The sequence below is a fragment of the Microvirga sp. VF16 genome (assembly GCF_016864375.1).
Lineage (GTDB): Bacteria > Pseudomonadota > Alphaproteobacteria > Rhizobiales > Beijerinckiaceae > Microvirga.
This window is the reverse complement of record NZ_CP069354.1, coordinates 4,674,413-4,787,414: the sequence shown is the minus strand read 5'-3', so window position 1 is coordinate 4,787,414 and position 113,002 is coordinate 4,674,413. Positions and strand designations below refer to the sequence as shown.

Annotated in this window: 108 protein-coding genes, 2 tRNA genes and 1 other RNA gene (2 of these 111 cut by a window edge); 69 read left to right on the top strand and 42 right to left on the bottom strand. The window is 63.6% G+C overall.

Annotated features, from left to right (window positions below; translation table 11 throughout):
* The 5 genes from cpdR to JO965_RS22460 all read left to right on the top strand — a co-directional run.
* Positions 1-344, top strand: partial view of a cell cycle two-component system response regulator CpdR gene (cpdR, locus tag JO965_RS22480; protein WP_036361886.1) — the 3' portion only. The gene continues 13 nt to the left of window position 1, outside the view; only the last 344 of its 357 coding nucleotides appear in the window; the start codon falls outside the window, past its left edge; its stop codon occupies positions 342-344.
* A gap of 89 nt (positions 345-433) precedes the next feature.
* Positions 434-508, top strand: a tRNA-Val gene (locus JO965_RS22475).
* Positions 509-551: 43 nt separating this feature from the next.
* On the top strand, positions 552-677 hold the full coding sequence (gene ykgO / locus JO965_RS22470) for a type B 50S ribosomal protein L36 (RefSeq protein WP_009763379.1): 126 nt from the start codon (positions 552-554) through the stop codon (positions 675-677).
* Between the two features lie 69 nt (positions 678-746).
* Positions 747-1,352, top strand: a complete 606-nt coding sequence (locus tag JO965_RS22465) for a M48 family metallopeptidase (protein ID WP_203441187.1) — start codon at positions 747-749, stop codon at positions 1,350-1,352.
* Positions 1,353-1,367: 15 nt separating this feature from the next.
* Entirely contained in the window at positions 1,368-2,351 is a 984-nt protein-coding gene (locus JO965_RS22460; RefSeq protein WP_203441186.1) for an alpha/beta fold hydrolase, read from the top strand.
* Here JO965_RS22460 and pyk read toward each other — a convergent pair.
* From pyk to JO965_RS22445, 3 genes are all read right to left on the bottom strand, one after another.
* Complete coding sequence (gene pyk, locus JO965_RS22455) at positions 2,342-3,778, bottom strand: pyruvate kinase (protein WP_203444313.1); 1,437 nt, start codon at positions 3,776-3,778, stop codon at positions 2,342-2,344. The genes JO965_RS22460 and pyk overlap by 10 nt on opposite strands.
* A gap of 2 nt (positions 3,779-3,780) precedes the next feature.
* The gene (locus JO965_RS22450; protein ID WP_203441185.1) at positions 3,781-4,242 is read right to left on the bottom strand and encodes a DUF1036 domain-containing protein; all 462 of its coding nucleotides are present in this window, start codon (positions 4,240-4,242) and stop codon (positions 3,781-3,783) included.
* A gap of 192 nt (positions 4,243-4,434) precedes the next feature.
* Positions 4,435-5,373 (bottom strand): DMT family transporter, encoded by a 939-nt coding sequence (locus JO965_RS22445; RefSeq protein WP_203441184.1) that lies wholly within the window; start codon positions 5,371-5,373, stop codon positions 4,435-4,437.
* A 110-nt stretch (positions 5,374-5,483) separates the two neighbouring features.
* Between JO965_RS22445 and JO965_RS22440 the strand changes: the two genes are divergently transcribed.
* From JO965_RS22440 to JO965_RS22430, 3 genes are all read left to right on the top strand, one after another.
* Positions 5,484-6,323, top strand: coding sequence for an N-formylglutamate amidohydrolase (locus JO965_RS22440; protein ID WP_203441183.1), 840 nt, complete (start codon positions 5,484-5,486; stop codon positions 6,321-6,323).
* Positions 6,324-6,327: 4 nt separating this feature from the next.
* Positions 6,328-6,633, top strand: coding sequence for a DUF1244 domain-containing protein (locus tag JO965_RS22435; protein ID WP_203441182.1), 306 nt, complete (start codon positions 6,328-6,330; stop codon positions 6,631-6,633).
* 61 nt (positions 6,634-6,694) lie between these two features.
* On the top strand, positions 6,695-6,952 hold the full coding sequence (locus JO965_RS22430) for a DUF2312 domain-containing protein (protein ID WP_036355032.1): 258 nt from the start codon (positions 6,695-6,697) through the stop codon (positions 6,950-6,952).
* A gap of 62 nt (positions 6,953-7,014) precedes the next feature.
* On the opposite strand, the gene JO965_RS22425 is transcribed toward JO965_RS22430, so the two are convergent.
* On the bottom strand, positions 7,015-7,461 hold the full coding sequence (locus JO965_RS22425) for a thioesterase family protein (RefSeq protein ID WP_203441181.1): 447 nt from the start codon (positions 7,459-7,461) through the stop codon (positions 7,015-7,017).
* A gap of 149 nt (positions 7,462-7,610) precedes the next feature.
* On the opposite strand from JO965_RS22425, the gene JO965_RS22420 reads away from it, so the two are divergent.
* Complete coding sequence (locus JO965_RS22420) at positions 7,611-8,471, top strand: DUF1989 domain-containing protein (RefSeq protein ID WP_203441180.1); 861 nt, start codon at positions 7,611-7,613, stop codon at positions 8,469-8,471.
* A gap of 145 nt (positions 8,472-8,616) precedes the next feature.
* On the opposite strand, the gene JO965_RS22415 is transcribed toward JO965_RS22420, so the two are convergent.
* A complete protein-coding gene (locus JO965_RS22415) occupies positions 8,617-10,269 on the bottom strand; it encodes a DUF882 domain-containing protein (RefSeq protein WP_371826815.1) in 1,653 nt (550 codons plus the stop codon).
* Between the two features lie 246 nt (positions 10,270-10,515).
* The gene (locus tag JO965_RS22410) at positions 10,516-12,267 is read right to left on the bottom strand and encodes a murein L,D-transpeptidase (protein WP_203441179.1); all 1,752 of its coding nucleotides are present in this window, start codon (positions 12,265-12,267) and stop codon (positions 10,516-10,518) included.
* Between the two features lie 406 nt (positions 12,268-12,673).
* Between JO965_RS22410 and JO965_RS22405 the strand changes: the two genes are divergently transcribed.
* The 10 genes from JO965_RS22405 to JO965_RS22360 all read left to right on the top strand — a co-directional run bounded on the left by JO965_RS22405 (position 12,674) and on the right by JO965_RS22360 (position 24,097).
* Positions 12,674-14,521, top strand: coding sequence for a M3 family oligoendopeptidase (locus JO965_RS22405; RefSeq protein WP_203441178.1), 1,848 nt, complete (start codon positions 12,674-12,676; stop codon positions 14,519-14,521).
* Positions 14,522-14,626: 105 nt separating this feature from the next.
* Positions 14,627-16,576 carry a PQQ-dependent sugar dehydrogenase gene (locus JO965_RS22400; protein ID WP_203441177.1) on the top strand — a complete coding sequence of 650 codons (1,950 nt, stop codon included), beginning with the start codon at positions 14,627-14,629 and terminating at the stop codon, positions 16,574-16,576.
* Positions 16,577-16,628: 52 nt separating this feature from the next.
* The gene (locus JO965_RS22395; protein WP_203441176.1) at positions 16,629-17,078 is read left to right on the top strand and encodes a DUF4440 domain-containing protein; all 450 of its coding nucleotides are present in this window, start codon (positions 16,629-16,631) and stop codon (positions 17,076-17,078) included.
* Between the two features lie 114 nt (positions 17,079-17,192).
* A complete protein-coding gene (locus JO965_RS22390) occupies positions 17,193-18,560 on the top strand; it encodes an AarF/ABC1/UbiB kinase family protein (protein WP_203441175.1) in 1,368 nt (455 codons plus the stop codon).
* Between the two features lie 58 nt (positions 18,561-18,618).
* The gene (locus tag JO965_RS22385) at positions 18,619-19,836 is read left to right on the top strand and encodes a glycosyltransferase (RefSeq protein ID WP_203441174.1); all 1,218 of its coding nucleotides are present in this window, start codon (positions 18,619-18,621) and stop codon (positions 19,834-19,836) included.
* Between the two features lie 112 nt (positions 19,837-19,948).
* Positions 19,949-20,242 carry an aa3-type cytochrome c oxidase subunit IV gene (locus tag JO965_RS22380; RefSeq protein WP_203441173.1) on the top strand — a complete coding sequence of 98 codons (294 nt, stop codon included), beginning with the start codon at positions 19,949-19,951 and terminating at the stop codon, positions 20,240-20,242.
* A 73-nt stretch (positions 20,243-20,315) separates the two neighbouring features.
* The gene (locus JO965_RS22375; RefSeq protein WP_203441172.1) at positions 20,316-21,452 is read left to right on the top strand and encodes a Re/Si-specific NAD(P)(+) transhydrogenase subunit alpha; all 1,137 of its coding nucleotides are present in this window, start codon (positions 20,316-20,318) and stop codon (positions 21,450-21,452) included.
* Positions 21,453-21,471: 19 nt separating this feature from the next.
* Positions 21,472-21,921, top strand: a complete 450-nt coding sequence (locus tag JO965_RS22370) for a proton-translocating transhydrogenase family protein (protein ID WP_203441171.1) — start codon at positions 21,472-21,474, stop codon at positions 21,919-21,921.
* 4 nt (positions 21,922-21,925) lie between these two features.
* The gene (locus tag JO965_RS22365; protein ID WP_203441170.1) at positions 21,926-23,323 is read left to right on the top strand and encodes an NAD(P)(+) transhydrogenase (Re/Si-specific) subunit beta; all 1,398 of its coding nucleotides are present in this window, start codon (positions 21,926-21,928) and stop codon (positions 23,321-23,323) included.
* A gap of 294 nt (positions 23,324-23,617) precedes the next feature.
* Positions 23,618-24,097, top strand: coding sequence for a GNAT family N-acetyltransferase (locus JO965_RS22360; RefSeq protein WP_203441169.1), 480 nt, complete (start codon positions 23,618-23,620; stop codon positions 24,095-24,097).
* Here JO965_RS22360 and JO965_RS22355 read toward each other — a convergent pair.
* The 6 genes from JO965_RS22355 to JO965_RS22330 all read right to left on the bottom strand — a co-directional run bounded on the left by JO965_RS22355 (position 24,067) and on the right by JO965_RS22330 (position 28,057).
* Positions 24,067-24,549 carry a nucleotidyltransferase family protein gene (locus tag JO965_RS22355; protein WP_246776918.1) on the bottom strand — a complete coding sequence of 161 codons (483 nt, stop codon included), beginning with the start codon at positions 24,547-24,549 and terminating at the stop codon, positions 24,067-24,069. The genes JO965_RS22360 and JO965_RS22355 overlap by 31 nt on opposite strands.
* Positions 24,550-24,711: 162 nt before the next feature.
* A complete protein-coding gene (locus tag JO965_RS22350; RefSeq protein WP_203441167.1) occupies positions 24,712-25,575 on the bottom strand; it encodes a tetratricopeptide repeat protein in 864 nt (287 codons plus the stop codon).
* Between the two features lie 233 nt (positions 25,576-25,808).
* Entirely contained in the window at positions 25,809-26,039 is a 231-nt protein-coding gene (gene rpsU / locus JO965_RS22345; protein ID WP_009763401.1) for a 30S ribosomal protein S21, read from the bottom strand.
* A 168-nt stretch (positions 26,040-26,207) separates the two neighbouring features.
* Positions 26,208-27,287 carry a 5-(carboxyamino)imidazole ribonucleotide synthase gene (locus tag JO965_RS22340; RefSeq protein ID WP_203441166.1) on the bottom strand — a complete coding sequence of 360 codons (1,080 nt, stop codon included), beginning with the start codon at positions 27,285-27,287 and terminating at the stop codon, positions 26,208-26,210.
* A gap of 3 nt (positions 27,288-27,290) precedes the next feature.
* On the bottom strand, positions 27,291-27,782 hold the full coding sequence (purE, locus tag JO965_RS22335; RefSeq protein ID WP_203441165.1) for a 5-(carboxyamino)imidazole ribonucleotide mutase: 492 nt from the start codon (positions 27,780-27,782) through the stop codon (positions 27,291-27,293).
* Positions 27,783-27,856: 74 nt separating this feature from the next.
* The gene (locus JO965_RS22330; RefSeq protein ID WP_203441164.1) at positions 27,857-28,057 is read right to left on the bottom strand and encodes a YdcH family protein; all 201 of its coding nucleotides are present in this window, start codon (positions 28,055-28,057) and stop codon (positions 27,857-27,859) included.
* Positions 28,058-28,359: 302 nt separating this feature from the next.
* Here JO965_RS22330 and JO965_RS22325 point away from each other — a divergent pair, with 302 nt between their 5' ends.
* The gene (locus JO965_RS22325) at positions 28,360-28,542 is read left to right on the top strand and encodes a YdcH family protein (protein ID WP_203441163.1); all 183 of its coding nucleotides are present in this window, start codon (positions 28,360-28,362) and stop codon (positions 28,540-28,542) included.
* Positions 28,543-28,620: 78 nt separating this feature from the next.
* On the opposite strand, the gene JO965_RS22320 is transcribed toward JO965_RS22325, so the two are convergent.
* Positions 28,621-29,406, bottom strand: a complete 786-nt coding sequence (locus tag JO965_RS22320; RefSeq protein ID WP_246776650.1) for a sulfite exporter TauE/SafE family protein — start codon at positions 29,404-29,406, stop codon at positions 28,621-28,623.
* Positions 29,407-29,492: 86 nt separating this feature from the next.
* Here JO965_RS22320 and JO965_RS22315 point away from each other — a divergent pair, with 86 nt between their 5' ends.
* Together JO965_RS22315 and JO965_RS22310 are read left to right on the top strand one after the other, a co-directional pair.
* Positions 29,493-31,406 carry a propionyl-CoA synthetase gene (locus JO965_RS22315; protein ID WP_203441162.1) on the top strand — a complete coding sequence of 638 codons (1,914 nt, stop codon included), beginning with the start codon at positions 29,493-29,495 and terminating at the stop codon, positions 31,404-31,406.
* Positions 31,407-31,418: 12 nt separating this feature from the next.
* Positions 31,419-31,628, top strand: coding sequence for a hypothetical protein (locus JO965_RS22310; protein WP_203441161.1), 210 nt, complete (start codon positions 31,419-31,421; stop codon positions 31,626-31,628).
* Between the two features lie 163 nt (positions 31,629-31,791).
* On the opposite strand, the gene JO965_RS22305 is transcribed toward JO965_RS22310, so the two are convergent.
* Both JO965_RS22305 and JO965_RS22300 read right to left on the bottom strand, forming a co-directional pair.
* A complete protein-coding gene (locus tag JO965_RS22305; protein ID WP_203441160.1) occupies positions 31,792-32,508 on the bottom strand; it encodes a DUF1013 domain-containing protein in 717 nt (238 codons plus the stop codon).
* Positions 32,509-32,711: 203 nt separating this feature from the next.
* Positions 32,712-33,710 carry an NAD(P)H-quinone oxidoreductase gene (locus JO965_RS22300; protein ID WP_203441159.1) on the bottom strand — a complete coding sequence of 333 codons (999 nt, stop codon included), beginning with the start codon at positions 33,708-33,710 and terminating at the stop codon, positions 32,712-32,714.
* Between the two features lie 101 nt (positions 33,711-33,811).
* Here JO965_RS22300 and JO965_RS22295 point away from each other — a divergent pair, with 101 nt between their 5' ends.
* From JO965_RS22295 to JO965_RS22285, 3 genes are all read left to right on the top strand, one after another.
* Positions 33,812-34,018 carry a DUF1192 domain-containing protein gene (locus JO965_RS22295; RefSeq protein WP_203441158.1) on the top strand — a complete coding sequence of 69 codons (207 nt, stop codon included), beginning with the start codon at positions 33,812-33,814 and terminating at the stop codon, positions 34,016-34,018.
* A gap of 281 nt (positions 34,019-34,299) precedes the next feature.
* Positions 34,300-34,836: a DUF1465 family protein gene (locus JO965_RS22290; protein WP_371826814.1), complete on the top strand. Its 537-nt coding sequence runs from the start codon at positions 34,300-34,302 to the stop codon at positions 34,834-34,836.
* 151 nt (positions 34,837-34,987) lie between these two features.
* Complete coding sequence (locus JO965_RS22285; RefSeq protein ID WP_203441156.1) at positions 34,988-35,401, top strand: hypothetical protein; 414 nt, start codon at positions 34,988-34,990, stop codon at positions 35,399-35,401.
* A gap of 385 nt (positions 35,402-35,786) precedes the next feature.
* Here JO965_RS22285 and rpmE read toward each other — a convergent pair whose 3' ends face one another.
* A complete protein-coding gene (rpmE, locus tag JO965_RS22280) occupies positions 35,787-36,026 on the bottom strand; it encodes a 50S ribosomal protein L31 (protein WP_203441155.1) in 240 nt (79 codons plus the stop codon).
* 163 nt (positions 36,027-36,189) lie between these two features.
* Between rpmE and JO965_RS22275 the strand changes: the two genes are divergently transcribed.
* The 3 genes from JO965_RS22275 (at position 36,190) to pip (ending at position 39,280) form a co-directional block, all read left to right on the top strand.
* Positions 36,190-37,989 (top strand): ABC transporter transmembrane domain-containing protein, encoded by a 1,800-nt coding sequence (locus JO965_RS22275; protein ID WP_203441154.1) that lies wholly within the window; start codon positions 36,190-36,192, stop codon positions 37,987-37,989.
* 82 nt (positions 37,990-38,071) lie between these two features.
* Positions 38,072-38,245: a DUF3606 domain-containing protein gene (locus tag JO965_RS22270; protein ID WP_203441153.1), complete on the top strand. Its 174-nt coding sequence runs from the start codon at positions 38,072-38,074 to the stop codon at positions 38,243-38,245.
* Between the two features lie 66 nt (positions 38,246-38,311).
* Entirely contained in the window at positions 38,312-39,280 is a 969-nt protein-coding gene (pip, locus tag JO965_RS22265; RefSeq protein WP_203441152.1) for a prolyl aminopeptidase, read from the top strand.
* On the opposite strand, the gene JO965_RS22260 is transcribed toward pip, so the two are convergent.
* The 10 genes from JO965_RS22260 to tkt form a co-directional block, all read right to left on the bottom strand.
* Positions 39,267-40,295 carry a peptidoglycan -binding protein gene (locus tag JO965_RS22260; protein WP_203441151.1) on the bottom strand — a complete coding sequence of 343 codons (1,029 nt, stop codon included), beginning with the start codon at positions 40,293-40,295 and terminating at the stop codon, positions 39,267-39,269. The genes pip and JO965_RS22260 overlap by 14 nt on opposite strands.
* Positions 40,295-41,260: a flagellar motor protein MotA gene (locus tag JO965_RS22255; protein ID WP_203441150.1), complete on the bottom strand. Its 966-nt coding sequence runs from the start codon at positions 41,258-41,260 to the stop codon at positions 40,295-40,297. Before JO965_RS22255 ends, JO965_RS22260 begins: the two co-directional genes overlap by 1 nt.
* A 104-nt stretch (positions 41,261-41,364) precedes the next feature.
* A complete protein-coding gene (locus tag JO965_RS22250; protein WP_203441149.1) occupies positions 41,365-42,159 on the bottom strand; it encodes an inositol monophosphatase family protein in 795 nt (264 codons plus the stop codon).
* Between the two features lie 130 nt (positions 42,160-42,289).
* Complete coding sequence (locus JO965_RS22245; protein WP_203441148.1) at positions 42,290-43,189, bottom strand: tetratricopeptide repeat protein; 900 nt, start codon at positions 43,187-43,189, stop codon at positions 42,290-42,292.
* Entirely contained in the window at positions 43,189-43,839 is a 651-nt protein-coding gene (locus JO965_RS22240) for a thiamine phosphate synthase (protein ID WP_203441147.1), read from the bottom strand. Before JO965_RS22240 ends, JO965_RS22245 begins: the two co-directional genes overlap by 1 nt.
* 107 nt (positions 43,840-43,946) lie before the next feature.
* Positions 43,947-45,035: a class II fructose-bisphosphate aldolase gene (gene fba, locus JO965_RS22235; RefSeq protein WP_203441146.1), complete on the bottom strand. Its 1,089-nt coding sequence runs from the start codon at positions 45,033-45,035 to the stop codon at positions 43,947-43,949.
* Between the two features lie 120 nt (positions 45,036-45,155).
* Positions 45,156-46,346: a phosphoglycerate kinase gene (pgk, locus tag JO965_RS22230; RefSeq protein ID WP_203441145.1), complete on the bottom strand. Its 1,191-nt coding sequence runs from the start codon at positions 46,344-46,346 to the stop codon at positions 45,156-45,158.
* Positions 46,347-46,359: 13 nt separating this feature from the next.
* Entirely contained in the window at positions 46,360-46,605 is a 246-nt protein-coding gene (locus JO965_RS22225) for a hypothetical protein (RefSeq protein WP_203441144.1), read from the bottom strand.
* 6 nt (positions 46,606-46,611) lie between these two features.
* Complete coding sequence (gap, locus tag JO965_RS22220; RefSeq protein WP_203441143.1) at positions 46,612-47,619, bottom strand: type I glyceraldehyde-3-phosphate dehydrogenase; 1,008 nt, start codon at positions 47,617-47,619, stop codon at positions 46,612-46,614.
* A 45-nt stretch (positions 47,620-47,664) separates the two neighbouring features.
* Entirely contained in the window at positions 47,665-49,599 is a 1,935-nt protein-coding gene (gene tkt / locus JO965_RS22215) for a transketolase (RefSeq protein ID WP_246776917.1), read from the bottom strand.
* A gap of 363 nt (positions 49,600-49,962) precedes the next feature.
* Here tkt and JO965_RS22210 point away from each other — a divergent pair, with 363 nt between their 5' ends.
* The gene (locus JO965_RS22210; RefSeq protein ID WP_371826813.1) at positions 49,963-50,259 is read left to right on the top strand and encodes a DUF4164 domain-containing protein; all 297 of its coding nucleotides are present in this window, start codon (positions 49,963-49,965) and stop codon (positions 50,257-50,259) included.
* 3 nt (positions 50,260-50,262) lie between these two features.
* On the top strand, positions 50,263-50,631 hold the full coding sequence (locus tag JO965_RS22205; protein WP_203441141.1) for a cell division protein ZapA: 369 nt from the start codon (positions 50,263-50,265) through the stop codon (positions 50,629-50,631).
* A 241-nt stretch (positions 50,632-50,872) separates the two neighbouring features.
* Here the strand turns inward: JO965_RS22205 and JO965_RS22200 are convergent, their stop codons facing one another.
* On the bottom strand, positions 50,873-51,157 hold the full coding sequence (locus JO965_RS22200; RefSeq protein WP_203441140.1) for a hypothetical protein: 285 nt from the start codon (positions 51,155-51,157) through the stop codon (positions 50,873-50,875).
* A 176-nt stretch (positions 51,158-51,333) separates the two neighbouring features.
* On the opposite strand from JO965_RS22200, the gene ssrS reads away from it, so the two are divergent.
* The 14 genes from ssrS to tolB all read left to right on the top strand — a co-directional run bounded on the left by ssrS (position 51,334) and on the right by tolB (position 62,669).
* Positions 51,334-51,490, top strand: a non-coding RNA gene (ssrS, locus tag JO965_RS22195) — 6S RNA.
* 6 nt (positions 51,491-51,496) lie between these two features.
* On the top strand, positions 51,497-52,081 hold the full coding sequence (locus JO965_RS22190; RefSeq protein WP_203441139.1) for a 5-formyltetrahydrofolate cyclo-ligase: 585 nt from the start codon (positions 51,497-51,499) through the stop codon (positions 52,079-52,081).
* Between the two features lie 9 nt (positions 52,082-52,090).
* Positions 52,091-52,912 carry a TIGR00282 family metallophosphoesterase gene (locus JO965_RS22185; RefSeq protein ID WP_203441138.1) on the top strand — a complete coding sequence of 274 codons (822 nt, stop codon included), beginning with the start codon at positions 52,091-52,093 and terminating at the stop codon, positions 52,910-52,912.
* Between the two features lie 235 nt (positions 52,913-53,147).
* Positions 53,148-53,840, top strand: a complete 693-nt coding sequence (locus JO965_RS22180) for an exopolysaccharide biosynthesis protein (RefSeq protein ID WP_203441137.1) — start codon at positions 53,148-53,150, stop codon at positions 53,838-53,840.
* A gap of 145 nt (positions 53,841-53,985) precedes the next feature.
* Positions 53,986-54,732, top strand: a complete 747-nt coding sequence (locus JO965_RS22175; protein WP_203441136.1) for a YebC/PmpR family DNA-binding transcriptional regulator — start codon at positions 53,986-53,988, stop codon at positions 54,730-54,732.
* 108 nt (positions 54,733-54,840) lie between these two features.
* Positions 54,841-55,344: a crossover junction endodeoxyribonuclease RuvC gene (ruvC, locus tag JO965_RS22170; protein ID WP_203441135.1), complete on the top strand. Its 504-nt coding sequence runs from the start codon at positions 54,841-54,843 to the stop codon at positions 55,342-55,344.
* A gap of 139 nt (positions 55,345-55,483) precedes the next feature.
* Positions 55,484-56,101, top strand: a complete 618-nt coding sequence (gene ruvA, locus JO965_RS22165; RefSeq protein WP_203441134.1) for a Holliday junction branch migration protein RuvA — start codon at positions 55,484-55,486, stop codon at positions 56,099-56,101.
* 204 nt (positions 56,102-56,305) lie between these two features.
* Positions 56,306-57,352 carry a Holliday junction branch migration DNA helicase RuvB gene (gene ruvB, locus JO965_RS22160; protein WP_203441133.1) on the top strand — a complete coding sequence of 349 codons (1,047 nt, stop codon included), beginning with the start codon at positions 56,306-56,308 and terminating at the stop codon, positions 57,350-57,352.
* Entirely contained in the window at positions 57,345-58,088 is a 744-nt protein-coding gene (locus tag JO965_RS22155; protein WP_203441132.1) for a hypothetical protein, read from the top strand. The genes ruvB and JO965_RS22155 overlap by 8 nt, the downstream gene beginning before the upstream one ends.
* Positions 58,089-58,261: 173 nt before the next feature.
* Positions 58,262-58,651, top strand: coding sequence for a tol-pal system-associated acyl-CoA thioesterase (gene ybgC / locus JO965_RS22150; protein WP_246776649.1), 390 nt, complete (start codon positions 58,262-58,264; stop codon positions 58,649-58,651).
* 305 nt (positions 58,652-58,956) lie between these two features.
* Positions 58,957-59,697 carry a protein TolQ gene (tolQ, locus tag JO965_RS22145; RefSeq protein ID WP_203441131.1) on the top strand — a complete coding sequence of 247 codons (741 nt, stop codon included), beginning with the start codon at positions 58,957-58,959 and terminating at the stop codon, positions 59,695-59,697.
* 12 nt (positions 59,698-59,709) lie between these two features.
* On the top strand, positions 59,710-60,156 hold the full coding sequence (locus JO965_RS22140; RefSeq protein ID WP_203441130.1) for a biopolymer transporter ExbD: 447 nt from the start codon (positions 59,710-59,712) through the stop codon (positions 60,154-60,156).
* A gap of 34 nt (positions 60,157-60,190) precedes the next feature.
* Positions 60,191-61,309, top strand: a complete 1,119-nt coding sequence (tolA, locus tag JO965_RS22135) for a cell envelope integrity protein TolA (protein WP_203444308.1) — start codon at positions 60,191-60,193, stop codon at positions 61,307-61,309.
* Positions 61,310-61,334: 25 nt separating this feature from the next.
* Positions 61,335-62,669 (top strand): Tol-Pal system beta propeller repeat protein TolB, encoded by a 1,335-nt coding sequence (tolB, locus tag JO965_RS22130; RefSeq protein WP_203441129.1) that lies wholly within the window; start codon positions 61,335-61,337, stop codon positions 62,667-62,669.
* Positions 62,670-62,711: 42 nt separating this feature from the next.
* Here the strand turns inward: tolB and JO965_RS22125 are convergent, their stop codons facing one another.
* Positions 62,712-63,326, bottom strand: coding sequence for an HdeD family acid-resistance protein (locus JO965_RS22125; protein WP_203441128.1), 615 nt, complete (start codon positions 63,324-63,326; stop codon positions 62,712-62,714).
* An 88-nt stretch (positions 63,327-63,414) separates the two neighbouring features.
* On the bottom strand, positions 63,415-64,926 hold the full coding sequence (locus JO965_RS22120) for a phosphatidylserine/phosphatidylglycerophosphate/cardiolipin synthase family protein (protein ID WP_203441127.1): 1,512 nt from the start codon (positions 64,924-64,926) through the stop codon (positions 63,415-63,417).
* A gap of 358 nt (positions 64,927-65,284) precedes the next feature.
* Between JO965_RS22120 and pal the strand changes: the two genes are divergently transcribed.
* The 5 genes from pal to glmM all read left to right on the top strand — a co-directional run bounded on the left by pal (position 65,285) and on the right by glmM (position 71,690).
* Positions 65,285-65,782, top strand: coding sequence for a peptidoglycan-associated lipoprotein Pal (gene pal / locus JO965_RS22115; protein ID WP_203441126.1), 498 nt, complete (start codon positions 65,285-65,287; stop codon positions 65,780-65,782).
* Between the two features lie 226 nt (positions 65,783-66,008).
* Positions 66,009-66,995 carry a tol-pal system protein YbgF gene (gene ybgF, locus JO965_RS22110; protein WP_203441125.1) on the top strand — a complete coding sequence of 329 codons (987 nt, stop codon included), beginning with the start codon at positions 66,009-66,011 and terminating at the stop codon, positions 66,993-66,995.
* 29 nt (positions 66,996-67,024) lie between these two features.
* Positions 67,025-68,044 carry a tRNA lysidine(34) synthetase TilS gene (tilS, locus tag JO965_RS22105; protein ID WP_203441124.1) on the top strand — a complete coding sequence of 340 codons (1,020 nt, stop codon included), beginning with the start codon at positions 67,025-67,027 and terminating at the stop codon, positions 68,042-68,044.
* Between the two features lie 145 nt (positions 68,045-68,189).
* Positions 68,190-70,109 carry an ATP-dependent zinc metalloprotease FtsH gene (gene ftsH / locus JO965_RS22100; RefSeq protein ID WP_203441123.1) on the top strand — a complete coding sequence of 640 codons (1,920 nt, stop codon included), beginning with the start codon at positions 68,190-68,192 and terminating at the stop codon, positions 70,107-70,109.
* 225 nt (positions 70,110-70,334) lie between these two features.
* Entirely contained in the window at positions 70,335-71,690 is a 1,356-nt protein-coding gene (gene glmM / locus JO965_RS22095; RefSeq protein WP_203441122.1) for a phosphoglucosamine mutase, read from the top strand.
* A gap of 256 nt (positions 71,691-71,946) precedes the next feature.
* On the opposite strand, the gene JO965_RS22090 is transcribed toward glmM, so the two are convergent.
* Positions 71,947-75,108, bottom strand: a complete 3,162-nt coding sequence (locus JO965_RS22090) for an efflux RND transporter permease subunit (RefSeq protein WP_203441121.1) — start codon at positions 75,106-75,108, stop codon at positions 71,947-71,949.
* Between the two features lie 62 nt (positions 75,109-75,170).
* On the bottom strand, positions 75,171-76,445 hold the full coding sequence (locus JO965_RS22085; RefSeq protein WP_203441120.1) for an efflux RND transporter periplasmic adaptor subunit: 1,275 nt from the start codon (positions 76,443-76,445) through the stop codon (positions 75,171-75,173).
* Positions 76,446-76,692: 247 nt separating this feature from the next.
* Between JO965_RS22085 and JO965_RS22080 the strand changes: the two genes are divergently transcribed.
* From JO965_RS22080 to purU, 3 genes are all read left to right on the top strand, one after another.
* The gene (locus tag JO965_RS22080; protein ID WP_203441119.1) at positions 76,693-77,865 is read left to right on the top strand and encodes a phosphoserine transaminase; all 1,173 of its coding nucleotides are present in this window, start codon (positions 76,693-76,695) and stop codon (positions 77,863-77,865) included.
* 124 nt (positions 77,866-77,989) lie between these two features.
* Positions 77,990-79,582, top strand: a complete 1,593-nt coding sequence (gene serA / locus JO965_RS22075; RefSeq protein WP_203441118.1) for a phosphoglycerate dehydrogenase — start codon at positions 77,990-77,992, stop codon at positions 79,580-79,582.
* Between the two features lie 22 nt (positions 79,583-79,604).
* Positions 79,605-80,477 carry a formyltetrahydrofolate deformylase gene (gene purU, locus JO965_RS22070; RefSeq protein WP_203441117.1) on the top strand — a complete coding sequence of 291 codons (873 nt, stop codon included), beginning with the start codon at positions 79,605-79,607 and terminating at the stop codon, positions 80,475-80,477.
* 176 nt (positions 80,478-80,653) lie between these two features.
* Here the strand turns inward: purU and JO965_RS22065 are convergent, their stop codons facing one another.
* Complete coding sequence (locus JO965_RS22065; protein WP_203441116.1) at positions 80,654-81,559, bottom strand: DMT family transporter; 906 nt, start codon at positions 81,557-81,559, stop codon at positions 80,654-80,656.
* A gap of 76 nt (positions 81,560-81,635) precedes the next feature.
* On the opposite strand from JO965_RS22065, the gene JO965_RS22060 reads away from it, so the two are divergent.
* Positions 81,636-82,499, top strand: coding sequence for a type 1 glutamine amidotransferase (locus JO965_RS22060; RefSeq protein ID WP_203441115.1), 864 nt, complete (start codon positions 81,636-81,638; stop codon positions 82,497-82,499).
* 171 nt (positions 82,500-82,670) lie between these two features.
* On the opposite strand, the gene rnk is transcribed toward JO965_RS22060, so the two are convergent.
* Positions 82,671-83,357 carry a nucleoside diphosphate kinase regulator gene (gene rnk / locus JO965_RS49420; RefSeq protein ID WP_371826812.1) on the bottom strand — a complete coding sequence of 229 codons (687 nt, stop codon included), beginning with the start codon at positions 83,355-83,357 and terminating at the stop codon, positions 82,671-82,673.
* Positions 83,358-84,677: 1,320 nt separating this feature from the next.
* On the opposite strand from rnk, the gene JO965_RS22050 reads away from it, so the two are divergent.
* The 3 genes from JO965_RS22050 to JO965_RS22040 all read left to right on the top strand — a co-directional run bounded on the left by JO965_RS22050 (position 84,678) and on the right by JO965_RS22040 (position 89,324).
* The gene (locus JO965_RS22050; protein ID WP_203441114.1) at positions 84,678-86,582 is read left to right on the top strand and encodes a hypothetical protein; all 1,905 of its coding nucleotides are present in this window, start codon (positions 84,678-84,680) and stop codon (positions 86,580-86,582) included.
* Between the two features lie 225 nt (positions 86,583-86,807).
* A complete protein-coding gene (locus tag JO965_RS22045) occupies positions 86,808-88,100 on the top strand; it encodes an adenylosuccinate synthase (protein ID WP_203441113.1) in 1,293 nt (430 codons plus the stop codon).
* A gap of 33 nt (positions 88,101-88,133) precedes the next feature.
* Positions 88,134-89,324 (top strand): histidine kinase, encoded by a 1,191-nt coding sequence (locus JO965_RS22040; RefSeq protein ID WP_203441112.1) that lies wholly within the window; start codon positions 88,134-88,136, stop codon positions 89,322-89,324.
* A 167-nt stretch (positions 89,325-89,491) separates the two neighbouring features.
* Here the strand turns inward: JO965_RS22040 and rpoH are convergent, their stop codons facing one another.
* Together rpoH and JO965_RS22030 are read right to left on the bottom strand one after the other, a co-directional pair.
* Positions 89,492-90,382 (bottom strand): RNA polymerase sigma factor RpoH, encoded by an 891-nt coding sequence (rpoH, locus tag JO965_RS22035; RefSeq protein ID WP_203441111.1) that lies wholly within the window; start codon positions 90,380-90,382, stop codon positions 89,492-89,494.
* Positions 90,383-90,569: 187 nt separating this feature from the next.
* Complete coding sequence (locus JO965_RS22030) at positions 90,570-91,568, bottom strand: RluA family pseudouridine synthase (protein WP_203441110.1); 999 nt, start codon at positions 91,566-91,568, stop codon at positions 90,570-90,572.
* 95 nt (positions 91,569-91,663) lie between these two features.
* On the opposite strand from JO965_RS22030, the gene JO965_RS22025 reads away from it, so the two are divergent.
* Positions 91,664-91,739, top strand: a tRNA-Glu gene (locus JO965_RS22025).
* 165 nt (positions 91,740-91,904) lie between these two features.
* Here JO965_RS22025 and JO965_RS22020 read toward each other — a convergent pair.
* The gene (locus tag JO965_RS22020) at positions 91,905-92,315 is read right to left on the bottom strand and encodes a hypothetical protein (RefSeq protein ID WP_203441109.1); all 411 of its coding nucleotides are present in this window, start codon (positions 92,313-92,315) and stop codon (positions 91,905-91,907) included.
* 1,149 nt (positions 92,316-93,464) lie between these two features.
* On the opposite strand from JO965_RS22020, the gene JO965_RS22015 reads away from it, so the two are divergent.
* The 4 genes from JO965_RS22015 (at position 93,465) to JO965_RS22000 (ending at position 97,711) form a co-directional block, all read left to right on the top strand.
* On the top strand, positions 93,465-94,610 hold the full coding sequence (locus JO965_RS22015) for a TRAP transporter substrate-binding protein (RefSeq protein WP_203441108.1): 1,146 nt from the start codon (positions 93,465-93,467) through the stop codon (positions 94,608-94,610).
* Between the two features lie 88 nt (positions 94,611-94,698).
* A complete protein-coding gene (locus JO965_RS22010) occupies positions 94,699-95,367 on the top strand; it encodes a TRAP transporter small permease subunit (RefSeq protein ID WP_203441107.1) in 669 nt (222 codons plus the stop codon).
* Positions 95,364-97,112, top strand: coding sequence for a TRAP transporter large permease subunit (locus JO965_RS22005; RefSeq protein ID WP_203441106.1), 1,749 nt, complete (start codon positions 95,364-95,366; stop codon positions 97,110-97,112). Before JO965_RS22010 ends, JO965_RS22005 begins: the two co-directional genes overlap by 4 nt.
* A 218-nt stretch (positions 97,113-97,330) precedes the next feature.
* Positions 97,331-97,711, top strand: coding sequence for a hypothetical protein (locus JO965_RS22000; protein WP_203441105.1), 381 nt, complete (start codon positions 97,331-97,333; stop codon positions 97,709-97,711).
* Between the two features lie 72 nt (positions 97,712-97,783).
* On the opposite strand, the gene JO965_RS21995 is transcribed toward JO965_RS22000, so the two are convergent.
* The 3 genes from JO965_RS21995 to ggt all read right to left on the bottom strand — a co-directional run bounded on the left by JO965_RS21995 (position 97,784) and on the right by ggt (position 101,795).
* Entirely contained in the window at positions 97,784-98,974 is a 1,191-nt protein-coding gene (locus tag JO965_RS21995; protein WP_203441104.1) for an O-succinylhomoserine sulfhydrylase, read from the bottom strand.
* A gap of 84 nt (positions 98,975-99,058) precedes the next feature.
* Positions 99,059-99,964, bottom strand: coding sequence for a dTDP-4-dehydrorhamnose reductase (rfbD, locus tag JO965_RS21990; protein WP_203444306.1), 906 nt, complete (start codon positions 99,962-99,964; stop codon positions 99,059-99,061).
* A 76-nt stretch (positions 99,965-100,040) separates the two neighbouring features.
* Positions 100,041-101,795: a gamma-glutamyltransferase gene (gene ggt, locus JO965_RS21985; RefSeq protein WP_203441103.1), complete on the bottom strand. Its 1,755-nt coding sequence runs from the start codon at positions 101,793-101,795 to the stop codon at positions 100,041-100,043.
* A gap of 191 nt (positions 101,796-101,986) precedes the next feature.
* On the opposite strand from ggt, the gene JO965_RS21980 reads away from it, so the two are divergent.
* On the top strand, positions 101,987-102,217 hold the full coding sequence (locus JO965_RS21980; protein WP_203441102.1) for a hypothetical protein: 231 nt from the start codon (positions 101,987-101,989) through the stop codon (positions 102,215-102,217).
* 159 nt (positions 102,218-102,376) lie between these two features.
* Positions 102,377-103,705 carry an MFS transporter gene (locus JO965_RS21975; RefSeq protein ID WP_203441101.1) on the top strand — a complete coding sequence of 443 codons (1,329 nt, stop codon included), beginning with the start codon at positions 102,377-102,379 and terminating at the stop codon, positions 103,703-103,705.
* Here JO965_RS21975 and JO965_RS21970 read toward each other — a convergent pair.
* Complete coding sequence (locus tag JO965_RS21970) at positions 103,657-104,820, bottom strand: transglycosylase SLT domain-containing protein (RefSeq protein ID WP_203441100.1); 1,164 nt, start codon at positions 104,818-104,820, stop codon at positions 103,657-103,659. The two genes, JO965_RS21975 and JO965_RS21970, sit on opposite strands and share 49 nt — an antisense overlap.
* Before the next feature lie 305 nt (positions 104,821-105,125).
* Here JO965_RS21970 and JO965_RS21965 point away from each other — a divergent pair, with 305 nt between their 5' ends.
* Entirely contained in the window at positions 105,126-105,977 is an 852-nt protein-coding gene (locus tag JO965_RS21965; protein WP_203441099.1) for an ABC transporter substrate-binding protein, read from the top strand.
* 11 nt (positions 105,978-105,988) lie between these two features.
* Here JO965_RS21965 and cobU read toward each other — a convergent pair whose 3' ends face one another.
* On the bottom strand, positions 105,989-106,534 hold the full coding sequence (cobU, locus tag JO965_RS21960; RefSeq protein ID WP_203441098.1) for a bifunctional adenosylcobinamide kinase/adenosylcobinamide-phosphate guanylyltransferase: 546 nt from the start codon (positions 106,532-106,534) through the stop codon (positions 105,989-105,991).
* A 6-nt stretch (positions 106,535-106,540) separates the two neighbouring features.
* Positions 106,541-107,932 (bottom strand): sensor histidine kinase, encoded by a 1,392-nt coding sequence (locus tag JO965_RS21955; RefSeq protein WP_203441097.1) that lies wholly within the window; start codon positions 107,930-107,932, stop codon positions 106,541-106,543.
* 250 nt (positions 107,933-108,182) lie between these two features.
* Here JO965_RS21955 and JO965_RS21950 point away from each other — a divergent pair, with 250 nt between their 5' ends.
* From JO965_RS21950 to pstA, 5 genes are all read left to right on the top strand, one after another.
* A complete protein-coding gene (locus JO965_RS21950) occupies positions 108,183-109,247 on the top strand; it encodes a lysylphosphatidylglycerol synthase domain-containing protein (protein ID WP_203441096.1) in 1,065 nt (354 codons plus the stop codon).
* Between the two features lie 56 nt (positions 109,248-109,303).
* Entirely contained in the window at positions 109,304-110,602 is a 1,299-nt protein-coding gene (locus JO965_RS21945; protein ID WP_203441095.1) for an ATP-binding protein, read from the top strand.
* Between the two features lie 189 nt (positions 110,603-110,791).
* Positions 110,792-111,835 carry a phosphate ABC transporter substrate-binding protein PstS gene (gene pstS / locus JO965_RS21940; protein WP_203441094.1) on the top strand — a complete coding sequence of 348 codons (1,044 nt, stop codon included), beginning with the start codon at positions 110,792-110,794 and terminating at the stop codon, positions 111,833-111,835.
* Between the two features lie 35 nt (positions 111,836-111,870).
* On the top strand, positions 111,871-112,845 hold the full coding sequence (pstC, locus tag JO965_RS21935; RefSeq protein ID WP_203441093.1) for a phosphate ABC transporter permease subunit PstC: 975 nt from the start codon (positions 111,871-111,873) through the stop codon (positions 112,843-112,845).
* A 10-nt stretch (positions 112,846-112,855) separates the two neighbouring features.
* On the top strand, positions 112,856-113,002 hold the start of the coding sequence (pstA, locus tag JO965_RS21930) for a phosphate ABC transporter permease PstA (protein WP_203441092.1). Its footprint extends 756 nt past the window's final position; the window shows 147 of its 903 coding nt (coding positions 1-147); its start codon is at positions 112,856-112,858; its stop codon lies beyond the right edge, outside the window.

Sequence of the window (113,002 nt, the reverse complement as noted above, 5' to 3'; positions counted from 1 at the left end):
TTGCCGAAGACGACAACGACATGCGCCGCTTCCTCGTGAAGGCGCTCGAGAACGCGGGCTACGACGTCGCCTCGTTCGATAACGGCCTTTCCGCCTATAACCGCCTGCGCGAGGAGCCCTTCGAGCTTCTTTTGACGGACATCGTCATGCCGGAGATGGATGGCATCGAGCTGGCCCGTAAGGCCACCGAGCTCGATCCGGAAATCAAGGTGATGTTCATCACCGGCTTTGCCGCGGTCGCCCTCAACCCGGATTCCCAGGCCCCGCGCGACGCCAAGGTCCTGTCGAAGCCGTTCCACCTGCGCGACCTGGTGAGCGAAGTCGATAAAATGATGGCTGCCTAAAAAAGGGCGGCCTTCAGGCTTGCGCCAAGGCCCGCTTGTGGGTATATCGCCCCCACAGCCGAAGCGGGACGTCAAAATCACCGTTTCCCGGGCGCGTAGCTCAGCGGGAGAGCACTACGTTGACATCGTAGGGGTCGCTGGTTCGATCCCAGCCGCGCCCACCATTTTCTTTTTCCGGCCTTCCCGAAGGGCCGCAGGAGACCGGATATGAAGATCCGTAACTCGTTGAAGTCGATCCGCGGCCGTCACCGCGACAACCAGCTGGTTCGTCGCAAGGGCCGGGTCTACATCATCAACAAGACCCAGAAGCGCTATAAGGCTCGCCAGGGCTAAGTTCGCTGCGGCAATGCCGCACACAAGAATCTGAATTGACCGCGCATGCCGGGATCCTAAAATCCCGGCATGCGCTTTTTCGCGTCCATACTGATCGTATCGCTGAGCTTGGCCGCACTCCCGCTGGGTGCGCAGGAGCCTGCGCGTCCCAAGGATTCGAAGGAGCAGGCCCAGCCGCCTCAGGTCCGCCCGCGCGCTTCCACGCTGGATGAGCTCTTCGAACGTCTCGGCAAGGCCCAAACCGAGCGGGAGGCCGAGGGTATCGCGTCCTTGATCGAGCGGCGTTTCGCCCGGTCCGGCTCCGATACGGCCGATCTTCTTCTGAGCCGGGCAGCGGAAGCCTTCAACAAGAAGGATTTCCCGCTCGCCATCGAGCTGATCGACCGCGTCCTGGTGCTCCAGCCCAACTGGGCTGAAGCCTGGTACAAGCGGGCGACCGTCTTCTACCAGCTCGACGATCCGGTCGGCGCCATGGCCGATCTGCACCGGGCGATCAAGATCGAACCCCGCCATTTCAACGCCTGGACCGGGCTTGGCCATATCCTGATGGCCTCGGACGACAAGACGCGGGCCCTGCAGGCCTATCGCCGGGTGCTCACGATCAATCCGCAGATGACCGACGTGAAGACCATCGTGAACCGTCTCGGCCCCGAGGTTGACGGGCACGACCTATAAATCCACGTTGCAGGGATGTCCCTGCTTCTTCTCATCGTTGTTGCGCTTCTCCTCGTTCTCGGTTCGGGGGCCGCGTTCACCTATCTCTATGCCTGGTGCATCGAGCGGCGTTTCCCGCCGACCGGCCGGTTCGTCGAGGTCGAGGGCTGTCGACTCCATTACCGGGAGGAGGGACCGAAGAATGAGCCGCGCGGGACCGTCGTCCTGCTGCACGGTGCCTCATCCAACCTCGTCGAATCCATGCTCGGTCTCGGCTGGGCGCTCTCGCAAAGCTACCGGGTCCTCGCCTTCGACCGCCCCGGCCATGGCTGGAGCGAGCGCAAGCCCGGATTGAGTGAAGCCGATCCTGCCCGGCAAGCGGCGCTGATCGCCGGTGCTCTAAGGCAGTTGGGCGTTCGCAACGCCGTTATCGTCGGACATTCCTGGTCGGGAACCATCGTCCCACATCTCGCCCTCGATCATGCCGACGTGACGGGGGCGATCCTCGTCCTTTCCGGCATTACCTCGCCCTGGCCCGGCGGCACGATCGGCTGGTACCGGCGCCTGATCGATTCCTGGACTGGCTGGCTGCTGTTGCGGACGCTTGCCGTGCCGCTTCTTCTCATGCTCCGGCCCTGGATCAAGGAAAAGACCTTCTGGCCGCAGCCGGCCCCACGGGGCATCGTGAAAAAGGGCTTCATTCCGCTCGCCTTCCGGCCGAGATCCTATGAAGCCAACATGCAGGACTTCGCGGTCATGTATGATGCGGTCGTGCGGCAGAGCGTGCGCTATCGGGACATTCGCCTGCCGACGGTGGTGGTGGCCGGTGACAGTGACGAGATCGTCTGGACCGATCTCCACAGCCTCTCCTTCGCCCGGGAGGTGCCGGGCGCCGAGCTGATCCTGATGCCGGGCATCGGCCACATGCCGCAATATGCAGACGGAAAGACTGTTCTTGTCGCAATCGAAGCCCTAGCCGAGCGGATCGCGCCGGCCAGGGTCGGGGTCGGTTACGCCTGAGCGGCGTGTTCCTGGTTGACGAAGGCGATGCGCACCATGTTGGTGGCACCCGGCGTGCCGAAGGGCATGCCGGCCACGACGATGATGCGGTCCCCGACGGTCGAGTGGCCCTCGCGCAGGGCGAACTTGCAGGCGCGGAAGGCCATGTCGTCGATGTCGCTGGCATCCTTGGTGCGGATCGAATGCACACCCCAGACCAGCGCCAGGCGCCGGGCCGTGTTCTGGCTCGGGGTGAGTGCGATCACCGTCGAGTTCGGCCGCTCGCGGGCGATGCGGAAGGCCGTCGAGCCTGAGAAGGTCCAGGCGGCCACCGTTTTGATGTTGAGCGTGTCGGCGATCTGGTGCGAGGCCGCCGCAATGGCGTCCGAGCCGGTGGCTTCCGGCTCCGCGTTCAGGGTGCGCATGATCGACCAGTAGCTCTGGTCCTGCTCCACCTCTTCCGCGATCCGGCTCATGGTGGCTACGGCGTCAACCGGATACTGACCCGAGGCGCTCTCTGCCGAAAGCATGACCGCATCCGCACCGTCATAGACGGCGGTCGCGACGTCGGAGACTTCGGCGCGGGTCGGCACCGGCGCGGTGATCATCGATTCCAGCATCTGGGTCGCCACGACGACGGGTTTGCCGAGGCGGCGCGCCGTGCGGATGATCCGCTTCTGGATGCCGGGGACCTTCTCCAGCGGCATCTCCACGCCGAGATCGCCGCGCGCGACCATGACCGCATCGGAGATCTCCGTGATCTCGTCGAGGCGGGCGATCGCCTGCGGCTTCTCGAGCTTGGACATCACGAGCGCGCGGCCGCGGGCAACCTTCTTGACCTCGGCCACGTCCTCGGGGCGCTGCACGAAGGAGAGCGCGATCCAGTCCACACCGGCATCGAGCGCCGCTTCGAGATCCGAGCGGTCCTTGTCGGTCATCGCGGCAACCGGAATCGTGGTGTCGGGCAGGCTCACGCCCTTGCGGTTGGAGATCTTGCCGGCGACTTCCACAATCGTGGTGGCCGAGCCCTGCTTCACGCTTTTCACGCGTAGCCGCAGCTTGCCGTCATCGATTAGGATCGTGTGGCCGGGCTCGAGCGAGGACAGGATCTCGGGATGCGGCAGGTGCACGCGATTCTTGTTGCCGGGTGTCTTGTCGGCATCGAGCGTGAAGCTCTGGCCTGGCTCCAGCATGGCGCTGTCGCCCTCGAACGCGCCGACGCGCAGCTTGGGGCCCTGCAGATCGGCGAGGATCGCAATGGGGCGCTTGAACTTGGCCTCGACGGCGCGGATCATTTCGACCCGCTCCTTCAGCTTCTCACGCGGCAGATGGCTCATGTTGAGGCGGAAGACGTCGGCGCCGGCCTGGAACAGCTTGGCGATCATCTCCGGATTCTCGGAAGCCGGTCCCAAGGTTGCTAAAATCTTCGTACGCCTGTCGCGTCTCATCGTCATGGCCCCCCTGGCCGATTCGTTTCGGTGAGCTGGATCGTCCAGCTCTTCTGTTCACCTGTATCGACTTCGAAGAAGCCGCTGCGATCAAAGCCTCTGGCGAGGCAATCCTCGGTTCCGCGAATCGTGAATTCGCGCTCCCGGGTGCACATGAAGGAGCGTCCGCTCCATTCGCCGCCCCGGTCGTAATCGATGGCATAGACGTAATAGAAGCGCCCGCCGAGCTGCCCCTTGAGCAGGGTCTCGCAGCCGCGGGCGGTGAGATTCCACCAGCCTTCCGTCACCCAGCCCTGAGCGTCCCGGTAGCCGAGCGCGATGCCGACCCGGCTCGAGGTCATGTTGCACAGGCGCAGGTCCGCCTTCGCGGGCGATGCGGCCAGCAGGCACCCACCGAAAAGGAACGATACGAGTGCAAGGCTTCGCCGCCAGCGCGGAGACGATGTGAGAAATGCGGCCGTCATGGATGCGGTATGATCGAATCGAAAGGAATGAAATCGCACAATGCTGTGAGAACTATGTCGAATCGTTGTCGGTCAGAAGTTCAGCCGGAGCAAGACCTTACAGCAGGGATGCTGTCAATTTTGCAGGCCGCATGGCCTTTCCGACACTATCGGCCTGTCGCCGCCCTCCATATGGAGAGGCGGGCAACCGTTCTATTCGACGACGGCCTCAGGCTTTGGCCGCGCGATCCAGATGCCGAACAGGATCAAGGCTCCCCCTAGGCTCTGCACAAGCGTCAGTTCCTCGCCCAGGATCGCCCAGCCGAACACGGCCGCCGCAATCGCCTCCAGGAAGATCACAAGGGATGAGAAGACCGCGGGCAATCGTCCGAGCGCGATGGCAAGCAGCCCCTGGCCGCCCGCATGGCTGACATAGGACATGGCGAGAAGCGCCGCGATGCCTTGCGCCGTCTGCGGGATCACCCGCGTGTCGAAGAGAACCGCGATGACGAGAAGAATGGCGGAGGTGATCAGCCCGGCCTCGAAGGTGACCCGCGCGGCGCCTGCCGTCTTCCTGGCCTTGCTCGCAGCCAGGAAATACATGCCGAAGAAGAACGCCGTGGCGACTCCGTAGAGGTCTCCTTCGATTCTGGCCGGATCCGCATGAAGGCTCTGGCCGATCAGGGCGGTGCCGCCGAGAAGGCAGAGGGCAAGGCCCATGAAGGTGCCGCGCGATACCTGCTGCCTGAACACCAGCCAGACAGTCAGCACGACAAAGAGCGGCGCCATGGTGGCGAAGAAGGTGGCGTTCGCCACGGTCGTCTTGAGAATCGCCAGGTGCCAGAAGAAGAGGTCGCCTGCAAAGACGATGCCAGCCAGAATGCTTGCCTTGGAAAAGCGGACTTTTGGCGCGTCGGCGGGAGCGCGCTTCTCCTCGATTCGCATCCACGCATAGAGCAGGGGCAGGCAGAGCGAGACGCGCCAGAAGGCGCTGGCGAACGGCCCCACATCGGCCGGTGCCCCGCCCATATCGGCTGAGGCGAAGCGCACGAATATCGGGGAAATCCCCATGGCGATGGCGCCGAGACACAGGGCGGCAAAAGCAGACGCGAAGCCCGGCTCGAGCCGGGCCGTTGTGGATGAAGCGGGCATAACGTCGTGAAAGTGTGTTGCGCGGAACGTCGCGTTGTCAGGGTTGGAGGGGCAGGGTAAGGCTTTTCCTCCGCCGTTCAATCCATCCTGTCTGAAATCCCTCCTTCGCCATGTCCGCCTCCGCCGCGCTCAAGCTCGACGATCCTTCTCTCGAGCCTCATCCCGTCGAGATCATTCCTGGCTCCCTCGAATCGGGGATCCTGATCCTGTGCGATCACGCCTCCAACGCGGTGCCACCGGATCTCGGCGACTTGGGGCTGCCGGAATCCGAATTCGAGCGTCACATCGCCTATGACATCGGCGCCGCCGCCGTGACGCGCTCCCTGGCTCGCCGCCTCAACGCGCCGGCAATTCTCACGCAGTTCTCCCGGCTGATCATCGACCCCAACCGGGGCCGGGACGATCCGACGCTGGTCATGCGCCTGTCCGACGGCGCGGTGGTGCCGGGCAATGCCCGGGTCGACGAAGCCGAGGTTCGGCGGCGCATCGCCCGATTCTACGATCCTTACGACGATGCGATTGCGGATGCGATCCATAAGGCCATGGCGGCCGGCCATCCGCCCGTCATCGTGACGGTTCACAGCTTCACGCCGATCTGGCGCGGCTGGGCCCGGCCCTGGCATGTGGGAATCCTGTGGGACGCGGATGACCGCTTCGCCAAGCCGCTTCTGGAAGGGTTGGAGGCAGAGGACGGACTCGTCGTTGGTGACAACGAGCCCTATGATGGGGCTCTCGCGGGCGATACCGTCGACCGTCACGCCACGATCCGGGGGCTCGCCAATGCGCTCATCGAGATCCGGCAGGATCTGATTGCGTCGGACGAGGGCGCCGAAGAATGGGCCGAGCGTTTTGCCCGGCTCCTCAAGCCGCTCGCCGACCGGCAGGAACTTCGGGCGCCCAGGATTTTCGGCACCCGCACGCGCGACCGCCTGCGCCAGCACGGAGGGTAAGCCCATGAAGGATATCGACGAGAAAACCCAGGTCGAGCTGGAGGCTGCGGCCTTCCGCAGGCTCGTCGAGCATCTGCGCGAGCGGACGGACGTCCAGAACATCGATCTCATGAATCTGGCGGGCTTCTGCCGGAACTGCCTGTCTAACTGGCTGAAGGAGGCCGCCGACGAGCGGGGCATCGCTCTCTCCAAGGACGAGAGCCGGACACATGTCTACGGCATGCCCTACGAGGAATGGAAGGAGCGCCACCAGCGCGAGGCCTCCCCATCCCAGCTGGCCGATTTTGAGAAATCGAAGCCGGGGCATTAAAACGGCTTCAACCAAATGGCCATAACACTGGCTTCAACACCACAATTAAGGGGCTTCCCTCATGGATGACGCAGCTTTCAACACCGAATCCGTCGCAGCCGACCAGCTGAAGGCCTTCATCGAGCGCATCGAGCGCCTCGAAGAGGAAAAGGCCGGCATCGCGGGCGACATCAAGGACGTCTATGCCGAGGCCAAGGGCAACGGCTTCGACACCAAGGTCCTGCGCAAGATCATCTCCCTGCGCAAGCGCGACTACGCCGAGCGCCAGGAGGAGGAGGCGATCCTCGAGCTCTACATGCAGGCGCTCGGAATGGCGTAGGCAGGCATCGACCGTCGAAAGTTTTTCAAAAGGCCTCGCAGCGTGAAGCTGCGAGGCCTTTTTCATGTCCGAGGCAACCCTGTCAGCATCAGACCCTGCAGGATGTCGAGCGTCTGCGGCGGCAGAGGCGTCGAGCGGCGCGTTTCCTTGTCCACCATGACGATCGTGGCCTCCGTGGTCGCCGCGAGGCGTCCGTCGTTGAAGATGCCCTGAGCCAGGGTGAACGAACTGCGTCCGATTCTCAAAACGCCGGTGCCGATGTCGACGGTGCCCGGCCAAAAGAGCTCCGCCCGGAAATCGATCACCAGGCGGGCGATGACGAAGCTCCGGCCCTCGGTGGCGAGCGGCCGTTCCGGATCGTACATGAAGGCGACCCGGCCGATTTCCGAAAACGTGGCGAAGACCGCATTGTTGACATGGCCCTGCCGATCAAGATCCGCAAAGCGGATGTCGGTGGAGGATCGGCTTGGATAATCCTCCAGGGTGCGGTGGGCGTTCTGATCCGTCATGGGCGGTCCTTGCGATGCGGCCATAGAATACGTTGCGGCGCACGGCTCAAGCAAAAAGCGCTTCCGCCGATCAGCCATGCATCCTTACCGCTCGCTCGGAGCGATCCGGTTTCCTATAAGGAACCGATCATGAAAAGCTGGAGAGATGCATGAAGCTCCCCCGGGACCCAATGTCCGAACCTGTCGACGCGGATGCGCGTCGGAAGATTGCGCCCGTCATCTGCTATCCGGTCGACACGCTGCCACGGCCCGATCTTGCCACGTACCGCGCGGCGCGCGAGGGCTGGCAGAAGATCGACGAGGTGATCGTGCCGCCCCGCGATGCGCGCTGCTTCCAAGTACCCGCCGGCTGCTTTTTCCGCATCGTCAGCATCGAGGGCCCTCAGGTAGGCGATCTCAATCTCTGGTCGGCGAACGATCTCAATGAGCGCTTCTTCTCCGGAAAGACACGGGCTCTCAACGGTACGCATGTGTCGACCGGAGACCAGCTCTGGTCGTCCCTGCCTTACTTAAGGCCGATGGCGACGATCACCCACGACACCCTCGACTGGTATGGCTTCGACGAATTTGGCGGCTCCGTCCACGACGTGATCGGCACGCGCTGCGACCCCTACACGCACAAACTCCTCTCCGGTCACGAATACCACCATTGCTGCCACTCGAACCTGACCCGTGCGCTTGCACATCGCTTGCAGCGTCCGAAGGAGGAAGTCGAGCCTGCGGTGCATGACGTGCTCAACGTGTTCATGTGCACAGGCTTCACCCGCGATACGGGCCAGTATTTCATGAAGGCGAGCCCTGTGCGGCCGGGCGATTACCTGGAATTCTTCGCCGAGATCGATCTTTTGGGCGCGCTCTCCGCCTGCCCGGGCGGCGATTGCAGCGCGGAACATTCGAGCGATGTGGCCGTCTGCCATCCGCTGCTGGTGGAGGTCTACAGGCCGAAGGCGCCGCCTCAAGGATGGACCTCGCCGCCCCGCAGCGGCTACAGCCGCAGGCATGACGACTGAAACGAAAAAGGGTTCCCAGCGCATCGTGCGGAAAAGTGGGGGCCGGTTTTCCGCGTCCGACGATGCGCCGGTTTAAAGCGAGCATCGGATGGATCCCAAAAGTGGGTCCCACTTTTGGGTCCGATGCTTGCGGAGCCCTTCTCTTTTATCTCACCACGTTCAGTGGTTTGACCGCCGGTCCCGTGAAGCGGTTGGTGGCCAGATCGCCCACCGGCTTGTTCGAGAAGCCCATATGCAGGCTGGGCTCCGCCGACATCAGAGCGCTCAGCGCCGTCGTCGGGGATTTCTTTGCGGCCGGAGGTACCTTGACCAATGGCGCCGCTGCCGGCTTTGCCTTTGCCACCTCCCTTGGGGTCGAGCCCGTGACCGGAATATCGACCGGTCCCGCAGCCGCGACCACGATGGGGCGCAGGTCGGGCCGTGGCGGCGGCAGCGGGTGCTGGACCGACGCCAATTCCGTCGAGCCGCGCAGCTCAGGAAGGCCGGGGATCGGGTTCGTGGCCGCGAGCGAGCCCGGACGAGCCGGCGGCAACGGGGCATAGGCGAGGGCAACGGTGCCCGCGATAGCGTCTGCTCCCGCATCATCCGCATCGGGACGCCGCGGCGGCATCGGCGCGAAGGACATGCCCCGGGCGATGGTCATCTCGGACTGCGCTTCCGGTCCCTGCTGCCAGGCTAGGGCCGGGCCCGAGGCCGTCTGGACCGTGCCGGGCGCCCCGTTGATCCGGGTCGGCGGGAGCGGGGCGGATTGAGGCGGCGTCAGATCCTCACGCAGGGCCGGTGCAATGGCTGCTACGACCGCAGGAGCAGGCGGCTCGGGCCGCGGCTGGATCGCGACGGGAGCCCGGCGTGTCGGCTCGGGAGCTTGGCCGGGCTGCAGGGCAGCATAGACCGACGAGTTGGAATCGCTGGCATAGTAGCCCTGTGCCGGCTGCGACTGGCGGGAGGCGATGAGCGCCCGGCCCGGCCGCGAGGCGACACGGATTTCCTCCGCATCCTCCTCCTCGTCCTCGCCGATGCCGAACAGGGTGGCCCAGAAGCTCCTGCGGCGCGGCTGGTTGGCGATGGCCTCCTCGGCGTCCGCATAGGCCGTGTAGCCGGCAACGGTGCCACCCTTGGCGAGGACCTCGGCGCGGGCTTCGTCATAGCCCGGTAAAGGTCTGCCGTCGGAGGGGATGTGCACGGTCTTCCCGTCGGGGAAGATGCTGGCGAGCTGGGCCCGCGTCATGCGCGGCCAAGCACGTACGCTGCCCACGTCGATATGGACGAAAGGCGTGTAGGCATTGGGATAATAGCCGACGCCGCCGTTCTGGATCCGCACGCCGATGGCGCGAAGGCGGACGGTGGACACATCCGGCAGGTAGAAGTCCATGGCCTTGCCCTGCATGTGCTGGCTGTTCTTGGCCACCGCGCTGGAGCGCCGCCTGAGCATCGAGTTGGTTTGCGGAGAACGGTAGCCCGAGTTCACACGCACAGGCTCGTTCGACCCGGACTCGCGATAGACCTCCCACACCGTATCGAACAGGCGCGGGTCCATGCGGGTCGGTTCGTCGCGCCGCCAGTCGCGCAGGAACCAGTTGAGCTGCTGCAGGGCGGCGGAATCATATTGCCCGTTGCGCCGGAAGGTGACGGTGAGGCTCTCTTTGGTATTGTTGTTGTAAAGGCTCAACGTGCGGGTATCGCCATTGGCGACGGCATCCTGCGTGCCGCGCGCCCCGCCCACCATGACGGCCAGAAAGGCCGCAAGACCAATGCCGGCGCGGTGCGCCAGAGCATCGGACCCAAAAGTGGACACCACTTTTGGGATCCATCCGATGCTCCGCTCTTTGAAAAGCGCATCGTTGGACGCGAAAAACCGGGTCCACTTTTTCGCACGATGCGCCAAGCGGTCCGTACGCAATACTCTCACTGTGATACTCGTCTTTACTCGGCTGCACCCGCGGATGCAAAAAACCCTTATAGTGAAAGGATCTTTGCCGAAGACGGTTACCTTCCCGTTAAGTGAGAGAAAGAAATTCGCTGAAAACGCAGTGGGATGAGGGAGCTATTCGGACAGGTTCAGGGCGGCGCGGACCTTGCGGTCGAGGCCGTAGAGATCCTCGAACCGCTTCACGTCGCCCTTCTCGTCGATGGCGAGCGTGAAGTAGGTCAGATGCACGGGCAGGGGATTGGTCAGGTGCACATAGCGTTCGCCCTTGCCGATGAGCCCTCGCAGCTTCTGCTCGGTCCACTTGCCATCCTTGCCCATGATCACGTCTGCGAGCTCGAAGGGCCTGTCGACGCGCACGCAGCCATGGCTGAAGGCGCGCTTGCTGGCCGAGAACAGATTGCGGTTCGGCGTGTCATGCAGATAGACCGCATGCTGGTTGGGGAACATGAACTTCACGAAGCCCAATGCATTGCGCTCGCCCGGCGGCTGCTGCACCGTGATCCGGTCGCCCCGGCGGATGATCTTGTAGCCCCGGCGCGCAGCGTAATAGGGATCGTTGGCAAGCCCCGGCAGGATCTCCTTCTTCATGATCGAGGGCGGGATCGTCCAGGACGGATTGACCACGAGATATTTCATGTTCTCGGAGAAGATCGGCGTCTGCGACTGCTCCTTGCCCACGATCACGCGGGCCTGATGGACCACATTGCGGCCCTCGACCACCTGGAGACGGAACTCGGGCACATTCACCATGATGTGTCGCTGCCCCAGATCGGCCGGCAGCCAGCGCCAGCGCTCCATATTGGTGATCAGGTCGGAGTGCCGCTGCACGACCGAGGATCCTGAGAGAGCCGCGACCGTCTGCGCGTTCAGGACGCCGGTATTCGGCAGGCCCTTTTCCTTCTGGAAGGCGGCCACCGCGGAGGCCACCCGTTCGTCATAGATTGTCTGACTGTCCGCCTCCTTCATGAGATTGAAGCGGGCGCGGATCAGAGGCACGCGCGGATCCTTCATGCCCACGCGCAGGATCGGCCCCCGGGGCAGGCGCACGCTCGGCTGCGAGGGATGGTTTTCGCGCAGTTTTGCCAGCCGCTCCTTCAAGGCCCTGTAGCCGGGATGAGGCGGGTTGTAGGCCTCGAGTGCCCCGCCTGCATCTCCGGCGGAGGAGACTTTGCTCAGCACCTCGTCGATCGCCGGCAGGGCGAGCTTCGGGGTCACCAGAGGCGAGAGGCGGGTGGGATCGATGCGCGCGCCGCGGGCGTCGCGGGCATAGCGGATCACGGACAGGGAGAGTCTTACATCGGCCTGGGCCCATTGTGCCGGCGTTGCATCCTTGCGCAGGCCCCTGTCGGGCAGGGAATAGTCGGCGGGGTCGAGGCCATCCTCGTCAGCGGCCTTCAGGCGCTCCATCGCTCCGAGCGCCGCAGGCGACCACGCACCGTCCTGTGCCCAGATCAGCGGGCGCTCGGCCTGTGCATAGAAAGCGGACAGGGCTTCCCGGTCCCTGCTGTTCACACGCATCTCGCGCATGGCGGCGTCGTCCGCGAACAGACCCTCCACGGCGATGCGGACAAGATCTGCCTGCATCAGGGCTGTCACGGGGGCCGCATCGGGCAATGGAATGTCGATGGCGGGTGCAGGCTTCAGATCGACCGACTCGATAGTGACGGGTGCAGGCTCGGGGAGCGGGATGACCTGGGAGGCGATGTCCTTTTCAACGGCGACATCGTGAAAGGAAGGCTCTGCGGGAGCGGCCTGAACGACCTCGGGATGGGCGTTGGCGATGTCTTCCGCAAGGGTAGTGAGGGGGAGGAGGGAGACCGATCCAATGAGACCAAGCCAAAGTGCCGTCTTGCGCAAGTCACGCATGACCTTGCTCCTCGTCGTAATGAAAGTGGAGGATGGGAGATGCCTCCATCAAGTGAATGTCGTCAGTGTTCCCACGCATGTTCTGTTACGCTTAACGCGCGAAACGTCATGCGGCTTCATCGTCTAGGCCAAGTTCTTTCAATTTTCTGTAAAGGGCCGCGCCGGAGCATGCGTCTCGCATCCCAGGAAGGGCGGATGCCGTCTGCAAAGAGACGGGGAGGGGGCTGAAGGCCCAAGTGCCGCGTGCGGATCGTCCGGGTCATGCTGGGCGAGAAGGGTAAACCGGCTCTTAACGGAGGGGCGGGGGCCGGGTCCAACCCTCGGCCGATATGGGTTGATCCGGAGAGCGCGGCAGCCAATATGTGTGCAGTACTATTCCAGTTCGATCCCGATCAGGCTGTCGCCCGTGACCTCTCAGAAAGTTTCCCCCGTGCCTCATTCATCCTCTGCCGCCGCGCAGGCCGAACTTGGGCCGCTGCCCGAATGGAACCTGTCCCATCTCTATCCCGGCATGGACAGCGAAGCATTCAAGCAGGACCTCGCGAAGGCCGAATCCGAGTGCAAGGCCTTCGCTGCCGCCTATCGCGGCAAGCTCGATGAGATGGCACGGGGCGAGCAGGCGTCCGAACGACTGAACGAGGTGGTGAAGCGCTATGAGGCGCTCGAAGACCTTCTCGGCCGCCTCATGTCCTATGCGGGCCTCATCTATTCCGGCGACACCACGGATCCGATCCGCGCGAAGTTCTATGGCGATACGCAGGAGCGCCTGACAGCTGCCTCGACGGAACTGCTCTTCTTCGCGCTCGAACTCAACCGCATCGACGATGCCGTGCTCGACAAGGCCACGGGCGAGGCGCCGCTCGCGCATTACAAGCCTTGGATCGAGGATCTGCGCAAGGACAAGCCTTATCAGCTGGAAGACAAGATCGAGCAGCTCTTCCACGAGAAGTCGGTTACCGGTCGCTCGGCCTGGAACCGCCTGTTCGACGAGACCATCGCTTCCTTACGCTTCACGGTGCGAGGCGAGGAGCTGCCCATCGAGCCGACCCTGAACAAGCTGCAGGATCCGGACGAGAGCGTGCGCAAGGACGCCTCCGATGCGCTGGCCAAGACCTTCAAGGCGAACCTGCGCACCTTCACGCTCATCACCAACACGCTAGCCAAGGACAAGGAGATCTCGGACCGCTGGCGCGGCTTCGAGGACGTGGCCGATTCCCGCCATCTGGCGAACCGGGTCGAGCGCGAGGTGGTGGAGGCGCTGATCTCCGCCGTGCGCGAGGCCTATCCACGCCTGTCGCACCGCTACTATGCCCTGAAGGCCAAGTGGTTCGGCAAGGACAAGCTCGACCATTGGGACCGCAACGCGCCTCTGCCGAAGGTCGAGCAGCGCACCATCTCCTGGAACGAGGCGAAGGACACGGTGCTCTCGGCCTATTCCGCCTTCTCGCCGCGCATGGCCGACATCGCGCAGCGCTTCTTCGACGAGGACTGGATCGATGCGCCGACCCGTCCCGGCAAGGCGCCCGGCGCCTTCGCCCATCCGACGGTGCCGTCCGCTCACCCCTACGTGCTCCTGAACTACCAGGGCAAGCCGCGGGACGTGATGACCCTGGCGCACGAATTGGGACACGGCGTGCATCAGGTCATGGCCGGCCCGAATGGTGCGCTCATGGCGCCCACACCCCTGACGCTTGCAGAGACGGCCTCCGTCTTCGGCGAGATGCTGACCTTCCGCCGCCTGCTCGACCAGACCACCGACCCGGTGCAGCGCAAGGCGATGCTGGCGGCGAAGGTCGAGGACATGATCAACACGGTGGTGCGCCAGATCGCGTTCTATTCCTTCGAGCGCAAGGTTCATGTGGAGCGCCGCAACGGCGAGCTGACGGCCGACAAACTGTGCGAACTCTGGATGTCGGTGCAGGACGAGAGCCTCGGGCCGGCGATCCGCTTGGGTCCGGGCTACGAGAGCTTCTGGACATATATCCCCCATTTCATCCATTCGCCGTTCTACGTCTATGCCTATGCCTTCGGCGATTGCCTCGTGAACTCGCTTTATGGCGTCTACGAGCGTTCCAACGAAGGCTTCGTGGACCGCTATTTCGCGCTCCTCTCGGCGGGCGGCACCAAGCACTACTCGGAGTTGCTCGCTCCCTTCGGCCTTAACGCCAGCGATCCGGCCTTCTGGCAGATCGGTCTGTCGATGATCGAGCGCCTGATCGGCGAGCTGGAGGCCATGGAAAAAGAAGCTGCGTGATTGTTCTGTCCTGAGCGGCGGGACGACTTGCCGCTCAGGACCGCCGAATTAAAGTACCGAATTCCATAACAATGGCTGCATTGGGGGCAGACCGGGAGGTCGACCATGGCAGTTCGTATCGGGAGTCAGGCCGCAGACAGGCTGAGCGGCACCGGAGCCGCCGATGTGATCTACGGCTACGATCCCAACGCCAGAACCCCGTCCACGATGGCGGCCAATGCGATCGTCTCCGGCCTGGAAAATCCCCTGTACCTGACAGCGGCGCCGGGCAATTCCCAGCATCTTTTCATTCTGGAGAAGCGCGGTCTGGTGAAGGTCTACGATACCGGCACGGGCCAGACCCTCGGCGCATCGTTCCTCAACGTCTCTTCTCAGGTCGCGACCGATGGTGAACAGGGGCTGCTCGGTCTCGCTTTCGCTCCTGATTTCGCGACGAGCCGGAGGTTTTACGTCTATCTCAGCACGATCGCCGGCGATGTGGAGATCCGCGAATACAGAACGCTGGCGTCCAATCCCCTCGTTGCAGATGCCAGCAGCATGCGGCTCATCGATCGGATCGACTACCCGTCGTCCACCACCAACCATCGGGGTGGCTGGATCGGGTTCGGACCGGACGGCTATCTCTACGTGGCGACCGGCGACGGTGCGAACAGCGCCAACTCGCAAAGCCTCAGCCAATTGGGCAAGATCCTCCGGCTCGACGTGAGTGGCAGCGATGCCTTCCCCATGGATGCCAACAGGAACTATGCTCTGCCTCCAGATAATCCGGCGGCGATCGATGGCATCGCGGGTAACGCGGCGCAAACCGGGATCTATGCCGCAGGACTGCGCAACCCGTGGCGCGTGAGCTTCGACCGGCTGACCGGCGAGATGTATATCGGCGATGTCGGCGAAGGCACCTATGAAGAGATCAATCTCGGGAGAGTTGGCGCCAACTACGGGTGGAGCGCCACCGAGGGGCCGTTCAATCCCGGATCGTTCCCGAACTATACGAACCCGGTCCATGCCTATGGCCGCGATCTCGGCCAGGCGGTCACGGGAGGTTACGTCTATCGCGGGCCCGAGCAGGATTTTCAGGGAACGTATGTCTTCTCGGATTTCGGCAGCAGCGGGATCTGGTCGTTGCAACGCGTCTCCGGCTCGTGGTCTTTCAAGGATCTGACGGGTCAGGTCGCAGTGGGCGGCGGCCCGATCGGTTCCGTTTCGTCAATGGGAGAGGATGGATCTGGAAATCTCTACATCGTCGATTTTGGGGGCAAGGTCTTCCGCCTGGATCTCAAGTCAGGCAGCGGTCCGGATCCTCGTGACGATGCTGCGGATGTTCTCAGTGGCGGCGGCGGCAACGATCGGATCTTTGGCGGCGGTGGAAACGACACGCTGTTTGGAGGCAGCGGCAACGATAATCTTCGGGGCGGACCGGGCGCCGATCTCCTGTCGGGCAGCGGCGGCTTCGACTATGCCGATTACCGCGATTCACCGGGCCGCGTGCTCATCGATCTCGCGAAGAGGACCCAGGCCGGAAGCGATGCGTCCGGAGATCGCTTCTCGAGCATCCAGGGCGTGTGGGGCAGTGCGTTCAACGATGTGCTGAAAGGCGCGTCAGGGGACGAGACGCTTCGTGGTGGGGCCGGCAACGACAGCCTCTCCGGCAATGCCGGGAACGACAGGCTCTATGGCGATCTCGGGCGCGATACGCTTGTCGGCGGCCCCGACAAGGATTGGTTATCCGGCGGATCAGGGGCGGATGTGTTTCGCTGGCAATCCATCGGCTCCGTCGGCTCCGCTTTAAGCCGTGCGGATGTCGTGCACGATTTCAGCCGCAGCGCCCAAGATCATCTGGATTTGTCGAGGATCGATGCCAATGCTCTGCGCGGTGGAAATCAGGCGTTCGCTTTCATCGGCAATGCGGAGTTCACGGCAGCCGGTCAGGTCCGGTACGAGGCCGCGGGATCGGAGACGCGGGTCCTCCTGAATACGGATGCCGACCTCGCTGCGGAAGGCATCATCCGTCTTAGCGGTATCCGCAGCCTGAGATCCGGTGATTTCATCCTTTAATCCGGCGGTTGCCGAGAAGGCATATCCGGTCGTCGGGACATAGGATGCGGCCATGGCGCATGAAAGCATCACGGACGAGGAGCTCGCCGAGCTCGTCCAACGGACAGAGGAAGCCACTTCGGCGTTCATGCGCGGGGATATGCATCGCTATCTCGCATTGACGCCTCATGCTTCCGGCTTCGTGCTGATGAACCCTTTCGGCGGAGAGCCCGCCCGCTACGATAACCGAAGTGAGAGTCTGCTGGAGGTCGCCGATTATTTCAAAGCCGGCGAGGCGACGCTGGAAGTGGTGCAAACCTATGCGTCGGGCGACCTCGTCGTTCTTGTGATGATCGAGCGGCAGCATGGCGAAGTCGGTGGTCTGCCGGACCAGGAATGGCCGCTGCGCGTCACCCAGGTCTATCGCCGCGAAGGAAGCGAATGGCAGCTGGTCTATCGGCATGCTGACCCGCTCGTCCACCGCATCGGCCTCGAGCAGGCTGCGAGGCTCGCCCGCGGCTGATCGGCGCTGCGGTCGCCGATGTCGCAATCCCGGTCGAATCGTCCACGCAGCCTAGCGCTTCGCGCAGCAAGCCATATCTTAAGCTCTCCGGTTCAGAGCAAGAGATTCCACGTCATGGCCGATTCCGACCGCGAAGCGAACCGCTTCTCCGCGCGCGCCGCCCGTTATGCCCGCGTGGGCGCCAATATGGGTGGGGTCGCGGCCCGCATGGCAGGATCACGATTGTTCGGGGGTGATGTGCGCGATGCCTCCAACGCGGCAGTGCTGGCGCAGGCGCTCGGCGGACTGAAGGGGCCGATCATGAAGGTGGCGCAGCTTCTCGCCACCATTCCCGATCTCATCCCGCCGGAATATGCAGCCGAGCTGCAGAAGCTCCAGAGCGAGGCGCCGCCCATGGGGGCAGCCTTCGTGAAACGGCGCATGCAGGCAGAACTCGGACCGCAATGGCAGAGTCGGTTCGGTTCCTTCGATCTCAATCCCGCGGCGGCCGCATCGCTCGGTCAGGTTCATCGCGCAACCACGAAAGACGGCGAGCCAATCGCCTGCAAGCTGCAATATCCCGACATGCAATCCGCCGTGGAGGCGGATCTGCAGCAGCTCGAATGGGTCTTCGCCGTCCATCGCCGCATGGATCCCGCCATCGACACCCGCGAGATCGCCAAGGAGATCGGCGAGCGCGTGCGCGAGGAGCTCGATTACGAGCGCGAGGCCAAGCATGCGGCGCTCTACGCAAAGACCCTCGCCGATGTAGAGGAGGTCCGGGTGCCGCGGGTTCATCCGGAACTCTCCACCCGGCGACTCCTGTCGCTCGAATGGCTGGACGGCGAGAAGATTCTCGGATTCACCGAGGCCCCGGTCGAGATCCGCAACCGGCTGGCGGTCGCCATGTTCAAGGCCTGGTGGCACCCGTTCAGCCATGCGGCCGTCATCCACGGCGATCCTCACCTCGGCAATTACACGGTGTTCTCCGAGGGCGGGGAGCCGGGAGGCATCAATCTCCTCGATTACGGCTGCATCCGCATCTTCCATCCGCGCTTCGTCGGCGGCGTGGTCGACCTTTATCGCGGTCTCCAGACCGACGACCGCGCCCGTGTCGTCCATGCCTACGAGACCTGGGGCTTCAAGAAACTCTCGAACGAGCTGATCGACATTCTGAACATCTGGGCCCGCTTCATCTATGCGCCGCTCCTCGACGACCGGGTCCGCACCGTGGCCGACGGGGTAAAGCCCGGCGAATATGGCCGCCGTCAGGCCTTTGAGGTTCACAAGGCCCTGAAGGAGAAGGGCCCCGTCACCGTCCCGCGCGAATTCGTGTTCATGGACCGGGCGGCCGTGGGCTTGGGTGCCGTCTTCCTGCATCTGAAGGCCGAGCTGAACTATCACCGGCTGTTCGAGAACGAGATCGAGCGATTCTCCCTGGAAAGCCTGGAGCAGAAACAGAAGGAGGCGCTGAAAGCTTCCGGTTTACCAAGTCCCGTGTAATGAGGTTGCATCTTTTGCCGTTCGGCCCTAGAGGCTAACGGTAGGTTAGGGGCAGCCGATGAAGATTGCTTTCGTTCACCAGAATTTTCCGGGCCAATTCCTGCGTCTCGCCAGGACCTTCGTGGCCGAGGGGCATGAGGTCGTGGGCCTTGGGATGGTCAAGCAATGCTTTATCCCGGGCGTGAAGTACTTTTCCTACGATGCGGTCCCCGGCCCGGAGGACGCGCCTTACCAGAACCGCTATTCTCCCGTCATCCCGCGCCTGCGCCGCGCCTATGGGGTGGCCCACAAGGCTCGCGAGCTTGCCGGCCAAGGCTTCGAGCCGGACGTGGTGGTGGTCAATACCGGCTGGGGCGAGAACCTGTTCCTGAAGGATATCTGGCCCAGGGCCCGCCACGTGGCCTACTTCGAATATTATTACCACGCCAAGGGCCAGGACCTCGATTTCGATCCCGAATTCCCGGTCACCAACGAGGAGGTGATCTGGCGCCTGCGCCTGAAGAATTCCATGCAGCTCGGCGCTCTCGACGCTGCCGACGCAGCCGTAGCACCGACCCGCTACCAGCGCGACACCTTCCCGACCTATCTGCGCGACCGGCTCGCCATCATCCATGACGGCATCGACACCCATAAACTCCTCCCCGACCCGAACGTCAGGATCCAGCTCGGCCAGGACGGGCCGCAACTCACCCGAGAAAAGCCCGTCGTCACCTATGTGACCCGCAATATCGAGCCGATGCGCGGCGCCCATATCGTCTTCAAGAGCCTGCCCTATCTGCTCGAGATCGATCCGGAACTCCGGGTGGTCATCATCGGAGGCAAGGGCGCCAGCTATTCCGGCTCCGCGCCGAACGGGCAATCCTGGTTCGATGTCTTCAGATCCCGGATCGAGCGGCCGGTCGACTGGTCCCGGGTCCATTTCGTCGGAAACCTGCCCTACGACCAGTTCGTGAAGGTCCTGCAGACCTCCTCGGCCCATATCTACATGACCTATCCCTTCGTGCTGTCCTGGTCGTCCATCGAGGCCATGGCGCTCGAATGCCGGATCGTGGCCTCCGATACGGAGCCGGTGCGTGAGGTCATCCAGGACGGGGTCAACGGGCGCCTCTTCCCCTTCTTCGACGAGAAGGCCCTGGCCGAGCGCGTGCGCGAGACTCTTAACGACAAGGACAAGTCCGCCGACATGGCCGCGGAGGCCCGGCGGATCGCCGTTGCGAAATACGATTACGAAACGGTTTGCCTGCCGCAATGGCGGGAGTTCCTAGGGATCAAATAACCTCGAAAAGCATTCATAAAGTTTTCATTGGAGCCATTCGAAAGATTGCGGCTCCTCACCGCATGCGCTAAACGCAGCAGTTAATACGTGACGCTGAACAGGGCTTTGAAACATGGCCGATACAAAACATGCGCCGCACGGGGGCTACAGTCCGGATATGGACGCTCGCGCTCATGAGGCGACCTATTACGGGTTCATTCAGTTCGCCGAAATCGCGACCGCCGTCATCGTCTGCCACGTGCTGGCTTTGGCCGTCGGCGGCATCAAGCATGCCTGGGTCACAGCGATCTTCGGTGTCATTCTCTCGCTGGTCGCAGGCGGCATCGGCGCCATGGCTCCTTCCGTCGGTGCGCGGGCTCCGGCCGCCGTCGGCGTTCTCCTTCTCCTGGCGCTCATTTTCTATTGAGCGGCGGATGACTTTTGACAGACACAGAAAGAGCTTGATTCCAAGCCGTTGACCACATCCCAGGGGGGCCTACATGCGGATCGCCGTTCTCTCCGAAACCGATGGAGCGGAGACACGCGTTTCCGCCACCCCTGAAACGGTCAAGAAATACAAAAGCCTCGGCGCTGACGTGGTCGTCCAGGCCGGGGCTGGCGCCAAGGCCGGTATCCCCGATGCCGAGTTCGAGGCTGCCGGCGCATCCATCGCCAAGACGGCCAAGGACGCCCTGAAGGACGCCGACGTCCTCCTCAAGGTCCGCCGCCCCGCCGAGGGCGAGCTGAAGGGCGCCAAGCCCGGCGCCCTGGTCATCGCCATCATGGACCCTTATGGCCAGGAAGCAGCCCTCAAGGCCCTGGCCGACACGCAGGTTGCCGCCTTCGCCATGGAGCTGATGCCCCGCATCACCCGCGCGCAGGTGATGGACGTGCTGTCCTCCCAGGCCAATCTCGCCGGCTACCGGGCCGTCATCGATGCCACCGCCGAATACGGCCGGGCACTGCCGATGATGATGACCGCCGCCGGCACGGTGCCCGCGGCCCGCATCTTCGTCATGGGCGCCGGTGTGGCCGGTCTCCAGGCCATCGCCACCGCCCGCCGTCTTGGCGCCGTCGTGACCGCCACCGACGTGCGTCCCGCCGCCAAGGAGCAGGTCGAGAGCCTGGGCGCCAAGTTCATCGCGGTCGAGGACGAGGAGTTCAAGCAGGCAGAGACGGCTGGCGGCTACGCCAAGGAGATGTCGGACGCCTACAAGGCCAAGCAGGCCGAACTTGTCGCTTCCCACATCGCCAAGCAGGACATCGTCGTCACCACGGCCCTGATCCCCGGCCGCCCGGCGCCGAAGCTCGTCTCGCGCGCCATGGTCGAATCCATGAAGCCCGGCTCGGTCATCGTCGATCTGGCGGTGGAGCGCGGCGGCAATTGCGAGCTGGCCCAACCCGGCCAGGTGGTGGAGCATAACGGCGTGAAGATCGTGGGCCACCTCAACGTGCCCGGACGCCTCGCCGCCACGGCGTCCAGCCTCTATGCGAAGAACCTCTACGCCTTCGTCGAGACGCTGGTGGACAAGGAAACCAAGGCTCTGGCCGTGAAGTGGGACGACGAGTTGGTCAAGGCCACCTGCCTGACTCGTGACGGCGCCATCGTTCACACCGCCTTCCAGCCGACTGCTTAAACCGTCCAGGGAGGACACCATGGCAACGCTTACGCCCGAACAGGCCGTCGAGCAGGCCCAAGCGGCGGCAGAGGCTGCCCGCCGCTCGGCCGAGGCGGCCCAGACTATCGCCGATCAGGTGGCCGATGCGGCAGGAGCCGCCGCCGCCGCCGTGACCCACGGGGCCGTCGACCCGACGGTGTTCCGCCTCGCCATCTTCGTACTGGCGATCTTCGTCGGCTATTACGTGGTCTGGTCGGTGACCCCGGCGCTGCACACGCCGCTGATGTCGGTCACCAACGCCATTTCCTCCGTCATCGTGGTCGGCGCGCTGCTGGCGGTGGGCGTCGATGTGGCCCCCGGTCTCGGCGAGGGGCCGATCTGGGCGCGGGCGCTCGGCTTCATCGGACTTATCCTGGCATCCATCAATATCTTCGGCGGCTTCCTGGTGACCCAGCGCATGCTCGCCATGTACCGCAGGAAGGGATGAGGCGATGTCGGCCAATCTAGCCTCGATCCTCTACCTCGTCTCGGGCGTCCTGTTCATCCTGGCCCTTCGCGGCCTGTCGCACCCGACCACCTCCCGGCAGGGCAATCTCTACGGCATGGTGGGCATGGGGATCGCCATCCTCACCACCCTGTTTGTCTCCCCGCCGAGCGGCTTCGGCGGCTGGGCGCTGGTGGTGCTGGGCCTCGGCATCGGCGGCGGCATCGGCGCGGTGGTCGCCAAGCGCGTGCCGATGACGGCTATGCCGCAGCTCGTCGCCGCCTTCCACTCCCTGGTCGGTCTCGCGGCGGTCCTCGTGGCGGCGGGCGCGCTCTATGCGCCGCAGGCCTTCGGCATCGGTTCGGTCGGCACCATCCATGGCGGATCGCTGTTCGAGATGGCGCTCGGCGTCGCCATCGGCGCCGTCACCTTCACCGGCTCCGTGATCGCGTTTTTGAAGCTTGACGGGCGCATGTCCGGCAAGCCGATCCTGCTGCCGAGCCGGCATCTGATCAATGCCAGCCTTGGCCTGTTGCTTCTCGTGCTGCTCGTCTTCTTCATCCGCACGGAGAGCCATGCGGTCTTCTGGCTGATCGTGGTGGTCTCCTTCGTGCTCGGCGTGACGCTCATCATCCCCATCGGCGGCGCCGACATGCCGGTGGTGGTGTCGATGCTCAATTCCTATTCGGGCTGGGCGGCCGCGGGCATCGGCTTCACGCTGGGCAACCTCGCGCTCATCATCACCGGCGCGCTGGTCGGCTCCTCGGGTGCGATCCTGTCCTACATCATGTGCAAGGGCATGAACCGCTCCTTCATCTCCGTGATCCTCGGCGGCTTCGGCGGCGAGACGACAGCCGCCGCCGGCGGTGCGGTCGAAACCCGTCCCGTGAAGCAGGGCTCGGCGGACGATGCCGCCTTCATCATGAAGAACGCCGCCAAGGTCATCATCGTGCCGGGCTACGGCATGGCGGTGGCCCAGGCGCAGCACGCCCTGCGCGAGATGGCGGACGAGCTGAAGGCCGAGGGCGTCGAAGTGAAATACGCCATTCATCCGGTCGCGGGCCGCATGCCCGGCCACATGAACGTGCTGCTCGCGGAAGCCAACGTGCCCTATGACGAGGTGTTCGAGCTCGAGGACATCAACGGCGAATTCCCGCAGGCCGATGTCGCCTTCGTCATCGGCGCCAACGACGTGACGAACCCGGCCGCCAAGACCGACTCGGCCTCGCCGATCTTCGGCATGCCGATCCTCGACGTGGAGCGCGCCAAGACAGTGCTGTTCATCAAGCGCGGCATGGGCTCGGGCTATGCCGGCGTCGAGAACGAGCTGTTCTTCCGCGACAACACCATGATGCTCTTCGGCGATGCCAAGAAGGTGGTCGACGAGATTTTGAAGAATCTCTGATCCGACGATCAGGACAATGCTTCATGCCCGGCCCAGCGCCGGGCATTTTCGTTTTACCGCTGCATCTCCACTGTCATTCCGGGGCCGCGTAGCGGAGCCCGGAATCCATAGCCGCTGACAGTTCAGAAAGAAGTGCGAGGCTGTTCGCCCTATCTCGATACGTCGTGTTTATGGATTCCGGGCTCGGCTCTGACGAGCCGCCCCGGAATGACAGTGTAGGACGCCCACGATGACGAAGCCGGCGAAATCTGCTTTAACGCGAGCCCCTGACGTGCTTCGCCTGGACTTCGCCTCATGTCCTCCATCACACTCCGCACTGCCCTTCCTTCCGACCGGGATGCCGTCATCGAGCTGATCCACCAGCTCAACATCTTCGAGGCCGATCTTGTCGGCGACCGTCGGCGCGATTACGGGGCGGCGGCGGAGTATTACGACGAGCTGATGCAGCGCCTGTCCCGGCGCAACGGTCGCATCATTCTTGCCCAATCGGATGGGATCGCTGTAGGTGCCATGGGCTTTTCGCTCGATCAGGATGCAGCCTATGTGGCCGATACTCTTCGCAATCACGGCACGGTGACGGACCTGATCGTGCACAACGATTGGCGCGGGCAGGGCATCGGCCAGATGTTTCTCAAGGAGGCCGAGCGCCTGACGAAGGAGGCCGGTCTGAAGCGCCTCTTCATCGGCGTCCTCGTCGCCAATGAACGGGCCGAGCGCACCTATCGCGCCTTCGGCTTCGAGCCTTACGTGTCGATCATGTCGAAGGAAGTGTGAGGGGCCGGATAGGCCTCATCCCACGTCATGAGCATCGTCAGTTTCGGCCAGCGGGTTGGCCAGTCCTTGCTCCGTACCCGTTCGCGATAGATATCCATCTTATGTTCGAAGGCTGGTGTCGGCCTCACGATTAGGTTCAGAAGATCCTGAATCCCGTGAGGCACCATCACCTCGACTTTGCCACGGATTGAACGGGCTGCGATGGCCGTTGCGGTCTCTGCCCAATGAGCAACCGCATCGAATGTATTGCGATAGGGCGCATCGCCGTTGCGAAGATGCATGCGCGCCTGATTCTTCACGGACCAGATCACGCCGGGAGCGGATGCGCGGAGGCACCGCTCAAGGTCGCTTTCCCGCTCTCGCCGTGTGTCGTCTGGATCGAAGTAGATCACATCCACGTCGTTGAGACGGGACACATCAATTGCGCATCCGTGCCGTACATCCCAGACCATGTTGCGGATGAAGCCGGCTCCGATCCAGCAATCCGGAAGGCCGAGGCGCTCCACATGCAAAAGAAGCGCATGCAGGTCCGCATGCGCTTCGAGAAGATGTTCGATGTCCGCGATGGTCCGCAGGGGGAGGGGCGGGGTTCATGCCGCCTTCCTCCGTGGCCCTTAAGAGCGGAACAGACCCGCGACGCCGCCCTGGAGTCGGGAGCTGCCCTGGCGGGCGACGCTGTTGCTGTTGTCGAGGGCGAGCGCACGCGAATAGCTCTCGAGCGCTTGGCTGCGATCGCCCTTGCGTTCGAGGGCGACGCCGCGCCAGGCCCAGGAATTGGCGTCCTTGTTGTCGACGTTGAGGGCCGCGTTGAAGTCCTCGATGGCCTTGTCGTACTGGTTCGTCGCCACGAAGCTCTGGCCGCGGGCGGCGTAAGGTGCACCGACGAAGGGATTGCGGTCGATGGTGGCGTCGAAATCCAGGATCGCCTGCTGGTGCATGTTCTGGCGCTGATAGAGCAGGCCGCGGGAATGGAGCGCCTCGGCCGATTCGGGCAGCAGACGGGTTGCCATGTTCAGGTCGCTCAAGGCTTCCTGGTACTGGTTCTGGGCGCGGTAGAGATTGGCGCGGCCGATATAGGCCGGGCCGTAATTCGGGTCCGCCTGGACCGAGCGGGTGAAGTCGGCGAGCGCCTGGTCGTTGCGGTTCGTCTGCCGCAGGGCGAGCGCACGGTTGGTATAGGCCGGCGCATAGTTCGGATCGAGCTGCACCGCCTTGGAGAAGTCGGAGATGGCGCTGCTGTAGTTCCCCACGCGGGCATAGGCCGCGCCGCGGGTGTTATAGGCGCCCGGATCGTTCGGGTTGCGCTGGATCACGTCCGAGAGCGACGAGATGTTGACCGTGCTCGTTCCCTGGGTGTCCTCCTCCACCACGGCGATGCGCTGCGTGGGACCGCCGCTCATGGTGCCGCAGGCGGACAGGCCGATGGCAACGAGGGTCAGGCTCAAGGGGGCCAAATGGCGAATCGATGGGGCGAACACCTTCGTCTCCAACTTAACGAAACTCATAGTACCGGGAGCGGCACTCTGGCGGGAAATCCTTAACAGCCGTGAAACAAGGCATCAAAAAGGCGCCGGCGAGAGAGAAATTGAGAGAGCGGTTCGGCCATTGGCCCAGGGAAGAGGGGGCCAGACATGCAAACAGCGCCCCGCTTGCGCGACGGGCGCTGGTTCACAACCGATAGGCGATGCCTTTTCAGGCCTGCTCGAAGAGCTTAGCGGGTCGGGCGGGGCTTGGAAGGCAGCAGGCCTTCGCGCTGCATCCGCTTGCGGATCAGCTTACGAGCGCGGCGAACGGCCTCAGCCTTCTCGCGGGCCTTCTTCTCAGACGGCTTCTCGTAGTGACCGCGAAGCTTCATTTCGCGGAAGATGCCCTCACGCTGCATCTTCTTCTTGAGAGCGCGGAGCGCCTGATCGACGTTGTTATCCCGGACAAGAACCTGCACGCGAATTCCTCGTATTTGAACCGTTTCGATTGTGATAAAAAACAACGAGGCCCGTCATGCGCACCTCTCACTGGCCGGCGTCGATACCAGAAGAAGCCTTGCCTGTCCAGGGTTACCCCTCAAGAAAAGCGCCGGTCAAGGGTGATAACGGCCCCGGTTCGAAAAGATTCAGCCTCGTTCCGAAAAAACCCGGGTGACATGTCCCATCTTGCGCCCGGCCCGGGCCTCCGTCTTGCCGTAGAGGTGGAGATGGGCACCGGGCTCGGCCAGGATCTCCTCCCAGGCATCGGCATCGTGCCCGATCAGGTTCTTCATCTCGACCCGGCCGAGGCGGGCGGTCTCGCCCAGAGGCCAGCCGCAGACCGCTCTCACATGCTGTTCGAATTGCGAGGTCGTGGCGCCACCGAGCGTCCAATGGCCGGAATTGTGCACCCGGGGGGCGATCTCATTGACGACGAGGCGCTCCTGACCGTCCTCGGTGACGAGAAACAGCTCGACTGCGAGCACACCCACGTAGTCCAGAGCCTCGGCGATGGAGCGGGCGATCCGGAAGGCTTGGCTTTCGGTCTCAGGCGAAACGCCGGCCGGAACCTGGGTGGTGTCGAGGATATGGTTGCGGTGCTCGTTGGCGCACAGATCGTAGGCCGCAAAGGCACCAGAGGCGGTGCGGGCGGCGACGACTGACACTTCCCGCTCGAAGGGCACGAAGCCCTCCAGGATGGAGGCGGCGCAACCGATCTCCTCCCAGGCCGCGACGGGGTCGGCCTCGGGTGTTATCTTCACCTGCCCCTTGCCGTCATAGCCGAAGCGGCGGGTCTTGAGCACAGCGGGTCGACCGATGCGCTCGACGGCTTCGGCCAGCTCGGCCTCGCTGGAGACGGGCGCGAAGGGCGCCACCGCGATGCCGAGACCGGCGATAAAGCTCTTTTCGAGAAAGCGGTCCTGCGACACGGCCAGCGCCTGCGCATTGGGGGCAAGCAGAGCATGGGCGCTCAGGATCGCGGCCGTTTCGCTCGGCACGTTCTCGAATTCGTATGTGACCACGTCCACGGCCTTGGCGAAGCGCACCAGGTTCGCTTCGTCCTCATAGGCCGCGATGGTGTATTCGGTCGCCACCTCGAAAGCCGGGCTGTTTTCCTCCGGCGCATAGATATGCGTCTTCAGGCCCAGCTGCGCCGCCGCCATGGCGATCATGCGGCCGAGCTGGCCGCCGCCGAGAATGCCGAGGGTGCAGCCGGGACGGATCATACTCTAGCCTTCGTTGGAGGGGCGCTCGGCCACGCTGTCGCTCTGACGCTTCCGCCATTCGTTGAGGCGCTCAGCGAGGGCAGGATCGTGCAGGGCCAGCACGGCAGCGGCCAGCAGGGCCGCGTTCACGGCGCCTGCGCGGCCGATGGCGAGCGTTCCCACCGGGATGCCGGCGGGCATCTGCACGATGGAGAGCAGGCTGTCCTGGCCCGAGAGCGCCTTGGATTCCACCGGCACGCCGAAGACGGGCAGGGGGGTCATGGCGGCGGTCATCCCGGGCAGGTGGGCAGCTCCGCCGGCGCCGGCGATGATGACCTGGAAGCCTTCCGCCTTGGCGCCCTTGGCGAAGGCCACCAGCCGGTCCGGGGTGCGGTGAGCGGAAACGATACGGGTGTCGTAAGAAACGCCGAGCGCATCGAGCGTCTCGGCGGCATGGCGCATGGTGGCCCAGTCGGACTGGCTGCCCATGATGATGGCAATGGGGGGACGCGCCATGGCGTGGCTCCGGCTTTAAGGGCCTTAACTGTCCAGCCGGAATAGCGAAGCCGCTCCAGCCAGGCAAGGCTTTCTCAGGCGATGATGTCGGGGGTGAGCTGATCTTCGAGCCGGATGATCTGGTCCTTGAGGGCAAGCTTGCGCTTCTTCAGGCGCTGGACCTGTAGCTGGTCTCCGGCAACCATGCTCTCCAGAGCGTCGATGGCCATGTCGAGATCGCGGTGTTCCTGCTTGAGACGGGCCAGTTCCGTTTCCAGTTCAGCCAATTCGGTCATAAAAATTACCCAGAGCATCGGACCCAAAAGTGGACTCCACTTTTGGGATTGATCCGATGCTCAATCCCTTAAGTGGCGCATCGTCGGGCGCGGAAAACCGGGTCCACTTTTCCGCACGATGCGCTAGATACCCGGCTGCCCTGCGGCCGGGCCAAGAGGGGCGGAAGTATGCTCTTGGGCCCTGTGGAGAGCAAGATCGCTCACGCATCTTCACCTCGCGATTCTTTGAATTTCGCCTTCGACTCGCCACACTCTGTCTGCCACAATGTTCCCCGTCAGTAGATCGAATAGGAGGAACTGACATGCCGCTGCAGAATCACCTGACGGAACTGGAACGGAAGCATCGGGCTCTCGAGCGCGAAATCCAGGATACGCTCAACAGACCGTCGGCAGATGACATGAGGCTGGCAGAACTCAAGCGAAAGAAGCTTCAACTCAAGGACGAGATCACACGGCTGAGAAGCTCTGAAACGGCGTTGCATTAGCCGAACGATTCCTTAAATTTTCCCACCCGAAGAAGCCGTCGCTTCACTGAAGGAGCGGCGGCTTTTCATTGAGATATCTCAAAGAATCGCACCCGCGCCGTCGTAGATCAGCTTGGCGCCCACGAAGACCAGCAGGACATAAACGGCGGTGTAGAACGACTGCCCGGAAACGCGCCGCACGAGCAAGACACCGGCCCAGGTCGAGGCGATGGCCAGCGGAAACAGGGCTCCGGCGGTGGCCATGTTCTCCATCGTGAACTGCCCGAGCGCCAGATAGGGCGGCACCTTAATCCAGTTGACGAGCGCGAAGACGATGGCGCCCGTGCCGACGAAGACGTCGCGCGGCAGCCGCTGGGGCATCACATAGATCTGGAAGGGCGGCCCGCCCGCATGGGCAATCATGCTGGTAAACCCCGTCACCCAGCCCCAGAAGATCCCGCGCGGCACATCGGCCGGCGCAGGCTTCGGCGGGGTCGCTCTGCGCTCCACGACGATGCGGCGAACGGCAAACGCCACCGAAATGACTCCGACCACCAGCTTGACCGCGGCATCGGATACTTGGGCGGCCAGGAGATAGCCCGTGAGAATGCCCGATGTCGCGCCCAGGACCATGATCACGACGTTGCGGCGATCCCAGGTGTGTCGGTAGGCCCAGACGGATACCACGTCCTGGACGATCAGGATCGGCAGCGTAATGGCGGCGGCCTGCACGGGCGAGACCACCAGCGCCATCAGCGGCAGCGAGAGCGCGCCGAGACCCGAGAAGCCGCCCTTGGCGAGCCCGAGCAGGATCACCGCGGGAATGGCGGCGGCATAGAAGAGAGGATCGGTAATCACGAAGGCACTCGCCGAAAGTCGACTCACCGAAAGTCGCCCCTGACCACGGCTTGGTGGCCTGCTACCACAGCAGGCGCTTGAAGTCTCATGCCGTGAACGCAACGGGGAACGCCATGTCATCAACCCAAAGTCGCTATCACGAGGTTTATGCCGGATGGCAATCCGATCCGGTGGGCTTCTGGGAGGAGGCCGCGCGGGAGATCGACTGGATCAAGCCGGCCGGCAAGGTGTTCGACCCGCAGGCCGGCATCTACGGCCACTGGTTCGTCGGCGCGGAATGCAACACCTGCTACAACGCCGTCGACCGGCATGTGGCGATGCGCGGCGATCAGGCCGCGATCATCTACGACAGCCCGGTCACCAACACGAAGCGCAGCATCACCTATGCCGAACTGCAGGACGAGGTGGCGACGCTCGCGGCCGTGCTGCAGGAGATGGGCGTCACGAAGGGCGACCGCGTCGTCATCTACATGCCGATGATCCCAGAGACGAGTTTCGCGATGCTGGCCTGCGCCCGCATCGGCGCGATCCATTCGGTGGTCTTCGGCGGATTCGCCGCGAAGGAGTTGGCGACGCGCATCGACGACGCCAAGCCAAAGATCGTCCTCTCCGCTTCCTGCGGCATTGAGGGCGCCCGCGTCATTCCCTACAAGCCGCTGCTCGACGAGGCGATCGCGCTCTCCGTGTCGAAGCCGGAAGCCTGCCTCGTCTTCCAGCGTCCGCAGCTCGCCTGCGATCTCAATGAAGGCCGCGACCGGGATTGGGCGAACGCGGTCGATGCGGCGAGAGCCGAGGGCCGCAAGGCCGAATGCGTGCCGGTGGCGGCGACCGATCCGCTCTACGTGCTCTACACCTCGGGCACCACCGGCGTCCCGAAGGGCGTGGTGCGCGACAACGGCGGCTACATGGTCGCGCTCAAATGGTCGATGGGCCACTTCTTCGGCGTGAAGCCGGGCGAGGTGTTCTGGGCCGCGTCCGATGTGGGCTGGGTCGTCGGCCATTCCTACATCGTCTACGGGCCGCTTCTCCATGGCTGTACCGCCATCCTCTACGAGGGCAAGCCGGTGGGCACGCCGGATGCGGGCGCCTATTGGCGTGTGATCTCGGATCATGGGGTCGTGACCCTCTTCACGGCGCCTACGGCCTTTCGCGCCATCAAGAAGGAGGACCCGAAGGCGGAACTCCTGGAAAAATATGATCTCTCCGCGTTTCGCGCCCTGTTCCTGGCCGGCGAGCGGGCCGATCCCGACACGGTCAAATGGGCCGAGGATATCCTGGGCGTACCCGTCATCGACCATTGGTGGCAGACGGAGACCGGCTGGCCCGTGGCCGGCAACCCGCTGGGACTCGGTGCGCTTCCCGTGAAGCACGGCTCTCCCACGGTGCCGATGCCGGGCTATACCCTCGACGTGCTGGACGAGGGCGGCAAACCCGTCGCTCCCAACACCATGGGCGCCATCGTCATCAAGCTGCCGCTGCCGCCCGGTGCCCTGCCGACCCTCTGGCATGCGGATCAGCGGTTCCGGGAATCCTATCTTTCAGTCTATCCCGGCTACTACAACACCTCGGACGCGGGCTATCTCGACGAGGACGGTTATATCTGGGTCATGGGCCGCACCGACGACATCATCAACGTCGCCGGGCATCGCCTCTCGACCGGCGGCATGGAGGAGGTGCTGGCCTCCCATCCGGCTGTGGCGGAATGCGCCGTCATCGGCATGAAGGACCCGCTCAAAGGTGAGGTGCCCTGCGGCTTCGTGGTGCTCAAATCCGGCATCGACCGGCTGCCCGAGGAGATCGAGGCGGAGCTCGTGGCCCTGGTGCGCGAGAAGATCGGCCCCGTGGCCGCCTTCAAGCTCGCGATCACCGTCGCCCGCCTGCCCAAGACCCGCTCGGGCAAGATTCTGCGCGGCACCATGAAGAAGATTGCCGATGGCGACGCCTGGTCGACGCCCGCGACCATCGACGATCCCATGATCCTGACCGAGATCGGGGACGTGCTGCGGGCGAGGGGACTTGTAGGGTAAAAGGGCTTACGAATGACGAAGCCGGAAGAGGACGAACAGGCCCGTTTCGAAGCTCTGCTGGCACAGGCCCTCGGAGACGATGAGAAGGCGCTGGCGCATCGGGCCGCCAAGGATCAGCGCAGCGCGGCTCGATCTGATGCCGTCGGAGCCAAGGCAAGCTTCGAGCGTAACCGCGACAGGCCGGCGAAGCCGCGCCGGCGGCAGCCGAAACGGCCGGGTTAAGTGCGCCACCATTTCGAAGCGTGGTGCAGGTCCCCTCCCTGTGGGGGAGAGGGTTCCAGCGCTTTACTCGTCTCGCGATCCCGGATCGGCTTTGCCGCCCGGGATGACATTCCATGAAAACAAAAAAGGCCCGGAGCGCTCCGGGCCTTTTTCGTGAAAAATCTTATTCCTCGTCCTCGTCGTCGCGCTTGAGCTGCTTGAGCTTGGCGAAGACCGAGTTGACGTCGATGGTCTCTTCTTCGGCCGGCTTCGGACGGCTCATGTCGGCGAAGGGGTCAACGCGCTCGGGAGCCGTGGAGATCTCCGCCGGCATGAGGGTGCCGCCATGCTCCTGGGGCTCCACGTGCGGACGGTCCTTGGCGGCGCGCTGCACCTCGAAATCGAGATCGATCTGCGAGCACAGGCCGAGCGTTACCGGGTCCATCGGCGAGAGGCTGGCCGAGTTCCAGTGGGTGCGGTCGCGGACCTGCTGGATCGTGGTCTTGGTGGTGCCCACCAGACGCATGATCTGCGCGTCCTTCAGCTCAGGATGGTTGCGCACGAGCCAGAGGATCGCGTTCGGGCGGTCGTGGCGGCGGGACACGGGGGTGTAGCGCGGTCCCTTCTTGACCCGCTTCTGCTCGGGCAGCTTCACCCGCGACTCGGCGAGCCGGAGGTGGTGGTTCGGGTCCTTCTGGGCCTTCTCAATTTCTTCACGGGTCAGCTGGCCCGTGGTCACCGGGTCGAGGCCCTTGATGCCGGCCGCGACTTCGCCGTCGGCAATGCCCTTCACCTCGAGCGGGTGGAGCTTGCAGAAATCGGCGATCTGATCGAACGACAAAGATGTATTTTCGACGAGCCAAACGGCTGTCGCCTTCGGCATCAACGGTCCCTGGGACATTAAGTGAACCTCCTTCAGGCCGGGCGCCGGACATTTCGGCGCCGCACGGCAAAACTCTCTCGCGCTCCGAACCGGCCCGGACCGGAGCATCTCGTCTCACGATGTGAGGGAAACGAGATGATTATAGGGATCGTGCCGAGATGTTGCAAATTTTAGAGCATGAGTCCCAAAAGTGGACACCACTTCGCGATCGATCCGAAGCGCTAGAGGATGAGAACGATCTTGCCGATATGCTCGCCGCCGTCCATGCGGGCATGGGCCTTGCCCACATCCTCGAAGGCAAAGCTCGAATCCATCACCGGCCGGCACCGGCCCTGCATCAGGAGCGGCCAGACCTTGTCTTCGAGCGCTTCGGCAATCTCGGCCTTTTCCGCCGGCGAGCGGGGGCGCAGGGTCGAACCCGTGTGGGTGAGCCGCTTGACCATCAGACGGCGGAAATCGACCTCGGCTTTCGGGCTCTGAAGGAAGGCGATCTGCACGATCCGGCCATCCTGCGCCGCTGCTTCGTAGTTCCGTGGAATGTAGTCGCCGCCGACCATGTCGAGGATCACGTCCGCGCCGCGGCCTCCGGTCGTTTCCTTCACGACTGCGACGAAATCCTGGCTCCGGTAGTTGATCGCCACATCCGCGCCGAGCTTCAGGCAGGCCTCGCATTTTTCTCGGCTGCCGGCCGTGGCGATGACCGTAGCGCCGAAGGCCTTGGCGAGCTGGATCGCCGTGGTGCCGATGCCGGAGGTCCCGCCATGGATCAGCAGCGTTTCGCCCGGTTGCAGGCGACCCCGGTCGAACACGTTGGTCCAGACAGTGAAATAGGTTTCCGGGATGGCGCCGGCTTCCTCGAAAGACAGGCCGGCGGGAATCGGAAGGACGTTGCTCTCGTGGACGACGGCGTAATCGGCATAGCCCCCGCCGGGCACCAAAGCCATGACCGGGTCGCCAATGGCAAACCGCGCGGCGTTGTGGCCCGTGGCCACCACCTCGCCGGCGATCTCGAGCCCGAGAATATCCGGGGCCCCGGGAGGAGGGGGATAGCCACCCTGCCGCTGGATCACGTCGGGGCGGTTCACACCCGCCACCTTCACACGCACCAGGATCTCGCCCTCTTTGGGCTTGGGAACCGGACGCTGGACGACCTTGAGAACCTCAGGCCCGCCGCTCCCCTCGGCGACCACGGCGCGCATCATGTCCGGAGTTTGCCCCATTTTTCCCTCCTTTGGTCAACAAGCTCCCGAGATATAGGCCCCGTTGGCAAGGAATACATGCCGGATTAAATTCACGATCAACAGTTGAAGAGGAGAATGCCATGGCCCTCGATCCCTTCGCCGATGAACCGCGCCAGATCATGAGCGGGCACGAGATCGGCCAGGATCTCTCGATGCTCTCCATCGACGAGCTCGACGAGCGCGTCGAAATGCTGGAGCAGGAGATCGCCCGCCTCAAGGAGGCGAGGGCCAGAAAGGAAAACTCCCGCGCTGCCGCGAGCGCTTTCTTCAAGCTCAGCCAGGGTTGAGGTTATTGTAACGAGGAAACGTCCTTAACGGCGCGTTAACCATTCTCGGATAGGAATCGGGCATCCAGGTCTCTCCCTGGATGCCGAGTGGCTCTGAAGCCCACTCTGTTCGACGCTTCCCTGTTAGACTTGAAGAGCCGCTCCGAGCGGCTCGATTTTTATGCGATCTCGCGTTTAACCTTAAGAAGAGGTTACCGAGGCAAGTCCGATCGGACCGTCCTATAATCATCCCAACAGTTCAAAACCTCCGACAATTTCAGGCGGAGGACAGGTTTTGGGAGATGTGCGTGAACGAATCCGACGTGATCCAGCTCGACGTCGATCCTGTCCGGTTCGGGCAGAGCTTCGTGGGTTCCGAGGCCTTCAGAGCCCTCTTCCAGGAGGGCATGGAGCTCATCGAGGAAACCGCCGCCTATCTCGATGGTCCGGGCCGCGAGGAATCCCGCAACCTGCCGCGCCAGGAAAGCCTCGTCTATGCCAGCGAGAGCATGCGGCTCACCACCCGCCTGATGCAGGTCGCCTCCTGGCTCCTGCTGCAGCGCGCCGTGGCGGAAGGGGAAATCTCCTCCGATCAGGCCCAGTTGGAGAAGAACCGCGTCCGCCTGAACTCGCACGACACCGCGACGACCATCACCGAATACGAGGCACTTCCCGCCCGCCTGCGGGAGTTAATGGGCCTCGCGACCCGGCTCCACGCCCGGATCCTCCATCTCGAACGCCTTATCGCCGAGGCGGGTGAGGCCCCTCGGCCCTCCGCTCCCAACCCGGTTGCGACCCAGCTCGGCATGCTGCAACGGGCTTTTGGAGTGGCGGAGTAAGGATTCTCGTTCGGACTGTCTCCAGGTCTGTACGTCTGATACCGTGTCTCGTTGATCGAAACTCATGTGCCTAGTCGCGGAGGGCGAAACCTAATGCCTGCGGATGCGGCCATGCTATAGTGCTCCAGCCCCATTAGCGTGGGAGGATTAAATGGCAGCCAACAGGCACGCGTCGTACGCTGGGGCTGGATGCCATGCACCGGTAGGCGCAGGATTACGGTTACCCGACATTACCCTCGCCGCCGTTCTCGCCAGCGCGGTACTCATTGCCCCGAGCCCCGTCGAGAGCCACGATATTTACGTCGGCGTCTATACCAGGCAGGGGGTGCCGTGCTGCGACGAAAGCGATTGCGTAGCCGCCCCATTCCGGGTCACACCGGACGGTGTCGAGATGCTCGTGCGGGGTGTCTGGATCAGTGTTCCGCGCTGGTACATTCAGTACCGTGCCCTGCCGGGGGACACGACGCCTCACAGAAGTCACTGGTGCGGCGCGCTTCACCTCGTGCCAACTAATGGCGTGAACACGATGACCCGTTGCGCGATTTTGCCGCCGCATGCCTTGTAGGCACCCGCAGAGATCGCGAACAAGCTCGCGCAGGAGCTTGCGGGGCGATGTCGTGAGCACCTGGGGACGGCGGGACAAGTAAGGACAGGGACCCGCCAAGTCTGCGCCACACTCAAAAGAGTCAACCCTTCGGAGACTTGGTATGACACATCATTACTGAGGTGCAGGCGCTATTTCCCTCCCCCTTGTGGGAGGGACCAAGGGGGCCGGCGCTGAACTGGACCAGCGTGGCGCTCATACCCCCACCTCCAACTCCTCCCCACAAGGGGGAGGAGGGTTCCTGGCGCTTCATGAGGGCTGTGAAAATCCCACCGCCAAAGAAAAAGCCCCGCCGAAGCGGGGCTTTTTGTATTCTGGTTCAAAGTATCCAGCGCGAGACGCCGGTTTACTTCTTGCCGCCGAGGCCCAGGTTGCCGAACTTCGAGTTGAAGCGCGACAGACGGCCGCCGCGGTCGAGCAGCTGCTGCGTACCGCCGGTCCAGGCCGGGTGGGTGTTCGGGTCGATGTCGAGGTTGAGGGTGTCGCCCTCTTTGCCGTAGGTCGAGCGGGTGGTGTACTCGGTGCCGTTGGTCATGACCACTTTGATGAAGTGGTAATCGGGATGTTCGGTTTCTTTGCGCGCCATTGCCATAGTCCTTCTTGCGGCCAGCCGGATCTGGTCAGCCCGCAATGTTGAGATCGAGCCTGAATTGATGAATGCGCGCCTATACCTCACTTAAGACCTTGAAACAAGCCGGGGCAAAGGTGCTAAACCGCCCGGTATCCCGATTCCGGAAAACGAAGGTGTCATGGCCGATCATTCCCAGGGGCAGAACCGCCCCAAGGCTGCGCTCAGCGCCTTAAAGCCGCTCATTCCCTACGGCCTGGCTTACAAGGGACGGATCGCGGCGGCGCTGGTGGCCCTGGCGATGGCGTCCGCGGCCACGCTCGTCGTGCCCGTCGCCGTGCGCCGGGTCATCGATTTCGGCTTCTCGGAGCAGGGACGGGCCTACATCAACGCCTATTTCGTCCTCCTGATCGTGGTGGTGGGTGTCCTCGCCCTGGCCAGTGCCCTTCGTTACTATTGCGTTATCACGCTCGGCGAGCGGGTGGTGGCGGACTTACGCTCCGCCGTGTTCCGGCACCTGACCTCCCTCGACCCGGCCTTTTTCGATCAGACCAAGAGCGGCGAAATCGTCTCGCGGCTCACGGCCGACACCACGCAGGTCAAGTCGGCCTTCGGGGTCAGCATCTCGATCGCGCTGCGGAATCTCTTTCTTTTTCTTGGCGCGACGGTGCTCATGATCATTACGAGCCCGAAGCTCTCGGCGCTCGTACTCCTCGCCATTCCAGTCATTGTCCTGCCCCTGGTGTTTTCCGGCCGGGCCGTGCGGCGGCGTTCGCGGGCAGCGCAGGATCGCCTCGCCGATGCCTCGGCCTATGCGGCGGAGGCCATCGGCGCGGTGCGGACCATGCAGGCCTTCGGCATGGAAAGCTTCACCGCCTCCCGCTTCACCGCTGCAGCCGAGGAAGCTTTCGGCGCAGCCAGGCTCTCCACCACCATGCGAGCCTTCCTGACAGGCGCGGGCATCTTCCTGGTCTCGGCCAGCGTGGTCGGCGTGCTCTGGTACGGCGCGCAGGACGTGCTCGCGGGAGAGATGACGGGCGGGCGCCTGTCACAGTTCGTGCTCTATGCGGTCTTTGCCGCAAGCTCGCTCGGCCAGCTCTCCGAAGTCTATGGCGAACTGGCCCAGGCGGCGGGTGCGGCCGAGCGCCTCGGCGAGATCCTGGCGGCGAAGCCCGCTATCGAGCGGCCCCGCAACCCCAAGCCGCTGCCCAATCCGCCGCTTGGCACCGTAGCCTTCCAGGATGTGCATTTTGCCTATCCGACCCGCTCCGAACAGAGAGCCCTGCACGGCCTGAGCCTGACCGTTTCCTCCGGCGAACGGGTCGCTATCGTCGGCCCTTCCGGCGCCGGCAAGAGCACGATCCTGCAGCTGCTCCTGCGCTTCTACGATCCGCAGGGCGGCACCATCTGGGTCGATGGCGTGCCGGTCACCGAGGCCGATCCCTTCACCTTGCGCGCCCGCATGGCCCTGGTGCCGCAGGAGCCGACTATCTTTGCAGCATCCGTGCTCGACAACATCCGCTACGGCCGCCCGGAGGCCAGCGAAGAGGATGTCCGGCGCGCCGCCGAGCTCGCCTCCGCCGACGGCTTCATTCAGGCCCTGCCGGAGGGCTATTGGACCATGATAGGAGAGCGTGGCGTGACCCTGTCCGGCGGCCAACGGCAGCGCTTGGCCATTGCCCGCGCCATCCTGAAGGACGCCCCGATCCTGCTGCTCGACGAGGCGACCTCAGCGCTGGACGCTGAGAGCGAGCGCAAAGTCCAGACCGCCCTCGACCGGCTGATGGAGGGGCGCACCACCCTGGTCATCGCCCACCGCCTCGCCACCGTGCGCTCCGCCGACCGCATCCTGGTCATGGACAAGGGTGTGATCGTTGAGGAGGGCACGCACGAGTCGCTCCTTGCCGCGGGCGGCCTCTATGCCCGCCTGGCCCGGCTCCAGTTCACGAGCGCGACGGGCCATATCGAGGCGGCGGAGTAGCGCGCCCAGAGGACCCATGTTTGCCATGCTTTCGTGAGAGACAGGACCGGCATGAGCGATTCGTCCGGCTGGGAGGAGGCGCATGGTGGTCAGCAGGAGACATCCCCAGGACTCGCCCCGCATCAACATCCTTGAGCCGTGGGATCTCCAGTACTGGTCGGACCGCTGGAACGTCCCGCGCCGGCAGGTGGTCGAAACCATCCGCCGCGTCGGCGACCAAGTCCACGACGTCGCGCAGGCTTTGGGCAAGAGGTAGGCGGAGACCTGCCGCCTCGCTTTCAGCCGGACCTAGCGTGGCAATCCGGGCATGATAAACAGGCTCATGCCCGACCTTTACCCACCCCTTGAGCCCTACGATTCCGGCATGCTCGACGTGGGCGACGGGCATCGCGTCTATTGGGAGACCTGCGGCAATCCTGCCGGAAAGCCCGCCCTCGTTCTCCATGGCGGTCCCGGTTCCGGCTGCACCGTGAATGCGCGGCGTTATTTTGGTCCGAGCGCCTATCGCATCGTGCTGTTCGATCAGCGCGGGAGCGGGCGGAGCACGCCGCACGCCAGCGCTCCGGACATCGATCTCTCCACGAACACGACGGTGCATCTGCTGGCCGATATCGAGCGCCTGCGGCGGCATCTCGGAATCGAACGATGGCTGGTGCTCGGCGGATCCTGGGGCTCGACCCTGGCGCTCGCTTACGCCGAGCGGCATCCCGCGCGCGTGATTGAAATGGTGCTGTTCAGCATCGCCACCACCACGGCATCGGAAATCGAGTGGATCACCCGCGGCGTCGGCGCCTTCTTTCCCGAGGCATGGCAGCTTTTTCGGGCAGGCGTCCCGGAGGCGGATCGGGAGGGGAGCCTCGTCGAGGCCTATCACCGTCTCCTCATGGACCCGGATCCCGCCATCCACGAGAAGGCCGCGCGGGACTGGTGCGACTGGGAAATGGCCATCGTCGCGGTGCATCCCGACCACAAGCCCCATCCCCGATATGACGATCCTGCCTTCCGGCTGGGCTTCGCGCGGCTCGTCACCCATTACTGGCGGCACAGGGCTTGGCTCGAAGACGACGCCCTGGTTCGGAATGCGAGCCGTCTTGCCGGCATTCCCGGTATCCTGATCCACGGCCGCCTCGATATCGGCGGCCCGCTCGTCACGCCCTGGACGCTTCAGCAGAATTGGCCGGGCAGCGAGCTGATCGTCGTCGGCGCGGCCGGGCACGATGCGCGCGATCCCGGCATGACGGAGAGCATCGTCGCAGCAACCGATCGTTTCGCGCGCCTCACCGTTCCGTGAGTTTCAGCTCGATGCGCCGGTTGCGGCCAAAGGCTTCTTCCGTGGTGCCGTTGTCGAGGGGCTGGAACTCGCCGAAGCCGGCGGCGACGAGGTGTTGGGGCTGGACGCCACGGGCGATCAGCGCCTGCACCACGGCGATGGCGCGGGCAGAGGACAGGGCCCAGTTTGACGGAAATTGCGCCGTGTTGATGGGGCGCTGATCGGTGTGGCCATCGACGCGAATCACCCAGGGGATATCCGGCGGAACCTGGCGCTCCAGCTCGACCAGGGCCGAGGCGATGCGGTCGATCTCACCAGAAGCCTCCGGGCGCAGAGTCGCCTGGCCTGCCGGGAAGAGCACCTCGGACTGGAACACGAAGCGGTCACCGACGATGCGCACATCGGGGCGATTACCGAGGATCTGCCTGAGGCGCCCGAAAAAGTCCGACCGGTAGCGGGCGAGTTCCTGCACGCGCTGGGCCAAGGCCACGTTGAGGCGGCTGCCGAGATCGGCGATGCGGGCCTGGCTCTCCTTGTCCCGGTTCTCTGACGCCGAGAGCGCCTCCTCCAACGCCGCGAGCTGGCGGCGCATGGCGGCGATCTGCTGGTTGAGGATCTCGACCTGGCTCAGAGCCCGGCCAGTGGCCTGGCGCTCGGTTTCGAGCTGCGTGCCCAGCTCCTGCGCCTGGACCTGCGCCGCGCCGCCGCTGTCGAGAAGGCTCTGCAGGCGCGCCCGCTCGGCCTCGTTGGCGCGCAGCGTCGTCTGGAGAGAAGCAATCGTATCTTCGACACTGCGCCGGTTCGAGCGCTCCAGGGAGAGGAGATCGGTGAGTTCGGAGATCTGGCGGTTCAGCCGGTCGAGCACCGTGTCGCGGCCCGACAATTCGCGGGACAGGAAGAACTGCCCGACCGTGAAGACCGAAATCAGGAAGATGATGGCGAGCAGCAGCGTCGACAGGGCGTCCACGAAGCCGGGCCAGTAATTGATCTGCCCCCCGCGTCCGCGCCGACGTCCTCCCGCGCTCGAGACCGGCATCAGGGCAGCCTTTCACGGGAGAGGCGGTCGAGGACCTGCTTCAACTCCTTCTCACGGGCGGCCTGGGCCTCGACCCAGTCGCGGATCATCTGCTGCTCCGCCCGCATGTGCTGCACAAGGCCCTGGACGCCCTCGGCAAGGTTCGCCATGGCCTGGGTCGCCGCCCGCCCGCCCGCGCCATCATTGACGGCGGCAGTGAGCCGGTTCAGGGCCACCGTCAGATCGTGCGAGGTGGCTCCAGGGCGCAGGGCAGCATCGGTAGGCGTATCCATGGTCGAGGTGGCGAGCCAGTCCTCCAGCTCCGTATAGAAGCGGCTCTGGGCCTGGCCGGCCTGAAGGTCGAGGAAGCCGAGGACGAGGGAGCCCGCCAAGCCGAAGAGCGAGGCCGAGAAGGACAGGCCCATGCCCTGCAGAGGGCCGGCGAGCGAGTTCTTCAGCTCGTCGAAGAGAACGGCGGTATCCTGGCCGGTGCGGAGCGAGGCGATGATGCGCCCGACCGAGCCCACCGTGTCAATCAGGCCCCAGAAGGTGCCGAGAAGGCCTAAGAAAACCAGGAGGCCGGCGAGATAGCGCACGATCTCCCGGCTCTCATCGAGGCGCGCGCCGATGGAGTCGAGGACCGAGCGGGTTGCCGCGACGGAAAATCCGGATTGGCCGGGGCGGTTGCCGAGAAGAGCGGCCAATGGCGCCAGCAGGACCGGCGGGGAGGGGGCGACCAGCCCTTCTTCGGTCTGCCGGAGGGTGTTGACCCATCGCACCTCTGGAAACAGGCGCCAGACCTGCCGAATCGCGAGCACGATGCCGATGAACATCACGCCCAGAATCAGGGCGTTGAGGCCGGGATTGGCCTGGAAGGCTTCCCAGATCTGCCGGTAGAGGATGAAGGCGACAAACCCCGCCAGAACCAGGAAGACCGCCATGCGGATCAGATATATCCGCGGTGGGGTAAGGGGTTGGTCCGCCATCGTTATCCTGTGCATTCGTGCTTCGGGGCTGCACCAATGTGACCGCGCCCGTCCGAAGGATCAAGCGCGACCATGGTCCCCTTCGACGGGCACGAACAGAAATATCAGGCCTTGGCTTTCTTCAGGAGCTTGAGCAGCTCGCGGTGCATGATCTCGTTGCCGCAGGCGATCGTCCCCTTGGCGAGCGGGTCACTGCCGCCGTCGGCATCCGAGACGAAGCCGCCCGCTTCGCGGATCATCAGGATGCCGGCGGCGATATCCCAGGAATTGAGGCCCCGCTCCCAATAGGCGTCGAAGCGTCCGCAGGCCACATAGGCGAGATCGAGGGAGGCCGCGCCCCAGCGGCGCATGCCGCCCACATAGGCCATGACGGCGGCTGCCTCGCGCAGGTACAGACCGTGATCGCCCTTGCCGATATGGGGCAGGCCGTTGGCCACCACCGCGTCGGCGAGATCGCTGCGGGCGGCCACGCGGATGCGGCGATTGTTGAGATAGGCGCCTTTGCCGCGCTCGGCGATGAAGAGTTCGTCCTTGGCCGGATCGTAGATCACGCCGGCGACGATCTGGCCGTCGCGCTCCAGGCCGACGGAAATCGCGAATTGCGGCAGGCCATGCAGGAAGTTGGTGGTGCCGTCGAGCGGGTCGATATGCCAGCGATGGCTTGGATCGGTGCCCTCGACGACGCCTTGCTCTTCCATGACGAAGCCATAGCCGGGACGGGCCTTTTCGAGCGCCTCGCGCAGGATCTTCTCCGCCTTGCGGTCGGCGGCGGACACGAAATCGCCCGGGCCCTTGCGGGAGACCTGCAGGTTCTCGACCTCACCGAAATCGCGCTTCAGCGAGCGCGAGGCCTTCATCACGGCATCGGTCATGACGGTCATGAGGGGCGAACGGATCATCGGGCAGGTCCTGGCAAAGAGCGGTTTTCAAAGAGACGTGTGGTCGATGGACCACGCGAAGGTTGGCGTCAAGCGGTGGATCAACCGAGCAACCGTGCGAATGATCCTATGTTTGCAGTATTTAGCGCGCTCAGCGCATCCCCAAGCGTTCCGCCGCCAGCTTTTCGACGCGCTTGCGGTCCTCGGCGCTCAGGTCTTTGAGCGCGTCGTCGAGCCAGGGATCGGCCAGACCCTGTGCCGCCGCCAGGATATGCCAGGCGGCCGCATCGATCTTGTTGGCAGGCACGCCGCGGCCGGCGACCAGGAGGCGGGCGAGGCGGTTCTGGGCGATGGCGTTGCCCTTGGCGGCGGCGCGGCGGAAATAGCGCGCCGCCTGGGACTCACTGGCCGGTACCCCGTCCCCGTTGAAGAGCAGGATCGCGTATTCCACCTCGCCGATCGAGCTGCCGTTGCGGGCCGCGCGCTCGAACAGGCGGGCGGCCTCCTGCGCATTCTGGGTGACGCCCCGGCCCTTGAGATAGAGCACGCCGAGCGCATGCTGCGCGTCCGGGATTTCCGCTGCCGCGGCCTTCTTCAACAGCTCGACGGCCTTCTGCAGATCCGCATCGTTGCCGCTGGTCAGCAGCAGCAGGGCGAGGTTGTGGGAGGCCAGGGGGCTGCCCTTCGCGGCGGCCTGTTCGAGCCAGGCCCGGCCCTGCGCCGGGTTCTTGGCCATGCCGCGTCCGTCGAGAGCCATGAGACCGAGCGAGGCCAATGCATTGGCGTCGCCGCGCTGCGCCGCGAGACGATACCACTCGGACGCCTTCTTCGGGTCCATCGTGATGCCGAGGCCCTGATTGTAGAGCTCCCCTAAGAGGGTCATGGCGGCGGCATCGTTGCTGTTCTTTTCCAGCCGCAGGTTCGCCTCGCGGAAGGCCGTCTGGTAGAGGCCGCGCTGATAGGCGCCATAGGCGAGATCGGGTTCCGCCGCATGACTTGACGTCGCGGCTGCCACGAGAAGAGCGCCGCCGATGATCCAGGGGAGCCGCATCAGCGCGATGCCTCCTGCCGCTCCAGGATCTCCGCTGCGGCCTTCACGGCGGCGGTGGGGCCGTCCGCATGATTCCAGACTGCATCGCCAAGCGCGACGAATTCCGCATTCGTGGCGGCCAGGGTCTCGACCGCATCGAGGCTCGGGGCATAGGCGACGCAGGGCGTCTCGAAGATCTCGGCCCACCAGGAGGCCCGCTCCACCACGCTCTCCAGGGGGGGGAGGGAACCGTCGGGACGCGGCTCGCCGAAGAGCAGATAATCGACCCCGGCTTCCCCTAAGGTCATGGCGTCATCCTTGGTGCGGATCGCGCCGACGCCGATGGCGCGCTCTGACTTCAGCCGATCGCGCAGCTCGCGCACGCGGGTCGGATCGGCCGGAATATGAACGCCGTCCGCGCCGCCCCGGGCAGCGACGTTTGCGAGATCAGCCTTGCCCTCGGCTGCAACGATCACGGCTGCCCCATGCTCCTGCGCGGCGGGGGCCAGGGTCTTCACCAGATTGATGAGACTTCGCTCATCAGCAGGCGCCAGTCGCAGCAGGACGGCCGCAACAGTGCCTGTCCCGCAGGCTTGCGCGAGACGCGGCGCGAAGGAGGCATCCTCCAGGACGGGAGTGATGAGATAGAGGCGGGCAGCAGTATCGGCCATGGGGCTTTAAGGTCACGAAAAAGGACAGACAGCGTTCCCATAACGAAAACGGGGCCATCTTGCGAGGCCCCGCTTGTCGATCATGATTAAGGCGAAAGCCCGGCCGATTACTCCGCCGCCTGACGGCTCGAAGCAATGGTCGGGTCGAGCTCGCCGGAGGCGTAGCGCTTGGCCATCTCGGCCAGCGTGAAGACGCGCTTGATCTTCGAGGCCTGGCCGGCGGTGTTGAATTCCTGCAGGCGCTGCTTGCAGAGCTTCGTCATCGCCTCCATGGCAGGCTTCAGATATTTGCGCGGATCGAACTCGCCCGGGTTCTCGGTCAGAATCTTGCGGATCTGGCCGGTCATCGCCATGCGGTTGTCGGTGTCGATGTTGATCTTGCGCACGCCGTGCTTGATGCCGCGCTGGATCTCTTCCACCGGCACGCCCCAGGTCGGCTTCATCTGGCCGCCATACTGGTTGATGATGTCCTGCAGGTCCTGCGGCACCGAGGAGGAGCCGTGCATCACGAGGTGGGTGTTCGGGAGCTTCTTGTGAATCTCCTCGATCACATTCATCGCGAGGATCGCGCCGTCCGGCTTGCGGGTGAACTTGTAGGCGCCGTGCGACGTGCCCATGGCGATGGCGAGCGCGTCGACCTTGGTCTCGGCCACGAACTTCACCGCCTCGTCGGGATTCGTCAGCAGCTGGTCGTGCGAGAGCTGGCCCTCGGCGCCGTGGCCGTCCTCGGCCTCGCCCGTGCCGCTCTCCAGCGAGCCGAGCACGCCGAGCTCGCCTTCCACCGAGATGCCGCCGAGATGGGCCATCTCGACCACCTTCTTGGTCACGCCGACATTGTAGTCCCAGTCACCCGGGGTCTTGCCGTCGGCCTTGAGCGAGCCGTCCATCATCACCGAGGTGAAGCCGGCCTGGATTGCGGTCATGCAGGTGGCGGGCTCGTTGCCGTGATCGAGATGCACGCAGACCGGGATATGCGGATAGATCTCGGTCACTGCATCCATCATGTGCTTGAGCATGACGTCGTTGGCGTAGGAGCGCGCACCGCGGCTCGCCTGGATGATCACCGGCGCATCGACCTCGTTGGCCGCCGCCATGATCGCGAGCGCCTGCTCCATGTTGTTGATGTTGAAGGCAGGCACGCCATAGCCTTGCTCGGCTGCGTGATCCAGAAGCTGCCTCATGGTGATGCGTGCCATTTCGTCCTCCTTATTGGGCGGCTGTTTTAAGCGCGCCGAAACTGAACCTGAGCTTAAGCGAGCCGCGAACCGCGTTACTCTTGCGAGGGAGGGTTAATTCCCTTGCCCGAGAGCGATCGTTCAGGCCCTCAGCGCGTCCACGCCGGGCAGCGACTTGCCTTCGAGCCATTCGAGGAAAGCGCCGCCTGCCGTCGATACATAGGTAAAGTCGTCCGCAACGCCAGCGTGGTTGAGGGCCGCGACCGTATCGCCGCCGCCGGCGACGGAGACGAGCTTGCCTTCCCTGGTGCGCTGGGCCGCATGGCGGGCCGCCGCGACCGTGCCCTGGTCGAAGGGCGCGATCTCGAAGGCGCCGAGCGGGCCGTTCCAGACGAGCGTCGCGGCGTCGTTGATCGCAGACGAGATACGCTCGACCGATTGCGAGCCAACATCCAGGATCATCTGATCCTCGGGGATCGCATCGATACCATAGGTGTGGTTGTGGGCGCCCGCCTTGAACTCGTAGGCGCAGACGCCGTCGACGGGCAGGATGATGGCGCAGTTCGACTGGCGTGCCTTGTCGATGATGCGCATGGCGGTCGCCGCCAGATCCTTCTCGGCCAGCGATTTGCCGATACCGAGGCCCGTCGCGTGCACGAAGGTGTTGGCCATGCCGCCGCCGATGACGAGGGCATCGACCTTGGTGACGAGGTTTTCGAGCAGGTCGATCTTGGTCGAGACCTTGGCGCCGCCGACGATGGCGACGACCGGACGCTTGGGCGCTTCGAGACCCTTGGTCAGGGCGTCGAGTTCCGCCTGCATGGTGCGGCCGGCATAAGCGGGCAGCACGCGGGCGAGACCCTCTGTCGAGGCATGAGCGCGATGCGCCGCCGAGAACGCGTCGTTGACATAAAGATCGCCGAGCTTCGCCAGATCCTGCACGAAGGCCGGATCGTTCTTCTCCTCGCCCGCATGGAAGCGGGTGTTCTCGAGGAGCAGGACTTCGCCTTCCCTCAGAGAGCCGACAGCCTTCGTTGCGGCCTCGCCGATGCAGTCATCGGCGAAGGCCACTTGCTTGTGGAGATGCTTCGAGACCGCTTCCGCGACGGGCTTCAGGGATTCCTTCGGGTCGCGTCCCTTCGGGCGCCCGAAATGGGCGAGAAGGATCACCTTTCCGCCCTTGTCCGCGATCTCCCGGATGGTGGGAAGCACGCGCTCGATGCGCGTCGCGTCCGTGATCCGGCCATTCTCCATCGGGACATTGAGGTCCACCCGGACGAGAACGCGTTTTCCCTTGACCTCTGCCTGGTCGAGCGTGCGGAAGGCGGTCATGCTTTGAAAAACCTCATCTCATATCCCCCTCGACGGCGATCACAAAAGCAAAGGCCATTATGGTGCAGATGCCCCATGTGACGAGGGTTGCAGCAAGGATAACGCCGAGGAGCCGCCAGCCGCTTGGAAGCCGGTAGAGACGGCTTTTCGTCTCGGCGAGCGATCCCTCGATCAGTCCCAAGCGCATCTCGATCGAGGCCATGGAGGTCTTGATCTCCTCCATGGTGCTCTCGAGTTTCGCGATGCGCTCGTCCGACATTGAAGCTTAGATGAGCTTCGCCATGGCGACGGCGGTGTCCGCCATGCGGTTCGAGAAGCCCCATTCGTTGTCGTACCAGGACAGCACGCGCACGAAGTTGCCTTCCATCACCTTGGTCTGATCCAGGTGGAACACGGAGGAGTGCGGATCGTGGTTGAAGTCCGAGGAGACGTTCGGCTGGTCCGTGGTGCCTAGGATGCCCTTCAGCTCCTGCTCGGCCGCGCGCTTGATCGCCGCGTTGATCTCCTCCTTCGTCGTCGCCTTCTTGGCGACGAACTTGAAGTCGACCACGGAGACGTTCGGGGTCGGCACGCGGATCGACGAGCCGTCGAGCTTGCCGTTGAGGTCGGGCAGGACGAGGCCCACTGCCTTGGCGGCGCCGGTCGAGGTCGGGATCATGTTCAGGGCCGCCGCGCGGGCGCGGTAGAGGTCCTTGTGCATCTGATCCAGCGTCGGCTGGTCGTTCGTGTACGAGTGGATCGTCGTCATGAAGCCCTTCTCGATGCCGACCGCGTCATGAAGCACCTTCGCCACCGGAGCGAGGCAGTTCGTGGTGCAGGAAGCGTTCGAGATGACGACGTGATCCTTCGTCAGCTTGTCGTGGTTGACGCCGTAGACGACCGTGAGATCGGCGCCTTCGGCCGGAGCCGAGATAATGACGCGCTTGGCGCCGGCGGTGAGGTGGGCCGAGGCCTTCTCCTTCGAGGTGAAGATGCCGGTGCATTCCATGGCGATGTCGACGCCGAGTTCGCGGTGCGGCAGGGCTGCCGGATCCTTGATCGCCGTCACGCGGATCTTCTTGCCGTTGATGACGAGGAACTCGCCGTCGACCGCAACCTCGGCCGGGAAGCGACCATGGACGGAATCGAAGCGGAGCAGGTGGGCATTCGTCTCGACAGGGCCGAGATCGTTGATGGCAACCACCTCGATGTCCTTGCGGCCGCTCTCCACGATGGCGCGGAGGATGTTGCGTCCGATGCGACCGAACCCGTTGATCGCGACCTTCACCGTCATAGTCTTAGCTCCCTTGTGTAACGAGGCTTAAACGTTTCTCGTGCCTCAGAGATTGTGTGTCCGAAGAACCTTTTCAGCCACGGCTTCGGCCGTGATGCCGAAGTGCTTGTAAAGGTCCTTGTAGGGCGCGCTCGCCCCAAACCCATGCATGCCCACGAAAATACCGTCGGGGCCGATGACCGAATCCCAGCCGAACCGCACGGCCGCCTCGACGGCCACCTTGACCGGCGCATCGCCGATGATCTGCTGGCGGACCTTCTCGGGCTGAGCCAGGAAGAGGTCGAGCGAAGGCACCGACACGACGCGAACCGGGAAGCTCTGCTCTTCCAGCAGCTTCTGGGCCGCGAGCGCGATCTCGACCTCGGAGCCCGACGCGAAGATGGTCGCGCGGGCTTTGCCGCTGGCGGGGGAGAGCTCGTAGGCACCCGTGGCCGAGAGGTTTTTCGCGCCGCCCTCTTTCCGAACCTGCGGCAGGTTCTGGCGGGTGAGCGCGAGCGTCGACGGGCCGTCGGTGCGCTCAAGAGCTAGCTGCCAGGCTTCCGCCGTCTCGATGGCGTCCGCCGGGCGGAACACACGCATCTTCGGCATGGAGCGAAGGGCGGCCAGATGCTCCACCGGCTGGTGGGTCGGACCGTCCTCGCCGAGACCGATCGAGTCGTGGGTCATCACGTAGATCGCCGGGATGCCGGCAAGCGCCGCGATGCGCATGGCGGGACGGGCATAGTCCGTGAAGACCAGGAAGGTCGCGCCAGCCGGCACGTAGCCGCCATGCAGCGCGATGCCGTTCATGGCGGCCGCCATGCCGTGCTCGCGGATGCCGTAATGGATGTAGCGGCCGGCATAGTTGCCGGGCGAGATCGCGGTCAGGTTCTTGGTCTTGGTGTTGTTGGAAGGCGTCAGGTCGGCCGAGCCCAGCACCAGCTCAGGCACGGCCTCGGTGATGACCTCGAGCGCGATCTCGCTGGCTTTACGGGTGGCGACATTCTGCGGCTCGGCGACGAGCTTGTCCTTCAGCTTGGCGACCGCATCTGCCAGCCCCTGCGGACGCACGCCCTTCACGCGACGCTCGAACTCGGCGCGCTTCTCAGGCGCAAGCGCCTTCAGGCGATCTTCCCAGGCCTTGCGCAGGCGACGGCCCTTCTTACCGGCCTTCGCCCAGGCGTCGCGGATATTGTCCGGAATCTCGAAGGGCGCGTGGTTCCAGCGGAGCGCCGCCTTGGCGCCTGCGAGCTCTTCGGCGCCGAGCGGCTCGCCATGGGCCTTGGAGGTGCCGGCCTTCTTCGGAGCACCGTAGCCGATGGTCGTCTTGCAGGCGATCAGGGTCGGCTTGTCCGACTTCTGGGCGCGGGAAATGGCGCGCTGGATCGCCTGCGGGTCGTGGCCGTCGACGCGCACCGCATTCCAGCCGCAGGCCTGGAAGCGCTTCACCTGATCGACCGAGTCGGAGAGCGACAGGGGACCGTCGATGGAGATGCCGTTGTCGTCGAACAGTACGATCATCCGGTTGAGTTTCAGGTGGCCGGCAAGCGCGATGGCCTCGTGGCTGATGCCTTCCATCAGGTCGCCGTCGGAGGCGAGCACATAGGTGTAATGGTTGACGAGATCGTCGCCGTACTCGGCGTTCAGCATGCGCTCGGCGAGCGCGAAGCCCACGGCGGTGGCGATGCCCTGGCCGAGCGGACCGGTGGTGGTCTCGACACCCGGCGTCATGAAGTTCTCAGGATGGCCCGGGGTCTTCGAGTCGAGCTTGCGGAAGTTCTTCAGCTCGTCGATGGTCATGCCCTTCACACCCGTCAGGTGCAGGAGCGAGTAGAGCAGCATCGAGCCGTGACCGGCCGAGAGAATGAACCGGTCGCGGTCAGGCCAGGTCGGGTCGGCGGTGTCGTATTTCAGGAACTTGGTGAACAGCACCGTTGCCATGTCGGCGGCGCCCATGGGCAGGCCCGGATGGCCGGATTTGGCTTGTTCGACGGCGTCCATGGCGAGGACGCGCACGGCGTTCGCCAGATCGGAATGGGTGACGCGATCGGCGGAGACGGTATCTTGCACGGCGAGATCCACAAGTCTTGAGGGCCCCGCAACGGGGCGGTCTGTCTGGAAAAGGCGTGGGCTCCTTAACACGCGACAGGGGCGAGTCAAAGGCTTCACGGGGTCAAATCCCCTTACGAAGCGTTGTTTGGCGCAGCCTGCGCGTTCGGGTATTTATCGTATTTTTGGCGGTGAACCGGTGTCCACTGCGCCGGGAAATGCTGGGCATCGATCCCTAAGCGGCGCATCGTGTAGCCCGGAAAACCGGATCCACTTTTCCGCACGATGCGCTAGTGTATCGGCGATTCAGGAGGCATGATGGCGCCGACACTCGAGGAAGCAATGAAGCGGCTCGACATGGCCTTGGGGCTTCTCGAGGCATCGGTCTCCCGTCGCCTGGAGGCCGAGAAGCGGCGCGGCGCCCTGGAAACCGAGCTCCAGCTCATGCAGGACGATCGGGCCCGCCTTGCCGTGGAGCTCGATGGTGCGCTCACCCGCCTCCACCGCTTCGAGGCCGCGACCGACGATGTCGGCCGGAGGGTCCGCCAGGCCATCGGTGCCGTCCAGACGGTGCTCGCCCAGGCCGGCCAGCTCGAGCCGGAGGGGGGCTAGGCCATGCCTCAGGTGATGGTGACGATTGCCGGACAGACATACCGCATGGCCTGCGCCGAGGGTGAGGAGGGGCATCTCGAGGGCTTGGCTGCGTCCTACGATGCGCGGATCGAGGACATGCGCGGCTCCTTCGGCGAGATCGGCGACCTACGCCTTCACGTGATGGCGGCCATCGCTCAAGCCGACGAGCTGCATGAGACGAAAAGGCGGGTCGCTGCCCTGGAAGCGGAAGTGGCGGCTCTGAACAGCATCAACGCCACCCGGGATGAGCGCCTGGAGCGGATTGAGGCCAGGCTCGCCGAGGGCGTCCAGATGGCAGCCGAGCGGATCGAGGAATTGGCGCGCAGCCTGAACGCGGCAGGGCAGGGTTAGCGTGCCCCGTGTCGTCCCGGATTCGATTCGGGAACCGGCGCCCGCCTTTCCGCTCGAACAAGCGCCATCCTGCACCTAGCCGCCATCAATCCCTCCATCGTCACGGCCGGCCTTGTGCCGGCCATCCCGACTAGAAGAGCGCTGCGCTCAAATCCATCGAGATCACCGGCACAAGGCCGGTGATGACAAAGAGGGTATCGGCTCTCGATGAATCGGCCTCTCGGGATCGAAGGATCGCCAGTCAGGCCTGATGGGACAGGCGGTATTGACGCTGTCGGAGCTTGGCCAAAAGCTCCACATAGGGCTCCCGCCGCTCGTGATGGGCCGCCCTGATCCGGCGCTTGACGTGGTCTTTCAGCCTCGGGTCCGAGCTGCTCCTTTCGGCCCGCTCCAGTTCCACTTCATACTCGAAATCGATGTTGCCGAGCATGTGCAGCACTTCTCGCATCATGGCGTCGATGCTGGGAGAATCGGTGCCGTCTCTGCGCCGGAATTCGGCGTCTTTGTTCTGTTTCAGATGGGCCATGATTCCTCCTCCCTGGTGGATGGCACATCCCCCACACGGCCATTTGACGGAGCTTCGGCAGCCACGGCCATTCCGTAATATTACGGATGTGCCGGCATCCCTGGCGGCGCGAAAGATCTCAGCCCGTCCTCACTTTTCCCCTTTCAACCGGCCCCTATCCTCCCTACATAGAGAAGGCGGGGCTGCGGGGCGCGTTAGGAGTTCATATTCCCCGGGGCCTTATCGATCCTGAAGGGAGCTGTCCCTGACCCGGTCCGTGGACTGGGACACACGGCGCCCACCTACTTTGTAGGTTCCCGGGATCGCTTCTCCGACGGTTTCTGTGGCTCCGCACCTTCTATGCAATCTCCTCCCTCTCCCGAACTGAAAGAGCGCCAGCGCCGCGAGATGATCGCGCGTCGCGACGCGCTGGCTGACGATTTCCGCGAGCAGGCCTCCGACCGAATTATTGGACGTGCGCTCGACCTTCCCGAACTGAACGGCATCACCCCCGTCGGGGCCTATTGGCCGATCCGCAGCGAGGTCGATCCGCGCCTTCTCATGGAAGAGTTGGTCGCGCGCGGGCAGGACGTCGCCCTCTCCCAGATCCTCCATCCCCATTTGAGCTGGCGCCTATGGCAGCCCGGCGACGTGCTGGTCAAAGGCGGCTTCGGCGTGCGCGAGCCCGGCCCCGATGCGCCGCAGATCTTTCCCAAGGCGCTGATCGTGCCGCTCGTCGCCTTCGACCGCCGGGGAGGGCGCATCGGCTACGGCAAGGGGCATTTCGACCGGGCCATCGCGGCGCTGGAAACACAGCATCCGGTCTTGACCGTCGGCTTGGCTTATGCGGTTCAGGAGATCGACGAAGTGCCGGTCGAGCCCCATGACCGGCTCCTCGACGTTATCATCACCGAAGCCGAACTCATTCGGACGACATCCGCTTAAGGATCCATCATGCGTCTTCTCTTCCTCGGCGACATCGTCGGGCGGCCCGGCCGCAATGCGGTGATCGAGCGTCTTCCGGCCTTGCGCGATCGCTGGCAGCTCGACTGCGTGGTCATCAATGGCGAGAACTCCGCCGGTGGCTTCGGCATCACCGAGGCGATCTGTGACGAGATCCTCGCGGCTGGAGCCGATGCCATCACGCTCGGCAACCATTCCTGGGATCAGCGCGAGACGCTAGTCTTCATCGAGCGCCAGCCGAGGCTGCTTCGTCCCGTGAACTACCCGCCCGGAACGCCGGGACGCGGCGCCAACCTCATCGATACCCGCTCCGGCCACCGGGTGCTCGTCGTCAACGTCATGGGCCGCCTCTACATGGACGCGCTCGACGATCCTTTTGCCGCCGTCGACCGGGAACTCGAAACCTGCCCGCTCGGTCAGGTCGCCGATGCGATCATCGTCGATGTGCATGCCGAGGCAACGAGCGAGAAAGAGGCCATGGGCTACTATCTCGACGGGCGGACGAGCCTCGTCGTCGGCACCCATACCCATGTGCCCACCGCCGACCATAGGGTTCTGCCGGGCGGCACGGCCTATATGTCGGATGCCGGCATGTGCGGCGACTACGATTCCGTGCTCGGCATGCAGAAGGAGGAGGCGATCCGCCGCTTCCTTCAGAAGACGCCGGGCGCCCGCCTGGAACCGGGCCTCGGCGAAGGCACGATTTCCGGCATCGCCATCGAGACCGACGATCGCACGGGTCTCGCCAAGCGGGTGGCAGCCGTGAGGCTCGGGCCTCACCTGGAGGAAACCTGGCCTCGCTTCTGGGATTGACCTCGGCTTCTTCCCTCCCCCTTGCGGGGAGGGATCAAGGGTGGGGGTCGCAAAGTCAGAGCGCCGCACGCTATTCAGGTTTCTCAACGTAAATACAGCGCCTCGCTGGTCTCGTCCTTCATCCAGCTGAACCACCCCCACCCCTTCCTCTCCCCGCAAGGGGGAAGGGATCATGGTGCCGCTCCCTTGGCGCGGAGCGGAACCGTTCCCATCTCTCCCGTCACGGAGGAAACCGGTGGACGCGGATACTGAGACGGCAAGACCGAAGAAGGGCATTTATCACCAGGAAAGCGAGTTCCATCGGGCGCACGCGCACCAAAGCGCCTCCGCGGTCCTGCGCGCCGTGATCGACGAGGCCAAGGGCGAGGCGATCTCCATTCGAGAGATCATCGAGGCCTTCGGCGAGCGCGCTTTCGGCTTCGTGCTGATTCTGTTTTCCCTGCCGAACTGCGTGCCGGCCCCGCCGGGCATCGCCGGTATCGTCGGCACTCCGGTGCTGATCTTCGGTATCCAGATGATGCTGGGTCACACGCGGCCCTGGCTGCCCGGCTTCATCCTGCGGCGCACCGTCTCGACCGCGAAGTTCAAGCGCCTCATCGACATTGCGGAGCCGAAGCTCCAGAAGCTCGAGAGCTTCTGCAGGCCCCGCCTGCTGCCGCTTTTCGGCCCCCTGGGAGATCGGGCGGTTGGGTTCTTCGCCTTCCTGGTGGCGATTTCGGTCCTGATCCCGTTCCCTGGAACCAACTTCCCGCCGTCGATCGCGCTGGTCATCGCCTCCATCGCCATCATGGAGGAGGACGGCTATCTCCTGATCGTCGGCTACCTCATCGGTCTGGCGGGCCTTGCCTATACGGTCACGGTGCTGGGCGCCTCCTATCACCTCATCCTGGCGGCCATTCACAACCTGCCGTCCTGGTTCGGGTTTTAGGAAGCGGCAGGTATTTTCCCGATCTCGTGGAAGGGGCTTTGCCTGAAGCCCTTCGCCGCCTTATAAGCCTGCCATCGTCAACTTCTCTGGCCTGATGGGCGCTTGAACCACAAGCCGCTCTCGGCCGAACTTTCCGGAGGCCCCGATGGCCGGACATTCACAGTTCAAGAACATCATGCACCGCAAGGGCAAGGTCGACGCGGTGCGATCCAAGGTGTTTTCCAAGCTCGCCCGCGAAATCACCGTCGCGGCCAAGATGGGCATGCCCGATCCCAACATGAATCCGCGCCTGCGCGCCGCGATCCTCGCCGCCCGCGCCGAGAACATGCCCAAGGACAACATCCAGCGCGCCATCAACAAGGCCTCCGGCGGCGACGCGGAGAACTACGACGAGATCCGCTATGAGGGCTACGGCCCCGGTGGTGCCGCCATCATCGTCGAGGCCATGACCGACAACCGCAACCGCACAGCCTCCGATATCCGCTCCTACTTCACCAAGAGCGGCGGCAACCTCGCCGAGACCGGCGCCGTGTCCTTCATGTTCGACCGGGTGGGCTATATCGAGCTCGGTCCCGATGTCGCGGACGCCGATGCGATGCTGGAGGCGGCCATCGATGCCGGCGCGGACGACGTGGTTTCCTCCGAGAATGGCCACGAAATCTATTGCGACCAGGGCTCGCTGAACGAGGTGACCAAGGCGCTCGAGGACAAGTTCGGCGAGCCGAAGGCCTCCAAGCTCGTCTGGAAGCCCCAGACCCCGGTCGCCGTCGACGACGAGACCGGCGAGAAGCTCATGAAGCTGATGGAGTCTCTCGAGGAGCACGACGACGTCCAGAGCGTCTACGGCAATTTCGAGCTCTCCGAAGCTCTCATGCAGAAGATGGCCGGGTAATTTTGGCTGTGCGTCATGCCCGGGCATGTCCCGGGCATCCACGTCTTCTTAACCGTTGATGGCGTGGATGACCGGATCAAGTGCGGTCATGGCGGTGGAGAACATTCTTTGAGCGAACGCGTCCGAATCCTCGGCCTCGATCCCGGCCTGCGCAACACCGGCTGGGGCGTCATCACTGTCGAGGGGACGAAGCTCTCTTTCGTCGCCTGCGGGGTCGTGACCTCGGACGGCGACCTTGAGCTGGCGCTACGCCTCAAGCAGCTCCATGACCGGCTGACGGAGGTGATCCGGACCTGGACGCCCGATGAGGTGTCCGTGGAAGAGACCTTCGTCAACAAGGACGCCCAGGCAACCCTCAAGCTCGGCCAGGCCCGCGCCATGTCCCTGCTGGTTCCTGCCCTTCATGGCCTGCCGGTGGCGGAATATGGCGCCAATCAGGTCAAGAAAACCGTGGTGGGTGTCGGCCATGCCGACAAGGATCAGGTCCAGGCCATGGTGAAGATCCTGCTGCCCAAGGCCGACTTCAAGAAAGCCGACGCGGCCGATGCGCTTGCCATCGCCATCGCCCACGCCCACCACCGCAAGGCCCGCGCTTTGGCGGCGAGCTTTTAGGGTGTTACAACGCAACGACTGTCATTCCGGGGCGGCGAAGCCGAGCCCGGAATCCATAACCACCGGCATCGCAGGATCGAGTGCCGTCGGTGGTTATGGATCCCCGCCTTCGCGGGGATGACACAGGAGGGATGAGAACGTGATCGGCAAACTCAAAGGGACGGTCGATTCCTATGGCGAGGATTTCGTGATCCTCGACGTGCATGGGGTCGGCTATGTGGTCCATTGCTCCTCCCGTACCCTCCAGAACCTGCCACCCACCGGCGAGGCGGCGACCCTGTCCATCGAGACCCATGTGCGCGAGGACATGATCCGCCTGTTCGGCTTCCGCTCGGATTCGGAGCGTGAGTGGTTCCGCCTGCTCCAGTCGGTCCAGGGCGTGGGCTCCAAGGTGGCGCTCGGCATCCTCTCGGTGCTCGATCCCGGCAGCCTCGCCACGGCCATCGCCACGAGTGACAAGGCCTCCGTCGCCCGCGGGCCCGGCGTCGGCCCCAAGCTCGCCCAGCGCATCGTCTCCGAGCTCAAGGACAAGGCCCCGGCCTTTGCCGCAATCGACCCGGCCCTCATCCGCCTCACTGGCGCGGTCGAGGACAAGAGCGCGCCTGCCCCCGTGGCGGACGCCATCTCGGCACTGGTCAATCTCGGCTATCCGCAGGTCCAGGCCTCTGCCGCCGTCGCCGCCGCCATGAAGCAGGCCGGCGACGAGGCCGAGGCCAAGACGCTGATCCGGTTGGGATTGAGAGAGTTGGCGCGATAACCCGCTGTCATCCCCGGCGAGCCGGAGGCGAGGGAAGGGGATCCATTCACATGAGCGGCGCTATGGATTCCCTTCCTCTCCGCTACGCTCTGGCCGAGAATGACAAAGACCTGATCGCCCCATGGGCGTTCCTGTTTTGATCTTGTTAAGAATGGCGTATTAGAGCGTCATCGCCTATATGAAGCCTCTGGAAGGTAAGCCTCTTTGACCGATACCCGCCGCCTGATCAGCCCTGAAAAGCGTGAGGACGATGTTGATGCGTCGATCCGGCCGCTCTCGCTCGACGATTTTACGGGCCAGAAGGCCGCGCGGGCCAATCTCCAGATCTTCATCAATGCCGCCAAGGCGCGCGGTGATGCCCTTGATCACGTGCTCTTCGTCGGCCCGCCGGGCCTCGGCAAGACCACGCTTGCCCAGATCGTCGCCCGCGAGCTCGGCGTCAATTTCCGCTCGACCTCCGGCCCGGTGATCGCCAAGGCGGGCGATCTCGCGGCGCAGCTCACCAATCTCGAAGAGCGCGACGTGCTCTTCATCGACGAGATCCACCGCCTGAATCCTGCCGTCGAGGAAATCCTCTATCCCGCCATGGAGGATTATCAGCTCGACCTCATCATCGGCGAGGGCCCGGCCGCCCGCTCGGTGAAGATCGAGCTGCCGAAATTCACGCTGGTCGGGGCGACCACCCGCGCGGGCCTGCTCACCACGCCCTTGCGCGACCGCTTCGGCATTCCGATCCGGCTCGAATTCTACACCGTCGACGAGCTGGAGCTGATCGTGCGCCGTGGTGCCCGCGTGCTGGGACTGGGCATGAGCGAGGAGGGCGCCAACGAGATCGCCCGCCGCTCCCGCGGCACGCCGCGTATCGCCGGCCGCCTGCTGCGCCGCGTGCGCGACTTCGCCATCGTCGAGGGCGTCCAGACAGTCTCCCGCGACCTCGCGGACCGCTCGTTGCGCCTGCTCGACGTCGACCCCATCGGCCTCGACCTGATGGACCGCAAATATCTCACGATGATCGCCAATTCCTTCGGTGGCGGCCCGGTCGGCATCGAGACCATCGCGGCGGCCCTCTCCGAGCCGCGCGATGCCATCGAGGACATCATCGAACCCTACCTGATCCAGAAGGGCTTCGTGCAGCGCACCCCGCGCGGCCGCATCCTCACCCCCCACGCCTTCAAGCACCTCGGCATCCCGGAGCCAACCCGCGAGACCACGGCGCAGTTCGGGCTGTTCAACGGAGATGGGGATGAGTGAGGGAGATGGCTCAGTTCAACCAAGAAGAGGCTTACTAAGGAGACGGTGGCTTATCTGGTCCGCCGTCACCATAGTGCTCACGGCGTATGTCCTCAGCGGGTTCATCGAGGCAAGCTCAACGACTGCAGAGATTGATCTCGTTCCTGGGCGGGAATTCGATATCAAGGTTCTGCGGATCATGCCGAATCCTATCGAGTTAGAGTTGCTGCTCGATAGGAAGGTGGCGGATAAGGCCTATCGTGATGGGTGCTGCCCAGATCAGGAGACGAGGAGGACCAATGCCTCCGACCTTTCAAAGGTCGGAGCTCCAGTACAAATCGCTCTTTCCTCGTGGTTCGGCGGGCCTGTCACCTATAATGCAGAGCCTGCAATCTATTATTCGGACCTGATTTCAAGAAGCATGATTGCCGATGCGGGCGATGGAAAGCCTGTTTCCTGGGATGAAGCGAATGAAGCCTCTCGGCCTCAGTTTAGGCTCTATCCTGGCTTGAATAATGTTCAGATAAAAGTCGTTGCAGTCGATCCGGCTTTGGTTGGTGAGACAGCGCAAGTCTTAATCGAGAATCCGCTTTCTTTGAAATGGGCCAAGCCGAATAACGGCTGGCTTATTTGGAGCGTGCTCCTGTCACCAATCTTTGCTTTGATCCAGCTGGTCTGGGCTTTGGTTTTACTGCTTCTTGGCTGGATGAACCGTAGAAGATCTAGCGTTCTTAGAGAACAACGAGGGCAGGGATGAGTGAAAAGCGCAACCAGTCTCCCTCCTCCCTTGTGGGGGAGGGTAGGGAGGGGGGTATAAGCGCCAACCTCTCAGAACGAAGCGCCAGCACCCCCCTCTCCAACTCTCCCCCACAAGGGGGGAGAGGGCTGCTCGGTTCCCATCTCTCCGGCTTCATGCAGGGCGGCGCGCATATGCTCCCCATCCGTGTCTATTACGAAGACACGGATTTTTCGGCTCGCGTCTATCACGCGAGCTATCTCCGCTTCATGGAGCGCGGGCGCACGGAGCTTTTGCGGGCGGTCGAGGTGGCGCAGTCGGATTTGCATGCGGATATGGGCGGGCTCGCCTTCGTCGTCCGCAAGATGAATATCGACTTCCGTGGCGGTGCCGTCATGGACGATGTGCTGACCATCGTGACCCGGCCGAAGGAGATGCGCGGGGCATCGATGACGCTCGCTCAGGAGGTCCGGCGCGGCGACGAGGTGCTGGTCACGGCCGATGTCATGGTCGCCGCCGTCAGGGGAGGGCGAGCCGTGCGGATCCCTGACGAGCTGCGGGCGGCGCTGACGGTGGAGCAATAGGACCGTGCCTTGCCCTATGGGTAGGGCGCTCAGGAGGCCTGCTTCCAGCGCATACTAGCCGGAATTTCCATATCAATTTCAGGTAATTCGCCTCTGCGCGGCCGTACTTAAACCAGACCTTAACCTTACTCTGTGCTTAACAGGTAACGGTCCGGGACGATTGCGAGTCTTGTCGCCTGCCGCCCTTATTTTCGACAGATTCCGGGGCGAACGAGCAGTAATACAAGAACAGATTTTCCTAGAACCAGTTGCGGTGGGCCTTGGATCGCCTTCCAAGGCTGCTCGAAGAGCGAGGACGACAGACTATGAACCCGGCTGATGTGGCCCAGGCCGTCCCTGTGGCCCACGACATGTCCTTCTTTGGCCTGTTCTGGCAGGCCCATTTCATCGTCAAGCTCGTGATGCTGGGCCTGCTCGCGGCCTCCGTCTGGTGCTGGGCCATCATCATCGACAAGACCCTGCTCTACGCCCGCACCAAGCGCGCCATGGACCGGTTCGAGGATGTGTTCTGGTCCGGCCAGTCGCTCGAGGAGCTGTATCGCTCGCTCCAGAGCCGCCCGGCCACGGGCCTCGCCGCCGTGTTCGTCGCTGCGATGCGCGAGTGGAAGCGTTCCTTCGAGGGTTCGGGCCGCTCGTTCCAGACACTGCCGCAGCGCATCGACAAGGTGCTCGACGTCACCATTCAGCGTGAAGTGGAGCGGCTCAATGCCCGCCTGACGGTGCTCGCCTCCATCGGTTCGGCCGGTCCCTATATCGGCCTCTTCGGCACCGTGATCGGCATCATGAATTCCTTCACCTCCATCGCGGCTTCCAAGAACACCAGCCTTGCGGTCGTGGCTCCCGGCATCGCGGAGGCGCTGTTCGCCACGGCCATCGGCCTGTTCGCGGCCATTCCGGCGGTGCTCGCCTACAACAAGCTGCAATCGGAGGTCGGCAAGCTGCAGTCGCGGCTCGAGGGCTTCGCCGATGAGTTCTCGGCCATCCTGTCGCGTCAGGTGGACGAGCGCATCGGCCATGCCGGCCACCACCCGGCCAACGCGGCCTAAGGGAGATCCGACATGGCCATGATGGCAGGAGCGGCAGGAGGCGGAAGACGGCGACGCAGGCGCGGCCGCACGCCTGGCGCGATCAACGAGATTAACATGACGCCGTTCATCGACGTCATGCTCGTGTTGCTCATCATCTTCATGGTGGCAGCACCCATGATGACGGCCGGCGTGCCGCTCGATCTGCCGCAGACGAAGGCCGCGCCGCTCAACTCCGATGCGACGCCGGTAACGCTCTCCATCAAGGCGACGGGCCAGGTGTTCCTGGGCGAGACCGAGCTGGTGGACGAGGCCATCGTGGGCAAGCTCGCGGACGTGTCGAAGTCCGGCTTCGACGAGCGGATTTTCGTGCGTGGCGACAAGAAAGTGGATTACGGGCGGGTCGCTCAGGTGATGTCGATCGTGACCACTGCGGGCTACAAGCGCGTCGCCCTCGTGACCGAGGTCGATCAGCGCTGAGCGGGATGAGGACAAGGGGCGAACACACGTGGCGTTGAAGCTGAAATTCAACACCTCAGAGCCGGGCTTCTGGGTCTCGGGCGTCGCGCACGCCTCGCTGTTGGCTGCCGCCCTGATCGGCCTGTCGGTCGGTACCGAATTCCCCGAGGCGCAGGAAGGCATCCCGGTCGAGATCATCACCGACAACCAGCTCTCCCAGATCACCAAGGGTGAGACGAACGCCAAGGCACCGCAGCCCAAGCCCCGCGCCGAGCGCGTCGCCGACAAGACCGAGCTGAAGGATCCGGGCGAGGACAAGCGCGATGCACCCGCTCCCCCGAAGCGTCCGGCCGAGATGAAGGTCGCCGAGAAGGAAGAGCCGGTGGCCGCCCAGCCTCCGCCGCCCGCACCACCGACGCGCTCGCAGGAAGAGAAAGCCGCCGAGGCCAAGGCCGAGGAAGAAAAGAAGCTGCAGGAAAAGGCGGAAGCCGAAGCCATCGAGAAGGCCAAGGCCGCCGAGCAGGCGAAGATCGAGGCCGAGGCCAAGGCGAAAGCCGAAGCGGAGGCGAAAGCCAAGGCGGAAGCCGAAGCCAAGAAGATCGCGGAAGCGAAAGCCAAGGCGAAGGCCGAGGCTGAAGCGAAGGCAAAAGCCGAAGCCGAGAAGAAGCTCGCGGAAGCCAAGGCAAAGGAAGAGGCCGAGGCCAAGGCGCGCAAGGAGGCTCAGCTCGCCAAGAAGCTCGACATGGGCGACCTGAAGCAGTTCCTCGACAGCAAGGAAAAGAACCAGTCCACCGGCGCGACCGGCGCGGAGGTCCAGAAGACCGCTTCGCTCGGCACCGCGACGGGATCGGCCGCGAAACTCTCGCCGAGCCTGCGCGATGCGCTCATCGGCCTGTTGGTCTCGCAGATCGAGCGTTGCTACAGCGCGCCGATTGCCGCCTCAGGCGGACAGGTCACGGCACCCATTCTCGATATCCGCCTGAATCAGGACGGATCGCTCAGCACCGAGCCCAGGATCCTCCAAGCGGGGAGCAGCTCGACCGATCGTGCGGTTGCCGATGCGGCCGTTCGCGCCATTCGCAAGTGCCGCCAGTTCGAGATCCCCGCGAAATTCGTACCCTACTACGCGGATTGGAAGGTCCTGAACGTCCAGTTCGATCCTCCTCTCTCTTAAAGCCCAAAGCTTGGGACATAAGCCAATGATCACTCGCCTCCTCTCCCGTCTTCTTGTCGCGCTGGCCGTTGTCGTGCCCATAGTGGCGCTTGCGCCCTCCGCGCAGGCGCAGCTTTCGTTCCGCGTCGGCCCGGGCGGACAGTTCCAGCCGATGCCGATTGCCGTGGCCGATTTCTCCGGCGAGGGCGATCTCGGGCAGCGCGTGTCCGGCATCATCACCAACAACCTGCAGCGCTCCGGCTATTTCGCTCCGCTCGACAAGTCACGTTTCCCGGAGCGTCCGTCGTTTGACGCCGCGCCGCGCTTCGATGCCTGGAAGATGGCGGGCGCGCAGGCGCTCGTGACGGGCCGCGTCTCGCGCGATCCTTCAGGCCGCCTGCGTGCGGAATTCCGCCTGTGGGACATCGAGTCGGGCCAGCAGCTCACCGGCCAACAATATGTCACTGATGCCAATTTCTGGCGCCGCGTCGGCCACATCATTTCCGATGCGGTCTACACCAAGGTGACAGGCTTCGGCGGCTTCTTCGACACGCGCATCGTCTTCGTCGATGAATCGGGGCCGAAGGAAAACCGCCGCAAGAAGCTCGCGATCATGGATCAGGACGGTGCGAACGTACGCTATCTGACGCAAGGCGACACCTCCGTCGTGACGCCGCGCTACTCGCCCGCCACGCAGGACATCACCTACTCGGCTCAGGTCGAAGGCCAGCAGCCGCGCGTCCAGGTGATCAATCTGGAAACCGGCACGCGGCAGGTGCTCGGCAACTTCCCCGACATGGCCTCCTCGCCGCGCTTCGCGCCGGACGGACAGCGCATCGTCATGAGCCTGCAGCAGGGCGGCAATGCCAACATCTTCATGATGGACTTAAGCTCGCGCAACACCACGCGCCTGACCTCGACCGCCGCCATCGACACCTCGCCGTCCTTCTCGCCGGACGGCAGCCAGATCGTGTTCGAGAGCGATCGCGGCGGCAAGCAGCAGATCTACGCCATGAACGCGGACGGCTCAAATCAGCGCCGCATCTCGTTCGGCGACGGCTCCTATTCGCAGCCGGCCTGGTCGCCGCGCGGCGACTACATCGCCTTCACCAAGCAGCGCGCGGGCGGCTTCGCCATCGGCATCATGAAGCCGGACGGCTCGGGCGAGCGCATTCTGACGGAAGGCTTCCACAACGAAAGCCCGACTTGGGCGCCGAACGGCCAGTACATCCTGTTCTTCCGCGATCCGGGCGGACAGGCCGGCGGCAAGCTCTACATGGTCGACATCACCGGCCGCGTCGAGCAGCCCGTGCCGACCCCGTCCTTTGCATCGGACCCGACATGGTCGCCGCTGTTGAGCGAGAGCCGGCAGAGCAACTGATCGCAATCGAAAAAGGGCGCTCGAAGCGCCCTTTTTCTTTGATCAAGCCGCCATCGGCGCCGCGCTGCCGGTCTCGTCCTTATGGCCCCTGAGCTTGAAGGCGAGAACGAGAAGCGAGATGCCGAAGACCATCGCGTAAGCCCCGAGCCACCAGGTCAGCACTACGGCGCCGACGAGGGGGGCAAGCAGGAGCGCGATACCGAAGAGAACCGACACGATGCCGCTGAAGATCAGCCAGCCGCGTCCGTAGGTCGGGTTCAGCTTGAAGGCGGCGACAATCATCAGGACGCCGGTGATCAGCGACCACACCGCCATTAGGGTGACGAAGAACAGGACCGTCAGCCCCGGCATCAGGAAGGCGATGACGCCGGCCAGGATGTTCAGGATGCCTCCGAGGATGAGGAGGCCCCAACGCTGGTGTTCGGACGCTGCCCTGATGCCGGAGATAATCTCGACCACGCCATCGACCAGCATATAGGCCGCGAAGACCCAGACCAGGGACAGGAGCGTGGCTCCGGGCGAGAAGAAGGCGATGAGCGCGAAGATGATCGCGAAGACGCCGCGAAGCGCCAGGGCCCACCAGTTCTGCGCCAGAAGCTGGCTCATGGCGTGGGTGCGATCACGGGTATCGAAAGGTCCGGTTGTGCCTGTAGCCATAGGAGTCCTCCTCGAAAAAGGAATGTACTGCCTTGCTCGAGATCAACGCCAAGCTTGACCGTTGGTTTCCTTTTCTTCTTTTCGGGTCCTACTCTCCTGGCGAGGCCTCATGCTCCTTGATCTTGGTCAGTTTGCGCCGCAGGGCAAGCTTACGGCGTCTCAGGCGCACGCGTCGCTTGAGTCGGAAGGCGCGGATCAGAAGCGCAATGCCGAGCCAGGCCATCGCGATGACGATAGGCAACACGATCAGAACCGGAAAGAACGTGATCAAGGTCGCGAGCGCCAGCAGAGCGAAGCCGATGATGGCGACGCTGCTTGCCTCGGTTGCCGTCAGCGAGCGCGAGCCGACCGCCTTGCCGACCGTGCTCGAAAGCGCCAGGGCGCCGGCGGCGAGCCTGCGGACGCCGCCCTTCTTGAAGCGATGGCCACGGCGCGAGCGCATATTCCGCGCCTGACGGCGCCGGGATTGCCAGCCGGGAACGATCTCGGTCGCGTTGGCGAGATCCTCCAGATAGACTGCCTCCATGGCCTCGGCGAAATCGGCATCCTCGACCACCACGTCGAGCTCCCAATTGGTGGCCCAGCTCGCAATGTTGAGATTGGTGGAGCCGACCCGGGCCCAGCGCCCGTCCGCCACGGCAGTCTTGGCGTGGAACATCGACCCGTTCCACTCATAGACACGGATGCCGGCCTCGATCAGCGACCGGTAGCCGGCCCGGACCACAGGCTGCAGGGCGGGCACGTCGCTCGATCCGGGAACGAGGAGGCGCACGTCCACCCCGTCCCGCGCCGCTTCGCCCAGAGCCTGCACATAGGAGGTGGTGGCTACGAAATAGGCGTCGCTCAGCCAGAGATTGCGCTGGGCGGTCGCCGCGATGAACTGGTCCACCCGGTAGGTGCGGAACATGCCGGGCTCGCCGCTGATGACCCGCGCCGCCACCGATCCCGCCTGCGGGATCAGGTCGGCTTGGGGCAACTCCGATTTCGGGATCGGCGCCATGCCGGAAAGAACCCAGCTCTCCGCAAAACTGGCGTCGAGATCGGCCACGATGGGACCTTCGAGCGACAGGCCGGTATCCCGCCAGGGCTCGGTGCCGTTCTTGCCCACCCAGCTGTCGGACACGCACAGGCCGGAGACGAAGGCGATGCGCCCGTCGACGGTGATCAGCTTGCGGTGGTTGCGGCGGATCCAGAACGGGTCGGTCAGTCTGGGCGGATTGAAGACGCGGGCCTCGACGCCGGCCTCGCGCAGGCGCCGCCAGTAGTGGGGCAGGGCGCGGAAGGAAGATCCGAGCCAATCGTAGAGCACCCGCACACGCACGCCGGCGCGCGCCCGCTCCATCAGGGCTTCCGCGAACGCCTGACCCGTGTCGTCATCGGCGATGATGAAGTTCTCGAAATGAATGACGATCTGCGCCGAGCGGATCGCCTCCAGCCAGGCCGGGTAATTCTCCTTTGAGTCCCGCAGCAGGGTGATGGCGTTGCCTTGGCGCAGGTCGCTGTCGGCAATGCGCGCGAAAGCTCTCTCCAGGCGGAGATCGTCCAGAGCTTTGCGATAGGGCTGTCTGAGGCTTCCCGGCTGGGGCGTCACGATGTTCATGACCTCTCAACGCTTGAACCCGACGATCGGCGGCAGCCTAGCTTCATTTGCCTTCCAGCGCATCATGAGGAAAAGTGGATCCGGTTTTCCGCCCGAATGATGCACCCTTGTTGAACTGGGCATCGGATGGGTCCCAAAAGTGCATTCCACTTTTGGGTCCGATGCCCTTGCGGTAGGAATAACCGACGCAGCACGAAGCTGTTTACGACCGATTAACCCTAACCCCAACTTCCACAACTTGGCCATAATTGACCTTAATCCCGCATGCGTCCTCACGGTTGACGGAACCCTCCTTTAACCATCCTCCCGATATGAAAGTCACAACGTTCGGCAAACGTATGTGTAAGGAGTATTGCCAATGATGACGCTGCGCGCCGTCAAGTTCGCTGCTGCTATCGTCCTCGCCCTCGGGGCGGCGGCGTGTTCGTCCAATAAAGATGGGGCCGATGGAGCCGGCGGCTTCGGAGCCGGCGGTGCCGCCACCCCGGGCAGCGCCCAGGATTTCGTCGTGAACGTGGGCGACCGCGTGTTCTTCGAGACCGACTCGACCGACCTGACCCCCACCGCCGTCGCGACCCTCGACAAGCAGGCGCAGTGGCTGCAGCGCTACCCGAACTACGCCTTCATCCTCGAAGGCCATGCGGACGAGCGCGGCACCCGCGAGTACAACTACTCGCTCTCCGCCCGCCGCGCCCAGGTCGTCCGCGACTACCTGATCTCCCGCGGCATCCCGGGCAACCGCTTCCGCACCGTGTCCTACGGCAAGGAGCGCCCGGTCGCGGTCTGCAACGACATCTCCTGCTGGTCGCAGAACCGCCGCGCGGTCACCGTGCTCGGCGGCGGCGCCGGGGCATAAAGCCTCACCTAGCGCATCGTGCAGGAAAGTGGATCCGGTTTTCCGCCCGAACGATGCGCCAGCCAAGAGGGGGAGCATCGGATTTGACTCCAAAAGCGGGTCCACTTTTGGGTCCGATGCTCGAGTTCAAGCCCTCGTGAAATCGCAGAGCGCCGCCACATTCTCGCCGTGGCGGCGCTTTTGTGTTATCGGCCTCCTCGATCGAGGACCCTCACGGTATCCCAGCATGTTTCGACGTCTGTTTGTCTTTTTCGCCTTTGCCCTGGCTCTGGCCGCGACTTCTGTTTCCCCTGCCGCTGCGCAGGATGCGGCCGATGCGATCGTGCGCCTGAACCGGCTCGAGAGCCAGTTCCGCCAGATCTCGGGTCAAATGGAGCAGCTCCAGTACGAGAACCGCCAGCTCAAGGAGCAGCTGCGCAAGTTCCAGGAGGATGTGGAATTCCGCTTTCAGGAAGGCCGCGGCGGCTCCCGACCCTCGTCGCCCACGACCACTCCTTCGCGTCCCGCCCAGCCCCCGGCGCAGCCGACCCCGGCCCAGCCGCAGCGACGCAGCGACGTCTTCGATCCCTCCGAAACACCGGATGCTCCCGGCGCTCCCCGTCCGCTCGGCACCACGGCGCCATCGGCACCCCTGACGGCCGACGCGGGCCGTCCCATGCCGTTGCCCGGCGGGCAGCTTGCCGGCATCGGCGACCTGATCGAGCAGGACGAGCAGGGTGGCGCCGACGGCGCTCCCATGGACCTGAACTCCCATAACCGTGCTGCGGCCATTCCCCAGGGCGCCATTGCCGAGCGCCCGGGTCCGAGCGTCGCGGCGACGAGCGTCGGCAATCCGCGCTCCGATTTCGACGCGGCTTACGCCTCCTTCACGCAGAAGCAGTACGATCAGGCTGAGATGGGCTTTCGTCGCTTCCTCCAGTCCAACCCCCGCGACAAGCTGGTGCCCGAGGCGACCTTCTGGCTCGGTGAGACCTATCTCCAGCGCAGCCGCTATCGCGAGGCCGCGGAGCAGTTCCTGAACGTCTCGGCCGAGCATCCCGATGCTGCCAAGGCCCCCGATGCCCTGCTGCGGCTCGGTATCTCGCTGAACGGTCTCGGTGCCAAGGATCGCGCCTGCGCCGTCTTTGCCGAACTCGACCGCAAGTACCCGCAGGCTTCGGCTCCCGTCCGCCAGGCCTCCGACCGCGAGCAGAAGCGCATCAAGTGCAGCTGAGCCGCTGACGAGTTTTGAAGGGCCAAGCGATGGCCGCCCCTCCGCCTCCCGACGATGTGCTCTCGGATGAAGGGCTGGAGAACCTTTTTGCCTCTCTGAACCAAGCCTCAGGTATCGTCGCGGCCGTGTCCGGCGGGCCGGATTCGATGGCTCTGATGCATCTTATCGCCCGCTGGTGCGCCGCCGGTCCACGACCTCCCGTTCTCGTTGCCACCATCGATCATGGCCTGCGGCCGGAAGCGGCCGAGGAGGCCGCCTTCGTCGCGAGCGAGGCCGCGGCTCTCGGACTGCCGCATCGGATCCTCGCCTGGACTGGCGACAAGCCTCGAACCGGCATCCAGAAGGCCGCACGTGCGGCTCGCTACCGCCTTCTCGTCGAGTATGCCCGCGAGGCCGGCGCATCGCATCTTATCACCGCCCACACCCTCGATGATCAGGCCGAGACGGTGATGATGCGCCTTGCCCGGGGGTCCGGCCTGTCCGGGCTCGCCGGCATGCGTCGCGAGACGGATCGGGACGGCATCGTCCATGCGAGGCCGCTGCTCGACCGGCCGAAATCGAGCCTTCTCACTCTCTGCCAGGGGCAGGGCTGGCGCTTCGTCACCGATCCTTCCAACGCGAACGAAGTTTATGCCCGCGTCCGCTGGCGCAGGCTCATGCCGCTCCTGGCCGCGGAGGGGCTCGATGCCGGGCGCCTGGTGCGCTTCGCCGAGCGCGCCGCCCAGGCCGACGAGGCGCTCGATCTCAAGGCGCGGGAGGCGCTGGACCGGGCCGGGCCCGTTTTCGAGGACGGAATCCTCTCCTTCCAGGGCAGCATTCTTGCAAGCGAGCCTTTCGAGATTGCCGTCCGGGTGCTGGAGCGGGCCCTGTCCAGGACAGGGCTCGAGAATAGCCGCCTTCACCGGCTCGAAGCGTGTGCCGGGCGCCTGCGGGAGGCCGTCAGGGCAGGGGAGGCATTGCGCCTCACCATCGCCGGGGCGCTCCTACGACTGAATCGTGCGGGCAGAGTATCCATCGGGCCGGAACCGCCACGCCGCCGCGGTCGTTAGCCAAATCTCTTAGCCAAGGCTATTGGATGATGCCGCACGGGCGCCGCATTCCCTTGGCAAGGCGAGACGGTGTGCCTACATTGAGTTTAACCGCGGGGGGAGACTTCCTCACGCTTCATCTCCCTCTGGGGCAGAACCTGATCCGATGAATTCAAATTTCCGCAACTTCGCCTTGTGGGTCGTCATCTTCCTTTTGGTGCTGGCGCTCGTGACCCTTTTCCAGAGCCCGGGCCAGCGCGGTGGCGGTAGCGACATCGCCTATAGCCAGCTCCTCAGCGAGGCCGATGCCGGGCGCATCACCAGCGTCGTCATCTCAGGCCCGGAGATCAGCGGCACCTACACGGATGGTCGCACCTTCACGACCTATGCGCCGAGCGACCCGATGCTGGTCACGAAGCTGCAGCAGAAGGGCGTGCAGATCACGGCCCGTCCGCAATCGGATTCGACCCCCTGGTTCATCGCGGTTCTCATGAACATCCTGCCCATCGCGCTCTTCATCGGCGCCTGGGTGTTTCTGTCGCGCCAGATGCAGAGCGGCGCCGGCCGGGCCATGGGCTTCGGCAAGTCCAAGGCGAAGCTCCTGACGGAAGCGCATGGCCGCGTCACCTTCGACGATGTCGCCGGCATCGACGAGGCCAAGGAAGATCTGCAGGAGGTCGTGGAGTTCCTGCGCGACCCGCAGAAGTTCCAGCGCCTCGGCGGCCGCATTCCGCGCGGCGTGCTGCTGGTCGGCCCTCCCGGCACCGGTAAGACCCTGACCGCCCGCGCAGTGGCGGGCGAAGCCAACGTGCCGTTCTTCACCATCTCGGGCTCCGACTTCGTCGAGATGTTCGTCGGCGTGGGTGCCTCCCGTGTGCGCGACATGTTCGAGCAGGCGAAGAAGAACGCGCCCTGCATCATCTTCATCGACGAGATCGACGCGGTCGGCCGCCATCGCGGTGCAGGCTTAGGGGGCGGCAACGACGAGCGCGAGCAGACCCTCAACCAGCTCTTGGTCGAGATGGACGGCTTCGAGGCCAACGAGGGCGTGATCATCATCGCGGCCACCAACCGTCCCGACGTGCTCGATCCGGCGCTGCTGCGTCCGGGCCGCTTCGACCGCCAGATCGTCGTTCCGAATCCGGACGTCCTGGGCCGCGAGAAGATCCTGCGCGTCCATGTGCGCAAGGTGCCGCTCGCTCCCGACGTGGACCTGAAGGTGATCGCCCGCGGCACGCCCGGCTTCTCGGGCGCCGACCTCATGAACCTCGTCAACGAGGCGGCGCTGCTCGCCGCTCGCCGCGGCAAGCGCATCGTCACGATGAAGGAGTTCGAGGACGCCAAGGACAAGGTGATGATGGGCGCTGAGCGCCGCACCCTGGTCATGACCGACGACGAGAAGCGCCTGACCGCCTATCACGAGGCCGGCCACGCCGTCGTCGCCCTCAACGTCCCGGCGACCGATCCGGTCCACAAGGCGACCATCATCCCGCGCGGCCGCGCGCTCGGCATGGTCATGCAGCTGCCCGAGCGGGACAAGCTGTCCATGTCCTACGAGCAGATGACCTCGCGCCTCGCCATCATGATGGGCGGCCGCATCGCCGAGGAGATGATCTTCGGCAAGGACAAGGTCACCTCCGGTGCTCAGTCGGACATCGAGCAGGCGACCCGTCTCGCCCGGATGATGGTGACCAAGTGGGGCTTCTCGCCCGAACTCGGCACGGTGGCCTATGGCGAGAACCAGGACGAGGTCTTCCTCGGCATGCAGATGGGCCGCCAGCAGAACGTCTCCGAGGCCACCGCCCAGAAGATCGACTCGGAGGTCCGCCGCCTGGTCGAGGACGGGCTCAACGATGCCCGCCGCATTCTGACCGAGAAGGCGCACGAGCTCGAGGCCCTGGCCCGCGGCCTGCTCGAATACGAGACTCTGACCGGCGACGAGATCCGCCATCTGCTCGACGGCCAGCCGCCGGTGCGCGACACCGGCGAGACCATCACCCCCAGCCGCGGCTCCGCCGTGCCCACCGCCGGCCGTGGCCGGCCGCGGGAGAGCGACGGGGGCATGGAGCCCCAGCCGCAGGCCTAAGAACGCCATTAACTGTGAAATCCAGGACGCCCGCTTTCCGGCGGGCGTTCTTTTTTGTTTACCTCAAAGATCTAATACTCCCTAAGGAACAGGTTTAAGGCTTGTAACAATCGCTTATCACTTGTGATGGCGCGCATTGGCTCAGGTCCCTTGACCGAATTCAGGGAGGTTGCTTTGAAAAAGCCAAAGCGCGCTTCGGCGCTACGGAATGCGGAGACAAAGCACGTGCGTAAATACTTCGGAACCGACGGCATTCGGGGCCGCGCCAACGGGATCATCACGCCCGATCTCGCCCTGCGGGTCGGACAGGCGGCCGGTCTCATGTTCCAGCAGCGCGGCGACTACCGCCACCGGGTCGTGATCGGCAAGGATACGCGGCTGTCCGGCTACATGATCGAATCCGCCCTTCAGGCCGGCTTCACCTCGGTCGGCATGGACGTGCTGCTCCTCGGCCCGATCCCGACCCCTGCGGTCGCCATGCTGACCCGCTCCATGCGTTGCGATCTCGGCGTCATGATCTCGGCCTCCCACAATCCTTACGAGGACAACGGCATCAAGCTGTTCGGCCCCGACGGGTTCAAGCTCAGCGATGACATGGAGCTTCAGATCGAGGCCCTGATCGATTCCGACCTGACGCGGCGCCTCGCCGGTTCCGCCACCCTCGGCCGCGCCAAGCGCATCGAGAGCGTCCAGGCGCGCTACATCGAATTCGCCAAGCGCACCCTGCCGCGCCAGGTCGATCTGGAAGGCATGCGCGTCGTGATCGATTGTGCCAACGGCGCCGGCTACAAGGTCGCCCCGGAAGCCCTGTGGGAGCTGGGCGCCGAGGTCGTGTCGATCGGCGTCGAGCCGAACGGCTTCAACATCAACCACGATGTCGGCTCCACCGCGCCGGATGCCCTGATCCATAAGGTGCGCGAGCTGCGCGCCGATGTGGGTATCGCCCTCGACGGCGATGCGGATCGGGTGCTGATCGTCGACGAGAAGGGCCACAAGGTCGATGGCGACCAGCTGATGGGCGTCGTCGCCCGCTCCTGGAAGGAGGACGGCCGCCTCGCTCAGCCGGGCATCGTCGCGACGATCATGTCCAATCTCGGCCTGGAGCGTTATCTGACCGGCATGGGCCTCGGCCTCGTGCGCACCGCGGTCGGCGACCGCTACGTGCTCGAGCACATGCGCGCTCACGGCTACAATCTCGGCGGCGAGCAGTCGGGCCATATCATCATGTCCGACTACACCACCACCGGCGACGGCCTCGTGGCTGCTCTCCAGCTCCTCACTGTGGTCAAGAGCCTCGGCAAGCCGGTGTCGGAAGTCTGCCACTGCTTCGAGCCGCTGCCGCAGGTACTCAAGAACGTGCGCTACAAGGCCGGCAAGCCCCTGCAGGAAGCCTCCGTCATCCAGGCCATCGAGTCCGGCCGCGAGACACTCGGCAATGCCGGCCGTCTCGTGATCCGTCCCTCCGGCACCGAGCCGGTCATCCGCGTGATGGGCGAGGGGGACAACGAGGACCTCGTCAACCGCGTGGTGGACGATGTGGTGGAAGCCGTGACCCAGGCCGCGTCGAGAGCTGCCGCGTAAGACGCCACTTCCATTTCGAGTTCAAAACAAAAGCCCCGGCGATGATCTCGCCGGGGCTTTTTCATTCTGAGTGCTATTACGCCGCATTTTCCTTCCCCCTGCGGGGAGAGGTAGGGATGGGGGTGGTTCGACCGGGTGAGAGCTTTAACGAGTGCAGCGCTGTAGCGGCGTAATCCTCACTGGATAAGCACAGCGCTCTGACTTTCCAACCCCCACCCTCAATCCCTCCCCGCAAGGGGGAGGGAAGAAGCTCGTCTCACTCCGCCGCCTGGGCGGGCGGCACATGCTTCCTCCGCGACGGCAGATCCTCGCCGTGCGGGACCTGGCCCGTCTGGGCGCGCAGCTTGTCGAGCATCTCGCTCACGTAAGTGGCGGGCTTGGTGAAGCCGCCGATGAGCAGGTAGATCGAGGGCACCACCAGCATGGTCAGCATGGTCGAGACGGTGACGCCGCCGACGATCACCGAGCCGATGGCGTTGCGCGCTTCGGCGCCGGCGCCGGTCGACCAGGCGAGCGGGATGGCGCCGCCGATCATGGCGATGGAGGTCATCAGGATCGGCCGCAGACGCAGCACCGAGGCTTCGACCACCGCGTCCCGCACCGAATATCCGCGCTCGCGCAGCTGGTTCGAGAACTCGACGATCAGGATGCCGTTCTTGGTCATGAGGCCGATGAGCAGGATCATGCCGATCTGGCTGTAGATGTTGAGCGTCTGTCCGGTGATGAACAAAGCCAGCAATCCGCCGGTCACCGCGAGCGGCACGGTGAGCATGATGATGAACGGGTTGATCCAGCTCTCGAACTGCGCCGCCAGCACCAGGAACACGACGAGGAGCGCCATGGCGAAGGTCATGTAGATCGCGCCGGTCGAGTCCAGGAAGTCCTTGGACTGGCCGTTATAACCGATGCGCACTTCCGCCGGCAGGTTGTCGCGCACGATCTGCTGGAGGATCTCCAGGCCTTCGCCGATGGAGACGCCCGGCGACAGCGAGGACTGGATCGTGATCGAACGCAGGCGGTCGAACCGGTTCAGGGCCTGCGGCGCGGCCGATTCCGTCAAGGTGACGAAGGAAGAGAGCGGAACGAGCTCGCTGTTGGCGGCGCGGATGAAGGTGTTGGTGAGATCGTTGGGCGTCGCCCGGTCCTGGGCGCGGGCGCGCATGATCACCGGATATTCGTCGCCGCGGCTGACGAAGGTCGAGACCTCGGTCTCGCCGAACATCAGCTGGAGCGTGCGGCCGATATCCTCCACCGAGACGCTGAGATCGGCGGCGCGCTGGCGGTCGATCTGCACGCGGATGTCCGGCTGCGACTCGCGATAGTTGGAGTCCATATTGACGAACTTGCCCGTCTCCTGGGCCTTCTGCATGACGATGTCACGCCAGCCGCGGATCGTCTCGTAGTCGGGGCCACCGAGCACGAACTGGATCGGCTGGCCGAAGCCACCGGCACCGCCGAAGGCGGGCGGGTTGACCACCGACACGCGCGCGCCGGGGAAGCTCGACACCTTCGGCGTCATCTGGCGCACGATGTCCTGCTGGCTCTCCGTACGGTCCTCCCAGGGCACGAGGCGAACGATCACGATGCCTTCGTTGACCGGGGAGGGGCGCGCAAAGCCGGGCGCGACCTGGCTCAGCATGGAGGCGACGAGGCCCTGCTCCTGTAGAGGCATGAGGGCGCGCTCGACCTCCTTCACCCGGTCGCGGGTGTAATCGAGGCTGGCACCTTCCGGCGCCTGGAGCCGGACGATGATGGCGCCGCGATCCTCGGTGGGTGCGAACTCCTTCGGCAGGGATTGGAACAGGCCATAGGCGGACAGCGACACCAGGAAGCCGATGAACAGGATGACGACCGGAATCCGCAATGCGCGGGACAGCAGCCAGCGATAGCCGCTGTTCATCTTCTCGAAGAGCGGCTCGGTCATGCGCTGAATGCGGCCGTGGGCCGGGACCATCAGCTTGGAGCAGAGCATCGGGGTAAGCGTGCGTGCCACCACGCCCGAGAAGAAGATCGCTGCGGCGAGCGTGATGCCGAATTCGCGGAAGAGCCTGCCGGTATTGCCGGTCATGAAGGCAAGCGGCACGAACACCGCCATGAGGGTGGCGGTGGTGGCGATCACCGCGAAGCCGATCTCGCGCGCACCGTCGAAGGAGGCGAGCAGCGGCGGCTGGCCTTCCTCGATGCGCCGGTGCACGTTCTCGATTTCCACGATCGCGTCGTCGACGACGATACCGATGGCGAGCACGATGGCGAGCAGGGTCAGCACGTTGATCGACGCGCCGAAGAAGGCCATCACCATGAAGGCCGCGGTGATGGAGACGGGGATCGCCACCATGGCCACGATGGTGGAACGCCAGTCGCGCAGGAAGATCAGGATGACGAGGATCACCAGCGCCACGCCTTCCATGAGGGTCTTCAGCACACCGTCGATGGAGGCGCGGATGAACTGGCTCTCGTCATAGGCCACTTCAGCGACGGTGCCGGGCGGCAGGGAAGACTTGAGCTCCTCCAGCTCCTTGCGCACGCCCTCGACGACGGAGAGCGTGTTGGCGGTCGACTGGCGCACGATACCCATGCCGATGGCGGTTTCGCCCGACTGGTAGAACTCGAAGCGCGTGTCTTCCGGGCCTACCTCGACCTGGGCGACTTCACCGAGCCGAACCAGATAGCCGTTCTTGTTGGTGACGATGACCTGCTGGAATTCCTCGGGCGTCGAGAGGCGGGAATCGGTCTTGACGGTGAATTCGCGCTGACTGGATTCGATCCGGCCGCCGGGAAGTTCCACGTTCTGGCGCTCGATGGCGGTTTCGAGATCCTGCACCGTCAGGCCACGGGCCGCGAGCGCCGGCCGGTCGACCCAGATGCGCATGGCAAAGCGCCGCTCGCCGCTTAAGTTGACATTGGCGACACCGGGAACGGTGGACAGGCGGTCCACATAGACGCGCTTGAGGTAGTCGCTCAGCTCCAGCGCATCGAGGGTGGTGGACGTGACGCCCACCCACATGATGGCCGAGGCATTCGCATCGACCTTGCGCACCACCGGCGTATCGGCGTCGTCGGGCAGCCGTCCGGTGACGCGGGACACGGCGTCGCGCACGTCCGAGGTCGCGGCCTCCGGATCGCGGGAAACCTCGAACTCGATGGAGACCGAGGAGCGATCGTTCTGGCTCTGGGAGGTGATCTGGCGGATGCCTTCGATACCGGCGACCGCGCCTTCGATGATCTCCGTCACGCGGCTTTCGATCACCTCGTTCGAGGCGCCGCGATAGACAGTCGAGACCGAAACGACCGGGCGGTCGACCTGCGGATATTCGCGAACCGGCAGGTTCATGAGCGCTGCAAGGCCACCCACGATCAGCAGCAGGCTGACCACGACAGCGAAGACAGGGCGGCGGATGAAGAGGTCTGAAACCTGCATGGCGGTTCGGCTCTAGTCCAGTCAGTAAAACGAAAACCTCCCGCCGGAGCGGGAGAGAAAGATCACTTCCGCTCGGCAGCCTGAGCGGCGCCGATGGCCTGCGGCACGTTCAGCGAGGAGCGGGAGGGCTGCTCCCGGTTCGCCGCGGGCACGGGGGCCGCCGGGGCTGGTGCACCCGAGCCCACCGGGCGGGCGACGACCTCGGCGCCGGGGCGCACGCGCTGGACGCCCAGCACGACGACAGTTTCGCCGGGTTTCAAGCCCTCCACCACCTCGACCTTGCCACCCTGGCGCTGGCCGATGGTGATGACGCGACGCTCCACCTTGTTGTCCTTCACCGGATAGACGATGTGGCGCAGACCCTCGCTGACGATGGCCTCTTCCGGCACCACGACGGCATCGTCCTTGGTCGAAACCTCCAGGGCCACCGACAGGAACATGCCGGGCTTCAAGGCCTCGTCCGCATTCTCGAATTCTGCCGTCAGGCGCGCCGTGCGGGTCGTCTGGTCGACGCGGGGATCGATGGTCGACACGCTGCCCTTGAAGGTGCGGCCCTTATAGGCGGCGGAGGTGGCATTGACCGTCTGGCCCGGCTTGAGGCGGCCCAGGAGGTTCTCCGGCACCGCGAAGTCGAGGCGGATCTTGGACAGGTCGTCGAGGGAGGTAATGCGCGTGCCGGGGGCCACATAGGCGCCGAGCGAGACGGAGCGGGTGCCGACGCGGCCCGCGAAGGGGGCCCGGATCATCAAATCTTCAAGCCGTGCCTCTGCGGCCTTACGCTGGGCCTGGGCGGAGGCAATCGATCCTTCGAGCGACTTCATCTGGGCCGTCAGATCCTCGACCTGGGCGCCGGTGCCGGCTCCGGTGCGGCTGAGCGCCTGGGCACGTTCGAGCTTGATCGCGACCTCGTTCCGCAATGCCGTGGCGCGGTTCGCCTCGGCGACGGCCTGCTCGATGGCGGCGCGGCGTTCGGCGGCGTCGAACTGGACCAGCATGTCGCCGGCCTTGACCTTCTGGCCTTCCTCGAAGCCGATCTCGCTGACGATGCCTGCCACCTTGGCGGTCACCATGATCGATTCATAGGCACGGACCGTGCCGACCGATTCCCGGACCTCGACGATGCGCCCGGTCTTGACCGTATCGACGTCAACCGTCGCAGGTCCGGCCGGACCGCCGCGGCCACGCCCACCCTGGGCGGCCTGCTGGCCTGCGGGTTGGCTCACATACGCGCCGATCACGGGCACATTGGCCAAGTGGCCGCCCTTATAGGCGTACCAGCCGCCAAAGCCTGCTGCCCCCAGCACGGCAATGACAGCGAGTTGACCGGACACACGCATGCTCGCTCCTTACTCAGTCCTTTGGCCTTATCGGCTCTTTGGTCACAATTATCGGAAGTTGTCCTAGCACAATATATGCCAAGTGCTGCGAACATAACGCAGCAAACACGATGTTTTGTATTACGATTTCGTAATCTGAGCCATTGACGCAACGATAGTCGCCTTGACCGCCGGCCGCACCTCATTCATACCGGTTGGCGGGACACCTCTCCCCACCGAGAGGCGCCCATCTGTAAGGATGGATTACATGACAAACCTGCCTGCCGCGCGTCCGCGCGCGCCTTTCTTTTCGTCCGGCCCCTGCGCGAAGCGCCCCGGATGGTCTCTCCAGAACCTCAAGACCGACAGCCTCGGCCGCTCGCACCGCGCGAAGCTCGGCAAATCGCGCCTGAAGCTCGCCATTGACCTCACCCGCGAGGTGCTGGACGTGCCGGCCGATTACCGCATCGGCATCGTGCCCGCTTCCGATACCGGCGCCGTCGAGATGGTGCTGTGGTCGATGCTGGGTGCCCGCCCGGTCGACATGCTGGCCTGGGAAAGCTTCGGCGAGGGCTGGGTCACGGACGTGGTCAAGCAGCTCAAGTTGTCTGACGCCAGGGTCATCAATGCGCCTTACGGCGAGCTTCCCGATCTTGCGCAGGTCGACACGAAGAACCGCGACGTGGTCTTCACCTGGAATGGCACCACCTCCGGCGTGCGCGTGCCGAACGCCGACTGGATCGCGGCCGACCGCGAAGGCCTGACCATCTGCGATGCCACCTCGGCGGCTTTCGCGCAGAAGCTCGATTTCTCCAAGCTCGATGTGGTCACCTTCTCCTGGCAGAAGGTTCTGGGCGGCGAAGCGGCCCATGGCATGCTCATCCTCTCGCCCCGCGCGGTGGAGCGGCTCGAGAGCTACAAGCCGGCCTGGCCGCTGCCGAAGATTTTCCGCATGACCAAGGGTGGCAAGCTCATCGAAGGTATCTTCGAGGGCGAGACCATCAACACGCCCTCCATGCTCGCCGTCGAGGATTACATCGACGCGCTCGAATGGGCGAAGTCCATCGGTGGGTTGAACGCGCTCGTCGCCAAGGCCGATGCCAACGCGAAGGTCATCCATGACTGGGTCGCGAAGACCCCGTGGATCGCCAATCTCGCCAAGGTGCCGGTGACCGCTTCCAACACCAGCGTCTGCCTCGTCATCGCCGATCCGGACGTGGTCGCCAAGGGCCCCGACGCCGTGGCGCAGATCGCCAAGGGCATCACGACGGCGCTCGACAAGGAGGGCGTCGCCCTCGACATCGGCGCCTATCGCGACGCGCCTCCCGGCCTTCGCATCTGGTGCGGCGCGACGGTCGAGCAATCGGACCTCGAAGCCCTGACGCCCTGGCTCGACTGGGCCTTCGCGCAGGAAAAGGCGAAGCTCGCGCAAGCGGCTTGATTTCATGCGTCATCCCGGACGCGGCCATGCCGCGATCCGGGATCGCTCTCACCAGCTAGACTCCCATGACGATCCCGGCTCGCGCTGCGCTTGGCCGGGATGACGCTACAGGCACAGGTGCACCATGCCCGCTCCCCGCGTTCTCATTTCCGATGCTTTGTCTCCCGCCGCCGTGCAGATCTTCAAGGATCGCGGCATCGAGGTCGATTTCCAGCCGGATCTCGGCAAGGACAAGGACAAGCTCGCCGCCATCATCGGCGAATATGATGGCCTTGCCATCCGCTCCGCCACCAAGGTGACGGCGAAGATCCTCGAACAGGCCAAGAGCCTGAAGGTCATCGGCCGCGCCGGCATCGGCGTCGACAATGTCGAGATCCCCGCCGCCACGGCGAAGGGCATCATCGTCATGAACACGCCCTTCGGCAATTCCATCACCACCGCCGAGCACGCCATCGCCATGATGTTCGCGCTCGCACGCCAGATCCCGCAGGCCGATGCGTCGACGCAAGGAGGCAAGTGGGAGAAGAACCGCTTCATGGGCGTCGAGCTGACCGCCAAGGTGCTCGGTGTCATCGGCTGCGGCAATATCGGATCCATCGTGGCCGACCGCGCCATCGGCCTGCGCATGAAGGTGATCGCCTACGATCCCTTCCTGTCGCCGGAACGCGCAGTCGAACTCGGCGTCGAGAAAGTGGAGCTGGACGATCTCCTGCGCCGCGCCGACATCATCACGCTGCACGTGCCGATGACCGAGAAAACGAAGAACGTGCTCTCGGCGGAGAATATCGCCAAGACCAAGAAGGGCGTGCGCATCATCAACTGCGCCCGCGGCGGTCTCGTCGACGAGGCGGCTTTGCGCGCGGCGCTCGATTCCGGCCATGTGGCGGGCGCCGCCTTCGACGTGTTCGTCGAGGAGCCGGCGACTTCCAACCCGCTCTTCGGCCATCCCAACGTGGTCTGCACGCCGCATCTGGGTGCTGCCACCTCGGAAGCGCAGGAGAACGTGGCGCTGCAGGTGGCCGAGCAGATGTCGGATTACCTGCTGCAGGGCGCGATCCAGAATGCGGTGAACTTCCCGTCGATTACTGCGGAGGAAGCGCCGCGCCTGAAGCCGTTCGTGGCGCTTGCCGACAAGCTCGGCTCCTTCCTCGGCCAGCTCACGGAAGCGCCGATCAAGGGCATTCGGATCGAATACGAGGGCGCTGTCGCCGAGATGAACACCCGCGCGCTGACCTCGGCTGCGGTGACCGGCGTGCTGCGGCCCTTCCTGCAGGACATCAACATGGTGTCGGCTCCGATCGTGGCGCGCGAGCGCGGCATCACGGTGGAAGAGGTCAAGCGCGAGAGCGCGGCTCGCGACTACGAGAGCTTCATTCGCATCGTTGTCGACGCGGAGGACATGGCGCGCCATGCGGGCGGCACCGTGTTCCAGGACGGCAAGCCGCGTGTGACCGAAATCCGTGACATCATGGTCGATGCGGAATTCGCGCCGAACATGATCTATGTGCGCAACGACGACAAGCCCGGCTTCATCGGCCGCTTCGGCACCCTGCTCGGCGAGTCGGGCGTGAACGTCGCGACCTTCGCGCTCGGCCGCGACAAGCCGGGCGGCGATGCGATCTGCTTCGTGTCGGTGGACGAGCCGGTCTCCGATGAGCTCCTGCGCAAGATCGAGGAGATCCCGCAGGTCAAGCGCGCCCGCGCCGTACGCTTCTAAAAAGGATGAAGAGGAACGCATCATGGCATCGTCCCTGCGACAGCGCTTCGTTCTGACGCTCGCTTGCCCGAACCGTCCCGGTATCGTGGCTGCCGTGGCAGGGCACCTGTCCGATGCGGGTCTCAACATCCTCGACGCCCAGCAATATGACGACACGCAGACGGATCGCTTCTTCATGCGTGTCGTTTTCGATCCCGTGTCGGGAGAGAGTGATCTCGATGCCTTGAAGAGCGGCTTCGCGCCGCTCGCCGATCGCTTGAGCATGACATGGACCTTACGCGATCCGCGCGAGAAGCGCCGGGTCATGCTGCTGGTCTCGAAATTCGACCATTGCCTCGCGGATCTTCTCTACCGCTGGCGCATCGGCGAGCTCGATTTCGAGCTCGTCGGTGTCATCGCCAACCATCCGGCCGAAACCTACAGCCATGTGGATCTGGGCAAGGTCCCGTTCCACTGCCTTCCCGTCACGAAGGACACGAAGCTCGAGCAGGAAGCACAGGTCTGGGAGATCATCCGCGACTCGAAAGTCGATCTCGTGGTGCTCGCGCGTTACATGCAGGTCCTGTCGGATGGTCTTGCCGCGAAGCTCGCGGGGCGCTGCATCAACATCCACCACTCGTTTCTTCCAAGCTTCAAGGGCGCCAAGCCCTACCATCAGGCCCATACCCGCGGCGTGAAGCTGATCGGCGCGACGGCGCACTATGTGACGTCCGATCTCGATGAGGGCCCGATCATCGCGCAGGACGTGGAGTCGATCACGCATCGCGATTCCGCGGAGGATCTCGTCCGCAAGGGCCGCGACATCGAACGCCGCGTGCTGGCCCGCGCCGTGCGCTATCACCTTGAGGACCGCATCATCCTCAACGGCCGCAAGACGGTAGTGTTCGCGGATTAGCGAACTCGCCACTGTCATTCCGGGGCGCCGGAGGCGAGCCCGGAATCCATAACCGCTGACGATCCAGAACAATCGAAGCGGAGGCCGCTGCGTCTTCTCTCAAGCTGTCGTGTTTATGGATCCCCGCCTTCGCGGGGATGACGGTGGAGGGTCTGATGTCCGTCGGAGCTACGTACTTACCGTCGCTGCTCCGCGAGCCAGATTCCGCCGAGCACGAGCGCCAACCCGATCGCGTGATAAAGCGCAAAAGGCTCGCCGAGCAGCACCACCGCGAGCAGGGCGCCGAAGACCGGCACAAGATTGACGAAGAGACCCGCCCGCGCCGGGCCGATCAACTCGACGCCGCGGATGAAGAAGATCTGCGATAGCAGCGAAGGCAGGAGAGCCACGTAGAGCAGGATGAGCCAGCCCTTCGGCGTGGGAAACTGCGCCGTGCCCTGGATCATCTCCGCGCCGACGAGGGGCAGGGAACTCGCGAAGGCCACGACCGCCATGGCGGCGAAGAACACGAGGCCCGGCATCTCCGGGCGATAGCGCAGGCCGAGCGTGTAGACCGAATAGAACACGCAGGCGATCAGCATCCACACGTCGCCGATATTGATCGCCAGCGTCTTCAGGATCTCCCAATCGGCTTTGACCGATACCGTGATCACGCCGATGAGCGTGACGATCATGCCGATGATCTGAAGTGGGATCACGCGGGCGCGGAAGACGACGATCATGCCGATGAGCACGAAGACCGGAATCGAGCCCTGGAAGATGGTGAGGTTGACCGCGCTGGTGTGATGGGCGGCGGCATAGAAGAGCGCGTTGAAGGCCGTGAAGCCGAAGACGCCCATGATAAGCGTGAAGAACCAGCGAGCCCTGAATTTCGGCCATTCCGCCACGAGCTGGCGCCCGACGAGGGGCAGCAGGATCGCCACCACGACGATCCAGCGCAGACAGGTGAGCACCATGGGGGAGATCTCGCCGATGGCGAGCCGGCCGGCGATGCCGTTACCGGCCCACATGAGCGTGGTGAGAACCAGGAGAAGATAGGCCTGCCCCCAAAGACCTTGCCAGAGCGATTGCAGAAATTTCATTGGAGGCAGGACCTTATTGCGCTTGCTGCTTTGCGCCGTTCGGCTAAACCGGCGCGAAAGAAAGCGGGTGATACGCATGGCCTTACGGTTTCTGGTAGTTGAGGGCAATACGCGGGGCGCAAGGCAGGCCCACAGGCAAGCCTATGGACTAACCCTCTCGGAATCCTATGCGGAGGTGATTCAGGGCATCGAAGGCGATGCCGTCTGCGACATCGCCTTTCCGACGGATGAGGGCGCGAACCTGCCGGACGCGGCGGGCCTCGAATCCTATGACGGCATCGTGCTCACCGGCTCGCACCTCAACATCTACGACCGCACTCCCGACATCCTGAGCCAGATCGACCTGATGCGGGCGGTCTATGCATCCCGCACCCCGTCCTTCGGCTCATGCTGGGGCCTGCAGGTCGCGGCCGTCGCGGCGGACGGAGACGTGCAGGTAAACCCGCTCGGGCGCGAGGTGGGCGTCGCCCGCAAAATCACGGCTACCGAGGCTGGCCGCGACCACCCCATGCTTGAAGGTCGCCCCGCGGCTTTTGATGCGCCCGCCATCCATCTCGACATGGTCACAACCCTGCCGGGCGACTGCACGGTGCTTGCCGGCAATGCGATCTCCCCGGTCCAGGCCGCCGAGATCCGTCGGGACGGCGGCGTGTTCTGGGGCGTGCAGTATCATCCCGAGTTTTCGCTAAGTGAACTCGCCGCCATCCTGAGCCGCCGGACGGATATCCTCGTGAAGGAAGGCTTCTGCCGGACGACCGAGGAAGCCGTCGCTTATGTGCAGGACCTGGTGGCCCTGGACAGGGATCCATCGCGCTTCGATCTCGCTTGGCGGTACGGCATCGACGCGGAAGTGCTCGACCCCCATCGCCGCACCCGCGAAATCCGCAACTTCGTCGAACACCGTGTGAAGGTGGAGAAGAGTGCGCGCGGACGGGCGTGAAGCCTCGCGTTTTCCCGCATACGCATGGAGGTTCCGTCAGGACCGATACCCTCCGCCGTCATCCCCGGACTGGTTCCGGGGATCCACGACTTGAGAACCTCAACGTTGCAAAGATGTGGATGGCCGGGACGAGCCCGGCCATGACGAGCAGGGCAGTCCAGATGCGTCCGCTCAGACGGCCTCCTGTTCCACCGAAGCGAGCTTGCGAATCTGCAGGACGGTCAGACGCTTCGATTCCCCCGTGCGGGTGGTCCAATCGATCGATTGTCCGAGTGGGAGCCCAATGAGGGCGGTTCCGATCGGGGTCAGCACCGAGATCCTTCCCTGCGAGATGTCGGCCTCGTGCGGATAAACCAGCGTGACCGTCTGCACGCGCCCTGTGGTGTCATCCCGAAAATCGACTTCGCAACCCATATGGACCGCGTCCGCACGCTGCTTCCCGCCAGGCAGGATATGAGCCCGGTCGAGCTCCTCGGCGAGCTCCCGTGCCACATCCGGCATCGTGTGCAGGGCCGCTTCGGCAAGGGTTGAAAGCTTCTCGTGATCCACCGCCGTCAGAGTGATCCGTGGCTTTGCGATGCGCGCTGTTTTCTTGGTCATTCGATGTCTCCTGTTCTTGAAGATGCTGCGGCGCGGGACGCCGCAGAGGGCGGCCGGGATCGCCATCGGATTCCGGGGATAGATGGGGTTAAGTTGAAGCGCCCGGGCCAGTCGCACCGGGCTGGTGCTCGTTCCGCCGATCAGGACATTCGGAGGCGGAAGAACGCTGTTGGTCTGGCCCTGGACGAGGCTCGGATTCGCGACGCGGAACGCAAGCTTGAGGCGATAGCCATGCCGCCGTGCCGGGTGAACCGGCATGCGTCCTCACAGGATGTCCAAGGATTCAGATGATGTGGAGCGCCCCGAGCTCGGGGCGCAGACGCGCGTTGAGCTCGGGGCTACTTGCCCGCGATGAGGTTGCCTGCCCGATGCAGGCCGCGACGGTATCGTAGAAGGCTCAACATGATGGGGCGAGGCTCCTACACATCGTTGTGTTTGTCAAATGACAGCGAAGTTACTGCTCCGAAGACGTAGACGCTGCAAACCGTGCTGCCATGACGGGGAAGAGACTGCTGCACCGATGTCATCCCCGGCGAGGGAAGGGGTCCATACGAGGGAAGGGGATCCATAGTGCGGCGTGTGAGTGGATTCCGTTCCCCTCCGCTGCGCGTCCTTCCGGGAATGACACTCCAATAGCGTCCACTGTCATTCCGGCGCGCCGAAGGCGAGCCCGGGATCCATAACCGCCGGCGTTGCAGAACGTGGCGCAATGCTGCTCGCCCTTTTTGGAAACGCCGTGTTTATGGATCCCGGGCTCCGCTGCGCGGCCCCGGGATGACAGTGGTGCATTCCCCTTTCACGTCATGGCCGGGCCTGTCCCGGCCATCCCGATGCTGTGAAGCGCCGCGCCTTGCCGATCGGGATCACCGGCCCAAGGCCGGCGATGACGTGGAGGGTGTCATCCCCGGCGGTCCGCAGGACCGGGAAGGGGATCCATAGCGGTGTGCATGCGGGTGGGTTCCCTTCCCCTCCGCTCTGGCCGGGAATGACACCGCACATGTTCCACTTTTGTTCTTGACAATTGTCCCAATCTTGGCTATATCATTGCCTTAGATCTGCTCCTGAGAGGGGCGCGCTCGCGAGGCGTCGCAGTGTGGGAGCAGGCACGGTCCCGTGCACGTACCGATACGCAGGTGCGGGTGACGGGAGGCCCAGGATGTGGGTTGGTGGTCGGGATCGGTCGCAGGCCGCCGTCGCGCAGACGGTCCACGCCTGAGGCGGTTGACTGAGCTGGCCTCTCCTGTCCGCCTAAAGAAGCCGTGCGCGAAGAGGCAGTTCGGCTCTTCCATCTCACACCAGACATCGAGCCGGGCTGCCTGTCGCGCCACCCTCGATCCATCGTCAGGCTCGCAGCGCAGGCTGCGGGCCACACGGCGCTGGCTCTTTGACACAGACGCATCGACATCCACACCCATCATGGCCGGCCCGTCCCGGCAATCCCGATGCCGAAAAAGAAGCACCGCGTCACCCCATTGAGATCACTGGTACACGGTCGGCAATCGCGGCCTCCGAGCCATCTATGCCGGTTTTTAAGTCAGGTTAGTTTATGTTATCACATGCGCATTCAGGGGGTGGACGATGGGTAAGGTCTATAAAGTTGGCGTGGAGACGATGGTTTCCCCGCCCGGCGGCATGGGGAATGAGATCAGACCGGCCATCACCGCCCTGGAGGATGGAGGATGGCTGGTCGTCTGGCGTCGAGAGATTGGAGGCGGGAAAGAAGACGTTCTCAGCCAGAGATACGGTCAGAATGGCCAGCCGCTCGGCGGTCCCATAAAGGTGCTTGAAGACGGCAAAAACGGCATCAGCCCATCTGTTGTGGCCTTGCCGGATGGCGGATGGGTCGCTTTTTGGGCCGACGGCCCCGGGATCTTTCAAAGGCGATTCGATGACGACGGAAATCCCGTCACCGGCGCGATCCGCGTCAACACGGGAACCGGGACCGTCAATGAACCTGAGGTCTGCGTGCTTCCCAATGGAGGTTGGATCGTCACTTGGGTCTCCCGCGACGGGGCCGGAGATTATGACGTTTATCAACGAATTTTTGACAGCACAGGCAAGCCCAATCCGGATGGGGACCGGCTCGTCGCGCAGAAGACGGCTGGATTGCAGGCAAATCAGCAGATCGCGGCTCTCGCCGACGGCGGCTGGGTCGTCACCTGGCAAGACAGCTCGTCTGGATTTTACCAAAGACGCTTCGATGCGGATGGTGGTGCCGTCTCCGATGATATCGCCCTCGCCACCGTCCCCGCTAACCAATTTCCAAGCATAGCCGGCTTGAGCGATGGCGGCTGGATCGTCACCTGGAACGACAACGGCGGAATTCACCAGAAGCGCTTCGACAAGAACGGTCAGGTGGCCGATGCCGAGACAGTCGTCGCCGCGGCTACCGATGGCTTTGTACAAGGCGTTACGGACCTGGCGGATGGCGGGTGGGTTGTCACCTGGGCCGCAGGTGATGGGCAGGGTCGCGGCATCTATCAGAAGGCGTTCGACAAGTTCGGACGGGCGGCATCCGACGCGGAAATGCCGGTCAATAGCGATCCATCCGGTGATGGAGCTTGGCCCGTCGTCACGGCCCTGAACGATGGAAGCTGGGTCGTCGCGTGGTACTCCGATCAGTCCGGCGTCAGGGAAATTTATCAGCAGCGCTTCAAGATGAACGAAGCGCCGACGGATCTCGCCCTGAGCGCGGCGGCCATCGTGGAGGCGACCGCCAACGGCACCGTCGTCGGCACGCTGTCCGCCAAGAACACGGATGCGATCGCGGGCGATACGCTCACCTACACCCTGCTCGACGATGCCGGGGGGCGTTTTGCGCTTCAAGGGGACAAGCTCGTCGTCGCCGATGGCCTGAGGCTCGATCACGAACAGGCTGCCTCCCACACCGTCAGGGTGCGCGTGGCGGACCGGGACGGCTTGAGCGAGGAGAAGACCTTCACGATCGGCGTGACAAACCGGTCGCCCGAGAAGATCACGGGCAGCAATGGTCACGATGTGCTGTGGGGCGATGTCGGAGCGGATGCCTTCTATGGTCTTGGCGGCAACGACAGGCTTGTCGGAGCCAATGGTCGCGACAGGCTCGACGGTGGGCTCGGCAACGATACGCTGAGCGGCGGCTACGGCAATGACATGCTCATCGGCGGCAAGGGCAAGGATGCGTTCGTCTTCGCCGCGAAGCTCGGCACCTCCAAGACGGACCGCAAGGTGAACTTTGATACGATCAGCGATTTCAAGCCGAAGGAGGACAAGATCCACCTGGAGAACGCGAACTTCTCCAAGCTGAAGAAGGCGGGCAAGTTGAGCACATCGTTCTTCACCATCGGCGACAAGGCCAAGGATAAGAACGATTACATCGTCTACAGCAAGAAGACCGGCGTTCTGTCCTACGATCCGGATGGCTCGGGAGCCAAGAAGGCGATCGAGTTCGCCAAGGTGAAGGCGAAGCTCAACCTGAAAGCCTCCGATTTTCTCGTGATCTGATCCGACGCGAACGGATCGACCAGCACCCGCCATAGCCTGGCCGTGGCGGTTTTCGTCGGCCGCTTCCGAACGGCAACCACATTCCCGCCCTTCACGACCCATATGATCACGGGATCGGGGCGCATTCCGCCTTGACCTGAGGCGCGCGATCCACCATGAGGGTTTGCAAGGTTTTTGACCCAACCCTGGCCTTGCGCCGGGGTTTTTTTATGTGAGGCTTGAGCGATGGCGAATGTGGTTGTCGTGGGCGCCCAGTGGGGCGACGAAGGCAAGGGCAAGATCGTCGACTGGTTGTCCGAACAGGCGGACGTGGTCGTGCGGTTCCAGGGCGGGCACAATGCCGGCCATACCCTCGTGATCGGCGACAAGGTCTACAAGCTCTCTCTGCTACCCTCCGGCGTCGTGCGTCCGGGCAAGCTCTCCGTCATCGGCAACGGCGTCGTGCTCGATCCGCATGCGCTCGCCGGTGAGGTTGCGCGCCTTTCCGAGCAGGGCGTCTCGATCACCCGCGAGAACCTGCGCGTGGCCGAAAACGCCACGCTGATCCTTTCCATCCATCGCGAGCTTGATGCGCTACGCGAAAGCGGCAGCGCCGGCACGAAGATCGGCACCACCAAGCGCGGCATCGGCCCGGCTTACGAGGACAAGGCCGGCCGCCGCGCCATCCGCCTCATGGATCTCGCCGATCTCTCGGCTCTCCCTGAAAAGATCGAACGCCTGCTCACGCACCACAATGCGCTTCGCCGCGGCTTCGGTCTCGACGAGTTCGAGCCGAAGGCGATCTACGAGGAGCTGGCTTCCGTCGCGCCGAAGGTCCTGCCTTACATGGACGCCGTGTGGCGCCTGCTCGACGACGAGCGTCGGGCCGGCAAGCGCATCCTGTTCGAGGGCGCTCAAGGCGCGCTGCTCGACGTCGATCACGGCACCTATCCTTTCGTCACCTCGTCCAACACGGTGGCCGGACAGGCGGCCACGGGTTCGGGACTCGGCCCGGGCAGCGTCGGCTATGTGCTCGGCATCGCCAAGGCCTACACGACCCGCGTGGGCGAGGGGCCGTTCCCGACCGAGCTGTTCGACGAGACCGGCGAGCTGATCGGCCAGAAAGGCAAGGAGTTCGGCGTGGTCACGGGCCGTAAGCGCCGCTGCGGCTGGTTCGATGCCACGCTGGTACGCCAGACGGTGCGCACCTCCGGCATCGACGGCATCGCGCTCACCAAGCTCGACATCCTCGACGGCTTCGAGACCATCAAGATCGGCACCGGCTACAAGCTCGATGGCGAGACCATCGATTACTTCCCGGCAAGCCAGGGTGCGCAGGCGCGCGTCGAGCCGATCTACGAGGAGATCGAAGGCTGGAGCGGTTCGACCGCGGGAGCGCGCTCTTGGGCTGACCTACCGGCACAGGCGATCAAATATGTCCGCCGCGTGGAGGAATTGATCGGGGCGCCCGTCGCCGTGCTCTCGACTTCGCCGGAGCGTGACGACACAATCCTGATGAAGAACCCCTTTGAGGGTTGACGACGGAGCCTGAGCGGGGCAATCCCAAGAGAAATGGCAGATTATTACCCTCTCATCGCCCGAGCCGTCGAAGGCTTGCCCGAGCAAACCCCCGACAAGCGGCACGCCGTCTACGAGCGTGCCCGCACGGCTTTGATCGCGCAGTTGCGTTCCCTTGACCCGCCTCTGACCGAGGCGGAGATCCAGCAGGAAGGCCGCTCCCTCGACGAGGCCATCACCAAGGTCGAGGCGGATTACACCGCGCCGGCCGGGTTCGATGACGATGCCTTCTCGACTATGCCGGCCGCCGATCAGCCGACGCGCGAAGGAACTCGGAGCGCAGGCTCGGTCCATGGCTTGCGGGCGCCCGCTCCTCAAGCCGCTGTGGAAGAAGAGGCCGAGGGCACCTATGCCGAGCCCGCCGTGGCGCGGCCCAAGGTCGACAGCCGGCCTCATCCGGCCATGCAGGGTAAGGGACGGACGCGGACGATCATTTTCGGGTCGGTCCTGGCGCTCGTGATCGCGGCCATCGCCGCCTTCGCCTTCCTGTGGCGCGACAGGCCCGAGGATCTTGCTCCCGAAACCCCGGTGGCCGAGGCGCCGCAGCCGGCTCCCGCCGATTCCAAGATCAACGAGCGGGTCGGCGGTCAGGCCGCCCCCTCGACCACGCCCGCTCCGGCTCCGGCCCCTCGCCAGGAAGCAGGCGTGGTGCAACGTGCGGTCTTCTATGAGGAGGATCCCGCCAACCCGCAGACCCCCAAGGCGCAGGTCGGGCGGGTGACGTGGCGTCTCGAGGACGTCAATCCCGGCCAGGGCCAGCCCCTCGAGAAAGCCGTCAGTGCCCTGATCGAGGTGCCCGATGCCGGGTTGACGATGCGTATGATGCTGCGGCGCAACCTCGACGCGACGCTGCCGGCCTCCCATACGGTCGAACTCACCTTCACCACCCGCGAAGGCGATACGAACCGTGTCATCCGAGACGTCGGATTGCTGCAGTTCAAGGACGAGGAAGCGGCTCGCGGCACCCCGGTTGCCGGCCTGCCGGTGCCCGTGCGCGAGAACCTTTTTCTGATCGGCCTCTCCAACCTGCAGGTCGATGTGGCGCGCAACACCCAGCTCTTCGTGCGCCGCAACTGGATCGACCTGCCGGTGCGGATGGCGTCCGGCCAGCGCGCGATCCTGAGCTTCGAGAAAGGCGCCTCCGGCAACCAGATCCTCAACGACGCCTTCAATCAATGGCAGTAGGGTAACAGGCTTCCACTAGAGCATCGGACCCACTTTTGGGTCCGATGCTCAATCCCTTAAGCGGCGCATCGTTGAGTGCGGAAAACCGGATCCACTTTTCCGCACGATGCGCTAACAAAAAGCCGCGCATCGAGCGCGGCTTTTTCATGAGTTCATGGAAGGTCGATTTAAGCCTCGGCTGCCGAGGTCTCGATCTGGGTCAGGTTCTTCTTGACCGCTTCCTGCACCTTCTCGAAGGCGCGCACCTCGATCTGGCGGACGCGTTCGCGAGACACGCCGAACTCGGTGGAGAGCTCTTCGAGTGTGATCGGATCGTCCGACAGACGGCGCGCTTCGAAGATGCGGCGCTCGCGCGGATTGAGCACGGAAAGCGCGGAACGCAGGGCGGTCAGCCGGTTCTGGCCTTCCTCCTCCTCCACGAGCACCTGCTCCTGGCTCTGGCCGCTGTCGACGAGCCAATCCTGCCATTCGCCGCCGCCTTCGCCTTCGTCGCGTAAGGGAGCATTGAGGGAGGCATCGCCGCCGAGGCGGCGGTTCATGTCCACCACGTCCTGCTCGGTCACGCCGAGCTGGGTGGCGATCTGCTTGACCTGATCCGGACGAAGATCGCCTTCCTCGAACGCGGAGATGCGGCCCTTCGCCTTGCGCAGGTTGAAGAACAGCTTCTTCTGGTTCGCGGTGGTGCCCATCTTCACGAGGGACCAGGACCGCAGGATGTATTCTTGAATCGCTGCCTTGATCCACCACATGGCATATGTGGCGAGGCGGAAGCCCTTGTCGGGCTCGAAGCGTTTGACAGCCTGCATCAGGCCGACATTGCCTTCCGACACCACCTCGCCGATCGGCAAGCCGTAGCCGCGATAGCCCATGGCGATCTTGGCGACCAGGCGCAGGTGGGATGTCACGAGCTTATGGGCGGCTTCGCGATCTCCATGCTCGCGCCAGCTTTTGGCGAGCATGTATTCCTCATGCGGCTCAAGCATGGGGAAGCGACGGATTTCGTCGAGATAGCGCGAAAGGCCCCCTTCATTGGCAAGCACTGGAAGCGCTGCAGCCATGTCTTCTCCTCCTTTGGCTCCCTCACCACGAGGCAAGCCTGGGGCGGCCCCCCTCCAGGGCCGGCCGCCTTGCCCCCTATATAAGCGGTTCAACCTTGTCCGAATAGAGGCGTCAGGCTTCAAGACGTGGTGAACGCACTAGAGCCGCAAGGGTGCCAGCCAGACCTGATTTTGCGACCGATTGACGCTAAATCTCCGCCCGCAGAGCCTGGAGGAGCGCAGCCATATCGGCGGGGAGGGAGCTCTCGAAACGCAGGAACTCTCCGCTGCGCGGATGCTCGAAGCCGAGGATCGCGGCATGAAGAGCCTGCCGGTTCAGGGCATTCAGCGCCTCCTTCTGTGGCTCCGAGAGTCGGTTCGCCTTGGTCTTGAAGCCGGAGCCATAGGTCGCATCCCCCAGGAGTGGGTGGCCGAGATGGGCCATGTGAACCCGGATCTGGTGCGTGCGTCCCGTCTCCAGCTCGCATTGGACTAGGCTCGCGATGGGATTGGCGGGAGGTAGGCCTTCCATGACCTCGTAATGGGTGATGGCGTAGCGGCCGCGATCCTCGCCCACCACGACGATCTTCTCGCGGTTATGCGTCGAGCGAGCAAGGGCTGCCTCGACGGTCCCACGCCGCCGCTCGGGCACGCCCCAGAGGATCGCCAGATAGGCGCGTTCCAGCGGCCCGGTCCGACCGTGATCGGCGAATTGCGCTGCGAGTGCCTGATGGGCGAGGTCGTTCTTGGCGACCACCAGCAGGCCGGAGGTATCCTTGTCGAGGCGATGGACGATGCCGGGCCGCTTCACGCCGCCGATGCCGGAGAGGCTCTCCCCGCAATGGGCGATGAGAGCGTTCACCAGGGTGCCGGAATCGTGCCCGGCCGCCGGATGAACCACGAGCCCCGGCGGCTTGTCGATCACGATCACATCGTCGTCCTCGTAGACGATGGCAAGTTCCATCGTTTCGCCGGCAGGTTCCGCGGGAACGGGCGGCGGCACTGTCAGCGCAATCCGGACGCCGCCTGCAACCTTCCGATTCGGATCGAGGACGGGCACGCCGTCGACGGCCACCTGACCATCGCGGATCAGCGCCTGTAGGCGGCTGCGCGACAGATCGGCCTGCAGCCGTGCCAGCACCCGATCGAGCCGCTCGGCCGTGATACCGTCTTCCAAAAGCCATTCCTGTCGGGTCGCGTCGTTCACCGCATCCTCATTTCACCTGGGCCGTTCGCTTTTTTCAGCAAAAGGACTTGAAGGGATTCGGAAGGGTGGTTATACGAGCGGCCTCCACCTTGCTAGCTCCCTTCGTCTAGCGGTCTAGGACGTCGCCCTCTCACGGCGAAAACAGGGGTTCGAGTCCCCTAGGGAGCGCCAAAGGTTCGATAAGGCCAGCCTCGCCTCGTGCGGGGCTTTTGCTTTTCTGAACATCGGTGATCCAACTCCACTCAGAAGAGCGGCAGATTCTGCAGGCGGGAAAGAGGACTTGCGGATGGCAGTGATGGGTGCTGGAGCGGCAGGAGCCGCCCCATCAGCTTGCTTTTACTCGGCCGGCGTCAGGCGAGCCTTCGGTGACGAGGCGATGTCACGGGTTGGCCTGAAGACGAAGTAGGCGAACAGAACCATTGCGGCGAGCACGATCAGCGACGCGAGCGCGGCAACCGGATCGGCAGCGGTGTAACCAAGATGAAGGGCGGCGACGGCAATGGTCAGGATGACGGTGCCGATCGACCAGATGATGACCTGGATCAGGGCCAAACGGCTCGTGTCGAGGGCCGGGCGGCGCTCGTAATAGATACCGAAGAGAAACAGGGACACCCAGCCGAGCAGGTTCAGGTGGGCGTGGGCCGGCATGATCGAGTGATCCTGGGATGCTGCCATTCCAATTCCCATCGCCATGCCTGCGATGACGAACAGAACGGCAAGCTTAAAGCTGAGCGACGACGCAGTCATAAAGGTCCTCCTGAAAAGTATTCCCGGGTTGGTTTGTTTTCGTTTTCACTACAACCGCGAGCACAATGTCCGATGCGTGGAAAATAACAACAGATTTTCAAGGTTATTTTTTGATGAAATGTTATTAAAAATCTTATATTGCAGGCTGTTCTTCAGAACCATTGCCGCTTCGCTTTTCATGGCGGGCGAGCCCGACAAAGAAACAGCCCGCTTTCGCGGGCCGTCGGAGCACTTCTGAGAGTCTGGAGCATTTTTCGGCGAGGTGGCTCCGGTTCGCCGTCAAAAAATGCGGCACACCAAGAAGAAGAGATGATTCCACGCAAGTGGAAACAGCCCTGATTGCCTTGGGATGCCTGTTCCTTGTTGGAGTCCGATGTCTTCTACTTCCGGGCTTTTGCCTTCTTCCAAGACGGTCTCATGCCGGCCTTCCGGGCCATCGATAAGCTCCTCTGGCTTGGTGTGATCGTCTGCTCACGAAATTCTAGGGTCGGGTTCTCAATGCTTTCGGCTGATCGTTCCCGGTCCCGTGAGGATCACTTGCGGAGTGGTTGCCCTCTTACCCGTTGGATGACGTGCCACCACGTGAGCTGGATCCCATGCCTTTCTGGTCCTGGAGAGCATGTTCGCAACGCTCCACATGGCTTGCCGCGCGCAGTTCCAGTTCCTGCGTGTTATGACAGGGGTTCTCAATATCCTGATGGCAGTATTCGCACTTCATGATGGCCTCCTTGGCGATACGAACAGGAGGCCAACGTGGACGGGAAGTCGGGGTTCCGCTGCCGGAGGGATCGCTGCACGGCGAAGCTGTGGAGGAGCCGAGCTCTTCAATCTTAACCTTGGAGGCAATGCTGAATCCGGAGCTCGGATGCGAGAGGATGCAGAGTATCGCAATGGTAGCCGGGACTGGAGCGATACTGGATGCCCGACCGGCGAATGGGGAATTGTTGGCCAGGGAGAGAAACCGGCATGACAATTCCGCCCTGTTACTGAGAGGCCGATGGGCGCTACTTAGTCCAACGGCACTACCTCGCCTTTTCCTTAGGTCGCGCCAATATAGAGTCTAGCTTAACACGGTAGCATGTTTGGACTATTATCATGTGAGTTAAAAAAGCGCGGCCATAAGAGCCCGCACTTTCGGGAGGAGAGCTAATGACCAAAGTAAAGTCCCCTCTTGGGGAGAAGACTTCGCGCCGTAAGTTCTTGGGCGGTGCGGCGATTACAGCTGCGGCGACTGTTGCGGCGCCGAGCGTCGTCAGGGCACAGGGCCCCATCAACATGCGCTGGCAAAGCACATGGCCTTCCAAGGATATCTTCCACGAATTCGCGCTCGATTTTGCCAAGAAGGTCAATGACATGACCGGCGGTGAGCTCACGATCGAGGTGCTGCCGGCCGGTGCCGTGGTGCCTGCTTTCGGCCTGCTCGACGCCGTATCGAAAGGGACGCTGGACGGCGGCCATGGTGTGAACGCCTATCACTACGGTAAGCAGCCGGCCCTGGCACTCTGGGGGTCTGGCCCGGGCTTCGGGATGGACGCCAACATGCTGCTCGCCTGGCACAAATACGGCGGCGGCAAGGAGTTGCTTGAAAAGCTTTATGCCTCGATCGGCGCCAATGTCGTGTCGTTCCTCTACGGGCCGATGCCGACGCAACCGCTCGGCTGGTTCAAGAAGCCTGTCGCCAAAGCCGAGGATCTCAGCGGCCTGAAGTTCCGGACCGTCGGCATCTCGATCGACGTGTTCACTGGCCTGGGCGCGGCGGTCAACGCATTGCCGGGCGGTGAAATCGTTGCGGCCATGGATCGCGGCCTGCTCGACGCCGCCGAGTTCAACAATGCCTCGTCCGATCGAGCCCTCGGCTTCGCTGACGTGTCCAAGATCTGCATGCTTCAGAGCTATCATCAGAACGCAGAGCAGTTCGAGGTCATGTTCAACAAGACCAAGTACGATGCACTCCCGGACAAGATGAAGGCGATCATCTCTAATGCGGTCGAAGCTGCGTCGCAGGACATGCATTGGAAGGCGATCGACCGCTACTCCAAGGATTATGTGGAGCTGCAGACCAAGGACAACGTCAAGTTCTATAAGACGCCGGACGCTATTCTCAAGAAGCAGCTCGAAGTCTACGACGAAGTCGTGAAGAAGAAGGCGGCGGAAAATCCCCTCTTTAAGGAGATTCTGCAGTCACAGATCGCCTTCGCTCAACGGGCGACGCGGTGGGAGCAGGACACCGTCGTCAACCGCCGCATGGCGTTCGATCATTACTTTGGAGCGAACGCAGCAGCAAAGAAGATCTGATGCTCCCTTGAATCGGCAAAGCGCTGTTCGGAATATCCAAATGGCGCTTTGTCTCTTCACATAACCCTTTGCCAGTCGGCTTCTCCGCATGAATGTCCAAAAACTTCTGCATACGGTCGATGGCATCAGCACCTGGGTCGGCAAGGCGTCGGCATGGCTCATCATCGGGCTTATGACCCTTGTCTGCGTCGAGGTGTTCAAGCGCTACATCATGAACATGCCGACGGCGTGGATCTTCGACGCCAGCAACATGCTCTATGGCTCGTTGTTCATGCTCGCGGGCGCTTACACTCTGGCGCAGGATGCTCATGTCCGCGGTGACTTTCTCTACAGCTCGATGCGACCGCGAACCCAAGCGGCGCTCGATCTTGTCCTGTACATCGTCTTTTTCCTGCCCGGGATCCTAGCCCTCATTTATGCGGGCTACGACTATGCGGCACTGTCATGGCGTATCGGGGAGCATTCGACGGTGACGGCGGAGGGACCGCCAATCTATCACTTCAAGTCGATCATCCCGGTGGCTGGCGTTCTGGTGATGCTGCAGGGATTGGCCGAAATCCTGCGCTGTATCGTCTGCCTCAGGACCGGAGCATGGCCCAGCCGGCTCAAGGATGTCGCGGAGATCGATGTCGTGGAAGAGCAACTCGCGCACAGCGAGTATGTGGATGAGGAAACGCGCAAGGTTGCGATTGCCCGCGCACAACAAATCGACGAAGCGGCACGTCAACGCGGGATGGGGGGAGACCTGCAGACATGAGTGATCCGGCACTGGGACTCACAATGCTCATGCTCATCGTGGTTGTAATCATGATGGGCTTCCCAACAGCCTTTACGCTGATGGGGCTCGGCATGTTTTTCGGGTTCTATGCCTTCTACGACCCGGCGCAGCACTGGGTCGACAACCGCGTCTTCGATCTGATGGTTCAACGCACCTATGGGGCGATGACCAATGATGTTCTCATCTCCGTTCCACTGTTTGTGCTCATGGGATACGTGATGGAGCGCGGGGCGCTGGTGGACAAAATGTTCTACAGCATCCAGCTTTCGTTCCGGCGCGTACCGGCATCGCTGGCCGTTGCAACGCTGATAGTCTGTACGTTCTGGGGCATTGCCAGCGGCCTCGTCGGCGCTGTCGTGGTCCTGATGGGAGTGATCGCCTTCAATCCAATGCTGCGCGCCGGCTACGACGTGAAACTCTCCTCCGGCGTTATCACCGCAGGCGGCACGCTTGGTATCCTGATCCCACCCTCCGTCATGATCATTGTCTATGCGGCAGTCGCGGGGCAATCTGTCGTGAAGCTCTACGCTGCAGCCATGTTTCCCGGCTTCTTTCTTGCCTTCCTTTACCTCGTTTACATCGTCGGTTGGGCGATGCTGAATCCGAAGATCGCTCCGCCCTTACCTGAGGAACAAACAAGAGTTCCGGTGCCGGCATGGATGCGGGAATTTCAGGCGGCCTATTCGCCCAACATGCTTGTCGGACTTTTTTCGGCATTGTTTTCTCCTTCCAAGGCGACAACCATTAAAACCGAGGACGGTCGCCTTACCTACTGGGGTCTGATCAAGAATTTCTGTGCCGCACTGATTCCTCTCGCATTGTCAGCGCTCACACTCTGGTTGCTGTGGTGGTATGTGGTCATCCATCCCCAGGCATCAGCCGAGGAAGTTCCGGCCGAATTGGAACAGCTAGGCTCGCCGACGGTGGGCACGGAGCCGGCAGCTGCCGCCGACGTAGGACCGACGACCAGCTTCTACATAGCCTTCGGCCTGATCGTTGCTCTCACCGCGTTGATGCTCTTCCGGTACTATCGAAGGATGAATGCCGAGCGCCTCGAGGTCGTGAAACTTCTCTCCTCGTCGGTTATGCCGCTGGGGGTCCTCACCATCGTCGTACTTGGCGTGATCCTGTTCGGGATTACGACAGCGACGGAATCCGCTGCGGTGGGTGCGGCCGGGGCCTTCCTGCTTGCGTTTCAGGCACGAACGCTCAACTGGAAGCGCACCAAGGAGGCGGTATTCCTGACGGCCAAGACCACGGCCATGGTGTGCTGGCTTTTCGTCGGCTCGGCGCTGTTCTCCGCTGTCTTCGCAATCCTCGGCGGACAAGCTCTGGTCGAGCGCTGGGTGCTGTCTCTCGACCTGTCGCCGGTGCAGTTCATGATCCTGTCTCAAGCGATCATTTTCATCCTCGGCTGGCCTCTCGAATGGACCGAGATCATCATCATCTTCGTGCCAATCTTTTTGCCGTTGTTGAAACACTTCAACATCGATCCTGTCCTCTGGGGAGTGCTTGTGTTCGTGAACCTTCAGGCGGCATTCCTGTCACCTCCCGTGGCGATGTCGGCCTACTATCTCAAAGGCGTCTCCCCACCTCACGTCACGTTGAGCCAGATCTTCGCTGGAATGATGCCTTACATGCTGATCGTCATCATATGCATGATCATCATGTATCTCTGGCCTGGAATGACCCTCTGGCTTCCGAACTACCTTTATGGCAGCTGAAGACTGGCCGCTGTCCATTCCCGCACGCTTCACATTGATCGATGAGCCCAGGGATGATCAGTGCATGCCTTCTGAATAGGAGGGGCGTGCCGTAGCCTCTTCGCGGGAACCATGAGCCCTGTGGCCTGTTCACTTCAGGTGTTATGACGCGCAACCGCTAGAGTGCCTCGAAGAGATAATCGGGTTCCTCTTTCGAGCGTCTCCGCAGGGAGATTCATATGAAAAGTGCTTTCATTCTGGCCGCCGGTCTTGTTCTCTTCGCGACAGGTGCCTTGGGTCAGGAATCGTCGCGAGATCGTGATGACTTCGGTCGCGGTGCCTGGCGCGAAAGTCGCGACGGCTGGGATCGCGACAGAGATCGCCGGCGCAGCCCGATCATGCGGGATGACGACGAGGACGACCGGAGCGGTCTTTATGAGCGCGGCGCCCGCTTCTTCCTGCGCAGCGGCGATACACAGCTTCGCGTCGTCTGCGGCAATCGGGAATCCACACAATCCTGTGTCGACGCGGCTTTACGCATGTTCGACAGGATGCAGTCCTCGCAGGGTACGACCACCCGAGCACCGTCAACCCCGGCTCCCGCTCAGCCACATCAGTGAGCGGTTTTGCGATCAGGGCCGTGATGTCACGCTTTGCTGCTCCGACATCTGGTCGGACAAACGCGGTGCGCGTCAGACCCTTTCAAGTGCATTGATGAGATCTGCCAACAGATCTTCCTGATGCTCCAGCCCCACTGACAGGCGTACGAGACCATCCGGAATACTCATCTCGGCCCGCTGTTCAGGAGTAAAGCGCTGGTGCGTGGTCGTCGCCGGATGGGTGACGAGGCTTTTCGCATCGCCGAGATTGTTCGAGATCCGGATCAGCTTCAGGGCATTCAGGAAACGGAAGGCGCCGGCCTTTCCTCCCATCACCTCAAGGGCGATCATGGTGGAGGCGCCGCTCATCTGGCGCCGGATCAGCTCGGCCTGAGGATGATCCGGGCGACCCGGATAAATCAGCCGCTGAAGCTTGGGATGATCGTGGAGAGTGTCCGCGAGATAGCCTGCCGTCGCCGTCTGCTTCTCGACACGGAGTGGGAGCGTCTCCAGCCCTTTCAGGAGCACCCAGGCATTGAAGGGCGAGATCGACGGCCCCGTCATGCGCAGAAACTGCTGCACCTTGGTCTCGATGAATTCAGTCGAGCCCAGGATCACGCCGCCCAGACATCGGCCTTGCCCGTCAATGTGCTTGGTCGCCGAATACACGACGCAATCGGCACCCAGCGCGAGGGGTTTCTGGAAGAGGGGAGTGGCGAAAACGTTGTCGACGGTCAGGGTTGCACCAACCTCATGCGCGATGGCGGCAACGGCGGCGATGTCGATGATCTCGAGGCTCGGATTGGTCGGCGTTTCGAGCAGGAAGGCTTTAGTGTTCGGCCGGACCGCGGCGCGCCATTGGTTGAGATCCGCCCCATCGACCAGGGTACAGCTGACGCCGAAGCGGGGCAGCAGATCCTCCACGACCCAACGGCAGGAACCGAAGAGGGCGCGGGCCGCCACCACATGGTCGCCGGCTTGAACCTGCCCGACGATGGCTGCCGTGACCGCAGCCATGCCGCTCGCCGTGGCGCGGGCCGCCTCGGCCCCCTCAAGCGAGGCGATGCGCTGCTCGAAGGCATCAATGGTCGGGTTGGAATAGCGGCTGTAGCTGTACCCCGGCTCCTCGTTCAGGAAGCGCCTCTCGGCACTTTCCGCGCTTTCGTAAACAAAGCCTTGGGTTAGGAAGAGCGCCTCGGACGTCTCACCGAACGGCGTGCGCTGATGGCCCTCATGAACGAGGCGGGTTTCCAAACGATAATCGGGATGCTGAGGCGAGGTCATGAACCGATCCTACGATTGTTCTTTAAAAAGAACAATCGTCTTCTTCCACGGAAAGTTTCATAATTTCATTCTCCGATTGGGCGGTCAGCGAGCGACTTCCTTACGGGCTTCCTCGATCAGGCGCTTCACACAGGGCTCAAGAGAGGACCGCCAGGGCGGGAGTACCACGCCGTGGGCCTCTTTCAGCTTGCTGCAATCGAGCCTGGAATTGGCGGGCCGTTTGGCCGGCGTCGGATAATCTGCCGTTGCGATTGGGCGGACCTTCGCCGAGGGGCCACCGAACCGGGCCGACAGCGCAAAGATTTCCGTGGCGAATTCCGCCCAGCTCGCAAAGCCGGTTCCAGTCATGTGAAACAGACCGCGCAGGCTCCGGTCGTCTGGCTTTTCGAGCAGATTGCGGCTGACTGCGAAAATGCCGTCGGCGATATCGAGGGCGCTCGTGGGGGAGCCGTATTGATCGCCCACCACCCCGAGTTCCTCACGGTCGGCGGCGAGGCGCAGCATGGTCTTCACAAAGTTCTTGCCGAAAGGGCTGTAGACCCAGGCTGTGCGGAGGATGACATGGTTCTCTGCCTCGGCGGCCACGGCCTCCTCGCCCAGGAGCTTGGAGGCACCATAGGCTCCCAGCGGAGAAACCGGATCGTCCTCGCGGTAGGGGCGGTCGGACGTGCCGTCGAAGACATAATCGGTCGACAAATGGATGACGGGGACGTTCATGGCAGTTGCCGCGCCGGCGACGACGCCCGCGCCGATGCCATTGATGGCATCGGCGAGCTCGGGATCGGATTCCGCCTGATCCACCGCCGTATAGGCGGCGGCGTTCACGATCACGTCGCCGCCAGTCTCGATCAGGGCATCCTCGATGCCTGACGGGTCGGCAAGATCGAGCTTGGGACGGCCGACGAGTACCGCTTGCGCCCCATGGGCCTTCGCACGCTCTGCCAGGGCGCGCGCGACCTGTCCTTCCTTGCCGACGACGATGATACGCATGGACACTCGCAATCCTCTTTGCAGTTCACCTTGATAGGGTAAGCGGCCCTATCGGGACAGGGCCGCTTAAGCCATATCAGTTGCCGATGGCAACGCCTTCGCGGCGGCTGTCGGCGCCGCCGACCAATCCTGCAGGCGTCACGACGATAACATGAATGCCGGAATTCTGGTCGATCAGCTTGACCTCGTGGCCCTTTGCTTCCAGCCCAGCCTTCCATCCTTCGGCTTCCGTTCCTGCCTCAAGTTCCGTCGGGCCGTTGCGGCTCCCCATATTGGGAAGATCAGCAGCGACTTGGGGATCAAGCTTCCAGTCCAGGATGCCCACGAGGGTCTTGGCCACGTAGTTGATGATCAGGCTGCCCCCTGGCGAGCCCACGACCGCATAGAGCTTGCCGCTGCCGTCGAGCACGATGGTCGGCGCCATGGAGGAGCGGGGACGCTTGCCCGCCTCGACGCGATTGGCGATGGGTTTGTCGTCTTCCGTTGTGGCAAAAGAAAAGTCGGTCAGCTCGTTGTTGAGCAGGAAGCCGCTCTTCGCCATCAGTCTCGCGCCGAAGCCGTCTTCGATCGTGGTCGTCATCGACACCGCATTGCCGTTGCGATCCACGATCGACATGTGGCTCGTACCGAACTCGATACCGTCCGACGCGCCCCACAGGAAGGTCTTCTGGAACGGCGGATCGCCGGGCTTCGCCTTGCCCATGGATTTGTTCGGATCGACGAGAGCCGCGCGGCTCTTGAGATAGCCGGGATCGGTCAAGCCCTTGACCGGCACATTCACGAAGGCGGGATCAGCCAGGAAGAGTGCGCGATCCGCGTAGGCGAGGCGGCCCGCTTCCGCGATCCAGTGCACCGCATCCGGCCCGGGCTTCAGAACCGCCATGTCCTGCGTTTCCAGGATGCCCATGATCTGCTGCACCGCGACCTGCCCGGAACTCGGCGGGCCCATGCCGCAGATCCTGTAGGTTCGGTAGTTGCCGCATACGGCATCACGCTCCTGGACCTTGTAGCCTTTCAGATCATCCAGGGTCATGTCGCCCGGGTTCGTGGCATGGCCGGTCACGGTCGTCACGATGTCCTGTGCGATCTCACCCGTGTAGAAGGCGTCGGCACCCTTGTCGGCGATGGTGCGCAGAGTCTTGGCGAAGGCCGGGTTCTTGAGAACGGTTCCCACTGCTTTCGGCTTGCCGTCGGCCTCGTAGAAATAGGCGCGCGCGGTGGGATCGCTCTGGAGATATTTCTCCTGGGTCAGAAGGCCGTTGAGGCGCGGTGAAATCGCAAAGCCTTCCTCGGCGAGACGTGCCGCTGGTTCGATCACCTGCGGCCAGGAGAGCTTGCCCCAGTTCCTGTGAGCCGTTTCCAGCAGGCGCAAGGTGCCCGGCACACCCACTGAGCGGCCGCCGACCACGGCATCGTAGAATTTCATCGGCTTGCCGTCGGGCCCGAGAAAGCGTTCGGGCTTTGCCGCGGCGGGAGCCGTTTCACGACCGTCGAGCGTGGTCATGGTCTTTCCGTCCCAAAAGACCATGAAGGCGCCGCCGCCGATGCCGGAGCTCTGCGGCTCGACGAGATTGAGAACAAGCTGAACGGCAATGGCCGCATCGACGGCGCTGCCGCCAGCAGCAAGAATTTCCCGGCCCGCTTGCGCGGCCAGGGGATTGGCAGCGGCAACCATGTCCCTCGTCGCCGTGCCTGCAGGCTTGAGCGTACGCCCCGTGGGAGCTTCGGGGGAAGGAGCGAGAGCCTGGGCGAAGACCGGTGCAGATAAGGGAAGGCTGGCAAGAAGGCCGAGGCCAACAAGACCTCGCCGAAGAACACTCCGAGTGATCATGCTAATAAACTCCCTCTTCTGGCGTTGAACCCAACGGGCTGGAGATGAGCCTAACAAAGGACCGTCCCTTTGCGCCACTTCCATCGTTTCAAAGAGAAGAAGAAATTCTGCTTTTGTTGCGCTGCAATATCACACTCCTGTCACTCTTTTCCGGCAGGGTGCGATTCGTGATGCGAATAAAGGAGCAGGACATGTACTCATATAATCTGTTCCGAAGTACGAAGCCGGACGGTTTGGTTTGTGCTGTTCCGGAAGAGCGTTCGGTTCCTTCGTTCGTCGTCGAGCCGCATTGGGAATTCGGCGGGCGGATCGAGAGCCAGGAGGCACCCCTCGGCTTCGACCGGAAGGCCGCCATGGAAGGCGTGCGCTTCAACGGGTTCTATCTTTTCGCAAGCTTTCAGAAAGATCGTCCAGGCCAGTGAGGACTGGCGGTCTTTGCCGCATGTCCGGCGCATTCGGCCGGGCATGCCGAACCGACTAAAGAACATCCACTCGGTTCGGATCGACTCTTGATCTTGGGCGGCACCTGTTTTCTATCTTACTGACTTGCGTCTTCGCCGCTTCGTATCACCGATTCGATTGTGAACTCCTCCCTCGCCCTCATCTGGACTATCACGGCTGCAACCACCTTGCTGCAGGCTGGGAATGGTCTGCTGCAGGCCCTGATGCCCTTGCGCATGCAGGCGGAGGGAATCTCCGTCGCCTCAATCGGCGTCGTCGCAGCGGCTTACGGACTTGGTTTCTCGACAGGCTGCTTCCTGGCCCCAAGTTTCATTCGTCACGTGGGCTACATCAGGGCCTTTGCCAGCCTTGCAGCGATGGTGTCCGTCCTGATCCTCGTCATGACCCAGGCTCACTCGACGTTGGCGTGGATCATCCTGCGTGGGCTGACGGGCGTGACACTGGCCTGCATCTTCACCGTCACTGACGGGTGGATCAGCGCCCGCGCCACATCGAGCCATCGCGGGCGGATCCTGTCGATCTACATGATCTGCACCAAGGTCGCCCTGATGCTGTCGCCGCTCGGGATCAGCTTCGGGGATATCCGCACGGACGGATTGTTCATGACGGTGAGCGCGCTGATCACGCTCTCGCTCCTGCCCATCGCCGCGACGATGACGAAGGAACCGCCTGCGCCGCAGGGCGTGCGGATCGAGGTGAGAAAGCTGTTCGCGACGGCTCCCTCAGCGGTAGTCGGAGCGTTCGTGGTCGGCTTGGTCAACGGCCCCGTCATCGCCATCACGCCCGTCTTCGGCGTCAGCATCGGATTGAGCCAGGATCAGGCCGCCGCGCTTCTGTTTGCGCTGCAGGCCGGCAGCCTCGCGATGCAATGGCCGCTTGGTTGGCTCTCCGATCGGGCGGATCGCCGCTATGTGATCGCCGGGCTCGCGGCGGGAACGAGTCTCATTTCGCTTCTGATCTTGTGGGCGAGCGCGCAGGGCGTGAACCTGCTGATCCTATGGTCCTTCGCGGCCTGGGGTGGTTTGGCCCTCTGCATCTATTCCGTCTGCGTGGCCCATGCCTGCGATATCGTGGAGCCAGGGCAGATCGTTTCTACCGTCGGTACTCTGCTGTTTTCCTGGGCTGCCGGTGTCACCGTGGGGCCGCTGTTCGGTGCTGCGGCAATGGAGATGATAGGGCCGAAGGGGCTGTTCATCTACTCCGCCTTGGCCTCGCTGGGACTCGTCGTCTTCATCGTGATGCGGATCCTTCAGGTTCAGCGTTCTCCTGCCAAGGGAGGCTTTGCGGACATCGCACCCACCAGCTCCGCCACGGCCAGCCTGACGCCTCGCGCAGACATCAATGCTGTTGAGGATCCGGTTCCGACATCGAGCAATTCGGACGAGGTAGACGAACCCGATCAGAAGGCCGAAGCGTCTGCAGTGGCCCGGGCCGATACCGCCTCGTAACGGTTGAGGCGCTTGTCGATCATATCGTCGATTTTGTCGTAGACCTCGGCCACGCTGAGCTGGCGGGTCTTCTTGCCGTCCTTGGTGAAGAACAGCGACTTGTTGGACTTCGCGGCGGCCGGGAAGGCGTCAGGGGCGCTCTTCTTCGGAGTGTCGTCCACCAGCGCGATGAACTTGCTCGCGCTGTCGACCCCGAAGAAATGGGATAGATAGAATTCCGAGCGGCTCAGCTTGCGCCCGAGCTTGGCTTCGATCTTCGTCTTATCGCGCTTCATCATCTCGGCGGCCATAAGAGCCGAGATGTAAGGGTTGCGGCGCAGACCGAGAATGTGCTGGCGCATGCTTGCATCCGCGACATCGATCTTCGCACCCGCGCCGACGATCGCTTCTGCTTCGGCGATCAAGCCATGCAAGGGGCCAAACGACCGCACGGCTTCGAGCCATGTACTGGAAATAAACTGGAACAGACCGACGGCAGACGATGTCGAAGCCTTATTGCCGGGCAGAAAGCTCGATTCCTTGTCCGCCAGGGCCATCATATAGACCGGATCGGCACCAGTCAGCTTGGAGGCGCGCATGATCGTGTCGACGATCCAGACAGGCACCCGCATCTCCTCGAATTCCATGAATTCGGTGAGTTCGCGGGAAACGGGTTCCTCGTCCTTGCGGGCCTCCGGGGACGGTGCATCGGATAGGGGAATGGACAGGATGATCTGCTTCTGCAGTTCGGCCGGCGTCGCCTCGACAGCTGCAACCGGAACGATCGCTTCGAGAGGATCGGCAGGGGCAGCTTCTTCCGTGGACATAGTGAATGGTGTCGCCGCGGGGGCGGATGGCATCTGAATGGCCCTCTGACTGGCATCGAGGGCAGCCGGCAGCGTTGTCCACGGTTCCGCTGCCGAGGCGGAGCGCGTGTGGACCGCCGTGCCGATAGCAATCGTCAGGCAGGCGCCGAGACCGAAGCACTTGGTGAGGTCCAGCAGGGTTCTTCCCCCCTGCAAGCGTGAGCGCTGGCGGGATTCAACACGGGACTTGGACCCGTTCTGCTTCTCAATTTTGAGGCAAATGGCCGTCTGCTGGCACGCGTCCTGAGACGCTGTCAGAGCGATTTGCATATGAATACGCCCCCAGGAAAGCACCGCTTCTCCGCCACGGCGGGTGCACGGTCGTTCTTCGTTCAACTGAGGCAAGTATGTGGTAGGTCGTTATGTCCAGAATAGGTCAGCTTGGCCTTAAATTTCTGAAATTGTTCCAGCGTGCGACCTTTTGTGCCTACTCATCTACATAGGGTAATCATCGGAAATCTATGATTTGGAAGGAAATAATCTGAACAAATCTTAATCTTTTGACGGCGAAATGTCGCAATCTTAATGATGCAATAGGTAAGACCAGATCTGCTTCCTGGCCCGGAATATCGTTCATGTCTCGACAAGGCTTCAGGTGCCTGCTTGGAAATGTCCTACTGCTCGGCCTGACACTGGCGATTGTCGGCCCGGCACAGGCTCAATCGAAACCTGAGCGGGTCGCTTCCCTTAATCTCTGCACGGATCAACTGCTTCTCGCCCTAGCGGATCGCAGTCAGATCGCCTCCTTGAGCCGTCTCGCGCGAGACCCGTCAATGGCCTTCCTAAGCGATCAGGCCGCCGGGATTCCCCTGAATGACAGCAGCGCGGAAGCGACCCTGTTCAGCCGGCCGGACCTTGTGCTGGCGGGCACCTATGGCCAGCAGGATCAGGTTGCTTTGCTGAGACGGCAAGGATTGGACGTGCTGTCTCTCGGGCCCTGGGCGGGCCTGGAGGATGGCCGTGGGCAGATCCGTACCCTGGCCCGCAGGCTCGGGCATCCGGACCGCGGCGAGGCACTGATCGCCCGGATCGATGCAGCCCTGGAGCGGGCGAAGGAGATCGTCAAGCCTAAGCGCAGCATCCTGGTTTATGAGCGAGGCGGATGGGTCATCGCTCCCCATTCGCCGCTCAGCGAGATTCTGGTTCACATGGGTTTTCGGCTGCACGAGGCCCTGGATCCGGCTCAGGGCGGTGTCGCGCGTCTCGAAGCCATTGTCACGACGCCGCCGGATTTCATGCTCGTCGATGCGGCATCACGCCAAGCGGTCGACAACGGTACCGCGCTCTTCGCTCACCCCGCTCTTGCGGAGTCCGTGCCTTTGGATCGGCGTCTGGCGCTGCCGAGCAAGCTCACGATCTGCGGCGGGGCCTCGACGCCCGTCGCCATCGATACGTTGGGCGCCGAGGTCCGGGCCAAAGTACGCTGAGCGAGGAAGCTTTACTCCAGCCTCAGCCGCAGGGGAGGGGCCGGCTTGAGCAGGATCGGGCAGCCCGCGGCCACGAAGACGACCGCGTCGCAAGCCTCCGCGATCCGCTGATTGAGGCGGCCCTGTTCGTCGCGGAATGTACGTCCCAACGGCGTTGGCGGCACGATGCCCTGGCCGACCTCATTCGAGACCAGGATCAGCGGACCCTGTGCCTCCCGTACCGCCTGAATCAGTCGGTCCGCCTCATGCGTAGGATCGCGCTCGGCCAGTACGATGTTCGAGAGCCAGAGCGTCAGGCAATCGACCAGCACGGCTTTTCGAGGTGCGGCCTGCGCCTGAACGGCTTGCACAAGATCCAACGGGGCATCGACCGTTTGCCAGGACTGATCGCGCTCGGCTCGATGCTGCGCGATGCGCTCACGCATTTCATCGTCGAAGGCCTGGGCCGTGGCGATGTAGGTTCGATCTGGCGACGTGCTCTCGGCCAGTTGAAGGGCTGTGCGGCTTTTTCCGGAGCGTGCTCCGCCCAGCACAAGGACGCGACGATAGAAGGTCATGGTCGATCAAGCTGTCAGGCGATTGAGCGGCAGGATCATATGAACGCGCAAGCCTTCCGGGCGCCAGTCCCGATCGAGCGTACCGCCGAGCTGTCCGGTGATGCTTCGCTGCGACAGCTGGGTGCCAAACCCTTCAAAGGTGGGAGGGCTCTCAATCCGCGGCCCACAAGCCTCGGCCCAGAGAAAATCGACATTCTCATTCTGCAACGTCCACTGAATGGACAACTCGCCCTCTGGGCAGGACAGGCAGCCATATTTGGCGGCGTTCGTAGCCAGTTCGTGCAGCACGAGAGCAAGGCTGGTGGTTGTATTGGAGCCGACGAGAACACTTGGTCCCTCGATCGTGATCTTGTTCTGGCCGGCCTGTCGATAGGGCTCGAGGACCGCTTCGATCAGCCGGGCAAGTTCTACATCGGCACCTGCGCCTATCTCGCTTGCTGAGGCAGGCTGAACCAATTCATGCGCCCGTGAGAGAGCGCTCAAGCGCCCACGCAAGGCATTAGCCATGTCCTTGGGATCTTTGGCCGTGCGGGCGGTCATCGAGACCATGCCGTTTGCGATGGCAAACAAGTTCTTTACGCGGTGATTGAGTTCCCGCGTCAGAAGCTTCTGGCCCTCTTCCAGGGCATGGCGCTCGGTGATGTCGCTGACGACGCCATAGAGGCTGATAGCGCGATAGGTACCGCCTTCATTGGAATAAAGGACCTGTCCGTGCGAGCGGAACCAGCGGAGCTTTCCGTCGGGCAGGATGGCGCGGTACTGGCTGTCGTATTGACCATCGGATCCGGGAGCCGCCGCCGCCGCAATTCGCGCCTTGACTGCCTCCACGTCGTCCGGATGGATCATTTGCCAAGCCTCCTCGAGAGTGAGGCTATACAATCCGTTATGGGGAAGATGGTAGAGGGCGCAAGTACCCTCGTCCCAGGTGATCAGGCTCTTTTCCAGATCGATCTGCCAGGTCCCGAGATCGGCGGCCTCGAGCGCGAGCCGGTATTGGCTCTCGAGCAGGCGAACGGCTTCTTCCGCCGTCTTCTGAGCATCGATATTGGTGCTCGTGCCGAACCAGCGGGTGATCTTTCCGGTCAGGTCCTGGATCGGAATGGCCCGGCTGAGAAACCATTCGTAGCCTCCGGCGGCGTTCCTGACCCGATACTCCCATTCATAGGCCTGTCCGGTTTCAAGGGAACGACGCCATTGTTCCCGAACCTGAGGCAGATCGTCAGGGTGAATGGTAACTTCCCAGCCGTTTCCTAAAAATTGCTCGCCTGAAAGTCCGGTAAACTCACGCCATCGGCGATTCACGTAATCAACAGATCCATCAGGGCGGGTCGACCAGACGAGTTGAGGCAGAGACTCCGCCAGAACAGCAAATTGCGTTTCTGTTTCCTTGAAATCCACTCAAAGCTCCTGAGGCCGCCCCTGTGGCCAAGTCTCCGATCAAGGGAATCATTGTTGTAGGCCTTTTTCGAGGCTGACAACCCACATCGGGTTCCAGTGGCGATTTCTCCGGCGAAAGAGTAGCGCCAGCCTTGCGAAACCATTAAAAGGCCGGCGGCGTCTGGCAGTTCCTCCTGCCAGCGCATAGATGCAGGACAGCCCTCGTACCTCGATGCGATCTTTTCCACGCTGAGGCTGATTGACCGCTTTCATGAATGATATGAGTCCCCAGCCGGTATCGCCACCGGAGATGTCCTCTGCCGAAGCCCTTCATCCGAAGGAGCGTCGCTCCCGTCGGTTCGCCTGGATCGGGATGGCGGCGAGCATCATCCTGTTTGGTGCGTCACTGGTGGTTCTCTGGCACATCGTGTCAGAAATCGATGTCAATGAACTGAAAGCCGCTTTCACAGCTGCCAGCCTGCGCCAGATCGGCCTCGCAATCCTCTTCACCGCCATCAGCTACAGCCTGCTGACCTGCTACGATGCCATCGCCCTGCGGCAGCTCAAGCTGCAGATTCCCTACCGCACGACCGCTCTCGCGTCCTTCACGAGCTATGCGGTGAGCTTTACTCTCGGGTTCCCGCTTCTGACGGCCGGCACGGTCCGTTATTGGATCTATTCCCCGAAGGGAGTGAGCCCGGGGCGGGTGGCGAGCCTCACGGTGATCGCCGGGGTGACCTTCTGGCTTGGCATGGCCCTGGTTTTGGCCTGGAGCCTGATCAGGATGGCCGATGAGCTGGCGAGCCTTGTCTATACCCATATCTGGATGAACCAGCTTCTTGGCCTGGGCGCTGCCCTCTTCGTCCTCACCTATATGGTGTGGGTATCGATCAAGCGCCGCGCCGTGAAAATCCAGGGATGGAAGCTGGAGCTGCCGGGCTTTCGCCTGTCGCTTGCCCAGATCCTGATCGGCGCGGGCGATGTCTGTGCTGGCGCCGGCGTTCTCTTCGTGCTCCTGCCCGGAGGGCACAATCTCAGCTTCGAGACCTTCCTGGCGGTCTATATCTTCGCCGTCATGCTGGGTGTTGCAAGTCATGCTCCGGGAGGGCTCGGAGTCTTCGAGGCCACCATTCTGCTGGCCTTGTCGAACTATCCTCGCGAGCCGGTACTGGGCGCACTGCTTCTTTACCGCCTCTGCTATTACCTCATCCCCTTCGTGATCGCCCTTGCGATCCTCGGTGCCTACGAGATCCGCAATCGCATCCGGTCGGCCCGGCTGGCTTTCAAGCCGGATGAGAACGATGTCCCTGGCGAGGTCGAGCTTGGCGGGAGATGACACTTGGCGGAGCCTGTCCTAAACAGTGCAGGCAGCGCCTCCAAGACATTTTCCCGATGAGCAATCCCGACGACCTCACGCCGGACCCCAGCCGGCAGAGCGCCACTCCGATCCGTGACGCCGCTTTGCGGGGTGCCGTCGTGACCTGTTTCGTGCTGGTCGTCGTCGCGCTGGTGCGGGGTTATGGGGATGCATGGCTCCTGTTCTGGGCCATGGTGGCCATTCTCGCCGGTTTTCTCGTCGCCGGCCCCAAGCGCAGCCTCGGACTTGGAGCCGGAATCACATCACAGCCGAGGGCAGCCCGGCGCTCCAGCGTCGCCGAGGCAGTTCTGGCCCAGATCCCCGATCCGGTCATCCTGGTGGACCAGCGATCAGTGGTGATCGAGGCCAACAGAGCCGCCTACGACCTCCTGGCCGGGCTGAAGACCGGCCATCCCTTGTCCTTTGCCCTGCGCACCCCGGACGTGCTCGACGGTATCCAGGAGGTCTTGGAAATCGGCGCCCCCCTGAAGGTCGAGTATTCCGAGAGAATTCCAACCGAACGGACCTTCGAGGTGCATATCGGCCCCCTCCAGGCCGATGTGGCCGATCCCGAGGTCAAGGCCGGCGTCGTCCTGTTCTTCCGCGATCTCACCTCCGCCCGGCGGCTCGAGGCCATGCGGGCCGATTTCGTTGCCAATGCGAGCCATGAACTGCGCACTCCGCTGGCCTCGGTCCTCGGCTTCATCGAAACCCTGCAGGGCCCAGCTCGCGACGACGTCAAGGCGAGAGAACGCTTCCTCGACATCATGAAGGGGCAAGCGCAGCGCATGAAGCGCCTGATCGACGACCTTTTGTCCCTGTCGCGCATCGAGATGCGCGCCCACCTCTCGCCGACGCAGACCCTCGACTTTGCCTCCATCGCTGCCCAGATGGTGGAAACCCTCTCGCCTTTGGCGAAGGAGCGGGGGGTGGTCATCAAAGTCACGCTACCGGACCGGCCCGTCTTCGTGTTCGGTGACCGGGACGAACTTCTGCGCGTCGCCGAGAACCTGATAGAGAACGCTGTGAAATACGGCGAGAGCGGCGGGAGGGTGGATGTCGAGGTCGCCCGTACCGAGGGGCCGGCTCCGCAGGTTGCCTTCTCCGTGCAGGATTACGGCCCTGGCATCGCGCCCGAGCACCTGCCGCGCCTGACCGAGCGGTTCTACCGGGTCGATGTCGTCCAGAGCAGGGACAAGGGAGGAACGGGCCTCGGCCTTGCCATCGTCAAGCATATCGTCAACCGCCACCGAGGCCATTTCGATATTGCCAGCGAACCGGGGCAGGGCGCCCGTTTTACCGTGCGGCTCCCGGAAGCAGCGCCTCGTCCTTAGCGGCCGATCCTGTCACGCCAACTGTCATCCACTGGCACAAATCCAGGCCTCCCAAGGATCCTTTGGGGGTGTCATGTAATTGTCATCCAACTGTCGTAGAGGAGACATCCGTCGGGCCTAGCTGTCCCATCGCGTGACGCGGCCCAGGCTTCAAAGCGGCCTGTCGCGCTTATGAACAGGAGACTTACCGTGAAGATTTTGTCCTACGCCATTGCGGCTGGCCTTGCCGTCGCGAGCCTTACGACCACGGCATCTGCTGCTGACATCACCGGCGCAGGCGCGACGTTCCCGTTCCCGATCTATGCCAAGTGGGCCGAGGCCTATAACAAGGAAACCGGGAACCGCATGAACTATCAGTCCATCGGCTCCAGCGGCGGCATCCGCCAGATCCGGGCCAAGACCGTCGATTTCGGCGCGACCGATGCTCCTCTCAAGGGAGAGGAATTGCAGAAGGACGGCTTCGTCCAGTTCCCCGCCGTTATGGGCGGCGTGGTGGCCGTCTACAACGTTCAGGGCGTTCCCGCCGGCCAGCTCAAGCTGACGGGCGAGGTTCTCGCCGACATCTTCAACGGCAAGATCTCCAAGTGGAACGATGCCAAGATCGCTCAGATCAACCAGGGTGTGACGCTTCCCAGTTCCGCGATCACTCCGGTCTACCGCTCCGACGGATCGGGCACGACCAGCGTGTTCACCACCTACCTGTCGCAGGTTTCCGAAGGCTGGAAGAGCGGCCCCGGTGCAGGCGCCTCCGTCCAGTGGCCCGTCGGCCAGGGCGGCAAGGGCAACGAGGGTGTCGCCGCTCTCGTGAAGCAGGTGCCGAACTCCATCGGCTATGTCGAATATGCCTACGCCAAGCAGAACAGCATCCCCTTCGCCCAGCTCCAGAATAAGAGCGGCAAGTTCGTGTCGCCGGAAGCGAAGACTTTCCAGGCCGCTGCCGCCAATGCCGACTGGAAGTCGGCGCCCGGCTACGGCATCTCGCTGACCAACCAGCCCGGCGACGAGGCCTGGCCGATTACCGCGCCGACCTTCATCCTGGTTCCCAAGAACCCCGAGAAGCCCGAGCAGGTGGCCGAGGCCTTGAAGTTCTTCGACTGGTCATTCAAGAACGGCGACAAGATGGCTGTCGAACTCGACTACGTGCCGCTCCCGGGCCAGTTGAAGGACCAGGTTCGCGCTACCTGGGCGAGCGAGATTAAGAACGCTTCGGGCCAGCCGGTCTTCACGCAGTAATCTGATCTCGATTGAACAACAAAGCGGATCGGCGAATGGTAGCTCTCTCGCAAGAACGTCTCGTGACGAGCGCGGATGCTTCCGCTCGCCGATCCTCCCAACCGAGCTTCGACCGGCTCTTTCGTCTGGCGAGCCTTGGATCGGCCCTCTTGGTGCTGATCGTGCTCGCGGGCATTCTCGGTTCGATGATTTACGGCGGCCTGCCCGCCTTCCGCGAGTTCGGCTTCGGCTTCATCACCTCGAGCGTGTGGAACGTCAACGAGGATCAGTACGGCGCCTGGGTCGCCATCGTCGGCACCCTGTCGACGGCCTTGATCGCCCTCGTGATCGGCGTGCCTCTCTCCCTCGGGATCGCGATCTTCCTCACGCAGCTCTGCCCACCCTGGCTCAAGCGCCCCGTGGCGACCACCATCGAGCTGCTCGCTGCCGTGCCCAGCATCATCTACGGCATGTGGGGCCTCTTCGTCTTCGCGCCGCTCTTCGCGAATTACGTGCAGATCCCGGTCTCGAACATCGTCGAGGGCATGCCCATCGTCGGCACCATTCTTTATGCCCGCACGCCCTCCGGCGTCGGCATCCTGACGGCCGGCATCATCCTCGCGATCATGATCATTCCCTTCATCGCGTCGATCGCGCGCGATATTCTCGACCAGATCCCATCGGTGCTGCGCGAGAGCGCCTACGGCATCGGCTGCACCACCTGGGAAGTGGTGCGCAACGTGCTCCTGCCGCAGGCCGGCGTCAGCATCATCGGCGCCATCATGCTCGGCCTCGGCCGTGCCCTGGGCGAAACGATGGCGGTCACCTTCGTGGTCGGCAACGCGAACCGCCTGTCCGGCTCGATCTTCGATCCGGGCTCCACCATCGCCTCGCGCATCGCCAATGAATTCAACGAGGCGATCGGCCTGCAGCTCAATGCGCTGATGGCTCTCGGCTGTATCCTGTTCCTGGTCACGTTCGCCGTGCTCGTGCTCGCCCGGTTCCTCGTGTCGCGCGTGAAGGTGGGTTAGGGAGGTGACCATGGATACCGCACTGCAAACGCGCGTTGCGCCGGCAACCACGGCTCCCGCTCCCTGGGGGCGAGTGCGCCGCAGCCGCCATGTGGCCAATCAGGCTCTCAAGATCGTCTGCACCCTGTTCACGATCCTCGGCGCCACAGTGCTCGGC

Bases quoted from the DNA above. Each gene is read 5' to 3' on its own strand.
- ykgO (WP_009763379.1), top strand. From the start codon at position 552: ATGAAGATCCGTAACTCGTTGAAGTCGATCCGCGGCCGTCACCGCGAC.
- JO965_RS22465 (WP_203441187.1), top strand. From the start codon at position 747: ATGCGCTTTTTCGCGTCCATACTGATCGTATCGCTGAGCTTGGCCGCA.
- JO965_RS22460 (WP_203441186.1), top strand. From the start codon at position 1,368: ATGTCCCTGCTTCTTCTCATCGTTGTTGCGCTTCTCCTCGTTCTCGGT.
- pyk (WP_203444313.1), bottom strand. From the start codon at position 3,778: ATGAGACGCGACAGGCGTACGAAGATTTTAGCAACCTTGGGACCGGCT.
- JO965_RS22450 (WP_203441185.1), bottom strand. From the start codon at position 4,242: ATGACGGCCGCATTTCTCACATCGTCTCCGCGCTGGCGGCGAAGCCTT.
- JO965_RS22445 (WP_203441184.1), bottom strand. From the start codon at position 5,373: ATGCCCGCTTCATCCACAACGGCCCGGCTCGAGCCGGGCTTCGCGTCT.
- JO965_RS22440 (WP_203441183.1), top strand. From the start codon at position 5,484: ATGTCCGCCTCCGCCGCGCTCAAGCTCGACGATCCTTCTCTCGAGCCT.
- JO965_RS22435 (WP_203441182.1), top strand. From the start codon at position 6,328: ATGAAGGATATCGACGAGAAAACCCAGGTCGAGCTGGAGGCTGCGGCC.
- JO965_RS22430 (WP_036355032.1), top strand. From the start codon at position 6,695: ATGGATGACGCAGCTTTCAACACCGAATCCGTCGCAGCCGACCAGCTG.
- JO965_RS22425 (WP_203441181.1), bottom strand. From the start codon at position 7,461: ATGACGGATCAGAACGCCCACCGCACCCTGGAGGATTATCCAAGCCGA.
- JO965_RS22420 (WP_203441180.1), top strand. From the start codon at position 7,611: ATGAAGCTCCCCCGGGACCCAATGTCCGAACCTGTCGACGCGGATGCG.
- JO965_RS22410 (WP_203441179.1), bottom strand. From the start codon at position 12,267: ATGCGTGACTTGCGCAAGACGGCACTTTGGCTTGGTCTCATTGGATCG.
- JO965_RS22400 (WP_203441177.1), top strand. From the start codon at position 14,627: ATGGCAGTTCGTATCGGGAGTCAGGCCGCAGACAGGCTGAGCGGCACC.
- JO965_RS22395 (WP_203441176.1), top strand. From the start codon at position 16,629: ATGGCGCATGAAAGCATCACGGACGAGGAGCTCGCCGAGCTCGTCCAA.
- JO965_RS22390 (WP_203441175.1), top strand. From the start codon at position 17,193: ATGGCCGATTCCGACCGCGAAGCGAACCGCTTCTCCGCGCGCGCCGCC.
- JO965_RS22385 (WP_203441174.1), top strand. From the start codon at position 18,619: ATGAAGATTGCTTTCGTTCACCAGAATTTTCCGGGCCAATTCCTGCGT.
- JO965_RS22380 (WP_203441173.1), top strand. From the start codon at position 19,949: ATGGCCGATACAAAACATGCGCCGCACGGGGGCTACAGTCCGGATATG.
- JO965_RS22375 (WP_203441172.1), top strand. From the start codon at position 20,316: ATGCGGATCGCCGTTCTCTCCGAAACCGATGGAGCGGAGACACGCGTT.
- JO965_RS22370 (WP_203441171.1), top strand. From the start codon at position 21,472: ATGGCAACGCTTACGCCCGAACAGGCCGTCGAGCAGGCCCAAGCGGCG.
- JO965_RS22365 (WP_203441170.1), top strand. From the start codon at position 21,926: ATGTCGGCCAATCTAGCCTCGATCCTCTACCTCGTCTCGGGCGTCCTG.
- JO965_RS22360 (WP_203441169.1), top strand. From the start codon at position 23,618: ATGTCCTCCATCACACTCCGCACTGCCCTTCCTTCCGACCGGGATGCC.
- JO965_RS22355 (WP_246776918.1), bottom strand. From the start codon at position 24,549: ATGGTCTGGGATGTACGGCACGGATGCGCAATTGATGTGTCCCGTCTC.
- JO965_RS22340 (WP_203441166.1), bottom strand. From the start codon at position 27,287: ATGATCCGTCCCGGCTGCACCCTCGGCATTCTCGGCGGCGGCCAGCTC.
- purE (WP_203441165.1), bottom strand. From the start codon at position 27,782: ATGGCGCGTCCCCCCATTGCCATCATCATGGGCAGCCAGTCCGACTGG.
- JO965_RS22330 (WP_203441164.1), bottom strand. From the start codon at position 28,057: ATGACCGAATTGGCTGAACTGGAAACGGAACTGGCCCGTCTCAAGCAG.
- JO965_RS22325 (WP_203441163.1), top strand. From the start codon at position 28,360: ATGCCGCTGCAGAATCACCTGACGGAACTGGAACGGAAGCATCGGGCT.
- JO965_RS22315 (WP_203441162.1), top strand. From the start codon at position 29,493: ATGTCATCAACCCAAAGTCGCTATCACGAGGTTTATGCCGGATGGCAA.
- JO965_RS22310 (WP_203441161.1), top strand. From the start codon at position 31,419: ATGACGAAGCCGGAAGAGGACGAACAGGCCCGTTTCGAAGCTCTGCTG.
- JO965_RS22305 (WP_203441160.1), bottom strand. From the start codon at position 32,508: ATGTCCCAGGGACCGTTGATGCCGAAGGCGACAGCCGTTTGGCTCGTC.
- JO965_RS22300 (WP_203441159.1), bottom strand. From the start codon at position 33,710: ATGGGGCAAACTCCGGACATGATGCGCGCCGTGGTCGCCGAGGGGAGC.
- JO965_RS22295 (WP_203441158.1), top strand. From the start codon at position 33,812: ATGGCCCTCGATCCCTTCGCCGATGAACCGCGCCAGATCATGAGCGGG.
- JO965_RS22290 (WP_371826814.1), top strand. From the start codon at position 34,300: ATGTGCGTGAACGAATCCGACGTGATCCAGCTCGACGTCGATCCTGTC.
- JO965_RS22285 (WP_203441156.1), top strand. From the start codon at position 34,988: ATGGCAGCCAACAGGCACGCGTCGTACGCTGGGGCTGGATGCCATGCA.
- rpmE (WP_203441155.1), bottom strand. From the start codon at position 36,026: ATGGCGCGCAAAGAAACCGAACATCCCGATTACCACTTCATCAAAGTG.
- JO965_RS22275 (WP_203441154.1), top strand. From the start codon at position 36,190: ATGGCCGATCATTCCCAGGGGCAGAACCGCCCCAAGGCTGCGCTCAGC.
- JO965_RS22270 (WP_203441153.1), top strand. From the start codon at position 38,072: ATGGTGGTCAGCAGGAGACATCCCCAGGACTCGCCCCGCATCAACATC.
- pip (WP_203441152.1), top strand. From the start codon at position 38,312: ATGCCCGACCTTTACCCACCCCTTGAGCCCTACGATTCCGGCATGCTC.
- JO965_RS22260 (WP_203441151.1), bottom strand. From the start codon at position 40,295: ATGCCGGTCTCGAGCGCGGGAGGACGTCGGCGCGGACGCGGGGGGCAG.
- JO965_RS22255 (WP_203441150.1), bottom strand. From the start codon at position 41,260: ATGGCGGACCAACCCCTTACCCCACCGCGGATATATCTGATCCGCATG.
- JO965_RS22250 (WP_203441149.1), bottom strand. From the start codon at position 42,159: ATGATCCGTTCGCCCCTCATGACCGTCATGACCGATGCCGTGATGAAG.
- JO965_RS22245 (WP_203441148.1), bottom strand. From the start codon at position 43,189: ATGCGGCTCCCCTGGATCATCGGCGGCGCTCTTCTCGTGGCAGCCGCG.
- JO965_RS22240 (WP_203441147.1), bottom strand. From the start codon at position 43,839: ATGGCCGATACTGCTGCCCGCCTCTATCTCATCACTCCCGTCCTGGAG.
- fba (WP_203441146.1), bottom strand. From the start codon at position 45,035: ATGGCACGCATCACCATGAGGCAGCTTCTGGATCACGCAGCCGAGCAA.
- pgk (WP_203441145.1), bottom strand. From the start codon at position 46,346: ATGACCGCCTTCCGCACGCTCGACCAGGCAGAGGTCAAGGGAAAACGC.
- JO965_RS22225 (WP_203441144.1), bottom strand. From the start codon at position 46,605: ATGTCGGACGAGCGCATCGCGAAACTCGAGAGCACCATGGAGGAGATC.
- gap (WP_203441143.1), bottom strand. From the start codon at position 47,619: ATGACGGTGAAGGTCGCGATCAACGGGTTCGGTCGCATCGGACGCAAC.
- tkt (WP_246776917.1), bottom strand. From the start codon at position 49,599: ATGGACGCCGTCGAACAAGCCAAATCCGGCCATCCGGGCCTGCCCATG.
- JO965_RS22210 (WP_371826813.1), top strand. From the start codon at position 49,963: ATGATGGCGCCGACACTCGAGGAAGCAATGAAGCGGCTCGACATGGCC.
- JO965_RS22205 (WP_203441141.1), top strand. From the start codon at position 50,263: ATGCCTCAGGTGATGGTGACGATTGCCGGACAGACATACCGCATGGCC.
- JO965_RS22200 (WP_203441140.1), bottom strand. From the start codon at position 51,157: ATGGCCCATCTGAAACAGAACAAAGACGCCGAATTCCGGCGCAGAGAC.
- JO965_RS22190 (WP_203441139.1), top strand. From the start codon at position 51,497: ATGCAATCTCCTCCCTCTCCCGAACTGAAAGAGCGCCAGCGCCGCGAG.
- JO965_RS22185 (WP_203441138.1), top strand. From the start codon at position 52,091: ATGCGTCTTCTCTTCCTCGGCGACATCGTCGGGCGGCCCGGCCGCAAT.
- JO965_RS22175 (WP_203441136.1), top strand. From the start codon at position 53,986: ATGGCCGGACATTCACAGTTCAAGAACATCATGCACCGCAAGGGCAAG.
- JO965_RS22155 (WP_203441132.1), top strand. From the start codon at position 57,345: ATGAGTGAGGGAGATGGCTCAGTTCAACCAAGAAGAGGCTTACTAAGG.
- ybgC (WP_246776649.1), top strand. From the start codon at position 58,262: ATGCTCCCCATCCGTGTCTATTACGAAGACACGGATTTTTCGGCTCGC.
- tolQ (WP_203441131.1), top strand. From the start codon at position 58,957: ATGAACCCGGCTGATGTGGCCCAGGCCGTCCCTGTGGCCCACGACATG.
- JO965_RS22140 (WP_203441130.1), top strand. From the start codon at position 59,710: ATGGCCATGATGGCAGGAGCGGCAGGAGGCGGAAGACGGCGACGCAGG.
- tolB (WP_203441129.1), top strand. From the start codon at position 61,335: ATGATCACTCGCCTCCTCTCCCGTCTTCTTGTCGCGCTGGCCGTTGTC.
- JO965_RS22125 (WP_203441128.1), bottom strand. From the start codon at position 63,326: ATGGCTACAGGCACAACCGGACCTTTCGATACCCGTGATCGCACCCAC.
- JO965_RS22120 (WP_203441127.1), bottom strand. From the start codon at position 64,926: ATGAACATCGTGACGCCCCAGCCGGGAAGCCTCAGACAGCCCTATCGC.
- pal (WP_203441126.1), top strand. From the start codon at position 65,285: ATGATGACGCTGCGCGCCGTCAAGTTCGCTGCTGCTATCGTCCTCGCC.
- ybgF (WP_203441125.1), top strand. From the start codon at position 66,009: ATGTTTCGACGTCTGTTTGTCTTTTTCGCCTTTGCCCTGGCTCTGGCC.
- tilS (WP_203441124.1), top strand. From the start codon at position 67,025: ATGGCCGCCCCTCCGCCTCCCGACGATGTGCTCTCGGATGAAGGGCTG.
- ftsH (WP_203441123.1), top strand. From the start codon at position 68,190: ATGAATTCAAATTTCCGCAACTTCGCCTTGTGGGTCGTCATCTTCCTT.
- JO965_RS22090 (WP_203441121.1), bottom strand. From the start codon at position 75,108: ATGCAGGTTTCAGACCTCTTCATCCGCCGCCCTGTCTTCGCTGTCGTG.
- JO965_RS22085 (WP_203441120.1), bottom strand. From the start codon at position 76,445: ATGCGTGTGTCCGGTCAACTCGCTGTCATTGCCGTGCTGGGGGCAGCA.
- JO965_RS22080 (WP_203441119.1), top strand. From the start codon at position 76,693: ATGACAAACCTGCCTGCCGCGCGTCCGCGCGCGCCTTTCTTTTCGTCC.
- serA (WP_203441118.1), top strand. From the start codon at position 77,990: ATGCCCGCTCCCCGCGTTCTCATTTCCGATGCTTTGTCTCCCGCCGCC.
- purU (WP_203441117.1), top strand. From the start codon at position 79,605: ATGGCATCGTCCCTGCGACAGCGCTTCGTTCTGACGCTCGCTTGCCCG.
- JO965_RS22065 (WP_203441116.1), bottom strand. From the start codon at position 81,559: ATGAAATTTCTGCAATCGCTCTGGCAAGGTCTTTGGGGGCAGGCCTAT.
- JO965_RS22060 (WP_203441115.1), top strand. From the start codon at position 81,636: ATGGCCTTACGGTTTCTGGTAGTTGAGGGCAATACGCGGGGCGCAAGG.
- rnk (WP_371826812.1), bottom strand. From the start codon at position 83,357: ATGCCGGTTCACCCGGCACGGCGGCATGGCTATCGCCTCAAGCTTGCG.
- JO965_RS22050 (WP_203441114.1), top strand. From the start codon at position 84,678: ATGGGTAAGGTCTATAAAGTTGGCGTGGAGACGATGGTTTCCCCGCCC.
- JO965_RS22045 (WP_203441113.1), top strand. From the start codon at position 86,808: ATGGCGAATGTGGTTGTCGTGGGCGCCCAGTGGGGCGACGAAGGCAAG.
- JO965_RS22040 (WP_203441112.1), top strand. From the start codon at position 88,134: ATGGCAGATTATTACCCTCTCATCGCCCGAGCCGTCGAAGGCTTGCCC.
- rpoH (WP_203441111.1), bottom strand. From the start codon at position 90,382: ATGGCTGCAGCGCTTCCAGTGCTTGCCAATGAAGGGGGCCTTTCGCGC.
- JO965_RS22020 (WP_203441109.1), bottom strand. From the start codon at position 92,315: ATGACTGCGTCGTCGCTCAGCTTTAAGCTTGCCGTTCTGTTCGTCATC.
- JO965_RS22015 (WP_203441108.1), top strand. From the start codon at position 93,465: ATGACCAAAGTAAAGTCCCCTCTTGGGGAGAAGACTTCGCGCCGTAAG.
- JO965_RS22010 (WP_203441107.1), top strand. From the start codon at position 94,699: ATGAATGTCCAAAAACTTCTGCATACGGTCGATGGCATCAGCACCTGG.
- JO965_RS22005 (WP_203441106.1), top strand. From the start codon at position 95,364: ATGAGTGATCCGGCACTGGGACTCACAATGCTCATGCTCATCGTGGTT.
- JO965_RS22000 (WP_203441105.1), top strand. From the start codon at position 97,331: ATGAAAAGTGCTTTCATTCTGGCCGCCGGTCTTGTTCTCTTCGCGACA.
- JO965_RS21995 (WP_203441104.1), bottom strand. From the start codon at position 98,974: ATGACCTCGCCTCAGCATCCCGATTATCGTTTGGAAACCCGCCTCGTT.
- rfbD (WP_203444306.1), bottom strand. From the start codon at position 99,964: ATGCGTATCATCGTCGTCGGCAAGGAAGGACAGGTCGCGCGCGCCCTG.
- ggt (WP_203441103.1), bottom strand. From the start codon at position 101,795: ATGATCACTCGGAGTGTTCTTCGGCGAGGTCTTGTTGGCCTCGGCCTT.
- JO965_RS21980 (WP_203441102.1), top strand. From the start codon at position 101,987: ATGTACTCATATAATCTGTTCCGAAGTACGAAGCCGGACGGTTTGGTT.
- JO965_RS21970 (WP_203441100.1), bottom strand. From the start codon at position 104,820: ATGCAAATCGCTCTGACAGCGTCTCAGGACGCGTGCCAGCAGACGGCC.
- JO965_RS21965 (WP_203441099.1), top strand. From the start codon at position 105,126: ATGTCTCGACAAGGCTTCAGGTGCCTGCTTGGAAATGTCCTACTGCTC.
- cobU (WP_203441098.1), bottom strand. From the start codon at position 106,534: ATGACCTTCTATCGTCGCGTCCTTGTGCTGGGCGGAGCACGCTCCGGA.
- JO965_RS21950 (WP_203441096.1), top strand. From the start codon at position 108,183: ATGAATGATATGAGTCCCCAGCCGGTATCGCCACCGGAGATGTCCTCT.
- JO965_RS21945 (WP_203441095.1), top strand. From the start codon at position 109,304: ATGAGCAATCCCGACGACCTCACGCCGGACCCCAGCCGGCAGAGCGCC.
- pstC (WP_203441093.1), top strand. From the start codon at position 111,871: ATGGTAGCTCTCTCGCAAGAACGTCTCGTGACGAGCGCGGATGCTTCC.